The organism is Streptomyces sp. NPDC002886 (assembly GCF_042888445.1).
In the GTDB taxonomy this organism is placed as follows: Bacteria; Actinomycetota; Actinomycetes; order Streptomycetales; family Streptomycetaceae; genus Streptomyces.
The window spans coordinates 170964-280630 of the sequence record NZ_JBIAPV010000011.1; the positions used below are offsets into that span (position 1 = coordinate 170964).

The 109667-nt window shown below is 69.5% G+C and carries 110 protein-coding genes, 1 tRNA gene and 11 pseudogenes (2 of these 122 cut by a window edge); 71 read left to right on the plus strand and 51 right to left on the minus strand.

From position 1 onward, the window contains the following. On the plus strand, window positions 1-348 hold the 3' portion of the coding sequence (locus ACFYYB_RS34895; RefSeq protein WP_389440965.1) for a hypothetical protein. The gene continues 81 nt to the left of window position 1, outside the view; the window shows 348 of its 429 coding nt (coding positions 82-429); the start codon falls outside the window, past its left edge; it ends in the stop codon at window positions 346-348. A gap of 428 nt (window positions 349-776) precedes the next feature. Then, the gene (locus tag ACFYYB_RS34900; protein ID WP_389440967.1) at window positions 777-1178 is read left to right on the plus strand and encodes an SsgA family sporulation/cell division regulator; all 402 of its coding nucleotides are present in this window, start codon (window positions 777-779) and stop codon (window positions 1176-1178) included. 101 nt (window positions 1179-1279) lie between these two features. Here the strand turns inward: ACFYYB_RS34900 and ACFYYB_RS34905 are convergent, their stop codons facing one another. The 3 genes from ACFYYB_RS34905 to ACFYYB_RS34915 form a co-directional block, all read right to left on the minus strand. After that, on the minus strand, window positions 1280-1693 hold the full coding sequence (locus ACFYYB_RS34905; RefSeq protein WP_389440969.1) for a TraR/DksA family transcriptional regulator: 414 nt from the start codon (window positions 1691-1693) through the stop codon (window positions 1280-1282). Window positions 1694-1942: 249 nt separating this feature from the next. Continuing rightward, the gene (locus ACFYYB_RS34910) at window positions 1943-2926 is read right to left on the minus strand and encodes an anti-sigma factor RsbA family regulatory protein (protein ID WP_389440971.1); all 984 of its coding nucleotides are present in this window, start codon (window positions 2924-2926) and stop codon (window positions 1943-1945) included. Continuing rightward, entirely contained in the window at window positions 2923-3816 is an 894-nt protein-coding gene (locus tag ACFYYB_RS34915; protein ID WP_389440974.1) for an MEDS domain-containing protein, read from the minus strand. The genes ACFYYB_RS34910 and ACFYYB_RS34915 overlap by 4 nt, the downstream gene beginning before the upstream one ends. A 1721-nt stretch (window positions 3817-5537) precedes the next feature. On the opposite strand from ACFYYB_RS34915, the pseudogene ACFYYB_RS34920 reads away from it, so the two are divergent. Then, window positions 5538-5704 (plus strand): annotated as a pseudogene (locus ACFYYB_RS34920) (PRC-barrel domain containing protein); the annotation flags it as partial. Window positions 5705-5815: 111 nt separating this feature from the next. Continuing rightward, window positions 5816-6862, plus strand: a complete 1047-nt coding sequence (locus ACFYYB_RS34925) for a YihY/virulence factor BrkB family protein (RefSeq protein WP_389440977.1) — start codon at window positions 5816-5818, stop codon at window positions 6860-6862. Window positions 6863-6962: 100 nt separating this feature from the next. On the opposite strand, the gene ACFYYB_RS34930 is transcribed toward ACFYYB_RS34925, so the two are convergent. Next, the gene (locus tag ACFYYB_RS34930) at window positions 6963-9206 is read right to left on the minus strand and encodes a catalase (RefSeq protein ID WP_389440980.1); all 2244 of its coding nucleotides are present in this window, start codon (window positions 9204-9206) and stop codon (window positions 6963-6965) included. A 456-nt stretch (window positions 9207-9662) separates the two neighbouring features. On the opposite strand from ACFYYB_RS34930, the gene ACFYYB_RS34935 reads away from it, so the two are divergent. From ACFYYB_RS34935 to ACFYYB_RS34980, 10 genes are all read left to right on the plus strand, one after another. Beyond that, window positions 9663-10031: a PRC-barrel domain-containing protein gene (locus ACFYYB_RS34935; protein WP_389440982.1), complete on the plus strand. Its 369-nt coding sequence runs from the start codon at window positions 9663-9665 to the stop codon at window positions 10029-10031. A gap of 127 nt (window positions 10032-10158) precedes the next feature. Further along, window positions 10159-10575 carry a phage holin family protein gene (locus ACFYYB_RS34940; RefSeq protein ID WP_389440984.1) on the plus strand — a complete coding sequence of 139 codons (417 nt, stop codon included), beginning with the start codon at window positions 10159-10161 and terminating at the stop codon, window positions 10573-10575. Then, window positions 10572-11051, plus strand: coding sequence for a DUF3618 domain-containing protein (locus ACFYYB_RS34945; protein ID WP_389440986.1), 480 nt, complete (start codon window positions 10572-10574; stop codon window positions 11049-11051). The genes ACFYYB_RS34940 and ACFYYB_RS34945 overlap by 4 nt, the downstream gene beginning before the upstream one ends. Further along, entirely contained in the window at window positions 11048-11314 is a 267-nt protein-coding gene (locus tag ACFYYB_RS34950) for a DUF4235 domain-containing protein (RefSeq protein ID WP_389440989.1), read from the plus strand. Before ACFYYB_RS34945 ends, ACFYYB_RS34950 begins: the two co-directional genes overlap by 4 nt. A 469-nt stretch (window positions 11315-11783) precedes the next feature. After that, a complete protein-coding gene (locus ACFYYB_RS34955; protein ID WP_389440992.1) occupies window positions 11784-12425 on the plus strand; it encodes a HemK2/MTQ2 family protein methyltransferase in 642 nt (213 codons plus the stop codon). Beyond that, window positions 12409-12678 (plus strand): CDGSH iron-sulfur domain-containing protein, encoded by a 270-nt coding sequence (locus ACFYYB_RS34960; protein ID WP_389440995.1) that lies wholly within the window; start codon window positions 12409-12411, stop codon window positions 12676-12678. The genes ACFYYB_RS34955 and ACFYYB_RS34960 overlap by 17 nt, the downstream gene beginning before the upstream one ends. Then, window positions 12675-13706: an iron-containing redox enzyme family protein gene (locus ACFYYB_RS34965; RefSeq protein ID WP_389440998.1), complete on the plus strand. Its 1032-nt coding sequence runs from the start codon at window positions 12675-12677 to the stop codon at window positions 13704-13706. The genes ACFYYB_RS34960 and ACFYYB_RS34965 overlap by 4 nt, the downstream gene beginning before the upstream one ends. A gap of 129 nt (window positions 13707-13835) precedes the next feature. Next, on the plus strand, window positions 13836-14009 hold the full coding sequence (locus tag ACFYYB_RS34970; RefSeq protein ID WP_389441000.1) for a CsbD family protein: 174 nt from the start codon (window positions 13836-13838) through the stop codon (window positions 14007-14009). A gap of 90 nt (window positions 14010-14099) precedes the next feature. After that, a complete protein-coding gene (locus ACFYYB_RS34975; protein ID WP_389441003.1) occupies window positions 14100-14873 on the plus strand; it encodes a restriction endonuclease in 774 nt (257 codons plus the stop codon). Window positions 14874-15088: 215 nt separating this feature from the next. After that, window positions 15089-15385, plus strand: a complete 297-nt coding sequence (locus ACFYYB_RS34980) for a WhiB family transcriptional regulator (RefSeq protein WP_389441005.1) — start codon at window positions 15089-15091, stop codon at window positions 15383-15385. A gap of 49 nt (window positions 15386-15434) precedes the next feature. Here the strand turns inward: ACFYYB_RS34980 and ACFYYB_RS34985 are convergent, their stop codons facing one another. Continuing rightward, window positions 15435-15884 (minus strand): flavin reductase family protein, encoded by a 450-nt coding sequence (locus ACFYYB_RS34985; protein WP_389441277.1) that lies wholly within the window; start codon window positions 15882-15884, stop codon window positions 15435-15437. A gap of 198 nt (window positions 15885-16082) precedes the next feature. On the opposite strand from ACFYYB_RS34985, the gene ACFYYB_RS34990 reads away from it, so the two are divergent. From ACFYYB_RS34990 to ACFYYB_RS35010, 5 genes and pseudogenes are all read left to right on the plus strand, one after another. Next, window positions 16083-16238 (plus strand): DUF6131 family protein, encoded by a 156-nt coding sequence (locus tag ACFYYB_RS34990; protein WP_204357835.1) that lies wholly within the window; start codon window positions 16083-16085, stop codon window positions 16236-16238. Between the two features lie 112 nt (window positions 16239-16350). Further along, complete coding sequence (locus tag ACFYYB_RS34995) at window positions 16351-17397, plus strand: fatty acid desaturase family protein (protein WP_389441008.1); 1047 nt, start codon at window positions 16351-16353, stop codon at window positions 17395-17397. A gap of 255 nt (window positions 17398-17652) precedes the next feature. After that, complete coding sequence (locus ACFYYB_RS35000) at window positions 17653-18141, plus strand: VOC family protein (RefSeq protein WP_389441010.1); 489 nt, start codon at window positions 17653-17655, stop codon at window positions 18139-18141. 105 nt (window positions 18142-18246) lie between these two features. Beyond that, window positions 18247-18483: pseudogene (locus tag ACFYYB_RS35005) on the plus strand (cobalt ABC transporter ATP-binding protein); the annotation flags it as partial. A gap of 33 nt (window positions 18484-18516) precedes the next feature. Then, window positions 18517-18858 carry a hypothetical protein gene (locus tag ACFYYB_RS35010; RefSeq protein ID WP_389441013.1) on the plus strand — a complete coding sequence of 114 codons (342 nt, stop codon included), beginning with the start codon at window positions 18517-18519 and terminating at the stop codon, window positions 18856-18858. 451 nt (window positions 18859-19309) lie between these two features. Here the strand turns inward: ACFYYB_RS35010 and ACFYYB_RS35015 are convergent, their stop codons facing one another. Continuing rightward, window positions 19310-19501: a hypothetical protein gene (locus ACFYYB_RS35015; RefSeq protein WP_389441016.1), complete on the minus strand. Its 192-nt coding sequence runs from the start codon at window positions 19499-19501 to the stop codon at window positions 19310-19312. Between the two features lie 266 nt (window positions 19502-19767). Between ACFYYB_RS35015 and ACFYYB_RS35020 the strand changes: the two are divergent. Beyond that, window positions 19768-19872, plus strand: a pseudogene (locus tag ACFYYB_RS35020) (IS5/IS1182 family transposase); the annotation flags it as partial. A gap of 45 nt (window positions 19873-19917) precedes the next feature. Here the strand turns inward: ACFYYB_RS35020 and ACFYYB_RS35025 are convergent. The 4 genes and pseudogenes from ACFYYB_RS35025 to ACFYYB_RS35040 all read right to left on the minus strand — a co-directional run. Then, window positions 19918-20127, minus strand: a pseudogene (locus ACFYYB_RS35025) (DUF5959 family protein); the annotation flags it as partial. A 209-nt stretch (window positions 20128-20336) separates the two neighbouring features. After that, entirely contained in the window at window positions 20337-21662 is a 1326-nt protein-coding gene (locus tag ACFYYB_RS35030) for a carotenoid oxygenase family protein (protein ID WP_389441280.1), read from the minus strand. Between the two features lie 2 nt (window positions 21663-21664). Further along, a complete protein-coding gene (locus ACFYYB_RS35035) occupies window positions 21665-22282 on the minus strand; it encodes an MFS transporter (protein ID WP_389441283.1) in 618 nt (205 codons plus the stop codon). Between the two features lie 85 nt (window positions 22283-22367). Further along, window positions 22368-22961 (minus strand): annotated as a pseudogene (locus ACFYYB_RS35040) (MFS transporter); the annotation flags it as partial. Window positions 22962-23165: 204 nt separating this feature from the next. Between ACFYYB_RS35040 and ACFYYB_RS35045 the strand changes: the two are divergent. Further along, the gene (locus ACFYYB_RS35045) at window positions 23166-25829 is read left to right on the plus strand and encodes an ATP-binding protein (RefSeq protein WP_389441019.1); all 2664 of its coding nucleotides are present in this window, start codon (window positions 23166-23168) and stop codon (window positions 25827-25829) included. Here ACFYYB_RS35045 and ACFYYB_RS35050 read toward each other — a convergent pair. Then, complete coding sequence (locus ACFYYB_RS35050; protein WP_389441021.1) at window positions 25791-26165, minus strand: DUF2255 family protein; 375 nt, start codon at window positions 26163-26165, stop codon at window positions 25791-25793. The two genes, ACFYYB_RS35045 and ACFYYB_RS35050, sit on opposite strands and share 39 nt — an antisense overlap. Window positions 26166-26380: 215 nt before the next feature. Continuing rightward, entirely contained in the window at window positions 26381-27610 is a 1230-nt protein-coding gene (locus tag ACFYYB_RS35055; protein ID WP_389441024.1) for a DUF4241 domain-containing protein, read from the minus strand. Window positions 27611-27896: 286 nt separating this feature from the next. On the opposite strand from ACFYYB_RS35055, the gene ACFYYB_RS35060 reads away from it, so the two are divergent. Together ACFYYB_RS35060 and ACFYYB_RS35065 are read left to right on the plus strand one after the other, a co-directional pair. Beyond that, entirely contained in the window at window positions 27897-28553 is a 657-nt protein-coding gene (locus ACFYYB_RS35060; RefSeq protein WP_389441027.1) for a hypothetical protein, read from the plus strand. Between the two features lie 353 nt (window positions 28554-28906). Next, window positions 28907-29305, plus strand: coding sequence for a hypothetical protein (locus ACFYYB_RS35065; RefSeq protein ID WP_389441030.1), 399 nt, complete (start codon window positions 28907-28909; stop codon window positions 29303-29305). Here ACFYYB_RS35065 and ACFYYB_RS35070 read toward each other — a convergent pair. Continuing rightward, the gene (locus ACFYYB_RS35070; RefSeq protein ID WP_389441033.1) at window positions 29287-29742 is read right to left on the minus strand and encodes a hypothetical protein; all 456 of its coding nucleotides are present in this window, start codon (window positions 29740-29742) and stop codon (window positions 29287-29289) included. The two genes, ACFYYB_RS35065 and ACFYYB_RS35070, sit on opposite strands and share 19 nt — an antisense overlap. A gap of 168 nt (window positions 29743-29910) precedes the next feature. Between ACFYYB_RS35070 and ACFYYB_RS35075 the strand changes: the two genes are divergently transcribed. Further along, window positions 29911-30624 carry a hypothetical protein gene (locus tag ACFYYB_RS35075; RefSeq protein WP_389441035.1) on the plus strand — a complete coding sequence of 238 codons (714 nt, stop codon included), beginning with the start codon at window positions 29911-29913 and terminating at the stop codon, window positions 30622-30624. A 111-nt stretch (window positions 30625-30735) separates the two neighbouring features. Next, on the plus strand, window positions 30736-31389 hold the full coding sequence (locus tag ACFYYB_RS35080) for a hypothetical protein (protein ID WP_389441038.1): 654 nt from the start codon (window positions 30736-30738) through the stop codon (window positions 31387-31389). Between the two features lie 1429 nt (window positions 31390-32818). Here ACFYYB_RS35080 and ACFYYB_RS35085 read toward each other — a convergent pair. The 3 genes from ACFYYB_RS35085 to ACFYYB_RS35095 form a co-directional block, all read right to left on the minus strand. Further along, window positions 32819-33718 carry a GNAT family N-acetyltransferase gene (locus ACFYYB_RS35085; protein WP_389441041.1) on the minus strand — a complete coding sequence of 300 codons (900 nt, stop codon included), beginning with the start codon at window positions 33716-33718 and terminating at the stop codon, window positions 32819-32821. 504 nt (window positions 33719-34222) lie between these two features. Then, the gene (locus ACFYYB_RS35090; protein WP_389441043.1) at window positions 34223-35161 is read right to left on the minus strand and encodes a hypothetical protein; all 939 of its coding nucleotides are present in this window, start codon (window positions 35159-35161) and stop codon (window positions 34223-34225) included. Between the two features lie 2 nt (window positions 35162-35163). Beyond that, window positions 35164-35553, minus strand: coding sequence for a hypothetical protein (locus tag ACFYYB_RS35095; RefSeq protein WP_389441045.1), 390 nt, complete (start codon window positions 35551-35553; stop codon window positions 35164-35166). A 131-nt stretch (window positions 35554-35684) separates the two neighbouring features. Between ACFYYB_RS35095 and ACFYYB_RS35100 the strand changes: the two genes are divergently transcribed. From ACFYYB_RS35100 to ACFYYB_RS35110, 3 genes and pseudogenes are all read left to right on the plus strand, one after another. Beyond that, window positions 35685-38942 carry a CHAT domain-containing protein gene (locus ACFYYB_RS35100; protein WP_389441048.1) on the plus strand — a complete coding sequence of 1086 codons (3258 nt, stop codon included), beginning with the start codon at window positions 35685-35687 and terminating at the stop codon, window positions 38940-38942. Window positions 38943-39526: 584 nt separating this feature from the next. Continuing rightward, window positions 39527-39841: a hypothetical protein gene (locus ACFYYB_RS35105; protein ID WP_389441051.1), complete on the plus strand. Its 315-nt coding sequence runs from the start codon at window positions 39527-39529 to the stop codon at window positions 39839-39841. 522 nt (window positions 39842-40363) lie between these two features. Further along, a pseudogene (locus tag ACFYYB_RS35110) lies at window positions 40364-40656 on the plus strand (cyclase); the annotation flags it as partial. A 776-nt stretch (window positions 40657-41432) separates the two neighbouring features. On the opposite strand, the gene ACFYYB_RS35115 reads toward ACFYYB_RS35110, so the two are convergent. From ACFYYB_RS35115 to ACFYYB_RS35145, 7 genes are all read right to left on the minus strand, one after another. Then, the gene (locus ACFYYB_RS35115) at window positions 41433-42464 is read right to left on the minus strand and encodes a hypothetical protein (protein ID WP_389441053.1); all 1032 of its coding nucleotides are present in this window, start codon (window positions 42462-42464) and stop codon (window positions 41433-41435) included. Between the two features lie 24 nt (window positions 42465-42488). After that, window positions 42489-44225, minus strand: coding sequence for a DNA/RNA non-specific endonuclease (locus tag ACFYYB_RS35120; protein WP_389441285.1), 1737 nt, complete (start codon window positions 44223-44225; stop codon window positions 42489-42491). A gap of 68 nt (window positions 44226-44293) precedes the next feature. Next, window positions 44294-45184 carry a sensor domain-containing protein gene (locus tag ACFYYB_RS35125; protein ID WP_389441057.1) on the minus strand — a complete coding sequence of 297 codons (891 nt, stop codon included), beginning with the start codon at window positions 45182-45184 and terminating at the stop codon, window positions 44294-44296. A gap of 34 nt (window positions 45185-45218) precedes the next feature. Then, on the minus strand, window positions 45219-45446 hold the full coding sequence (locus ACFYYB_RS35130) for a hypothetical protein (protein WP_389441059.1): 228 nt from the start codon (window positions 45444-45446) through the stop codon (window positions 45219-45221). Between the two features lie 61 nt (window positions 45447-45507). Then, complete coding sequence (locus tag ACFYYB_RS35135) at window positions 45508-47451, minus strand: hypothetical protein (RefSeq protein WP_389441061.1); 1944 nt, start codon at window positions 47449-47451, stop codon at window positions 45508-45510. Beyond that, window positions 47448-48305, minus strand: coding sequence for a protein phosphatase 2C domain-containing protein (locus tag ACFYYB_RS35140; RefSeq protein ID WP_389441064.1), 858 nt, complete (start codon window positions 48303-48305; stop codon window positions 47448-47450). Before ACFYYB_RS35140 ends, ACFYYB_RS35135 begins: the two co-directional genes overlap by 4 nt. A 110-nt stretch (window positions 48306-48415) precedes the next feature. Beyond that, window positions 48416-49099, minus strand: a complete 684-nt coding sequence (locus ACFYYB_RS35145) for a hypothetical protein (RefSeq protein WP_389441067.1) — start codon at window positions 49097-49099, stop codon at window positions 48416-48418. Between the two features lie 216 nt (window positions 49100-49315). On the opposite strand from ACFYYB_RS35145, the gene ACFYYB_RS35150 reads away from it, so the two are divergent. After that, on the plus strand, window positions 49316-49516 hold the full coding sequence (locus ACFYYB_RS35150; RefSeq protein ID WP_389441070.1) for a helix-turn-helix domain-containing protein: 201 nt from the start codon (window positions 49316-49318) through the stop codon (window positions 49514-49516). Between the two features lie 606 nt (window positions 49517-50122). Here ACFYYB_RS35150 and ACFYYB_RS35155 read toward each other — a convergent pair. Both ACFYYB_RS35155 and ACFYYB_RS35160 read right to left on the minus strand, forming a co-directional pair. Then, window positions 50123-50893, minus strand: a complete 771-nt coding sequence (locus tag ACFYYB_RS35155) for a 2OG-Fe dioxygenase family protein (protein ID WP_389441073.1) — start codon at window positions 50891-50893, stop codon at window positions 50123-50125. 253 nt (window positions 50894-51146) lie between these two features. Next, on the minus strand, window positions 51147-51596 hold the full coding sequence (locus tag ACFYYB_RS35160; RefSeq protein WP_389441076.1) for a TIGR03618 family F420-dependent PPOX class oxidoreductase: 450 nt from the start codon (window positions 51594-51596) through the stop codon (window positions 51147-51149). A 298-nt stretch (window positions 51597-51894) separates the two neighbouring features. Here ACFYYB_RS35160 and ACFYYB_RS35165 point away from each other — a divergent pair, with 298 nt between their 5' ends. The 3 genes from ACFYYB_RS35165 (at window position 51895) to ACFYYB_RS35175 (ending at window position 54513) form a co-directional block, all read left to right on the plus strand. Beyond that, a complete protein-coding gene (locus ACFYYB_RS35165) occupies window positions 51895-52215 on the plus strand; it encodes a hypothetical protein (RefSeq protein WP_389441079.1) in 321 nt (106 codons plus the stop codon). Window positions 52216-52519: 304 nt separating this feature from the next. Continuing rightward, window positions 52520-52891, plus strand: coding sequence for a hypothetical protein (locus ACFYYB_RS35170; RefSeq protein ID WP_389441082.1), 372 nt, complete (start codon window positions 52520-52522; stop codon window positions 52889-52891). Further along, window positions 52876-54513: a penicillin-binding transpeptidase domain-containing protein gene (locus ACFYYB_RS35175; RefSeq protein WP_389441085.1), complete on the plus strand. Its 1638-nt coding sequence runs from the start codon at window positions 52876-52878 to the stop codon at window positions 54511-54513. The genes ACFYYB_RS35170 and ACFYYB_RS35175 overlap by 16 nt, the downstream gene beginning before the upstream one ends. A 43-nt stretch (window positions 54514-54556) precedes the next feature. Here the strand turns inward: ACFYYB_RS35175 and ACFYYB_RS35180 are convergent, their stop codons facing one another. Together ACFYYB_RS35180 and ACFYYB_RS35185 are read right to left on the minus strand one after the other, a co-directional pair. Next, entirely contained in the window at window positions 54557-54808 is a 252-nt protein-coding gene (locus ACFYYB_RS35180; RefSeq protein ID WP_389441088.1) for a hypothetical protein, read from the minus strand. Between the two features lie 262 nt (window positions 54809-55070). Then, window positions 55071-55940 (minus strand): alpha/beta fold hydrolase, encoded by an 870-nt coding sequence (locus tag ACFYYB_RS35185; protein WP_389441091.1) that lies wholly within the window; start codon window positions 55938-55940, stop codon window positions 55071-55073. An 85-nt stretch (window positions 55941-56025) separates the two neighbouring features. Between ACFYYB_RS35185 and ACFYYB_RS35190 the strand changes: the two genes are divergently transcribed. Further along, window positions 56026-56508, plus strand: coding sequence for a MarR family winged helix-turn-helix transcriptional regulator (locus ACFYYB_RS35190; RefSeq protein WP_389441289.1), 483 nt, complete (start codon window positions 56026-56028; stop codon window positions 56506-56508). Between the two features lie 110 nt (window positions 56509-56618). On the opposite strand, the gene ACFYYB_RS35195 is transcribed toward ACFYYB_RS35190, so the two are convergent. After that, window positions 56619-58019, minus strand: coding sequence for an MFS transporter (locus tag ACFYYB_RS35195; RefSeq protein ID WP_389441095.1), 1401 nt, complete (start codon window positions 58017-58019; stop codon window positions 56619-56621). A 550-nt stretch (window positions 58020-58569) separates the two neighbouring features. Then, window positions 58570-59553 (minus strand): 2,3-diaminopropionate biosynthesis protein SbnA, encoded by a 984-nt coding sequence (sbnA, locus tag ACFYYB_RS35200; protein WP_389441098.1) that lies wholly within the window; start codon window positions 59551-59553, stop codon window positions 58570-58572. Window positions 59554-60059: 506 nt separating this feature from the next. Here sbnA and ACFYYB_RS35205 point away from each other — a divergent pair. From ACFYYB_RS35205 to sbnB, 4 genes are read left to right on the plus strand one after another with little or no spacing between them, the layout of a single operon-like run. Continuing rightward, entirely contained in the window at window positions 60060-62807 is a 2748-nt protein-coding gene (locus ACFYYB_RS35205) for a Pls/PosA family non-ribosomal peptide synthetase (protein ID WP_389441101.1), read from the plus strand. A 39-nt stretch (window positions 62808-62846) separates the two neighbouring features. Then, window positions 62847-65402: an amino acid adenylation domain-containing protein gene (locus tag ACFYYB_RS35210; protein ID WP_389441104.1), complete on the plus strand. Its 2556-nt coding sequence runs from the start codon at window positions 62847-62849 to the stop codon at window positions 65400-65402. Between the two features lie 56 nt (window positions 65403-65458). After that, window positions 65459-66514 carry a TauD/TfdA family dioxygenase gene (locus tag ACFYYB_RS35215; protein ID WP_389441106.1) on the plus strand — a complete coding sequence of 352 codons (1056 nt, stop codon included), beginning with the start codon at window positions 65459-65461 and terminating at the stop codon, window positions 66512-66514. Between the two features lie 32 nt (window positions 66515-66546). After that, complete coding sequence (sbnB, locus tag ACFYYB_RS35220; RefSeq protein WP_389441291.1) at window positions 66547-67602, plus strand: 2,3-diaminopropionate biosynthesis protein SbnB; 1056 nt, start codon at window positions 66547-66549, stop codon at window positions 67600-67602. A gap of 434 nt (window positions 67603-68036) precedes the next feature. On the opposite strand, the gene ACFYYB_RS35225 is transcribed toward sbnB, so the two are convergent. Beyond that, window positions 68037-68609 carry a snapalysin family zinc-dependent metalloprotease gene (locus ACFYYB_RS35225; protein WP_389441108.1) on the minus strand — a complete coding sequence of 191 codons (573 nt, stop codon included), beginning with the start codon at window positions 68607-68609 and terminating at the stop codon, window positions 68037-68039. 990 nt (window positions 68610-69599) lie between these two features. Further along, on the minus strand, window positions 69600-70208 hold the full coding sequence (locus ACFYYB_RS35230) for a DUF6529 family protein (protein WP_389441111.1): 609 nt from the start codon (window positions 70206-70208) through the stop codon (window positions 69600-69602). Window positions 70209-70416: 208 nt separating this feature from the next. On the opposite strand from ACFYYB_RS35230, the pseudogene ACFYYB_RS35235 reads away from it, so the two are divergent. The 6 genes and pseudogenes from ACFYYB_RS35235 to ACFYYB_RS35260 all read left to right on the plus strand — a co-directional run. Next, window positions 70417-70789, plus strand: a pseudogene (locus tag ACFYYB_RS35235) (IS5/IS1182 family transposase); the annotation flags it as partial. A gap of 946 nt (window positions 70790-71735) precedes the next feature. Further along, window positions 71736-73883 carry a hypothetical protein gene (locus ACFYYB_RS35240; protein ID WP_389441114.1) on the plus strand — a complete coding sequence of 716 codons (2148 nt, stop codon included), beginning with the start codon at window positions 71736-71738 and terminating at the stop codon, window positions 73881-73883. Between the two features lie 243 nt (window positions 73884-74126). Continuing rightward, window positions 74127-74537 carry a DUF4259 domain-containing protein gene (locus ACFYYB_RS35245; RefSeq protein WP_389441116.1) on the plus strand — a complete coding sequence of 137 codons (411 nt, stop codon included), beginning with the start codon at window positions 74127-74129 and terminating at the stop codon, window positions 74535-74537. A gap of 140 nt (window positions 74538-74677) precedes the next feature. Next, window positions 74678-74929 (plus strand): transposase family protein, encoded by a 252-nt coding sequence (locus ACFYYB_RS35250; RefSeq protein ID WP_389441293.1) that lies wholly within the window; start codon window positions 74678-74680, stop codon window positions 74927-74929. A 407-nt stretch (window positions 74930-75336) separates the two neighbouring features. Further along, window positions 75337-76125 (plus strand): hypothetical protein, encoded by a 789-nt coding sequence (locus ACFYYB_RS35255; RefSeq protein WP_389441118.1) that lies wholly within the window; start codon window positions 75337-75339, stop codon window positions 76123-76125. 131 nt (window positions 76126-76256) lie between these two features. Next, a complete protein-coding gene (locus ACFYYB_RS35260) occupies window positions 76257-76538 on the plus strand; it encodes a hypothetical protein (protein WP_389441121.1) in 282 nt (93 codons plus the stop codon). 58 nt (window positions 76539-76596) lie between these two features. Here the strand turns inward: ACFYYB_RS35260 and ACFYYB_RS35265 are convergent, their stop codons facing one another. After that, window positions 76597-77046, minus strand: a complete 450-nt coding sequence (locus ACFYYB_RS35265) for a hypothetical protein (RefSeq protein ID WP_389441123.1) — start codon at window positions 77044-77046, stop codon at window positions 76597-76599. Window positions 77047-77058: 12 nt separating this feature from the next. Beyond that, a complete protein-coding gene (locus ACFYYB_RS35270) occupies window positions 77059-77271 on the minus strand; it encodes a hypothetical protein (RefSeq protein ID WP_389441125.1) in 213 nt (70 codons plus the stop codon). A gap of 391 nt (window positions 77272-77662) precedes the next feature. On the opposite strand from ACFYYB_RS35270, the pseudogene ACFYYB_RS35275 reads away from it, so the two are divergent. Further along, window positions 77663-77887: pseudogene (locus ACFYYB_RS35275) on the plus strand (transposase); the annotation flags it as partial. Between the two features lie 92 nt (window positions 77888-77979). Here ACFYYB_RS35275 and ACFYYB_RS35280 read toward each other — a convergent pair. Further along, on the minus strand, window positions 77980-78624 hold the full coding sequence (locus tag ACFYYB_RS35280) for a hypothetical protein (protein WP_389441128.1): 645 nt from the start codon (window positions 78622-78624) through the stop codon (window positions 77980-77982). Window positions 78625-79047: 423 nt separating this feature from the next. Between ACFYYB_RS35280 and ACFYYB_RS35285 the strand changes: the two genes are divergently transcribed. Beyond that, window positions 79048-79254: a transposase gene (locus ACFYYB_RS35285; protein WP_389441131.1), complete on the plus strand. Its 207-nt coding sequence runs from the start codon at window positions 79048-79050 to the stop codon at window positions 79252-79254. Between the two features lie 67 nt (window positions 79255-79321). Further along, window positions 79322-79468: a hypothetical protein gene (locus tag ACFYYB_RS35290; RefSeq protein ID WP_389441134.1), complete on the plus strand. Its 147-nt coding sequence runs from the start codon at window positions 79322-79324 to the stop codon at window positions 79466-79468. 98 nt (window positions 79469-79566) lie between these two features. Here ACFYYB_RS35290 and ACFYYB_RS35295 read toward each other — a convergent pair. Beyond that, window positions 79567-79643: transfer RNA gene (locus tag ACFYYB_RS35295), tRNA-Met, on the minus strand. Window positions 79644-80176: 533 nt separating this feature from the next. On the opposite strand from ACFYYB_RS35295, the gene ACFYYB_RS35300 reads away from it, so the two are divergent. Further along, complete coding sequence (locus ACFYYB_RS35300; RefSeq protein WP_389441137.1) at window positions 80177-80803, plus strand: hypothetical protein; 627 nt, start codon at window positions 80177-80179, stop codon at window positions 80801-80803. Between the two features lie 103 nt (window positions 80804-80906). Further along, on the plus strand, window positions 80907-81551 hold the full coding sequence (locus ACFYYB_RS35305; RefSeq protein ID WP_389441140.1) for a hypothetical protein: 645 nt from the start codon (window positions 80907-80909) through the stop codon (window positions 81549-81551). Window positions 81552-81588: 37 nt separating this feature from the next. Here ACFYYB_RS35305 and ACFYYB_RS35310 read toward each other — a convergent pair whose 3' ends face one another. After that, on the minus strand, window positions 81589-81999 hold the full coding sequence (locus tag ACFYYB_RS35310; protein ID WP_389441143.1) for a hypothetical protein: 411 nt from the start codon (window positions 81997-81999) through the stop codon (window positions 81589-81591). A gap of 319 nt (window positions 82000-82318) precedes the next feature. Next, window positions 82319-82492 (minus strand): CsbD family protein, encoded by a 174-nt coding sequence (locus ACFYYB_RS35315; RefSeq protein ID WP_389440118.1) that lies wholly within the window; start codon window positions 82490-82492, stop codon window positions 82319-82321. Window positions 82493-82757: 265 nt separating this feature from the next. Between ACFYYB_RS35315 and ACFYYB_RS35320 the strand changes: the two are divergent. The 4 genes and pseudogenes from ACFYYB_RS35320 to ACFYYB_RS35335 all read left to right on the plus strand — a co-directional run. Continuing rightward, a pseudogene (locus ACFYYB_RS35320) lies at window positions 82758-83033 on the plus strand (IS30 family transposase); the annotation flags it as partial. 229 nt (window positions 83034-83262) lie between these two features. Further along, complete coding sequence (locus tag ACFYYB_RS35325; RefSeq protein ID WP_389441146.1) at window positions 83263-83484, plus strand: hypothetical protein; 222 nt, start codon at window positions 83263-83265, stop codon at window positions 83482-83484. A 160-nt stretch (window positions 83485-83644) separates the two neighbouring features. Further along, window positions 83645-84475: a DUF4253 domain-containing protein gene (locus tag ACFYYB_RS35330; protein ID WP_389441148.1), complete on the plus strand. Its 831-nt coding sequence runs from the start codon at window positions 83645-83647 to the stop codon at window positions 84473-84475. A 362-nt stretch (window positions 84476-84837) separates the two neighbouring features. Further along, entirely contained in the window at window positions 84838-85209 is a 372-nt protein-coding gene (locus ACFYYB_RS35335; RefSeq protein WP_389441150.1) for a hypothetical protein, read from the plus strand. A gap of 15 nt (window positions 85210-85224) precedes the next feature. Here ACFYYB_RS35335 and ACFYYB_RS35340 read toward each other — a convergent pair whose 3' ends face one another. Then, window positions 85225-85521 (minus strand): hypothetical protein, encoded by a 297-nt coding sequence (locus ACFYYB_RS35340; RefSeq protein WP_389441152.1) that lies wholly within the window; start codon window positions 85519-85521, stop codon window positions 85225-85227. 1323 nt (window positions 85522-86844) lie between these two features. Here ACFYYB_RS35340 and ACFYYB_RS35345 point away from each other — a divergent pair. Together ACFYYB_RS35345 and ACFYYB_RS35350 are read left to right on the plus strand one after the other, a co-directional pair. Beyond that, complete coding sequence (locus ACFYYB_RS35345; RefSeq protein WP_389441154.1) at window positions 86845-87003, plus strand: hypothetical protein; 159 nt, start codon at window positions 86845-86847, stop codon at window positions 87001-87003. A gap of 1066 nt (window positions 87004-88069) precedes the next feature. Next, window positions 88070-88606: a DUF4240 domain-containing protein gene (locus ACFYYB_RS35350; protein ID WP_389441156.1), complete on the plus strand. Its 537-nt coding sequence runs from the start codon at window positions 88070-88072 to the stop codon at window positions 88604-88606. A gap of 94 nt (window positions 88607-88700) precedes the next feature. Here ACFYYB_RS35350 and ACFYYB_RS35355 read toward each other — a convergent pair. After that, window positions 88701-89375 (minus strand): annotated as a pseudogene (locus ACFYYB_RS35355) (transposase); the annotation flags it as partial. Between the two features lie 247 nt (window positions 89376-89622). On the opposite strand from ACFYYB_RS35355, the gene ACFYYB_RS35360 reads away from it, so the two are divergent. Then, window positions 89623-89766 carry a hypothetical protein gene (locus tag ACFYYB_RS35360; RefSeq protein ID WP_389441159.1) on the plus strand — a complete coding sequence of 48 codons (144 nt, stop codon included), beginning with the start codon at window positions 89623-89625 and terminating at the stop codon, window positions 89764-89766. 144 nt (window positions 89767-89910) lie between these two features. Here ACFYYB_RS35360 and ACFYYB_RS35365 read toward each other — a convergent pair. Both ACFYYB_RS35365 and ACFYYB_RS35370 read right to left on the minus strand, forming a co-directional pair. Further along, window positions 89911-90036 (minus strand): annotated as a pseudogene (locus ACFYYB_RS35365) (fasciclin domain-containing protein); the annotation flags it as partial. Window positions 90037-90272: 236 nt separating this feature from the next. Then, window positions 90273-90458, minus strand: coding sequence for a hypothetical protein (locus ACFYYB_RS35370; RefSeq protein ID WP_389441162.1), 186 nt, complete (start codon window positions 90456-90458; stop codon window positions 90273-90275). A gap of 24 nt (window positions 90459-90482) precedes the next feature. On the opposite strand from ACFYYB_RS35370, the gene ACFYYB_RS35375 reads away from it, so the two are divergent. From ACFYYB_RS35375 to ACFYYB_RS35385, 3 genes are all read left to right on the plus strand, one after another. After that, entirely contained in the window at window positions 90483-90779 is a 297-nt protein-coding gene (locus tag ACFYYB_RS35375) for a hypothetical protein (protein WP_389441164.1), read from the plus strand. Continuing rightward, a complete protein-coding gene (locus tag ACFYYB_RS35380) occupies window positions 90776-92422 on the plus strand; it encodes a nickel/cobalt transporter (RefSeq protein WP_389441167.1) in 1647 nt (548 codons plus the stop codon). The genes ACFYYB_RS35375 and ACFYYB_RS35380 overlap by 4 nt, the downstream gene beginning before the upstream one ends. A 172-nt stretch (window positions 92423-92594) precedes the next feature. Then, window positions 92595-92912, plus strand: a complete 318-nt coding sequence (locus ACFYYB_RS35385) for an SH3 domain-containing protein (protein ID WP_389441170.1) — start codon at window positions 92595-92597, stop codon at window positions 92910-92912. A gap of 131 nt (window positions 92913-93043) precedes the next feature. On the opposite strand, the gene ACFYYB_RS35390 is transcribed toward ACFYYB_RS35385, so the two are convergent. The 4 genes from ACFYYB_RS35390 to ACFYYB_RS35405 are packed head-to-tail and all read right to left on the minus strand — an operon-like array spanning window position 93044 to window position 95257. Continuing rightward, window positions 93044-93613, minus strand: coding sequence for a hypothetical protein (locus tag ACFYYB_RS35390; protein ID WP_389441173.1), 570 nt, complete (start codon window positions 93611-93613; stop codon window positions 93044-93046). Further along, complete coding sequence (locus ACFYYB_RS35395; protein WP_389441176.1) at window positions 93597-94535, minus strand: DUF6286 domain-containing Asp23/Gls24 family envelope stress response protein; 939 nt, start codon at window positions 94533-94535, stop codon at window positions 93597-93599. Before ACFYYB_RS35395 ends, ACFYYB_RS35390 begins: the two co-directional genes overlap by 17 nt. After that, complete coding sequence (locus ACFYYB_RS35400; protein WP_389441179.1) at window positions 94532-94714, minus strand: hypothetical protein; 183 nt, start codon at window positions 94712-94714, stop codon at window positions 94532-94534. Before ACFYYB_RS35400 ends, ACFYYB_RS35395 begins: the two co-directional genes overlap by 4 nt. A 51-nt stretch (window positions 94715-94765) precedes the next feature. Further along, complete coding sequence (locus ACFYYB_RS35405) at window positions 94766-95257, minus strand: Asp23/Gls24 family envelope stress response protein (protein WP_389441182.1); 492 nt, start codon at window positions 95255-95257, stop codon at window positions 94766-94768. Between the two features lie 178 nt (window positions 95258-95435). On the opposite strand from ACFYYB_RS35405, the gene ACFYYB_RS35410 reads away from it, so the two are divergent. Genes ACFYYB_RS35410 through ACFYYB_RS35420 form a run of 3 tightly spaced genes read left to right on the plus strand, consistent with a single transcriptional unit; the run spans window position 95436 to window position 97002 of the window. Beyond that, entirely contained in the window at window positions 95436-96023 is a 588-nt protein-coding gene (locus ACFYYB_RS35410; RefSeq protein WP_389441184.1) for an RNA polymerase sigma factor, read from the plus strand. Continuing rightward, complete coding sequence (locus tag ACFYYB_RS35415; protein WP_389441187.1) at window positions 96014-96658, plus strand: Asp23/Gls24 family envelope stress response protein; 645 nt, start codon at window positions 96014-96016, stop codon at window positions 96656-96658. Before ACFYYB_RS35410 ends, ACFYYB_RS35415 begins: the two co-directional genes overlap by 10 nt. Continuing rightward, window positions 96655-97002 carry an Asp23/Gls24 family envelope stress response protein gene (locus tag ACFYYB_RS35420; RefSeq protein ID WP_389441189.1) on the plus strand — a complete coding sequence of 116 codons (348 nt, stop codon included), beginning with the start codon at window positions 96655-96657 and terminating at the stop codon, window positions 97000-97002. Before ACFYYB_RS35415 ends, ACFYYB_RS35420 begins: the two co-directional genes overlap by 4 nt. A gap of 586 nt (window positions 97003-97588) precedes the next feature. Here the strand turns inward: ACFYYB_RS35420 and ACFYYB_RS35425 are convergent. Both ACFYYB_RS35425 and ACFYYB_RS35430 read right to left on the minus strand, forming a co-directional pair. After that, the gene (locus tag ACFYYB_RS35425) at window positions 97589-97738 is read right to left on the minus strand and encodes a hypothetical protein (RefSeq protein WP_389441192.1); all 150 of its coding nucleotides are present in this window, start codon (window positions 97736-97738) and stop codon (window positions 97589-97591) included. Between the two features lie 58 nt (window positions 97739-97796). Beyond that, complete coding sequence (locus tag ACFYYB_RS35430; protein ID WP_389441195.1) at window positions 97797-99101, minus strand: class I SAM-dependent methyltransferase; 1305 nt, start codon at window positions 99099-99101, stop codon at window positions 97797-97799. Window positions 99102-99570: 469 nt separating this feature from the next. On the opposite strand from ACFYYB_RS35430, the gene ACFYYB_RS35435 reads away from it, so the two are divergent. The 5 genes from ACFYYB_RS35435 (at window position 99571) to ACFYYB_RS35455 (ending at window position 102979) form a co-directional block, all read left to right on the plus strand. Beyond that, window positions 99571-100200 carry a ferritin-like domain-containing protein gene (locus ACFYYB_RS35435; RefSeq protein ID WP_389441197.1) on the plus strand — a complete coding sequence of 210 codons (630 nt, stop codon included), beginning with the start codon at window positions 99571-99573 and terminating at the stop codon, window positions 100198-100200. Next, a complete protein-coding gene (locus ACFYYB_RS35440) occupies window positions 100197-101003 on the plus strand; it encodes a ferritin-like domain-containing protein (protein ID WP_389441200.1) in 807 nt (268 codons plus the stop codon). The genes ACFYYB_RS35435 and ACFYYB_RS35440 overlap by 4 nt, the downstream gene beginning before the upstream one ends. Before the next feature lie 113 nt (window positions 101004-101116). After that, window positions 101117-101512: a cupredoxin domain-containing protein gene (locus tag ACFYYB_RS35445; protein ID WP_389441203.1), complete on the plus strand. Its 396-nt coding sequence runs from the start codon at window positions 101117-101119 to the stop codon at window positions 101510-101512. A gap of 23 nt (window positions 101513-101535) precedes the next feature. Beyond that, complete coding sequence (locus tag ACFYYB_RS35450; protein ID WP_389441207.1) at window positions 101536-101973, plus strand: DoxX family protein; 438 nt, start codon at window positions 101536-101538, stop codon at window positions 101971-101973. Window positions 101974-102106: 133 nt separating this feature from the next. Continuing rightward, window positions 102107-102979, plus strand: a complete 873-nt coding sequence (locus tag ACFYYB_RS35455) for a DUF4394 domain-containing protein (protein ID WP_389441211.1) — start codon at window positions 102107-102109, stop codon at window positions 102977-102979. 119 nt (window positions 102980-103098) lie between these two features. Here the strand turns inward: ACFYYB_RS35455 and ACFYYB_RS35460 are convergent, their stop codons facing one another. After that, window positions 103099-103677, minus strand: a complete 579-nt coding sequence (locus tag ACFYYB_RS35460) for a fasciclin domain-containing protein (protein WP_389441214.1) — start codon at window positions 103675-103677, stop codon at window positions 103099-103101. A 250-nt stretch (window positions 103678-103927) separates the two neighbouring features. On the opposite strand from ACFYYB_RS35460, the gene ACFYYB_RS35465 reads away from it, so the two are divergent. Both ACFYYB_RS35465 and ACFYYB_RS35470 read left to right on the plus strand, forming a co-directional pair. Beyond that, window positions 103928-104563, plus strand: a complete 636-nt coding sequence (locus ACFYYB_RS35465; RefSeq protein WP_389441217.1) for a carbonic anhydrase — start codon at window positions 103928-103930, stop codon at window positions 104561-104563. A 137-nt stretch (window positions 104564-104700) separates the two neighbouring features. Beyond that, entirely contained in the window at window positions 104701-105348 is a 648-nt protein-coding gene (locus tag ACFYYB_RS35470; RefSeq protein ID WP_389441220.1) for a DUF6461 domain-containing protein, read from the plus strand. Between the two features lie 243 nt (window positions 105349-105591). On the opposite strand, the gene ACFYYB_RS35475 is transcribed toward ACFYYB_RS35470, so the two are convergent. Beyond that, the gene (locus ACFYYB_RS35475; protein ID WP_389441223.1) at window positions 105592-106560 is read right to left on the minus strand and encodes an alpha/beta hydrolase family protein; all 969 of its coding nucleotides are present in this window, start codon (window positions 106558-106560) and stop codon (window positions 105592-105594) included. 194 nt (window positions 106561-106754) lie between these two features. Between ACFYYB_RS35475 and ACFYYB_RS35480 the strand changes: the two genes are divergently transcribed. Further along, the gene (locus ACFYYB_RS35480; RefSeq protein ID WP_389441296.1) at window positions 106755-107345 is read left to right on the plus strand and encodes a TetR/AcrR family transcriptional regulator; all 591 of its coding nucleotides are present in this window, start codon (window positions 106755-106757) and stop codon (window positions 107343-107345) included. A gap of 96 nt (window positions 107346-107441) precedes the next feature. Here the strand turns inward: ACFYYB_RS35480 and ACFYYB_RS35485 are convergent, their stop codons facing one another. Next, window positions 107442-107849 carry a TetR/AcrR family transcriptional regulator gene (locus ACFYYB_RS35485; protein WP_389441226.1) on the minus strand — a complete coding sequence of 136 codons (408 nt, stop codon included), beginning with the start codon at window positions 107847-107849 and terminating at the stop codon, window positions 107442-107444. On the opposite strand from ACFYYB_RS35485, the gene ACFYYB_RS35490 reads away from it, so the two are divergent. Continuing rightward, entirely contained in the window at window positions 107836-108825 is a 990-nt protein-coding gene (locus ACFYYB_RS35490) for an NAD(P)-dependent alcohol dehydrogenase (RefSeq protein ID WP_389441228.1), read from the plus strand. The genes ACFYYB_RS35485 and ACFYYB_RS35490 overlap by 14 nt on opposite strands. Before the next feature lie 312 nt (window positions 108826-109137). Beyond that, a complete protein-coding gene (locus tag ACFYYB_RS35495) occupies window positions 109138-109320 on the plus strand; it encodes a hypothetical protein (protein WP_389441231.1) in 183 nt (60 codons plus the stop codon). Here the strand turns inward: ACFYYB_RS35495 and ACFYYB_RS35500 are convergent. After that, a protein-coding gene (locus ACFYYB_RS35500; protein ID WP_389441233.1) for a hypothetical protein crosses the window boundary here: on the minus strand, window positions 109302-109667 show its 3' portion. 99 nt of this gene lie beyond the right edge of the window; the window shows 366 of its 465 coding nt (coding positions 100-465); its start codon lies beyond the right edge, outside the window; its stop codon occupies window positions 109302-109304. The genes ACFYYB_RS35495 and ACFYYB_RS35500 overlap by 19 nt on opposite strands.

Genomic DNA, 109667 nt, shown 5'->3' on the forward strand with positions numbered 1-109667 from the left:
GCCCGCCCCTGCGGCCTGGCAGAACAGGGATCCTCCGCACTCCTGATCCGCGCCCTCGGCGTCCGCGACGCCGTCATCGGCGCGGCCATGGTCGCGGTCCCCGCGGGCAGTGCGCTACGCACGGCCGTACTGTGCCGGGTCGCCGTCGACGCGGGGGACGCGCTGCTCTTCGGTACCTTCCTGCCCCACCGGACCGAGCGTGCCAAGGCGGCCTCGGCCGCACTGGCCTGGGCGGCCCTCTGCGGATGGACCTTGTCCGGGGGCGGAGCTCCGGCGGCGCCGCTCCTAGAGGACGCGGCCAACGTCGCCGTACGCGCCGCCCAGTCCGCCACGCGCGCCGAACTCTGACAGGTCGAATCAGGCACCGGGTGCGGGGCACGCGAGCCCGTGCGGGGCACGTGTGGAGCAACGAGTACGTACTGCTCCACCGGCATCGGTGACCCTTCGGTGGCCGCATCGCCTGATCAGAGGTCATCGCCTGACCCGTCTGAATGGGCCCCGACTCGACGAGTCGGGGCCCATTTCCTGTTCCGTGGTGAGCATGAGCGCCTGCGGCGGTCCGGCCGGCGTCGTCGTGGTCGGGCACGAGCAGGGCCGCGGAAACCGGGATGGCGGGCAGCGTGGCGCACACGCATGCCCACGGGTCGTGGCCCCTGTTTGCGGGTCTCCAGCGCCTGCTATCTCGCGGTTCCCCCGGTCGGGTCAGTGTGGTGGGGGCGGAGCGGGGCACACGCACGTAGCTGTCAGCCGATCCTGGAGGCCCATCAATGTCCTGCGTGTCTGCTCTGATTGTTGTGCACCTCGAGACGGCGACGGGCCACGTGTATTTCCTTGCCCGCTTCTCGTACGACGGCGGAGACCCGTACGTGGTGCAGGCGGAGTTCTTGGACGGTGCCGACGTCCTGGCACGGTGGCACTTCGACCGGCAGATGCTGGCCGAGGGGCTCCACCGTCCGGTGGGGGAGGGCGACGTCGCATTCCGCCCCGCCCAGGGGTCCGGACGCGATGAACTACTCGTCGAACTGATGGGCCGGAGCCCCGATCAGCAGGACAGCGCCGTTGTCTTTGTGGATGCCCCCGTGCTGAGGGGCTTCCTGGACCAGACCTACGCAGTCGTCGCTGCCGGGGAGGAGTTCCTCGACCTCGACAGGCTTCTCGACGAGCTCCTGGCTCGCTGACGAGCCCGTGCGTCCGGCCAGAACTGCCGAGTGCCGTCTCTCGTGGACGTGGCGACAGCATGATCGGCGGTCAGGCAACGACCGGTGAGAGGCCGCCGGCATCATGTGGGGCGCGGGGGACGGCGCGGATCGGACCGGGCACAGAGCACACACGTGGTCGCGGCGGGCCGGATCTCCAGGCGCTCGGGCGGAATCATCGCGCCGCACCCCTCGCACTGCCCGTAGTCGCCCCGTTCGAGCCGTTCCAGCGCCTGGTCCAGCTCGTGCACATGCTCGTGCGCCCGCGCCATCAGGGAGGCCACATGGGCACGCTCGAAGGCCGTACTGGCCCCTTCGGGGTCGTGTTCGTCATCGACCGCGACCAGGGCGTTCGCCGCGACGATCCCGTCGAAGTCGCGCCCCAGCGCGGCCACCCGATCGAGGGTGTCGTTGCGGTCGGCCGTGAGGCGGGAGCGGGCAGCCGCCAAGGCGGACGGGCCGAGCTCTTCATGGTCGTACCGTGGCGCATCGCCCATGTGTGGGACAACGCCGGTCCGAGGGTCCCGATTCCCCTGGCCAGTCCCGCCCGAGGCCAGGCCGGCCTCTGCCCGGCCAGGGGCGGGACTGGACGACGCACCAGGTCCGATCCGTCGTCCAGAGCACTCGGTCATCCCGGACCTGGCCGGGGACGACGGCTGCGGCCCAGGGGAGGGGCGGTCAGCGAGTTCCCAAGGGCGACGGCACTACCGAGACGTTCGCTGTCGCCGACGGACCGACCGGGTGATTCAGGAAAGGTTCAGGTGGAGGCGAACGACCGTGGCCGGGGCGCCGGTGTGGACCTCGACCAGGTCGCACAACTGGCGCACGGTCCACAGGCCGTGCCCGCGGGGCAGACCGGGTTCCGGTGGCAGGTAGCCGAGCGTCCACCCGGTACCGGCAGGGAAGCGGTGGGGGCCGGGGTCGCTGATCTCGCAGATGACCTTGTGCCCCGTACGCCACACCGAGACTTCGCCCCGCCCTCCGCCGTGCTGAACGGCGTTGGTGGCCACTTCGTTGACGGCGAAAGTCAAACGCTCGGCCCCCTGAGGGGACATCCCCAGCTGCGCGGCATGCCGGGCGACGAACGAGCGCACGGGGTGCAAGTCGGTGGCGAAGCACATCGTGGCGTTGCTTCCCGGCGCGGGGACCGGTGACAGGTTCCGATGCCAGGCGGTGCCCTGGGGAGGGTCGTAGTGACCGCTCGTTTCGGCAGCCGGGCCGGTCACCAGTTGCGGGTGGGTACGGCGGGCGTCGGTGACGATCCGGTCGGGGACCGTCCGTGTGTCATAGGGGCAGACGATCCAGGCCGGGCAGTGGGCGAAGGCGAGGTTGATGACGGCCTCGTAGCGGGTCCACTCCTCGGTTTCCAACGCGTCGCGGCCGTGCCAGACGGGCTCACCGATCACGCGTACTTGGGGATGGCGCCCAGTGGCGGTGCGTTCGTCGACGTAACGGTAGTAGGCGCCGAGGGTGCTGCCAGGCGTCTGGTACCAGTCTTCGGCCGCGATGAACTGCACTGCGCCGGCCGCGCTGCCGAGTTGCTGACGCAGCAGGTCGATGTTGGCGGGTGTGGTGACGGCGAGCACTGCCTCGTCATGCTGGAGACCGTCCAGACAGAACGGGACGGTCGCGGCCAAGAACGCCTCGTCGGACCCGTAGACCAAGCCTTGGTGCACCAACCGAGGGGTCCGGTCGGGCTGCGGGGCGGTCACGTCGATCACGCTGCTCATGCCGAGGCTCCCGGGGAGGTGACGACCAGGGCGTCGTGCTGGTCGAAGCCGGCCACGGCTATCACCTGGCACAGCAGTGGGGCAAGTTCCACCACCCGCATGTGGCGGCCGGGCTCGTATTGCTCGGCGGTGTGCGCCAGAGCGCGCAGACCGGCCAGGTCGATGAATTCGAGCGCGCTCATGTCCACCCGTACGTCCCCGGCCCAGTCGAGGGTGGCGTCCAGAACCGCAGTCAGAGCGTCGGTGGTGCGGTAGTCCACGGTGCCGATCACACGCATCGTGCGGTCCCCTTCCGCGAAGGTGGGAACGATCCGCAACAGTTTGTCTTCGTAGAGCGGGGAGAGTTCCACGGTGCCCGGGTGGCAGTGGCCGTAGGTCTGCAGTTGAGTGGGGTGGAAGAGGCGGGCATCGTACTGGCAGACGGCCGAAGCAGGCTGTCCCTCGAAGACCGAACTGATCATGCTCTCGTATGCGGCGAGCTCGTCCGTGCCGCCGATCTCCCGTAGAGCCCAGCTCATTTCACCGCTGACCCGGAGCCCCTTGAAGCCAGAGGCCGCAGCGCTTGCCATCTCCTGCCGCAAGGTGGCCGCCATCGCCATGGCGTCGAAGCGTCCCGAAACCAGGTAACCGTCGCTGGCAGTGACCACCTGCAGCTGTCCGCTGGACAAAGCGGCGTCCGGATCCATCTGTGCCGACCGAAGCCAGTCGAGCACCGCGGCCGGCTTCTGCCGGTCGGCGAAATACTTCACTCGCTCACCGCGCTTCAAGCCATCGGACACGTAGGCGGTGACCACCCGGCGCTGCTCGGAATCGTCGGCGAACGCCAGACAGACGTGATCCCCATGGCCAAGGCTGTGGACCGGCCACTCCCTGCTGCCCTGCGAGATCATCGCTTCCTCACTGTCCGCCCCTGGCTCGCGAGCCCGCGTGGAAAGGCTTGTGCCACCGCCTGCGGGCGGTGTTCCAAGCCGTCGGTAACGATACCCGGTCCAGGTATGCCGTGTGACGCCGGATTCCCGCGGCGCAAGGGCCGAACGCGCAACGTCAAACGCCATTTTGAGAGCTGGGCGGAGCTGGTGGCCAGGGGCGCCGGTCGACGTCCACTTCGCGGCGGCGGCGTCCGGCCAGACCTTGTAGCTGCCCCACGCACGGGCCTTGTCGATGTCGGCGTAGCCGTAGTTCCGGCCAGGTCCCAGCCAAGGAGGGCGTTGGCGGGTCCCGGGTTGCCGATGTCCGTTGGGGCGCCACCGTCGACTCCACCATCGTTCGGGCCCACCAGCACGCCGCCAGGGTCGCCCGATTGGACGCCGGCCCTCACAGTCACCTACATGGCACCTGAGCAGCTATTCGGCCAAGGCGCGAGTATGGCCAGTGCCATCTACGCCCTGAGAGTGGCACTCCTCGAAGCACTCACGGGCCACCAGGAGTACCAGGGAACGCTGGTGGAGATAGGCATCGAGCGCCTCCTGCATCCGCCCCGGATACTCGCGCCGAACCCGAACGGTCGGCCGGAGCGACGCACGGCAGGGTTGAGCCCCGTCGGTATGGCGCCCGGTGGGCCCTCGTCGTGGCGAGTGTTGTTGGAGCCCGCCCGGGCAGGCCACCACTCCGACGGGTGTGGCAGGGATTCTGGCGTCCGCCCCCCACGGGACGCCGGCTGAAGGCCGGCGTTCTCGCGCGTGGAGGCCGGGGACGTAGACACAGGGGAGGAGCGGCAGCGAGCTCTCGACGTCGACCGCAGCCAAGGTCTCCGCTGCCCGTTACTGCGGCCCCGGTTAGTTTCGGTCGCCTTCGGTACGCGCTCGCTTCACGTGCGGCTCCTTGGACGGGACCAGGCCCAGCATCTCGAGGAGCGAGGCCAGGTCGCCGGGGCCGGTGGTACGGGACTCGATCACCTCTTGGGCGCGCTCGTGAGGGTCCGTGACGCCCGGGAAGGGGCTCCGGTGCCGGGGCCGGGCTGAGGCGCCCCCTCCGGACGTACTCTGCCGGTCGGGGCACTGGTACCCGGAAGCAGGCGCGCAGACGGCTACGGTGCCTGCGGCGCGGCTGAACCGTACGCGGCGTGAAACGACGTCAAGGGCCTCCGTCAGGAGGCGCGGGCCGAGCGAGTGCGGCCGAAGCGGCAAACCGACGGAGAACCGCAGGGCGTTGCGACGGCGGTCCGTCATGTGGTGCTCCCCGTCCTTCCGCTCGAGTCATGTTGGGCGTCAGCCGGATCCGTGCGGTCACTCCGGCTGCGGCGGCCCATCTGAGTCCATTCGGCAAACCACCAGGCACCAGCTATCACGACACCCCACACCAGTGCGCTGAGCAGAGCCATCCGCCAGGATGCGTCTTCACTCACTCGCTCGACACCCGTCAAGGCAGCCCAGCTGATGGCGAGTACAGCGATCGTACGAAAACTTCGGTGCCTGAACATGCGGCCCTCCTACCCCACCCGTGTGGGCTAAACGGAAGCCGCACTCGGCCGGTTGAAAATTGGTGGGGAGTGGCGGTGGATTTGCGCTACCGGGCGGGGTCGGACGTCGGGTGCAATGCGGCTGGACTTCAACGATCGACGGCCGTTTTCTATTTCCTTCCGTCTCCATAGTCGGAGGAGTTGTTTTTCGCACCCGCGGGCACGATCAGTCGGATCGACGCGAACGAAGAGAAGATCTATGTCGACCGGACGAAGGAGCAGATCAAGAACGCTCCGGAGTTCGACAAGGACAGGCACCTCGGTGATGCGGACTACCAGCGCCAGGTCGGCGCTACTACGGCGGACCGCACCGTCTGTAGCACGCGCGGACACCAAGCACTCGGGTCGCGGTGCCACGTCACACACGGCCCATGAAGTTCTCGGCTCGTCCTCACGGACATGAGTGAGGCAGCGCTGGACAGGCGCAGGGTATGACACGCACATCGAAGCCAGGCCCAGGTCAGGACGACAGGCGCGGGGAAACCGGCGCCGAGAGCACGGCGGGACCGGATCGGCAGGTGGAGGAGCGGGCGCCCGACCGGCCCACCGAGCTGCCGAAGCGTTCGTGGAAGGCGGTGCTGCGCGGCACCGTGGAGGAGTTCAAGGACGACGAGCTCGCCGACCGGGCCGCGGCGCTCACCTATTACGGGGTCCTGGCGCTCTTCCCTGCCCTGCTGGTGCTGGTGTCACTGCTGGGCATGGCCGGGGAATCGGCGACCAAGCAGGTTCTGGACAACCTGCAGCAACTCGCTCCCGGCTCGGCGCGGGACGTGGTCAGCGACGCCGTGCGGCAGCTCCAGGGCCATGCCGGGGTCGGCTCGCTCCTGGCGGTCGTCGGCCTGGTCGTCGCCGTGTGGTCGGCGTCAGGCTATATCGCCGCGTTCATCCGTACCTCGAACGCCGTTTACGACATGCCCGAAGGCCGCCCCGTGTGGAAGGTCCTCCCGCTGCGCCTGGCCCTCACTGTCACGCTGATGGTCCTGGCCTGCGCCAGTGCGCTGATCGTCGTCTTCTCCGGGTCGCTGGCCCGGCAGGCGGGCTCCGCGCTGGGAGTGGGGGACACTGCTCTGGCCGTGTGGTCGATCGCGAAGTGGCCCGTGCTGGTCCTCCTCGTCACGATCATGATCGCGATCCTCTACTGGGCCGCGCCGAACGCGAAGGGCCGCGGATTCAAGTGGGTGACGCCGGGCAGCTTCCTGGCGCTGGTCATCTGGATGGCCGCTTCGGCAGGCTTCGCGTTCTACGTCGCGAACTTCGCCTCCTACAACAAGACCTATGGCACCCTCGCCGGCGTCATCGTGTTCCTGGTCTGGCTGTGGATCACCAACCTTGCGATCCTCCTCGGCCTGGAGTTCGATGCCGAAATGGTTCGCCAGCGCGCGATCGCCGGCGGGCTGCCCGAGGACGAGGAACCTTACGTCGAACCCCGTGACACCCGTGCCTGGAGCGACGGCGACCGTCGGCGGATGAAGCACTGACCCTGCGCAAGGACAGGGGCCGCTTCGCGAGGGCGGTGGGAAGCACCGCCCTCGCTCAGAGCCCCTGGCACCGTGCCGGTACGGCCCGGCTGGGCCTGATTCAGACCGAGGTGGGAAACCGGTCCCAGGCGCGGTGTTCCCTCAGCCCCTGGGTGATGCCCTTGAGAGCGGCGGAGGGGCTGCCGGCGAACGCGATACCGGGGTCAGCCTCCCGGATGCCGGCCGCTTGCAGGGTGCGGGACGAGTCGTTCCAGCCGCCGATGGCCTTGCCGTGGCGGTAGGCCTCCGCGAGCAGCAGGAGGACTCGGGGGTCGGGGGCACCCGGTTCAGGGGCTCCGGCCTTGGAGTCGCGGGCGCCGTGGGCGTCGGCCGCGGCCGCGGGCGTGCCGGCGAGGAGGAGGGCGTCGAACTCGATGGAACGCGTGGCGGCGAACGTCCGCTGGACCGTGACCGGGTTCTTCCCGGTTCCGAGGGTGCCCCCGGTGGGGGCGATCACGAGCGGAACCATCCCGGCCTTCAGGACGGCGTCCCGCACGGTACGGACACCCTTCAGATCGGAATCGGCGTCGGCGACGATGCCGATGACCCGTCCGTCGAGCGGCCAGGTGCCACCGACTTGGGACAGCGCCGGGCTCGGGGCCGGGTCGATGAGGGGCCGGGCGGGGGCCGGCGCGGGAAGTCCGAGCCCGGTGGCCACCTCCTCGCACAGCTGCGAGTCGATGTTCGCCAGGACGGACAGGGCGCGTTCCTTGACGGCCTGCTCGTGGCACTTGGTGAGCTCGAAGGTGTACGCGGCGATGATGTGCTCGCGCTCGACCGGCGTCATGCTCAGCCAGAAGAGGCGCGGCTGGGTGAAGTGGTCGTCGAACGAGGCGGGAGCCTCGCGGACCTTGGACGCCGCGGCCAGCTCGACCGGCACCTCGATGAAGGCGCCCGTATCGGCACCGGCGAGGAAGGGGCAGCCTCCGTCGAGGCTGTTGGGCCGGTACGGCGCGGCCCCCGCGTGGACGGCGGTCTGGTGCATGCCGTCGCGGAGCATGTCATTGACGGGGGCGTGCGGGCGGTTGATGGGGAGCTGACCGAAGTTGGGGCCGCCGAGCCTGCTGATCTGCGTATCGAGGTACGAGAAGAGCCTGCCCGCGAGCAGCGGGTCGTCGGTGACGTCGATGCCCGGGACCAGGTGGCCGGGGTGGAAGGCGACCTGCTCGGTTTCCGCGAAGTAGTTCGTCGGGTTGGCGTTCAGCGTCATCAGCCCGATGGGCCGGACCGGGGCCAGTTCCTCCGGAACGAACTTCGTGGGGTCGAGGAGGTCGATGCCCTCGAAGGTCTGGTCCGGGGTGTCGGGGAAGGTCTGGATGCCCAGTTCCCACTGGGGGAACGCGCCCGCCTCGATCGCGTCGGCCAGGTCACGGCGGTGGAAGTCCGGGTCCATGCCGTTGGTGATCTGCGCCTCCTCCCAGACCAGGGAGTGCACGCCGAGCTTCGGCTTCCAGTGGAACTTCACCAGCGTCGTGGCGCCCTTGGCGTTGACGAGGCGGAAGGTGTGGACGCCGAAGCCCTCCATCATCCGCAGCGAACGCGGGAGCGCCCTGTCGGACATGTTCCAGATGGTGTGGTGGGTGGCCTCGGTGTGCAGGGACACGAAGTCCCAGAACGTGTCGTGCGCGCTCTGCGCCTGCGGGATCTCCCGGTCCGGATGCGGCTTCCCGGCGTGGATGACGTCGGGGAACTTGATCGCGTCCTGGATGAAGAACACCGGAATGTTGTTGCCCACCAGGTCGAATGTGCCCTCACCGGTGTAGAACTTCGTGGCGAACCCGCGGGTGTCGCGCACCGTGTCCGCCGAGCCGCGCGATCCGAGGACCGTGGAGAACCGTACAAAGACCGGCGTCTCGACGCCCTTCGCCAAGAATGCCGCCTTGGTGACCTTCCCCGCGGTGCCGTAGCCCTGGAAAATCCCGTGGGCGGCCGCGCCACGGGCGTGCACCACGCGCTCGGGGATCCGCTCGTGATCGAAGTGGGTGATCTTCTCCCGCAGGTGGTGGTCCTGCAGCAGCACCGGTCCCCGCGCGCCCGCCTTCAACGAATGGTCGCTCTCGTACAGCCGGGCCCCCTGCGCGGTCGTCAGGTACGCGCCGCCCTGCGCCACCGCGGCCTGGGGCGCGCCGGTGGGCTGTCCCGTGGGGCTGAGGGTGTCCGGGCCGTCCTGGTCCGGTTTCGGAGGCAACGGCTCGTGCGGTCGTGGGGCGGGTCGGCCGGACACGCCGGCGGAGCCGGCCTGCTTCTTCGGCTTGGCCGGCGCGGCCTTCTTCGCCGTGGCTTTGGTCGCCTTCTTCTGCACCATGCGTTGCGTCTCCTCGTGGACGGACTGCGGGGCCTGCGAGAGCTTCTGCCGTCTACCCGGCAGGCGACAGCCATGCCCCAGGGGTAAGCCTTCGGCTTCTTTTCGCCGCGGGCACGCCGAGTACACCCATCTCGGCTAAGAGCGGGCTGCGTGATCCGCGGCACGAGGGGAGCCGGAGAGCAGGTCGGCCATCACGTGACATCGAGGCTCCTTCGACGGCGGAACGCGACGCCGGTTCCTCAACCGCCTGAACGATGGCCTCGATACCGACTGATGGCGGGCTCCTGCGACCGTCGTGCCGAGTTTTCTTCAGTGACGCGGGCATGGGGTGCCGGGACAGGGGCAGGCGGGAGTCCATGCGGAAGGCGACGCCGTCCGCTGCAAGGCATCGGAAATGGAGGGGCGGCAGGGGGGATCCCCTTGCCGGCCTCCGCTTACCGGAGGAGTTGTTTTCGCGTGACTGAGCATGTGTGGAGTTACAAGTCCACCTCGGGCCACCTGGCCGGGACCGATCTGACCGGTTACAAGGTCGAGGCGGTCGACGGTGACATCGGCAAGGTGGACAAGCACTCCGACGAGGTCGGTGACGCCTACCTGGTCGTGGACACCGGGGTCTGGATCTTCGGTAAGGAGGTCCTGCTGCCGGCCAGCACGGTCCTCCGTGTCGAGCCGGAGGACAGGAAGGTCTACGTGGACCGGACCAAGGAGCAGATCAAGAGCGCTCCCGAGTTCCACCGGGTCAAGCACCTCGGGGACGCGGGATACCACGAGGAGCTGGGCACGTACTACGGCACCGGCGCCCCCTTCGGCGGCCGCCCCGCCTGACTCCCCGCGTGAGGGGGTCCGAACTCCGCGAGTTCGGACCCCCTCACGCATTTCCCCACCAAGGGTCGACGGCTTCCTGCCCAGCGGCATCCGGCTGATCGGTACTCCAGAAAGAAGGAATCGCCTCGTGAGCAGTACGGCTGAACGGCGACCGCCCACCGCGGACGAACCGGTGGGCGTGTTGGTCTCACGCGCATCGGAGCAGATCTCAGAGCTGGTCCGCGAGGAGATGCGGCTCGCCCGGGCGGAGTTGGGTGAGAAGGGCAAACGGTTGGGGAGGGGCGGCGGTCTGTTCGGCGCCGCAGCTTTGCTCGGTGCCCTGGTCGCACAGGCAGTGTCGGTGTCGGCCGTAGCGGCTCTGGCGCTGGTACTTCCCGTATGGGTGTCGGCTCTGATCGTCGCCGCAGTACTGGCAGCGATCGCCGGGGTACTGGCGTTGGCCGGCAAGAAGCAGATCGCACGGGCCGCCCCACCCGTGCCCGAGCAGACCGTGCACAGTGTCCAGGCCGATGTGGCCGAGATCAAGGAGAGGGCCCACCGATGACCAACCAGCCGAACCAGCCGAACCAGCCGAACCAGCCGAACCAGCCGAACCTGCCGGACCAGCCGGACCAGCCGGACCAGCCCCACAAGAGCGACTCCACCCCCTCGTCCGAGGAACTGCGCGATCGGATCGAGCACACTCGCGATGAGCTCGGCCAGACCGTCGAAGCACTTGCGGCCAAGGCCGACGTCAAGGCCCAGGCCAAGGAGAAGGCCGCCGATATGAAGGCGCAGGCCATGGACGTGGCGGCCGAGGTCAAGGCGCAGGCCCAGGACCTCACGGCACAAGCCAGGGAGAAGGCGTCCGTACTGACGGAGCAGACCGCGAATTTCGTGAAGGACAAGACACCGGCCCCGGTACTCGACGAAGCAGACCGGGTTGCCGCCAGGGCATGGGCCAACCGCACTCCGCTGATCGCCGTCGGAACGGCCCTGGTCGTCATCCTGCTGGTGCGTCGCGGCCGGGGGCGCAAGTGAAGGCGTCCAAGGTCGCGTACAAGCCGGTCGGGCTGGCACTGGGGGCGGCGAGCGGCATGCTCGCCGCGATGGCGTTCAAGCAGGCCTGGAAGGTGATCGAAGGGGAGGGCGACGCCCCGGACGCCACGGATGAGGACCGCTCCTGGAAGGAGATCCTCATAGCCGCCGCCCTCCAGGGCGCGATCTTCGCTGTCGTCAAGGCGGCCGTCGACCGGTCCGGGGCCGTCGCGACCCGGCGGGTCACGGGCACCTGGCCGGGGTAGACCTCCGCGGCGACTGGCGGGGGACCCGAAACGGGCGACCGGAGAACCCTCGCGGAAAGCGAGGGAGAACCGCTCCCCGAGCCGGGACCGGACCGAATGCGCCGCCGAAAAGACCGCCCTGTGGGAGATGGGATCATTTCCATCCACGGTCGTCGCCGCATCGGGGAATTTTCATCCGGGAAGTCATGCTCCAGCTCCTTCCGGCCGCATGCGGGCGCACCGATTTCTCAATGAAAATCGCTCTCCCGTATGGGGGACGGCGGGCCGGCTATCGGTCTGGGGAAATCGTGGAAACGGGGGTCCGTTCTCGTCCGATCGTCCGAAGATCGTCGATTTCGCGGATGGGAAGCTCACGTCGGGGCAGGCGCAGTACCTCATGAACCCTTTGGCTCGAACGGGGGCCGGGGTAACACCGGAGGTGCGGGTGCCCAGTACTGCTCTATCCCTGTCCCCATTTCCTGCGCGTCTCATGGCTTTGCCGGGCGTCTATCCGCCGCAGGCGGACACCCGCCTGCTCGCCGAGGCTCTGGCCCACGAGGATCTCGGGCCCGGCACGGACCTCCTGGAAATCGGGACGGGGAGCGGCGCCCTGGCCCTCCACGCGGCGACCAGGGGCGCTCGGGTCACGGCCGTCGACGTGTCCTGGCCGGCGGTGGCCACGGCCCGGCTGAACGCCTGGATGCGGCGGCTTCCCCTGCGGGTCCTGCACGGAGACTTCGCGACACGCGCGGCGGGGCGCAGCTTCGACCTGGTCGTCTCCAATCCGCCGTACGTCCCCGCTCCCGAGAGCCGACTGCCCTCGCGCGGGCCGGCGCGGGCCTGGGATGCCGGACGGGACGGGCGCGCGGTCATCGACCGGATCTGCGCGGACGCCCCGGCCCTGCTGCGATCCGGAGGGATTCTGCTCATGGTCCACTCGGGGATGTGCGGTGTCGGAGAGACCCTCGGCCGACTCACGGGGGCGGGGCTCGCCGCGGAGGTCACCCTGACGGCCACCGTGCCGTGGGGACCGGTACTGAGCTCGCGGCGGTCCTGGCTGGAAGGCCAGGGCCTGGCGGCAGAGGGCGAGCAATGGGAGGAACTGGTGGTCATCCGTGCCCGGCGCCCCTGACGACACCCCCGACATCTGCCCGGGCTCCGAGACTGTGGCGGTCGCCCGCAGGGTGGTGGTCGAGCCCCGGGGCCCGGTGCTGGTCGAGGGCCCGGTGGAGATCGTCCTGGACGACGGGACGGTTGCCCGGTCCGACCGGTTCATGGTCGCGGTGTGCACCTGCCGCCGCAGCCGTACGTACCCCTGGTGCGACACCAGCCACCGCCTCCGCGAGCGAGCCGAGTCACCGGCCGAAGACAGGGAGCAGCGATGACCTTGACGACCCCGCCCGGCCCGAGCACCACCACGACCCCCGCCGGCCCCCGCCTCGTCGAGGGGCGGGGCGAGCTCTCCGACGCCGTGGTCCGGGCCTTGGGGTCGGGTGCCCCGCCCGCGTACACCCCCGGCGCGGTACTGAAGGCCGATCCGTGGGGCGAAGACCTCCAGCTCGCCCTGTACCTGATGTACGAGCCCCACTACCGGGGCTTCGAGGGCGTGGACGACGCCCGCGAATGGGACCCGGACCTGCTGCGCATGCGCCAAGCCCTCGAAGCCCGCTTCCTGCACGCCCTGCGAACCGAGCTGGCCGACGCGCCTCGCACCGTCGAGGACGCCTTCGCCCCGCTCCTCGTAGAACCCGTGGACCTCTCCGACAGCCTCAGCCACCACCTCGAAACCGAGGGAGAGCTGTGGCAGTTGCGCGAGTACGCGGCCCTGCGCTCCCTCTACCACCTCAAAGAGGCCGACCCGCACGTGTGGGTGATCCCCCGGCTGACCGGCCGTGCGAAGGCCGCGATGGTGGCGATCGAGTACGACGAGTTCGGCGCCGGCCACGCCGACCGCATCCACGCGAAGCTCTTCGCGGACCTCATGACCGATCTCGGGCTGGACCCGACGTACGGCCGCTACCTGGACCAAGCCCCGGCGCCGTTGCTCGCGACCGTGAACCTGATGTCCCTCTTCGGCCTGCACCGGGCGCTGCGCGGCGCGCTCGTCGGTCACTTCGCGTGCGTCGAGGTCACCTCGTCCCCGGGATCCCGCCGCCTGGCCAAGGCCATGCGGCGCTGTGGAGCCGGGCCGGCCGCCGAGCACTTCTACGCCGAGCACGTGGAGGCCGACGCCGTGCACGAGCAGGTCGTACGCCACGAGGTCATCGGTGGTCTCCTCGCGGAGGAACCGGACCTGGAGGAGGACATTGCCTTCGGCTGCGCGGCGACCGGCCTCCTGGAGGACCGTCTGGCGACCCACATCCGTACGGCCTGGCAGCACGGGCACAGCGCCCTGCGTGAGCCTCTTCCCTAGCCAGGAGCGGGATCAGCCGGCCATGCGTGCGCCGGTACCGGGGCGGTCCGCCTGTGTGTTTGCGGGCCGCGATCCGGGTCAGATGAGGAAGGGCAAGGAGTTCCCCGCCCCCTCAGGGAGTGATCAGCTGTGTCGAACGACGAGAAGAGCCGGGCCAAGACCGAGCAGGCCAAGGGCAAGCTCAAGGAGACGGCCGGCCGCCTGGTGGGCAACGAGCGACTGACGGCCGAGGGCCGCGCCGAGCAGGCGAAGGGCGACGCCCGCCAGGCCAAGGAAAAGATGAAGGACATCTTCAAGCACTGACCCGCACGCCCGGCGTCCATCGCCGCGGTCCCGGACCCCGACGGGTCCGGGACCGCGGCGCGTTCGAACCGATACAGGGAGGGCTCCCGCATGACGTTGCCGGGGGAAAGCAGGAGGCAGGCCGGGGCCGGTTCGGCGCCGTTCGGGCGCGATGTGGTGCTGGCCGTGGGGCTCGTGGGGATCTGCGTCGGCGGCCTGGCCGTCTTCCTCAAGACCGCCGCGGGGGCCGGGGTGGGGGCTTGGGTCGTACCCGTCGCCACCGCGATGCTCCTCGCCGTCGGGGTGGCACTGGCCAAGTGGAGCGTGTCGCCCGTCCGGCGGCGTTCCACGGTCCCTACGGCGCCCATCCCGGCCCAGCGCAGGGACCCGTACCCGATGGAGGCGACGGCGGTACTGGACGCGCCCGTGGCTGCCGCAGGAGTGCCGGACATCGGTACCGATGCGCTGGACCACGCCGCGGCCGACGCCGACGGCTTCGAGCACGCGATAGCCGCACTGTGTGCGCGTGACGGCTGCACGCCCGTGGAAGTGGTGGGTGGTGCGGGCGACTTGGGAGCCGACGTCATCGCCACGACCCCGGACGGACTGCGTGTCGTCGTTCAGTGCAAGCACTACGCCGACACCCACCGCGTCGGCTCGCAGGACCTCCAGCGCTTCGGCGGTACCTGCTTCGCCGTTCACGACGCCGACGTGGCGATCGTCGTCACCACGAGCTCCTACACCACCCCCGCCCTCGAGTACGCAGCCGCCTGCGGCATCGTCTGCGTGGACGGCGAAGCCCTGGCCGCCTGGACCGAGTCGGCCGTGGCCCCGCCCTGGGAATCAGGCAGCCTCGATGCCGCGGCGCAGGTCTCCACCGCCTGACGAACTGGGCCTCGCGCCGACCGCCGCCGAACCACGGGGAGAGATCTCGCGCACGTGGAGCGTGCGGCCGACGCCCCACCGGCGGGGCGTCCCGAAGGGTTCCGCAGGCACCGCACCACCGGCTCGCTGTTTGAGGTCCGTCGCAGGGGCCAGACGGGAAGAGATCGCGCATCCGAATGCGGTGCGCGTCCGATGGAGGTTCCGAGGTGGGAAACGTGTCGCGTCTGCCCGGTCGTGCAGAGCACCACTGGTTGTGGCAGGAGGAGGCCGCTTGCCGCGAACTGGGCTCGCGCCTGTTCTTCCACCCCAGGGGCGAGCAGGGCCCGGCCCGCGAACGGCGGGACGAGGCGGCGAAAGAGGTGTGCGCGCTGTGCCCGGTGCAACGCGACTGCCTGCGGCACGCGCTGAAGGTCGCCGAGCCGTTCGGTATATGGGGTGGCCTCACCGAGGGCGAGAGGCGCCGGTTGCGCACCGAAGAAGCGGAGCGGCCGGCTCTGCCTTCCACCGCTTGACCGCGCTGCGGACGCGGCTTACGGGGGAGCCGTGAGGCGGATCAGGCAATCAGGCAGGGTGCCCCGGTGAGATGTCGGCGACATCGCTGAACCGGAGCAGGGACGGCTCGTCGCTCCGCCCGGGCGGGCTCTGGTCCACGGGCTCGAGCAGAAAGCCGACGTGGTCCCCGTCGCCTTCCACGTGCCCTCGCACCCGGCCGACGAACCAGGCGAGGCAGTCTGTGAGGACCGGTGCGCCCCCTTCTTCGGGCCGCCAGGCCACTCGCTCGAACTTGTCGACGTCGTCGCCGGTCCGCCCGCCGAACCAGTCTGCCGTGGACTCCTGCTCGCGGCGCAGGACGTGGACTGCCAAGTGGGAGGCGCGGCGTGCGACGCGATACGTCCGGTTGGACGTGGAGATCCACACCATGAAACGGGGCGGGTCGATCGAGCACTGCGAGGCGAATCCCACCAGGCAGCCGGCCTGCTCGCCATCGGCCGCCGCCGTCACGACGTACATCGGGTAGTCGAGGACGTCGGTGAAGCCGTCCAGTCCGGTTCCGGTCACGTAAAGCTCCTCGGGTGAGCGGTGGAATTTCCGCCGCAGAAGTTCAGGGCCGACCGACAGCTAAGGGCGAAATTATCGGGTACACGCGCTCTGAGGCACTCGGGCGGATCAACCGCTTCATCGAATTCCCGACATGAGAACGAGGACACCATGATTTTCGCCGGACTCATCCTCCTGCTCATCGGATTCCTGACCGGAATCTCGATTCTGTGGACCATCGGGATCATTCTCCTCGTGGTGGGCGCGGTACTGTGGATTCTGGGCTCGGTCGGGCACGCGGTCGGCGGACGACGTCACTACTGGTAACCCTGTGCGCCACGGCGGAGGGCCGGTAGCCGCACCCACGGCCCTCCGTACCGGCAGTCGGACACCCGGAACTTCAAGGCACGCCGAAGGCCATGGAAAGGGATGTCCGATCATGAACTCTTTGGAGACGGTGCGCCCCCCGCCCGCAGGGGCGGAAGCGGGCAGTGATTTCGCCCGACTGTCCAAGAAGATCCAGGCGGCCGGACTGATGGGCCGGCGCCCGGGCTACTACACCTTGCGCATCACCACCGTGACGCTCCTCTACGCCCTGGGTTGCACGGCCTTCGTGCTGATCGGGGACAGCTGGTGGACCCTGCTCGCCGCCGGATTCCTGGCCGTGGTCTTCGGACAGGTGGCGCTGTTGGCGCACGACATCGCGCACCGGCAGGTCTTCCGCCTGCGCAGGTCCAGCGAGCTGTCCGGGCGGCTCGCCGGGAACCTCGGCATCGGGATGGGATACGGCTGGTGGCAGGACAAGCACAGCCGCCACCATGCCAACCCGAACCACGAGGACCTCGACCCCGATCTCGATCCCGACATCCTCGTCTGGACGCAGGACCAGGCTAGGGCCGCGAAGGGGCTGCCACGGATCCTGGGGCGCTCCCAGGCGTTCCTGTTCTTCCCGCTGCTCACGCTGGAAGGCTTCAACCTGCACGTCTCCGGGATCCGCTCCCTTGCCGACGGCGCTCTCAAGAGCCGGGTATGGGAGGGCTTGCTCCTCTTCACGCACATCGCGGTCTATCTCGGCGCGCTGTTCCTGGTGCTTCCGCCCGGCAAGGCGATCGCGTTCCTGGTGGTCCACCAGTGCCTCTTCGGCATCTACCTCGGATCCATATTCGCCCCGAACCACAAGGGCATGCCGACCCTGCGAGGAGCGGACCGGCCGGACTTCCTGCGCCGCCAAGTGCTGACCTCCCGCGACGTGCGGGGCGGCCGGTTCACCGACATCGTGCTCGGCGGCCTGAACTACCAGATCGAGCACCACCTCTTCCCGAGCATGCCCAGCCCGCACCTGCGCCGGGCCCAGGTCATCGTCCGCGGTCATTGCAAGGAGCTCGGAGTGAGCTACCTGGAGACCAGCCTGATCAACTCCTACCGGCAGACCCTCGCCAGCCTCCACCACGCCGGCGCCCCTCTCCGGCAGCCCCGCACCACCTGAACCTGCTCGCCCTGCGGTCGATGACGGGAAACGCCGGCGAAACCCGCGAACGGAGGCTCTCACCTCCGCTGCGGGCGGCCCCTCCTCCCTGAACCTGCTCCTGCGGCTGCACCACCTCACGGTTGACGGGACCCTTTGGGGCATCCGGCGCCCGGCCGCCGCGCGGCGCGGGTACGTGTGCGGCAGGTTCGGGATATCTCTGGTCGCAGAGTGGCGGTCGGCATGGCCGCCAGTGTCCGGAAAGGCCGGTGGCCGGTGACTGTCCAGCCCGTTCCCGAGGGTTATCCGCGCGTCACGCCGTACCTCTGCATCGACGGCGCCGCGGCCGCGATCGACTTCTACGTCGCCGTGCTCGGCGCACGGGAGCGGATGAGGATGGCCGCACCCGGCGGCAAGATCGGCCATGCCGAGCTGGAGCTCGGAAGCTCGGTCATCATGCTCGCGGACGAGCACCCCGCCATCGGCTTCCGCTCACCGAAGTCGGTGGGCGGGACGCCCGTGACCCTGCATGTGTACGCCGAAGACGTCGACGCGGTCTTCGCCAAGGCCCTCGCCCGGGGTGCCACCGAGCTGCGGCCGGTCAGGGACGAGTTCTACGGGGACCGCACCGGCCAGTTCGAGGACCCGTTCGGACATCGCTGGAGCATCGCCACGCACATCGAGGAGGTTCCGCCGGAGGAGATGGAGAGGCGTTCCGAGGAAGCCGAGCGCGCCATGGAGTCCAAGCCGCCGGGCGGCGAGTGAAGGAACCGTCCGCACCGCCCCGGTGAGGGAGGGCCGCCGGCGTACCAGCGACGGCCTGTCGACCAGCCAACCGCCGTGGGCCCGCTACCGCTCACCTTCTTCAAGCTGGACCCGGCCTCGCGCCGCGAGCTCGTCAACTTCCTGCGCTCCCTGGACGTCACCGTCCTGATGGTCACCCGCGACCAGCCGTACGCCCTGGAGCTCGACCCGCGCTCGTTCATCCTCAGCGAGGGCGTCATCGCCGCCGACGGGCCGACGGGCGGGATCGTCGCCGACGAGGAGCTCTTGGCCCAACAACGCCTGGAGCTGCCGCTCGGCTTTGCGCCGAGCTCCGCCACCTGACTTTCGTCCGACCGGCTGGATGTGCCGTGTTTCGTGCCGGGGTGCACCGTCACGGCCGAGGTGCAGCAGCTGACCCGCTTCCCCGTCACCCCCGGCAGCGTGTCGCAGGGCGATGAGGTCGTCGTCCGCTCGGACCTCTTCGACGAGGCGCACAACAAGGTCGGCGAGTCCCACGGCACCTGCACCACCACCCGGGGCGGCGCCCATGAAGCGGAGCAGTGCCTCGTGACCTACGTCCTCCCGGACGGCCAGCTCACCACGCGGGGGATCTACTTCAACTACCTCGACCAGGGTCCCTTGACGGACCCTGACGTTCACCTGACCCGGGAAAGCCGGACTTCTCCCTTCGCGTTGCACCATTGGAGACGGTCGTAGGAAAGGAAACATGGGTCAAGGGGACGTCCAAGGGCGGCTCACCCTTCAGATCGTCAAACCCGCCGACAAGGCGATCGGCGACCAGGACCTGGCCGAGAGCGGGAGCGAACAGGCGGACGCCGGCGAACGCGACTGGGACGGACGCACCGCCCAGGTCGGGACGACGACGATCCCCCTGCCAGAGACCGTCACTACGTGGCTGGAGGGGGAGATCGGCAGACCTCCCCGGTCGCGGGAGTGCGGGCGGCCCGCCCGGACCGACGTGCGAAGGAGGACCCGGGCAGGCTCCAACGACCAGCCTGCCCGGATGGCGCGTCCTGCTACGGAGGCCACGCCGGACCGCCCGCAGGACACTGGACCGCGCCTCTTCAATCCGCAGATCTACAGGGCGCTCATCGGGGGTGGTCGGCCACCGTCATGTGGCGCTTGCCTCCGAAGGGGCGGCGTCGTGTCAGCGTGCGTGGTGGTGGACGCTCCGCTGGTGGGGGAGTCCGGTCGGCCGGGCGGTAGTGGTGCGGCGGTGGGTGGCCCGGCTGCGTCGACCAGGGAAGGGGTTGCGCCGGGCGGGGGCGCTGGGAGCCGCGGCCAACAGGGCGAGGAGTGCGGGGACCGCGACGAGGATGAGCACGGTAACGAGGGTCATGTTCCTGCCTTCCGTCGGGTTCTGACTGCCTGTAGCTACCTAGTGTTACCGGAATGCGGTTTCGTAAACACACACGGTGATGACTGGTGGGGGCTGTCGTACCAGTACGCGGTCTGCCACTGGCGTACGAGCCCGCCGGCTCCCTCGCCGTCGGCCAGGAGGACGCGGACGGGCGGTAGTCAGGCAGGCGGCTGGTGTCGGGCGGGCGCGTGCAGGCGGAACGACTGCGGCGGCGTCGTAACCGTCTCCTGGTACGCCGAACACGCTTCCGCCGACTGCGGATCCGTTGGGAGATCCGTGACGACATCCACGAAGCCTTCCTCCCCCTGGGACGCGCCCTCATCTGCCGGCGCCGTCCGGCCGTTGTGCGGCTGGATCCTGATCTGGGGGCTGTGGTCCTCGCTCCAGAAGACGTCCTGCCCGGCAGCGAGCTCGTCCAGTGCGCGCGACCAATCCTCCAGGTCGGAAAGGATCAGGGGCATGGTCAATCGGCCGGTGGCGAAGCTGCTCGTGACGAGGACCTCTGCGTCGAGCTGGTCATGAAGATGCAGAAGGCCCGGTGAGTGACGGCCCAGCACGCGTACCCGGAGGCTGTTATCGCCATCCGAGAGACTGATCAGATCCACTGCGTACCCTCTGCTCCGCCCACCGACATCTGCCAGGGCTCATGGTGGCCAACCAGACCCTCGTGCACCACCAGGTTCCAAGGGTGCTTCCTCGATGGTGAGAGCCCGGGCCGCTGCTGAGGGGGAGTCAACAGTGGCCCGGGCGGCTTGGGGTGTCGGACGGTCAGGCGGTCACGTGGGTCGTGCGCTCAGGTGGGTCAGGCCGGCTGCTAGGCGTCGGGGATCCAGTCGCCGTGGATGCCGGCGGGCACCCTTCGGGGCAGTTCGACGGCGGCCACGGGGGCCAAGTCGCCCGCGTCCAGGACGAGTAGCTCCGAGGCGTCGGTCTTGACGTCGCTGACGATGGTGAGGAGGTAGCCGGAGTCCTCCGCTGTCCCGCCCTCGGCGGGCACGAAGACGGCCTCACCAGGCATCCGGCCCTCGTCGTGTGCCAGCAGCGTCTCCTGGCCGGTCCGTGAGTCCAGCTTGATGGTGTGGTAGCCCGAGAGGCCCGCGCCCGGGAAGCCGATGGCGTAGCTGTAGCGGTAGTCCGAGCCGGTGTGGGCCTCGTTGATCGACGGGAATTCGGTGACCAGCTCGTTGAGGGACTCAGAGGTGACCTTGCCCTTGGCCGGGTCGATGATCCACCGGTGGAAGGTCGAGCCGGCGGCGGGGCTGGTGCCGTAGCCGGGAGCGCCGATCCACCACTTCCACGAGTTCTCCCAGGCGGAACGGTCGAAGCGCGGCGCCTCGAGCACGATCCGGCCCTGCGCGTCGGTGTAGGCGTTGGCGACGTGCAGCAGCGCGGCCTGGTCCGGCGCCTCGAACCAGGTGGTCTTGCCCCCGGCGCGCGGCATCACTCCGATGCGGAGCGGGACGTCGTCGTGCCAGCGGTAGGGGATGCCAGAGTGCTCGGCGTGGTCGAAGACCACGGGAGAGTTGATGAAGACCACGTGTTCCCGGGTGATGGCGAAGTCGTGCATGAGCGAAGGGCCGGAACCGTCGACGACCTCGGACCGGACGATGGCGCCGGATGCGTCGGCCACGTAGTAGGTCAGAAACGGAGGGAAGGGGCTGTAACTGAAGAAGTGCAGCTCGCCGGTCTGCGGGTCCTCCTTCGGGTGGGCGGTCATCGAGCCGGTGAGCTTGCCGCCGAAGTCGTGGACGCCGATCGTGTCGAGTTCGGCGCTGACCTCCCAGGGCAGGTTGGCCTCCTGCAGGGCCAGGTAGCGGCCCCCATGAAAGATGATGTTGGTGGCGGCGGCGCTGACTTCGAGCTCGGTTCCGGTGAACGGAACTCCCTCCAGGAAGGGGGTGCGCACCCAGCGGTTCCGGTACCACTCGGCCCGGCCGTCCTGGAGGCGCACGCCGTGGAGCATGCCCTCGCCACGGAACCAGTGGGTGGGCGTGACGCCCGGCTTGGGGTTGTGGCCGTTGCGGAAGTACCGGCCGTTCAGCTCGGGCGGCAGGGTTCCGCGCACCTTCAGCTCACGGCTGGTGATCTCGTCGGCGACGGGGGTGAAGTGGCCGCTGATGTACGGCTTTTCGAGGGACATGGTCAGGCCTTTCGGGTCGGGAGAGCCGAGACGAGGGAGATCAGGACGGTCAGGGCGGCGCAGGCCAGGAAGGCCGCGCCGGAGGAAGGCAGCAGGGTCAGGAAGGACAGGCCGATGGCTCCGCCGATCTGCCGGGTGGCGTTGACCAGCCCGCCCGCCAGACCGTTGTCGGCGGCCGGGACCCCCGTGGAGGCCAGAGCGGTCAGCCGTACGAAGGCGACCCCGAGACCGGCGCCGATGAGGAGCATGGGGCCGAGCAGATCCGCGAAGAAGGTGCCGTCGGCCGGAGTCCGCGACAGCCAGGCCAGTCCGGCCGCGAGGACCAGCAGGCCCGCGGGGAGCACACGGCGGGCCGAGACCTTGCCGGTGAACCATGAGGAGAGGGTGACCACGAGGGCGAGCGGAAGCTGGGTCAGCCCGGCTTCCAACGGCGAGTAGCCGAGGGCACGTTGCTGGTAGAGGGGCAGGAAGTAGAACAGTCCGAGCCAGACAGCACCCAGCAGTGCCATCAGCACGTTGGGCACCGCGACGACCCTCATCCGCGCCGGCAGCAGGGGCGTGGCGGACCGCCGCTGAAGCACCACGAACAAGCAGAGCAGCGCCAGACCAATCACAGCCACCGGCCAGGGCCCCGACAGGCCGTAGGCGAGAGCGACCAGCCCCGCCGTCACCGTCCACGTGCCTGCCGCATCCAGGCTTCCGCCGCGCGGCCGGTCGGCTGCGACGAGCGAGCCAGGTGGCCACCAGCACGGCCAGGGCAAGGGGCACCATCACGACGAACACCGCACGCCAGCCGTACAGACCGGTGAGCAGCCCGCTCAGCAGCACGCCCGCCGCACCGCCGGCACCGGAGACCGCGCCCCACACTCCGAGGGCGGTGCCACGCCGCTCCCGGCCGGAGTAGAGCGTCAAAACCAGGGCCAGCGCCGTCGGCGCCAGCAGGGCGGCCCCGATTCCCATCAGCGCCCTGAAGGCGATCAGTGCTGTTGCCGTGGGCGCCAGCGCCGCCCCCAGAGCGGAGAGTGCGAACAGGCCGGTGCCGATCAGGAACACGCGGCGCAGGCCGTATACGTCGCCGGCCCGTCCGCCCGGCAGCAGCAGCGCGCCGAAGACCAGTACGTAGGCGTTGACCGTCCACGCCTGGCTCGTGTCCGTCAGATCGAGACCGGATCGGATCTGCGGCAGGGCGATGTTCACGATCGAGGTGCTCAGCACGACCAGGAACTGAGCCGTGGCCAGGACTCCCAGCGGTAGCCAGCCGGTGGTGGCGGTTCGTTGCGGTAGTGCGGTGCGGGTCATGACAAGACCTTCGCAGCGGGCCTCCACCGCTCGCGTCGGTAGTCATCACCTATACGACGCGCAGGGGAAGCCGAAGCCGCGTAGGCGAACACGCTCGCTCCGCGACCGGCAGCGGACATGCCGCAGCCGACCGCGGCCGCACCGAGAGGTGCCGCAATCGCTCCCCGATTCCCCTACGGTGCGCGACCGCATAGGTTCTCGGGCATGCCCGAAACACTTATGCAATTACTGATTGGCCGCCAGGACGAGATACACCGGCTCGAGTTGCTGCTCAAAGAGGCCCGGGAAGGCCGAGGCGGCGCCCTCGTTCTGCGCGGTGAACCGGGCATCGGCAAGACCGCGCTGCTGCGGCATCTGGACGAGACCGCGACGGGATTCCTCGTCATCCGCGCGTCCGGCGCGGAATTCGAGAGGGAGCTCCCGTTCGCCGCGCTGCACCAGCTGCTCGCACCCGTCACCCGCCGCCTGCCCGAGCTGCCCGCGCCGCACCGCAAGGCCCTGGAGATCGCCGTCGGCCTCGACACCGGAGCACCCGATCCGTTCCTGGTCGGTGTCGCAGCGCTGGGCCTCCTGGTGGAGGCCGTGCGCGAACGCCCGCTCCTGTGCGTCGTCGACGACGCACAGTGGCTGGACCAATCGTCCGTCAAAGCGCTGGCCTTCCTGGCCCGCCGCATCTCGGCCGAGCCGATCGCCCTCGTGTTCGCCGCGCGCGAGCCGAGCCGACTGCCCGAGCTGGACCAGCTGCCCGGCCATTCACTCCGGAGCCTCGGCGAACCGGAAGCCCGCGCGCTGCTGGCCGCCGCGGTCCGCGCCCCGCTGGACGAGCGGGTGCGCGACCGCATCCTGGGCGAAGCGCGCGGCAACCCCCTGGCGCTGGTGGAGCTGCCCAGGACCACCGGGCTCACCGGGATGGCGGGCGGATTCGCCCAGCCCGACTCGGTGCCCGGCGCGATCGAGCAGAGCTTCCGGACCCGGCTGGAACTCCTTCCACCGCCGGCGCGGCTGCTGGTAACCCTCGCTGCCGCCGAACCGATCGGCGACCCCGGCCTGCTGTGGAGTGCCGCCGAACTCATCGGCATCGACAAGGCCGCCGTCGCGCACGCCGATGCGCTGGTCGAGTTCGGCACCCGGATCCGGTTCAGCCACCCCCTGGCACGCTCGGCGGCCTACCGCGCAGCGACGCCGGACGAGCGGCGCAGGGCGCACGAGGCGCTGGCCACCGTGACGGACCCGATCGCCGACCCCGACCGCAAGGCCTGGCACCGTGCCCAGGCCAGCGCAGGACCGGACGAACAGGTAGCCGCCGAGCTGGAGATCTCCGCCACCCGTGCCCGGGAACGCGGCGGAATCGCCGCGGCAGCGGCCTTCCTCGAGCGCTCGGCCGAGCTCACCACCAGCCCGGCCCGACGGGCCGATCGGGTCCTCGCCGCGGTCCAGGCCAAGCTCTCGGTGGGCGACTTCGACAAGGCGGCCGACCTCCTCACCACCGTCCGCACCGACGACCCCAGCCAGGAGGCCAGAGCCGACCTGCTCCGCGGCAGACTGTCGTTCGTCCGCCGCCGGGGGAACGACAGTCCCACCGAACACCTCCTGAGCGCCGCCGCTCGCCTTGCCGCCACCGATCCCGCCTGGTCACGGGAGTGCTATCTGGACGCCATCGAGATGGGCCTTCTGCTCGGCGGACTCGACCACGTGGTGGAGGCCGCCAGGAAGGCCCCGCCGGCGGACGAGTCGGATACCACCCCGGCGGCGGTGCTGACCGGCCTGATCGCCTTGGTCGGCGACGGGCACCGGGCCGCGGGGGAGATCCTCAGGCCGGTGGTCGCCGACGCCGACGACGAGGTGTGGGAAGGACGCCCGTCACTAGGCTTCATGCTGGCGACCGAACTGTGGAACTTCGACACCCTGCACGGCGTCGCCGCCCGTGCCGTCGCGGCCGGCCGCGAGTCGGGCTCCTTCCACGCACTGCCCATCGCACTGGCCATGCAAGCCACGGCCAAGGCGCACAGCGGTGACTTCGGCTCCGCGATGGAGCTGATCTCCGAAGAAGAGGCGATCGCCGATGCCACCGGGGCGGCACCGCTGGTCTACCCGCGCCTCCACCTGGCAGCGCTGCGCGGACGCCGTGAGGAGGCCCTCGAACTCTTCGCGTCGGTGGAGCACCGGATGAGCCTCAGCGTGCACTGGGCCACGGCCGTGCTCAACAACGGCCTGGCCGACTACCCGGCAGCACTGGAAGCGGCGAAACAGGCGGTCGAGTACGGCGCCGTCGGCACGGCAGGCCTCGCCCTGCCCGAGCTCGTCGAAGCGGCCATGCGATGCGGCGAGCCCGAAGCCGCCGCCGCAGCCCTCACCTCCCTCCAGGAGCGCACGCAGGCCGGCGGGCACGCGTGGGGTCTCGGAGTCGAGGCCTACGCGCGGGCGCTGGTGACCGAGGACGAGTCCGCCTACCAGGAGGCGATCAGCCTGCTCGATGAAGGCGCCCTGGTCCTCTACCGCGCCCGCGCGCATCTCCTGTACGGGGAGTGGCTGCGCCGCCAGGGCCGACGGCGCGACGCCCGTTCCGCGCTGCGCCAGGCACACAAGTCGCTGTCCGACCTCGGCATGGAGGCATTCGCCGAGCGAGCCGCCGGCGAGCTGCGCGCCACGGGCGAGCAGACCCGCCGTCGTACCTCCAAGGCATCGGACCAGCTGACGATGCAGGAGGTGCACATCGCGCGGCTGGTCGCCGACGGCGCCACCTCCAAGGAGGTGGCGGCGAAGCTGTTCCTCAGCCCGCGGACGGTCGACGCACACCTGCGCAACATCTTCCGCAAACTCCAGCTCACCTCACGCAGGCAACTGCGGGACCTGCCCGATTTCCGTTAGACGCATGGTGGTGGTGGCGGCTTCGGATGTGTTGATCGATTCCACGGGCCCCGGCCAGCTGAGTCCGTACTTGGCCCGGTAGGCGTCGGAGACACGCTGGACGAGCCCGGGGTCGGTCACCGGCCGCAAGGCGAGGGGCAGCCGGGCCCCGGCCACTTCGATCTGCGCGTCGGCTTGGCCCAATACCTGGCGGTACCAGGCACTGCGTCGCCCGAACGCAGACCGGACGTAGGCCTGGTCGTCGACCAGCACCATCCACAGTGGCCGGGCCGACCACCGTCCGTCCGGGTGCCGCGTCCACAAGATGATCTCCGTGTGGTCCATGAGTGTGTTCATGGATCAACCTTCATGGCGCGGTCACCGCGTACGCGTCGGTGGTCATCACCTAGATGGGTGGCTATCCCCGACGCGAAAGCGGTGCTCTCGCCGCGAATCCGAGTGCCATGACGAACACCATCGCGAACCCCGCAACCGCAACCCGCCGCCCTGGTCCTGGCGATCTCCCTCTGGAACTGACCTGACTGATGATCTGCATGGTTATCCCGGCCACGTCAGGCACTGGTAGTGGCCCCGTCGTCCGGGAGCAACTCGGGCATCCCCTCCACGAGCACGACAACCGCGACGACTTCGCCGGCCTGGGAACGGCCGACCCAGACGGGATAGGTGCCGTCGCCTGTGGTCGCGAAGGCCACCAGTTCGCCGCCGGAGGTCTGGTCGCGGGTACGCAGCAGGTACATGGAGTCGCTGATGTCCTCGTAGGCGTCCGGGTCCAGGTCCGGGTCGCCCTGGATCAGTCCTTTGTCGAAGAGCGCGAGGAGGGGTTCCCAGGCTCCGGCATCGGCGAAGCAGCCTGTGGCTCCGTCCGTGACGAAACCGGAGACCTGATCCTCGACGAACAGCCGGAGGTCGTCGTCGGGCCTGAGTGCCATCCGCCAGCTCGTGGCGGGGGCTTCGCTGACCAGCACGCGGACAGCCATGGTGTCCGTGTGGGTGACTTGGCTCCCCTCCCACATGCAGTGGTAGCTGTGTCGGGCCCGCGCCTCCTCCAGCGCGTACTCCCCAGGCGGGACGGGGACCGTGAGGTGCGGGCCGTCTTCGTGGTCGATGTCCGGGCCGGAGACGGCGAGCAGCCCGCTGGGTACGCGCAGAGTGCCGATGCGGCGTGGCTCCACGATCGTCATCTCGGGGTGGTATCCGTCGGTCACACGCACCCCGGGCCGGAACAGCTCACCGATCGGTCCAGGCTGTGCGGGGCGGGGCGGACGCCGGCACGTGGTGGGCGCGAGCACACTCCCGTCGGCGGCCGCCGTGGCCGGCTCGATGACCTCGAAGACCAGCGGCTCCGTGAGTCCGTGAACCTGGGCCGAGAGCAGTGGCCACTCCCCGAAGACCGGCCGGTCCACCCAGCGCTCGTCATCGCGGCTCCTGGGCACGGTGACGTGGATGCGCCCGCGCTCGCCCTGGGGCCGCTCCGTTCGCCGGCCCTTCCCGCCCGGGAAGAGCTCTACGGTGATGCGCGGGCACGCCTCGTCGAATTCCGTCATCTCCGGGCCGGTGTAGTGCCAGCGGACGGTGCGCCGGGGCCACAGCCGCGTCGGGTCGTCCAGCAGCCGCAGGTCGAGCTCGTAGGTACCGCGGCCCTGAGCGTCGTACGCCCACAGCCCGACGTAGTGATCCCGCCAGGAGACGAGGCGAACCTCCAGCGGAGCCTCCCGGCCCGCCGGCCAATACACGACCACGTACGGAAGCCCGGCGGCATCCCGCTCGCGGGCCTCCTCCACAGATATCGGCCTCCAGGGAACGCGATCCTCCGGATCCCACGCCCGCGCGTACCCCACCTCGACCACCATCGCCGCTCCCCACTCGCCTGTGCAACGAGCTGCAACATAGCCCCCACCTGTGACAACCCCCCTCACCGGCATGCTCGGGTCGGAGAGGTGTGTCAGTGGGGCGGGCGGATGTGGATGGTGGTGGCGTGTTCGGTGAGGGCGGCGGCCTCGCGGTGGGGTGCCACGGGGAACGGTTAGGGTGCGTCGGGAACGTGATCGCGCACCCGTGGGGGATGGAATGACAGTGCACCGGCCCGGACTGCCGCAGGACCTGCCCGCGCCGGAGATCCTGTGGGCCCGGTGGAGCGCGGTCGCCGTGCTGGAGGCGACGACCGCGGCGGAGCAGAAGCCGCCGGGCCACCGCACGGGCTGCTGGATCGACGACCGTGGGCTGCACCTCGACGACTGCGGCTGTACCTGGTGGACGCTGAAGCCGCTGGGCGGGGACCGGTTCGTGCTCTTCGGTGAGGACGAGTCCAGCGGGGTCAAGTGGCACGAGCCGCCGGTCGACATGCTGGCCGGGGCTCCGGACTGGCTCCCCCACGACGAGCTCCGTGAGCTGATCGCGGGATACGAGCTGGGGTGCGTGTACTGGTCCGAGAACGGGTCCTGGGCACGGGCTCCGTATCCGGCGGACCTCGATGACGACGGTCTCGACTGCGGGTTGAGCCGTTTCGTCAACGAGGACGAGCTGCTGCGGGAGCTCGACGGCGGGCCGGTCCTCGGGCAAGGCCGCGCGGAGCTGGTGCGCCGCGCCGAGCGGTACGAGCTGACGCCGGAGCTGCTGGAGAGCCTCGCCTGCGGTTCGGGCTTCGAGCCCGCTGACCTGCCGGCCATGCTGCGTGCCCTGCGGCGCTCGGGCCTGTCCCACGGGAGCCCGCAGCCGGCCGCGTGACGGCGCCGACGTGGAGCGGGGCGATCAGCTTCGGGCTCGTGACGTCCCGGTGACGCTGGTGCCCGCGACCGAGGATCACTCGATCTCCTTCCGTCAGCTCCACACCGCCGACGGCGGCCGCATCCGGTCCCTGGTGGCTCTCCAGCCGAATCCATGGAGCCTCTGGGCTGATCGCCGTCGGCAGCGTTCTCCGAGGCGGTCCTGACGGCTCCCGCAGCCCATCGTTGGAAGTGCCCCAGGCGGGGCAGCTGGTTCAGCCAGACCGAGCCGGGGAGGCGCAGAGTGGCTTGGCGCCGCGGCAGGCCCCGCCGAATCCTGTAGCAACGCCCGCGTTCGCCACCTATGGTCGCCGCATGGCCACCGAGGACGAGAACCCAAGTCAGCCTGACATCACCGCGATGCTCCAAGACCAGACCAGTGCCTGCGAGGCAGCACGCGCCGCCGTAGCCGTCGGCGGCGAGGTAATGCTCCACGACGGACAGACGCCACATTGGATGGCCTTCGGTATCGCTGCGACGAGGCTGAGGCGGTCGGCGAAGATCGGTGTGACGACCCTCGGCCTTGACGAGACCGTTGAGGTCCTCCGCGCTCGGCACCGCGACGAGCAACTGCGTACCGGCAGTATCGTCGCAGCAGACCGGTCCTGGTTCTTCACCCTGTACTTCGACGCCACCGGGACCGAGCTTTTGGCGTGCAGCGGAGTCAAGAGCGAGCGGCCTTCGCGGGCGGACGGTCAGAGACTCCAGTTGTAGAGGCCACCACCCGTGTTCACCGCATTCTTTGCGAGCAGGGCAACGCCCTGCAAGATCGCGAGAAGATCATCGTCGGTCATCTCGTCGCCGTCCTCGGACCTGAGTCGCGCGGTCCAGCGGCCGGCGAGCTCCTCGAGTTCGGTGGAACTGGCTTCGGCGAGCGCTCGTGTCAGTCGCTTCGGCAGAGCGAACACCTCAACACCATCGTTCAAGGGTTCGGTGACGTACTCCGGCCACGGCCGCCAGGCATAGACCTGCTCGAGCGGTGGGGCCTTGGCCGACGGCTCCTGGAAGTACATGTCCCACTCGGCGATGGCGCTGTCCGGCTCGAAAAAGCGGCAGGTCACAGATTCAAAGGCCTCACCAGGTCCCCGCAGGCGCGTCGCAGCGGCAGCTTCGTCGTCGGGGGCGAGGAAGAACACTATGTCGTGGGCCATTCGAGCATGATTGCAGCCCGCCGCATTGACGCGGGTGAAGCCACGTGACAGCCATCTCGACCAGTCGCAGGCCCCCGCCGTCCTTGGCGGCGGCACTGCAGGCGCAGCCGGCCCCCGTACGACGGCGGCTCGCGGCCGTCCTGGCAGCCCACCCGCTACCTTCCTCCCATGGAACGGACCGCCATCCTGCGGAGCCTCGCCGCGAGCGGAACTGACACCGCCCCGCAGCGAGTCGCGGCTTTTGCCGCCGAACTCGACATACCGGCTGCCGATCTTCTCGTCGTCGCAGGCCACCCCGTGCCGACGGAACTCCTTCCCCCGGAGCGCGACGCCAGGGTCATGAGGCAGTTCGCATACCGCGTCAGCCACTGCGATCACGCGAAGCTCGGCGCCCTCGAGGCATTCGTACGCTCGCTGCCCCGCGTCGCCTCTCCAGAACCCCTCGCACAGCCGGCGTGGCCGGGCCGCTGCCCCGCCGAGACCAGGCTCGCCGCGGTGCTCGGCGCGCTGATCGGCAATCGCGGCTTCGGTATCCGCGAACTGCCTTTCATGGGACTGTCGCTCAGTACCTTGCACAGGATGCTGTGGCGTTGGGACCCAGGTCCGTACCGTCGGCAGCAGCTGTCGGCCGTAGCAGGTCCACTGGGGTGGCCCCTGTCTGACCTGTTCGCGGTCGCCGATGAGCCATACTCGGAGGAGCTCCGCCCGATGGTGCACTGCCGCCACCTCGGGCGGGTATTCGCGGCGGCCGTCCCCTTGACTACCGCTCAGCTGATCGAGACCGCGAAGGAAGCGGACCGACTGAGCGTGCGTGAGGACCACGGAGCATGGCAGCCTGTTGCGCAGGGCTTCGCCGAGGAGTGCCCGGATTTCCCCTGGTAGCAAGCACCTCCTTGGTGCTTCACCAATCAGCCGAGAACAACATGGCGTGTCGGGGGTCCCTGGGGCTGTGTCAGTGGCTTCCGCTTGTATTGCTCTGTGACCGTCTATGGAGTGATCGTGCAGCTGCCTGTCGCCGAGATCGTTCGTGCTCGCTCGAAGGCGATGGCCATGTTGGATGCCGTCCTGAGTCCGGAGTGGGAATTTCGGTACTACTCGTATGACAGGCAGTGGGCGCCGTCTGAGGAGCTGGCCTCGATGAAGGACGGAAGCGGCAACGACTACGTCATCGTCTTCTCCGAGGCCGGGGTCTATGCCCAGGCGACCTCTCACGAGTCACCCATCAGCGCCAATCGGGTGTCGCCCCCGGTGCCGTGGCCAGGTCTGTTTGACTCGCTGCCGCAGACCTTGCGGCCCTTCGCCCAGGAGGTTGCCTTCCTCGATCCCAATGGCGTTCAGCGGGCCACGGTGTGCTTGTGGCGCGAGGTCACGGACTCCGAGTGGAAGTGCGGCGACGTCCAGGTGCCGAACGAGGATGGGGAAGACGCGGATGGTGCTGAGTGGCTGTTCGGGCTCCTGCTGAAAGGTAGCGCCGAGGCCTATCTGGAGTTCGCCGAGGACTACTACGAGGTGGCACCGGCGCTGGATGCAGTCCAGCACGTCTACGACCTCAAGCCGCTGACGCAGGAAGTCGTCTCGGCTCTGAACCCCGCGGTTCGGCTTGAGGACCTCGCCGAGGGCATCACCCAGATCGGCTACCCGGTGTAGCCGTTGCGCGCCGGCCAGCCGGCCGGCTGCTTGCTGTTCGGCGCGGGTGGCGTTGCTCGGCCGCGAAGTACTAGCCCGGCATCCGCGGGGCCCACGAGAGGGGCGGAGTCGCGGGCCAGATCGGCTGGTTCCGCCGCAACCACCTGATCCCCGTCACCGAAGTCGACACGCTCGCCGAGCTCAACGCGATGATCGACCGGTGGGACCCGGCGGACGGCGCCCGCCGCATCCGGTCCCGGCCCCGCTGTGTGAAAGGGGCCGGTTTCCACGGCGGGGAACGGATAGTGGGCGAGGGACCGTGCTCAGCGCCGGCCCATGATCGCGATCCGGTGGCATCTGCGGGAGACTGCGGGGTGCCTACTTCCAGACCGTTTGCAGCCTCCGATGAGATAGGTGCGCATCTCATCGATCGGTTGAGCCTGAAATGCCCGACCAGACCTGAAGGAGGGGTTCAGCCCTTCGCGGTCGACCGATCGCAGTAGGCGGAGACGCCCCCGGATGCAGGAGAACGCCCTGGATCCCGGACCGGAGTGGTCTCCTGCTCGGCGTCCCCATTGTCGTAGGCGTCTTCGCCGGGGCCCGGTGAACGTTCGCGTAGACGAGAACCTCTACGTCCGGCTCACCGGGGGTTCGCCGGAGCCGGCAGGGGCCGCTGGACAGAAAGGGGCCCGAGATGCTGATGCGGATCTCGAATTTCGGCTCTGACCGGAGTTCCGTGATGGTCACTCTTCAGAGCTGACGGGCTCCGTAGGTTGAAGGTGGTTGGACTCCCGTGGCATCCGAGTTGGGATCTTCCAGCCGTACATCAGAGCCAGCGCGATGCATCTCGCGTCGCGTCGGTTGTGTCCGGCCGCCTCGCGAATCTCCGCGATTGCTTCTTCCCATCTGCGCTGACCAATGAGGTGACGGGCTCGGTCCTGGGCTGTTCGCGGGACGGGCATCCCAAGGCCGCGGATGATGTCGCGATCCCAGTTCTGCCTGCGGGCGCGTCGGATTCGCACCCATGTCGCTACCGACCCTGCCACCGCGCCCCCACACTGATCGCTCCGCCAGTACTACGGCTGAGTGAGGATATGTGTGCGGAGCAGCCCGAAGGATGACCGGCCGTACATGGCTCGCTTGAGCGTCTTGACTCTGTTGACGTAGCCTTCGACGATGCCTGAGCTCCAGTGGAGAGTGAGGCCCGCAGTGACGGCATGGCCGGGCAGGCTAGTACTCGCTAGCTGTAGATCGTGATTTTGCTGGTGGGGCCTGTAAGGGAACGGGCGCGGGTCGCCGTTGATCATCGTCGGTGTGGACGGACGACCAGACGGTGGCCACTCCACAGCGTAAATCCTGCACGTTCGCTGTCGGCCGGCATGCCGCCGGGCACCGGCAAGCGGTCCGGACCTGAGCTGGGACCGGACCGCTCACCGCGTGCTACTCCTCGCTAGGCCGCTCGGCCCGCCGGGTGGAAGTTGATGCGATCACGGACGACGGGGAAGCCGGCCTTGGCGAAGTTCGCGGCCATGGGGAAGTTGCCCTGGTCGGTCGATCCGGTGACGACCTCCGCGCCCTGCTCGACGAGGAGGTGGGTGCACTCCGCGAGGAGGTCGTAGGCGTAGCCGTGACCGCGGTGCTCCGGGACGACTCCGATGAAGCCGATGGTCGGGCCGGAGGGGTTGTGGGCCGGGATGTGGATGCCGGCCAGGTCGCCCTCGGGCGTGTGCGCGATCTGCCACCACTCCCGTGGGGAGGGGCACCAGTGGAAGAAGTCGAGTTCCTCTTGGGCGGCCCGGTCGAGGCCGCCCTCCTCGATGGCCCTGAGCGCGTGGGCGTCCAGGGTGACGGAGTGGATGCGGCGCAACGCGTCGAAGAACACGGCGTCGTCGGGTTCGGCGCTGAAGCGCAGGCGTCCGGGCCGCTCGGGCAGACCTCGCTCGGGGGTCCAGCGGTACAGGAAGCGTTCCACCAGGAGTTCGTACCCTGCGGCACGTGCGGCGGCGAAGCGCGCCTCGGCTCCGGCCCGCAGGTCGGAGTCGTCCCGCCAGCCGCCTGGCAGGTTGATCTCGAGTTCGACGTGCCAGGGAGCGGTGCGCAGGAGTTCGGCCCCTGCCTCCTCTTCGCCCTCGGCCACGTCGAACCAGTTGATGTTGACGGGCTCCGAGTCGTTGGGGCCGCCCCACCACGCACCGCGTGCGACGACCTCGCCGTCGCGCAGGGCGACGCGCTTCCAGTCCGGGCGGAACTGGGTACGACGGTGGGCTTCACGTGCGCCCAGGGGGTCGGGGAGTGCGTCGAAGAGATGTGCGTCGCTCGCGGAGAGCGCGCGGATGACCAGATCGGTCATGGATTCCTCCGGGATACAGGCTGCTTGGAGCGCTCCCGGTCAGAACTGACGAACCACGCCGGGATAGCGGAAGAGGGAGCGCTGGAAAGGTGTGAACTGCACGGCACTCGCCTCCTTCCATCCGTATCAGGGCGTGAAGCCACACCGTACGTGTTCTTCCGCTGGCCCGTCCACGGATTTCCGCGCCCCCTTGAAGGAGGGGTTCGCGGGATGATGCAGAGCGCCCTCAAAGGCCCGCGGGACCGTAAGCGGACCATAGTGCTCCAGCTGTGTGGATTGTGATCTTGCTGGTGAAGCCGTTACGGGAACGGATGCGGCAGCCGTTGATCATCGTGGGTGTGTGGACTGCCGACGAGACGCTGGCCACTGGTCGCCGCAAAAATGCCGCACCTGCAGTCGCCGTCGATCGTCGCCACCCTTGAGCGCGCGGACGATTTCAGCACGGCGACCTGCGAGCTGTGGCTGCCCGTCGAACCGGCGTAACACCCCGTCGATAGCCCGGGCTCATCGGGGTGGGTGGGGGCCGCTAGTGCGGAGTTGGCGGGTGACGGCGTCGCCCAGGGTGCTGTCCAGGGGCCCGGAGCGGGCGATGCCGAGGTGGTCGGCCAGCTCGGGCGTGTGGAGGCGGGCGGCGGCTTCCAGGAGCTGGGCGTAGGTATCGGCGGCGCTGCGCAGGCGGTACCTGACGGTCAGGGCGAGGGCGGCCGACAGCACCGCGGCGGGCCACCACCACACGCCCAGGAGGGCATACAGCAAGGCCCAGCCGGCCAGGGTCGTGGCGCGGGTAAGGGCTTGCTCGGCGGTCGTGATCTCGGTCCGGGTGGTTTCGGGCATGACGAGCCACAGGTGGGGCCACACCACGGGCAGGTCCAGGTGGTGGTCGCGCTCCAGGCGGACGGCGGCGGCGTGGATGCGGTCGCCGCTCCATGTGGGTCGGTCCGGCGTCTCGGCGGCGATGCGCAGCAGCGCCTCGTACGCGGCCTGGCGCGGGGCGGGGTCGGCCCTGCGCCGCTCGCGCGCCAAGGTACGGGCGTCTGCGTCGAGTTGCCGGCGAAGACGGTCGGCGGCATTGGTCCAGCGGGCGTGGCGGCGGGCGACGAGGGTGCGGGTCCCTTGCCGCAGCGGGCGCGGCCACGTGCGCCAGTCGGCTGCCAGGACGACGCGTTGGACCAGTGTCCCCAGCCCTTGGGCAGCCAGGCCTGCCACGGCCGCCGCGGCCAGGAGGGCGCCGAGCAGGACGACTTGCCCGCCGAGACTGGTCGCGGCGGGAGTCTGCGCCCAGTGGGTGATCCGGCCGGTGAGGCGGGGGATGTCGAGGGCGTGCGTCTGGCCGAGGGTTCGGGCGACGACGGCGGTTGCGAGGAACAGTGCCCCGGGCAGGACGAGCAGCGTCAGCCAGCGCTCTGCGAGCTTCTGCCCCAAGGCGCCGAGGAAGGCGCCCACCGCTACAGCCGCTCTCTGCGCAGCGGTCGGCCGCTGATCGCGCAGGCGTGCGTCTCGGGGCCGTCGGGCCAGCCGTAGCGCGAGCAGCTGTCCGTCGGACAGAGCAGCACCCACGTCTCGGGCATCGCGGAGGCTGCTCCGATCGGGTTCAGGCCCCGCTGGCCGCCGTGCACGCCCCGGGCGTCCCCCGCGGCCAGCAGGGCCTCATGAACCGCCTCGAGCGGCGCGGTGGGGTCCTCGCCGGCACCGAGCACGGCCATCAGCAGGTCCAGCGGTGCCGTTCCCCGGGCACTGTGGTGCCGCAAATCCCTGCGTATGCGTTCCAACTGCTCGCATACGTAGGCGACGCCCGCACGCGTCCCCGCGCCGAGGTCGCTGGACTGGTCGGTCACCTCACACCTCCCGCCGAAGTCATCCCCGTGCAGCAACTCGCAATCTATGTTGGTGAAGTGACGATATTTTAGTCAGGCAAGGGGACCTTGTGGGAGAGCGCGAGAGACTGCTGGCGGCGGTAGTGGGGCGAATGGACCGGGCCCACGAGGCGGAAGACCCGTCCGCGGTACTGGAACCCGGCGCACTCGCCGACGCCCGCAGCCTGGCGGACTTCCTCGCCGACGGCGAGGCCGATGCGGAAGTCGAATACGCTCTGAGCCTGCTGCATCTCTTCCGGGCTCAGGCTCTTCCGCCGGCCCGGGCCCGGCCGGACTATGAGGCTGCCCTCCGCTTCCTCAAGCGGGCCTTCATCACGGTGGGGCCGCAGGCCGTTCCGGAGGAGTTGCTCGCCCCGCTCGCCGAGCGGGCACTTCCCGATGCGGTCGACTTGATCCACCGCGCGTTGAACACCCCGGGGGATCCGGCGCTCCTGACCTCGGCGGTGGACCTGGCACGACGCATCGCGCGCCATCTTCCCGAGGATCATCCGAACCACGCCGTCTGCCTGTCCTTCCTCGCCGTCGGTCTGAGGAATCGGTTCCAGCTCCACGGGGATCCCGACGACCTGGACGAGGCGGTGGAGGTGGCCCGGGCCGGCGTCCGGTCCGCCCCCGACGAGGACCCCCAGCGCCCTCGCTACCTGTGCAACCTCGCTACCGCCCTTGAGACTCGGTTCAAGCGGTACGGAGACCTGAGGGATGCGGACGAGTCGGTCGAGGCCTATCGTGCCGCCGTCCGCGACACCCCGGACGGCCACCCCCAGCGAGACGCGGCGCTGACCAATCTCGGCGTCCTCCTGCAGGCGCGCTTCAAGCGCAAGGGCGATCTCGGGGACATAAACGAGGCAGTGGAGGTGCACCGTTCCCTGCTCCGGGACGGTTCCGAGGACCATCCGGCGCGCGGGGTCATCCTGTCCAACCTCTGTGTCGCCCTGCTGTCACGGTTCAACCGCGCCGGGGACCTCAAGGACGTGGACGAGGCGGTGGAAGCGGGGCGCGCCGCCGTACGGGCCACACCCGACCATGACGCGAACAGGGCCACCCATTTGACGAGCCTCAGCTCGGCGCTGCGGTTCCGCTTCCAGGGCGCAGGGGCACTGACGGACGCGGACGAGGCGGTGGAGACGGGCCGTCTCGCCGTACGGGCCACCCCGGACGACCACCCGGATCGCGCGGAGCGCCTCACCAGCTTCGGCGCCGCCCTGCGGATGCGCTACGAGCGCACGGGTCAGCCGACGGATCTCGACGAGGCGGTGGAGGCGGGCCGCGCGGCCGTCCGGATCACCCCTGATGGCAACCCCAGGCGCATCGACTTCCTGTCGGAGCTGGGCGTGGCGTTGGTCATGCGGTTCGAGCGCAGCGGAGACCTCCGGGACGCGGATGACGCGGTGGAGGCGAACCGCAGCGCCGTCCGCGCCTCCCCTGACGACCGGCTCCCGTCCATGCCCCTGGTCAACCTCTGCATCGTCCTGCTGAGGCGGTACGAGCGCAGCGGAGATCTCCAGGACTTGAACGAGGCCGTGGACGCGGGTCGCGCCGCTGTCCACGTGACCCCGGGCGACCACCCGAACCGCATCGGCCACCTGATCGACCTCGCCGTCGCCCTACGGCTGCGCTTCGAGCACACCGGAGCGGCGCGCGACTTGGAAGAGGAGCGGTCCGCATGGGAGCAGGCCCTGGAGGTGAGGTCCGCTCCGCCGTGGATGCGGCTGCGCGCGTTGCGCGAGGCGGCCCGCCTCGTGGCGGCCTCCGATCCCTCCCGGGCGGCCGGACTCCTGGAGCGGGCCGTACTGATGCTGCCGGAAGTGGCACCGCGCCGACTCCGGCGCAGCGACCAGCAACACGCCCTCGGCACCGACGCGTTCGGCCTCGCCGCCGATGCCACCGCCCTGGCCCTGGCCGATACGACCCGCGACGCGTCCGAGCGGGCCGTACGGGCGCTGCGCATGGCGGAGGCGGGGCGCACGGTCCTGCTTTCCCAGGCGCTGGACACCCGGAGCGACCTCACGGACCTGCGCGAGCGCCACCCCGACCTCGCCCAGCGCTTCCGGGAGCTCCGTAGCCTGCTGGACCGGGACCCCGGCGCCGCCCCCGACTCCCCTGCGAGTGAACGCCACCACCTGGCGCAGGAGCTGGAAGCACTGCTGGGGCGCATCCAGGCCTGCGAGGGGTTCGCCTCCTTCGGCCTGCCGCCCACCCTCGACGACCTCTTGGCCGAGGCCGCCCACGGCCCCGTGGTGACGTTCAACATCAGCGCCTACCGCAGTGACGCGCTGCTCCTCACCCGCGACGGCATCACCTCCTGCCCCCTGCCCCTGCTCTCCCTCGAGGCCGTCGCCGACCGACTCGAGGCCTTCCAGCAGGCACTGGGCGAGGCGACTGCCCCCGACGGCGACCGGATCGCCGCCCAGCGCACGCTGCGCCAGGTCCTGGAATGGCTCTGGGAAGCCGCGGCCGAGCCGGTGCTGTCCGCTCTGGGCGAGGCGATCCCGCCGGCCGAGGAGGGACGACCACTGCCGCGGGTGTGGTGGGCGCCCGGCGGACTGCTCGGGATGCTGCCCCTGCACGCCGCCGGGTACCACACCGACCCCGGGCACGGTCCGCACCGCCGGACCGTACTGGACCGGGTGGTCTCCTCCTACACGCCCACCGTCCGCACCCTGCACCACGCCCGGAGGCGCAGGACCCGGCCCGCCGACGGCCTCCGGTCCCTGATCGTCGCCATGCCGACCACTCCCGGCCAGAGCCGGCTGGACCACGTCGCCGAGGAAGCCCGCCGGATCACGGCCCTGCTTCCCCAACCAGTCCGGCTCACCGAACCCGATCCCGTCCCCGACGGGACGCCCTCCCCGGTGAGCTCCGACACCCCGACCGCGGCCGCCGTACTCGCCCTGCTCCCGGAGTGCGGCATCGCCCACTTCGCCTGCCACGGCAGCAGCAATCCCGCCGATCCGTCCCAGAGCCTGCTGTTCCTGCACGACCACGCCGCGGCGCCGTTGACCGTGTCCGCCCTGGCCCGAGTCGATCTCCACGGTGCGCAGTTGGCCTACCTGTCCGCCTGCAACACCGCGGATCCCGCCAGCTTCGACCTCCTCGACGAGGCCGTCCACCTCACCAGTGCCTTCCAACTTGCCGGGTTCCCCCGCGTCGTCGGAACCCTGTGGCAGATCGACGACCGCCTGGCCGCCGATGTCGCCGCGACCTTCTACGAGCACCTGACGACCGGCCGACCCGGGACACTCGATCCCGATCGGACCGCCGCCGCCCTGCACCACACGATCCGGGACGTACGCGACCGCTACCCGGCCACCCCCTCCCTGTGGGCGGCCTACCTCCACGTCGGCGCCTGACCGACCTTCAGCCAGCGGCGTTGCCCGCGTCTTCACGCAACCGAGCGGGGAGCCGATGGGCGAGGAGTCCGGCCGGGGGACGACCGAGTCGAAAACTTTTGTCGCATACCCGCCAGTAAGCGGGCAGACCGTTTGCGGATTTGATAGTTCTGGCCTGAGCTGGCGGACCGGTTGCGCCGTCGGGATTGGGGTGAGGGCCGTGCGCGAGGCTGCCCGTCCGCGGGTTGTTGTCTGCCCGCACTGCAAGGCCACGGACAGGGACGGCGACGCGAGGACGCTGTTCGCTGCCGGCGGCGTGCTGTCGGTGACCTGGCACGTCCGCGGATGTCCGCACTTGGCTGCCGACCAGATCCTCGCCGAGGCGCCCGGCCGGTGACCGGCCTGACCAAGCGACCGCGCCTGCGGCCGGATCACGCCGCCGGCTCCCAGCCGTACCCGGGGCCCGGCGCATCAGCCGTTTGGCCGAGGGTTGGGTCGACTTGAGCAACGTGTCCAAGGCCGAGCCGGCTGCGTTTGCGCATTGATCTCCTTCCAGTGAGCAGAAGCGATGGAACGACCCGTGTACCCCTTTGGAGGGCGAAGAGATGGCAGACGACACGCAGACGGGGACTGGCCCCTCGGACGGCATTCCCGCGGGCGAGCAGATCATCGCCGCGCTGGACAGGCTTCCCGCACCCATGGTGGTGGCCCTGAAGCAGTTGATGCTCTCGTTCGGTTTCCCGCCATCGGGCACGGTCAACGAGATGCCGCCCGGGGTTGCCCCCGCGCTGACCGCGGTCGCGGACGCGTTCCACGGAAGCACCTCGAGCGGGCGGGCGGGCTCGCCGGGTGGGGGAACTCCGGCCTTCCCCAGCACGCCCCCGCTGCCTCCGCCCCCTCCCGGTGTGATCGCCGGCTAGACGCAGCGGAGGGATCAGACGCGTTCGCTGCTGCCCCGTCGCGGACGCTGGACCCCAGATCCCCCTGTGAAGGACGGCCGGAGCGGCGGCCGCCCCGATCGCCTCGCGAAGCAAGGACCCGGGCGGGCTTCGCCGATCAGCGGTGCCAGTCCGGCGCCCGCGGACACGAGGGCCACATGGCGACTGACCAGTGGGCCGGGGTCCGCGGTTTTGTGCTCGTGGAGTAGTGGGAGCTGCGGATGTGCCGGGGTCGTGGTGGCATCGGTGGGGTGAAGGATCCATTCGGTTGTGATGAGCCGGCGCTGTTGGCCCGGACGGGGAGCGTGGACCGGGCTGCCGCCCGTCGCGCGGTCGCCTCCCGGGCTGTCGATGTCGCCGACCTCGACGTTCTGCTGGACCTCCTCGGCTTGCGGCCCGAGGACGACCCTCCGGAAGGAGGCCGGCCCTGACCGGACGGGCCCGGGCGCCGGGGGAGTGGGCGTGCGGTGTGCCTACGGGAAAGGGAGTGGGCCGGTTGCCCGCGGGGTCGAGCGGGAGTTCGACGCGGAGATCACCGAGCGGATCCCGGATACCAAGGTCGCGTGGGTGACCGTGGCCGGGAGGCCGAGCAGTCGGGGCGGCTCACGTTCCGGCCGATCGAGCCGGCCCCTACGGAGGTGACGCTGATGATGGACTTCGACCCGGAGGGGATGGCGGAGAACATCGGTGACAGGCTCGGCTTCGTGGACCGCCAGGTCAAGGGCGACCTGAAGCGGTTCAAGCACTTCATCGAGGACCGCGGATCCGCGACCGGGTCCTGGCGCGGATCCGTCTGAGTCGCCCGAGCCGCCGCTGGCCCCCGCCGGGAAAGCCATCGGCGGGGGAGGCGCCGGAGCTGGAGGCGGGCAGCCTGGTAGACCGCGTAGGACTGGCGAAGATCGTGAACGTAGCCGAGGAAGACCTCCCGGATCCGCAGTACGCGAGCCACAAGCTTCCCGAACCGCAGGACCATGGTGCTCGCGGACCCTCGTGGTCGCAGCCCGTGGCCCAGGACTGGGCCGAAGAGCACCACCGTGCCAACGGTCCCGGCGTTCTCCTCTCCGCCACCACCTCCCTCGGCACCCTCCAGCCGCGGGGGCTCGTCGCTGACCACAGCCATCTCACCAAGATCATCCGAGGCGACGGGAAGCAGACCCAGGAGGCAGCCGCGACCCTCGCCCCGGGCCGGCCTGAGCAAGCCCATCGCTCCTTCGGGTCCGGGAAGGTGCCGCTGCTTCGAGATCGGCGGGGGAGTGGACTTGAGGGAGTTCCGTTTCTTGAAGCTCACGTTCCTCTCCCGGTCCCGGCGTCACCAGGTGGGTGCAGCTTTCCCGTTGAGTGAGTCCGAGACACCCCGTGCGCGGGCTTCGCACCCCGGGTGAGAGCTCAGCCGGCCGACAGGAATTGCCGATGCTCTCCAAAGGCGCTCCCGCCTCTCGTCCGAACCCGCCCGGCAACCCACAACGAGCGACCCGGTCCTGGCCGTTGACGTCCGTTGTTGCCTCCGAGAGCGACCGGGCAGTCCGGCCTCCGGCAGGCAGTGGGTGAAGGTGCGGATGGACGGGAAGGTCGGTCACTGCACCGATGCGGTGTGCGGGTGCTGCGGCGCCAGCGGGCAAGCGTAGATCTGCAGGTTGTACCCGTCCCCGATCGTGACCATGGTCGGTGTCGGCGATGGGGCCGGGCCGCCCGGGAGGGAGCACCGGTCCTCGACGGGGGTCCACCTGCGGACATTGTCGTCCCATTCCGCTGTGGCGATGGTCAGCATCGGCTCCATCTCACTGCCGCAGGCACGGCAGTGCCGGGGGGCGGGATCGGTGAAGCTCCAGGGTGCCCACCCGCCGACCTTCCAGCCGGGGGCGACCGACAGCTCCCAGTCGTAGTACGCGTCCTCCGCACCGTCGTAGGTGGATCCCGGTGCCGCATCGTTCTTCTGCAGGGCGCTCCAGGCCCGGATCCTGGCCCGCAAATCAGGGTCGAGTTCCGCCGACACGGGATACTCGGTGACCTGTTCGGGAGCGAGTCGACATGGCTGCGGCAGGTACCCCTCGTACTGAAGCACGGATGGCCACGGGGGCGCGGCGAGGACGTCGCCGACAGCGGCAGCGGCGCGCCAGAACAGCTCGGTCCTGGGCATGTTGTGCCCGGGGTGGTCGAAGGGGCACCACAGAACCTGGAGCAGATCCGCGTCCCCGGGCGGGCGCAGGACGGCGATGTCGCGGAGATACAGCTGGGCCACGGCCAGCATCGCGACGGGCCCCTCGGGACCCGGGTGGCCGGCGCCGATCCGGGCCATCGCGGCGTGCTCCCGAGGGGTGTAGCCGCGCTCGGTCGGCGGCCGGTTCGCGACGGCTGCCTGGATGCCCCGTTGCAGCCGGACATCCTCCGGGGACGTCGCCGGCAGCACGTCGGGCACCAGGTGCGTGCCCTCACAGTGCGGCCAGGGTTCGGCTGCGGGCCACAGCAGGGGTCCTCCCACCGAACTCTCCCCGGAGAACGGCGATCCGGGCCTCGGGTGCAGCCGGACCGCGGTGCGGGCCAGCGGGCCCAGCGGGGGGAAGATCGCCGCGATGGACTCCGGCCGCTTCGGGGTGATGCGCAGCATGTGGACCTCCGATCGATGACACCGTCAGTTGCCCAGGTTGGGGCCGCCGCCGTAGGGCGTGTTCTCCAGCTCGATCTCGTAGAAGACGGGCCATGAGGCGCCGTTGGGCAGTTCGACCCGGGCGGTCATGGTGACTGAGGTGGGGATGGTGCTGTCATCATGGAGGTAGTGGGGTGTCACCTCGTAGTGGACAGCCAAACCGCTCCCCCGGCTCAGTTTCGTCACCTCCTTCCTGACCCGCTGCTCGTACCGAACCATGCTGACGCCCTTGGTGTTCAGGCCTAGTTGGTAGCACGGAACGAGGTTGTTCCAGTCACCCTGTTTGGATCCCCGTCCTCCTAATTGCTTGGCGACCAGGTGGCAGCGGGCGAGGGAGCCGTAGGCGACCCGGAGCTTCGCGTCCTCCCAGCCGGCGATGTCGCCGTTCGCCACATCCCCGTCGTCGCCCAGTTTGTTCGTCAGGCAGGCTTCCGCCTTCTCGGCCCTGAACGGCGCGATCGTGACCGTGGAGGGAACGGTCGCGGTCTTGTTGCGGCTGGTCACCGGCTTGTCGGTGTTGAGGATCCATCCGTCGCCGCTTGGCCTGCCCTTGGGTGTGGTCAGGCAGTTGGCTCTGCCCGGTGCGGGCGGCGGAGGGTTGGCGGGGCTCGGTGCGGCTTGGACGGTTGGCTCCTGCAGTGTCGTGACCTCGTCGATGGCCCGCGCTTCACCGTCTTGATGGGCGATGAGCCCTCCGGAGCCGAAGGCATCCGGGGCCGGGGTGGGTGTAGTGGTGGCCGGGGCCTGCACCCGTAGCGCCGTGTAGTGGCCGTTGGGTTTGCGGACCAGCCCGTCGTAGCTGAGGGACGGGCTGCCGAGGGTGGCTGCCTGCGCGGGGGTGAGCCGCCGGACGGCGTCGGGCGTCAGGTAGCCCGTGCCGGGGCGGGTGTCGACGGTGGTGCCGTGCTGCTTCGCGTACTGCGTCAGTGCGGCGGCCCGGGGCTGGCGGTAGGGGCTGTCGCCGGTGTCCTCGTCCTGGCCGGTGAGCTGGTTGCCGGCCAGCGGGGCCGGAGCGGGCGCGTCACCGCCCTGGTCCATGGCGGCTGCCGGGTTCGACGGAACGGAGGCGAGGCTCTGGATCGCCTGCGCCATCCGCGCGAGCAGTTGGTGCTCCCGGGACTGGAGTTGCTGTTCCTTCGTCTTGAGGTCGGAGGCTTTCGTGTTGTTGGTCTTGGAGGTGGCGTCGAGCTGGGAGGACCTGGTGTCGACCTGGGACGCCTCCTGCCGGATCTGGTTCTGCTCGCCCTGGATCTTGTCTTCCACGGCGTTTTCCTGATTCCGCTTGGACTCGAGTTGGCGTGCCTCATCGTCGTAGGCGGCGGCAGCGCTCGCCTCTTTGGGTAGTTGGAACGTGCGCCGCCTGGCGTTGTGGGCGGTGATCTCTCCGTCCACGGCCTTCGCGCGCTCGTTGTGGGCGCTGATCTCCTGGTTCAGCACGGTGACCCTGGCGTTGAGCGCCGCCTTGCTGTCGCGGATGGCGGCGGCCTCCTTGGTGATCCGCTCCGCCTCGGCAACCACGTCCTTGCCCCGCTGCGCCAGCTCCGCCGCCTGCCGGTTCGCGTCGTCGATTTCCACCAGGAGGGTCGCCAAGGCGGCCTCGAACCCCCGGGGTGCCACCAGCGGAACGGGGGCGAGCGTGCCCGCCTGGGCCGTGACCGCCACGGCATCGGCCGGCGCGATCGTCTGGACCCCCACGGCGGCGATCGGCGCCAGGAATGCCATCAGCACGAGGTGCAGGATCCGGGGAAGCGTTTGCCGACGGCGTGCGGCTGCCGCCCGCGCGGGCGCGGTCATCCCGTCACCTTGCCGGTGAGCTCGTCGGCGATCATGGAGACGGTGGGCTCGCCGTCACCGGCCTGGCAGACGGATGCCTGTATCAGGCTGGCGCCCTTCACCCGGGCCTGGTGGTAGCAAGCCCAGTTCGCGGCGTCGCCCTGCGTCGCGGTCCACGCCACCGCGACCTCCGTGGCGGGGCGGGCCGTGTAGGCCCACTTCGACGTACGGCCGGCCCGGTCGGTGAGCGCCGAGGACGGGCACTTGGCGAGGCCGTCGGTGAGCGTGCGGAAGGCCGAGGTCGCCTTCTCGCTGTCCGGGAACACGCCGGTCACCTGGTTGACGGTGTAGCTGCCCGAGCCTGCGGTGTCCTGGTAGGTCACCGACAGGAAGGCTTTCCACGCCTGCCCGTAGACCGACTGCGTTGTCGGTCCGGCAGCGACAGCGCATTCCGACGGAGCCACGGCGAGCGGGGCGTGGGGCCGGTTGGACTGGGACCCGGCCACCACCATCGTTCCGGCCAGTTTGCTGACGCCATCGGCGCTGAGCAGGTTCGCCTGGACGGTCCCCTCGGTGATTCGCGGAGGAAGGCTCGGCGGCTGTTGCGGCCAAAACCACCACCCGATGCCGGCCAGCAGGAGGCAGGGCACCACTGCGGCCACCGGCAGCCGCCAGTGGCGCAGCACCCCGGCTCGCCGGCGCGCTGCCCACCTCCCGGGCGGCGTCGACGGTCCCGGCGGCGGTGTGCCGCGCCCCGGCGGCGCGGGGACGGACGGCGGCGGCGCGGGCGGAGCTGCGGCCGCGGCGGTGCCGCCGCTGCCGAGCTGGGGTGGCACCGCGCGCGGCGTCTGCTCCCAGGTGGGCGGTGCTGGTGCGGCCGGGTCCTGCTTCCAGTAGTGGTTCGTCATGGTGTCCTCCGCAAGGTGATCGGGTCGGCGCTGTTCATCGGCTGCATGCGGCGGCGATGAGGAACAGCAGGTACGGCACGCCGAGGACGCCGAGGCAGCCGATGCCTCCCTCCGGGCTCTTGGCGTTGGCTTCGACCGTTCCGCCGAAATGGAGGCCGGGGTGGCGGTCCGCGTAGTGCTCGATCTGCTCCCGCTCGTTCTGGGACTCCGTGCCCCAGGAGGGCTTGAAGCCGCACTCGCCGCACCGGTAGCGGAATGCCATGTCAGGTCCTTCGACTTCGTTGGTGGGGTGACGGGATGGCCGCAGTGGGTTGACCGCGGGGTCAGCGCCAGCGCCAGCAGACGGTGTAGCCGACGTCAGGGAACTCGTTGGACCGCCAGTAAGTGGAGGCGTCCTGGCCGCAGAACGCCGGGTTGTTGGGCGTGCTGGTGCGACCAGTGACGTACACGTTGGAGCGCTCGCAGCTGCCGACGTTCGTGAAGGTGGAGCCCGACTTGAGCAGGCATTCGCGGACCGAGGCGTAGCCCGCGTCATCGGGGAACACCATGGACAGGCACTGCAGGACGTCGCGGCCGGCGCCCTTGGAGCCGGGGACGGTCCGCCACTGGTTGTAGTGGGGCCAGCTGTCGCACTTGGAGTGGTCGCTGGTACCGCTGTAGACGGCGAGGACCTTGAAGGCGGCGGTCCGGCAGGACAGGAGCGACCACGGGCCCGCGCCGTTCGGCCCGAAGACGCAGTCGCCCTGCCGGGCGTGGTACGAGTCCCCGCCGGGGCTCTGATAGCTGAGGCACAGGACCCGCGAGTAGCGCTTGGAGCTGACGCTCTGGTCGTTTCCGGGCACCTTGGCGCAGCCGTCGAGGTCGGTGCTGCCCTCGTTGATCCGGAGGACCTTGAACGCGCCGGGGGCGCAGGTGGTCGCGGTGAGGTCGGCGTGGTCGGTGGTGCCGGTGTCGTGGAAGCAGTCGCCGACGGCTGCGATGGCGATCGGATCGGTCGGACTCGGACTCGGACTCGGACTTGGCGTGGGGGTGGGTGTCGGGGTTGGGGTCAGGGTGTGCGGGAGAGTACTGGTGATGACCGGTACGGGCTCCGGGATTCGGAACGGGCTGCTAGCGGGACGCGGTGGGCGACTGGACGTCAGCGGCCGGCTGTCGGCTGCCGGGTGGGAGCTGCTGTTACCGGTCACCACCAGCAGGGCAACTGCGGCGGCCACGACGGCGAGTACCATGCCCACCCCGGTCGCGGCGCCGCCCGTCCCTGTGCCACCGGTGGTTGCCGGACCACCCGACCCGCCGCTGTTACCGACCGAAGGCCGCGGGGTGGCCGGTCGGCCGGGTGGGTTTCGCTTCGCTCCGCCACTGGTTCTCGGCTTGTTGCCGGGTTTCAGGCTGCCGGACACCGAGGCCAGTTGCTCGGCCCAGGCGGCGGGCGTCGGCCGGGCGGCCGGGTCCGTCCCGAGCGAGGCACGGGCCAGGGCGCCGAGGGCCGGGTCGATCGCCGCCAGGGCGGCCGGGTCGGTCGAGGCCTGGTCGTGGGCGAAGAGGCGGACGGCGAGCAGGGCGAGCTTGTAGGTGTCGCTTTGCCGCGTCGCCCGTTCCTCGCCCGCGGGGACGTGCCAGTCCGGGGTCTCGGCCTGCGGCAGCACCGTCGCACCGTCGGTTCGGGCCGCGTCGCAGTCGATGAGGAAGCATTCGGGCCGCGGCGTGAGGGTGAAGAGGAGATTCTTCGGCGAGAGATCACCGACAGCGACGCCGAAGCGGTGCAGCCGGTCGAGGGTGGTCGCGAGGTCAGCGAGCAACAGGAGCCGGTCCCGGTCGGTGACGGTCAGTCCGATCCCGGCAACGTAGGCGTCCTCGTTGAGGAGGTACTCCAGGGTGGTGAGCCGGGGCGAGCCCTGGCTACCGGCCGCCAGGGTCCGGAGGGTGAAGCGGAAGCGGTCGGGGACGGCGCGCATCAGGAAGCCGCACGTCTGCCCGCCGCGCCGGACCACTGTGGCCGGCCAGGCGGTCTTCTCGCACAGCCAGCGCCCCTGTTCGCCGGTCAGCCGCCCGGGCAGCGCGACCGCGGCGGCCAGCGCGGCCGAATCCACCTGCGGCAGCACCGCGGGGGCGTACTCCTTGTAGACGACCTCCCAACCACCGTCAGCTGCCACCTCGTTGATGCGCTTGTTGCGCACCTGATGGACCGATCCCTGGCCGCCGCGGCCGAGTTCCGTTCCCAGGGTCAGTGTGGCGAACTCGACCGGGGTGGCCGGCCGCGTGCTCACCTGGGTCCTTCGGCCCGGGGCCAGATCGCCAGCAGGGTGCGGTCGTCGTCGAAGGTCTCCCGGCTGAAGTCCAGCACATGGCCGAGCCACAACGGCGCCGGTGGCGTGGCGAGTTGTCCGGCGAACAGTTCTCCGACCCGGCCGTCGCCCTCGCCGAGCGGGTCGCCGAAGCCGTCCGTGCCGATCAGCAGCGTCCACGGCTCGGCCAGCCGTCTGACGGCAGTCTCCAACTGTTCGGGGACCAGGGGCAGTGGAGAGACCTCGTTGCTGAACAGCGGCGCGCCCGGTACGGCCTTGCCGCCGAACAGTGGGTGGAAGCCGCCGCCGGCCCGGTCGAGGAGCCACGCCCCGGAGTCGCCGATCCGGAAGAGTTCGGCCTCCAGGGCGTCGCCCGTGGCGCGGACCGCCCCCGCCACCAGGGTGGTCGCGTACAGGCGGGTCACCTCGGCGAGCTGCGGTGCGGGGACGCCGAGCCGCCACCGCGCCAGTTCCCACAGCCGCTGCGCCGCGTGGGCCGCGACGTCGGCCCCGTCGAGCCGGTCCGGTCCCCGGTCGAGCAAGTGCAGGATGCGTTCGACGGCGGCCCGGCACGCCTCGACGGCTCCTTGGTGGGACTCGGCGGCGCTGGATACGCCGTCGGCGACCGCGAAGACGATGCTGCCGGTGGCCTCGTGCACGGCGGCGCGCGCCGCGTCCTGGCGCGGCTGCCGGTAGTAGCGGTGCTTGGCGCCGCGGACGGAGGCGAACCTCAGGGTGAGCCGGTCGGTGGACCAGCCCTCGCATTCGCTGTCGGGAAAGTCGAAGGCGTACTGGCTGGGCGGCCGGGCTTCGAATTCCAGGCCCGGCACGTCCACGGTGATTCGCTGCCACGGTGCCGGGCCACCCCCGGCTGCCGGGGGTGGCCCGGCGGGCCTCGGAGGCACCGGCGGCAGCGTTGGGTCCGGGGCCTCCCGGTGCGCGGGTGTCACCGGCCGACCTCGTCGATGGCCATGGTGAACTGGTCGGGCCGGTTCACCACCAGCTGCGGGTCGGCCGAGTTCAGGGCCTGTCCGGAGGCCACCAGGCTCATGGTGAGCGCGTGGAAGAACTCCGAGATCGCCTGGCCGACGTCGGTCCCGGATTTGGCGAGGAAGGCGAACTCGGGGCGCGTCGCCACATCGACCATGGTCTGCGCCCGGGCATCGCCGAGACCACAGGCGATGATGTTCGGCGCGGTCGGTGTGCGGTTTCGGTCGGTCAGCTCTGCGTGCGGCGCGTGCCAGGACGTGCCGTCGGTGGGCTGGCCGTCGCTGAGCAGGAAGACCACCGGGCGGTGCACCCGGTAGCCCTCGCCGCGCAGCCACTTCACGTCTCCGGGGATCCGCTGCAGCAGGTCCTCGAAGACGGCCCGGTAGTTGGTCACCCCGCGGATCACCAGCCGGGGCACCGTGGTTTCGGTACGCATGTCCGCCACCGCGAGCCGGACCTGCACGTCGTCGGAGAAACCCAGTACGGCCAGCCGGAGCTTGGCCGCGACCATCGGCTCCGCCCTCAGCCCCTCGCACAGCGACGCCACCCCGTCCCCCAGCTCACGCTGGTACGGCGCCATCGAGCCCGACTCATCGGCCACCACGTATGCCGGCAGCAGGACGCCTCTAGTCTCCGCCATCGCAAACACCGCCTCTCAAGTTCACCTACTGGTCGCGTGGACGGGGCCGGCCCGGGCCGCGCAACGAGTGCGTCACGGGGCCGCGGAGCCGACTGTCCACACCGCCGATGCTGGCGTCGCGTCAGGCAAGTGCACAGGTCACAGCGCCGGTCATATATGACCGGTCGTCAGCGGTGGGCTCGCCTCTGTTTCATTCCTCGGGGGGAAGGACGAATCGTGGCGGAGACGCTCGGAGTGCTGGTGCGCCAGTTACGGAAGCGGGCCGGTCTGACGCAGTTCCAGCTCGCCGAGCGGGCAGGGCTCGGCGAGAGCACCGTCCGCCGGATCGAGACCGACCGATCCTTCGACCATCGGCTCGGCACGATCAACCGCATCGCAGACGCGCTCGACGCCAGCACGCGGCCCGCCGACGGGTGAGCACCCTCGGTGGCGGCACCGGCCCGGCCGCGCCGGAAGCGTCGGCGCCCCCACCGGAACCGCTCCCACCGTCCTGGGCCCATGGCTCCCTCACCGACGCTGCGGGGGAGTCGGCCCGCGAGAGCCGGCAGCGCTGGCGCCGCGAGGAGGCCCGGTCGATCCTGGCCGTCCGGTTCGCCAGTGTCCGGCGGTCACGGTCGCGGCAGGGCTCGCCGACGGGGCGTGCGTATGAGCCGGCCAGGTACAGCACACCAGCGGCTGTCAGCTCCGGCATCAAGAGGTCGGGCTGGTCGCCCCATCGCCATACTTCTTCGCCGATTCCGCGTCTGCTCATGTACAGAGAGGTGGACGGATCACGTGCGTCCTCCGGTCGTCCCTGTCGCCCGGCGTCGCACGGCACCGATCGTCACATCCACAGTGCGAAGAGCCTCCCGACTTGTGGAAAGGCCGGTGATCACGCCCCTAATCAGCGGTTTGTCGATGCCTCCGGAGCCGGTGACACCACCCACCCCCCAGCCATCAACGACGGGGGGAGAGAAGGGCATGCCAACTCCGCAGGCCGGGCGCCCCCTTGCGGGTCAACCAAAACTGTAGTATGGGGCGATGTCACAGCTGGGGGACGTACGGGGCGATGCCGATGATGAGGATGGACCGTTCGCCCGGCCCGGGCTCGGAGCCCGCTCGGACCGGGCCGACGTAGTGGCTGACCTTGTGGTCGTGGACGGCGTACCCGTCCAGTGGGTCGGTGAGGGTGAAGCGCGCGTGGATGTCCGTCCACGGGTCCTCGGGTTTGAGGCCCGCGCTGCCCGGTGTGGCGATGACGTTCTGCCCGCCAGTGACGTTGGTACGGCTGATCAGGTGAGCGAAAGTGAACGTGCTGGCCGAACCTCCGTCCTGGTGCAGGCAGTCCGGGGAAGAAACGGCGTCCTGACCGAGATGGTCGACGCCGAGCTTGATCAGGTGGACACCGGCCCACAGCGGCCGTCTCCCCAGGTTCTTCAGCGACAGCACCTGGTCGATGTCCCAGCGCAGGAGTCGCAGCAGCAGAGCGTTGCCGAGCAGCGCCTCGGGGATGCCGGGGAGCACGCGCCCTGTCCGCGGGTGGGCAGGGTCGTCATCGCCCTGGGAGAAATCGGTGACCGTACCGTGCACGGGGTCGGGGGTTCCGGGAATCCAGGACAGTTCGTCCTTCCACGGCAGGTACACGGCGTGGGAGTACCGGCGGAACCGATTCGTTCCCGGCGCGTACGGGTCGGGTGGCAGAGCCGTGAAGACCTCCCGGATCCCGGCCAAGTCCCTCGCCGTGGAGGCGTCCGGGACGATACCGAGTTGCTCCGCGCCGTAGCGGGCGAACCCGCGCTCGCGCAGAGCGTCCAACCCGTCACCCAAACCACCCGCATCAGAGTGCGACCGTCGCCGGGTATCAGTCTCCACGTCTTCCTCCCACAAGGTCACCACCCGGAGCGTGGCGCCCACGGCTCGTGCCGACCTTACGCACACCCTGGGCCGCGCCGATCCGCCCGGTGGACATCTCCCGCGATCGGACGGGAGAGGCGGAGCTGCGTGTGTGCGGCCAGGACGAGCGAGGCCCAGCGGGAAAAGGCCCTGCCGGCACCGGTCTACTGGTCGCTCAGGGAGTAGGGACGGGGCCGCCGGGCCGGAACCGCTCCACCCCTACGATGTGCCGCACCTTGATCGGGCGCACGATCACCGAGACTCGCTGTTCTCCCGGCATGAGCCACTCGTAGCGCTCTTTGCCCAGGTACTTGAGGGCCAGCCGGTCCATCCGATCGTGTGCCTCCTGGCCCTCGATGAACCGGGCTACCACACCGCTGATTTGCACTCGGTCGAGAGGATTGGTGGCGTCGGCGTGCGACAGATAGACGCGGGGGTCGAGGCGCAGGTTTTCCTCCTTCACCCGGCCTACTGAGGTGGTGAACGTCAGCTCCCCCTCACCCTCCAGATCCACCCACATCGGGCTGACCTGCGGTGCTCCGTCGGCGAATACGGTGCCGACGTACCAGATGTTGGGGGCTTGCAGCCGGGCTCGGACAGCATCGTCGAATGTCACAGCAGTCATTCTGTGAAGCTAGCAACCATGCGCGGCGCGACGGCTAGAACTGAAGAAACTCACGCCGGCCCGGGTCCGCCGGGGGTTCGGGAACCTGCGCGCGAAGACGGGCACGCCAGCCGGTCGTGAACGGCCCCGGCTACCGTCCCAACAAGCGCCCCAAGACCACCAGCGACAAGCCCCGACCATCCAGATCCATCGAGCGCAGGAGCGCCGATACGGCTGCCGACGCCGGCGCTCCTGCCTTGTTGTCCTTGCCGCGTGAGAGGCTGCCCGGCGACACCAGGACACGGATGGAGCTGGCGGGATGGGTTTCGAGGGCGAAGTCTGGCGACTGATGCGGCAGGAAGAACTGCTCGGCGAGATCGTCATCGACGAGGCCGACTTCCCATGGCTGAACGGTCGCTTCGTTCCAACGCCGACGTTCATGGAGGTGAAGCCGTGGTTCGACGAGTCGCTGGCTCTCCTGGAGACGGAGGAGTACGAGCAGTTCGACGACGCCTATGACCGGATCGCGGACACCCTATCGCTCGTGGCCCCGTCAGGTCCGGCCGCGGAGTTCCTTCTACACATCAGTGACGATCGCGCCTGGTTCAGGTGGAGTGACGAACCATTCGAGGATGGCTGAGCTGCACGCAGTGATCCCCATGCTGGCCGGGGAAATCGTAGGTGCGGGTGGTAGCGGCGCTCTGTGCAGGTGGCGCGAGGTTGCCGCGACTGCCCCCCCTGAAACGCGGCGTAGGGGTGTCCGGCGAACCAAGGCGTGATGGGCGGCGGACCCTATCTCGTAGCTGCCTGCGGCACCGCTGCCGTACCCGTAGGGCAGGAAGCACATTGCAGAGGTCCGGCGTACAACCTTCGGCATGCCTCGCAGGTCAGAGTCCCCGAAGGTTCCAGCAGGCAGCAGTAGAGCAGGTAGTGCAGGGGGATGTGTGAAGGGGTTCAGAACGGCGATGACCGTCATCGGTGCGGCGGTCGCACTCGGGGTCCTGGGGACCGCAGTGGCCCCGGTCGCGGCCAGCGCCGCGCCGGCCGCGCGGGCGGCTGTCGTCGTGGGCGCGGTGCCGGATGCCTGGGTGGAGGTGTCCAACGGCACCCATTCCTCCCTCGACGACCTCAAGCCGGTGTGCAAGGGGGAGACCATGTTCGTCGGAGGGCCCCTGAAGGCCTATGGGCTCAGCGGCTATGGCGACGGGACCTGGCGCGTACGCCACGTCGACACCGACGCCCAGCACTTCGCTTCCACCAGCCACACGGTCTACCTGGACGTCAGGGGAGGGACTGCACCATGCGCAGCAGAGTGAAGAGCGCCCTTGTCGGCGGCGTGTTCGTCCTGGTGGTGGGCGGGGTGGGGTTTGCGGGCTACGAGATGCTGGGCGGGGACTCGGATGGTGCGGGTGCCGCGTCGCTGAACGCGTCCGGGGCCGGGTCCGGGAAGGTTACGGCCGAGGAGGTCGAGCGGACGTCGCGGGACTTCCTGGCGGCGTGGGCTCGCGGGGACGCGGACGCGGCGGGGACGTTGACCGACGACCCGGCGGCGGCGGTGGAGGCGCTGCGCGGCTTCCGGGAGACCGGGCATGTGGAGAGTGCCGTGGTCACGCCGGGCGCGGCGAGCGGCGCCAAGGTGTCGTACACGGTGAAGGCGACCATCAGTTTTGAGGGGCACCAGAAGGAGCTGGCGTACGCCTCGGAGCTGACCGTGGTGCGGGGCAAGAACAGTGGTCGGGCGCTGGTGGACTGGCGGCCGGCGGTGCTGCACCCGAAGCTGATCAAGGGCGCGACCCTGCGGACGGGTGTGGCGAAGAGGGGCTCGATCCTGGCGTTGGACCGCGAAGGTCGGGAGCTGACCGCGGAGGAGTACCCGTCGCTGGCGCCCGTGCTGGACACCCTGCGGACCCGGTACGCGGACGGGGCCGTGGGCGAGCCCGGCTTCGAGACGTGGATCGAGCCGGCCGACGCCGACGCGCCGAACATGACGCTGCTCACCTTCGCCACGGGAAAGACGAAGAAGGTCCAGACGACGCTGGACGCCGACGTACAGGCCGCCGCCGAGCTGGCGGTGAAGAAGTACGACCGGGCCTCGGTGGTCGCCGTCCGGCCCAGCACCGGCGAGATCAGCGCCGTCGCCAACAACCCGGTCGGCGGGTTCAACGTGGCGCTGGAGGGGGCGCAGGCCCCCGGTTCCACGATGAAGGTCGTCACCGCGGCGATGATGCTGGAGCACGGGCTGGTCGGCGGACCGACCTCCCCCGTCGAGTGCCCTAAGGAGGTGACCTGGTCGGGCGCGACCTTCCACAACAACAAGAACTTCTTCATCGAGAACGGCACCTTCCGGGACAGCTTCCGCCGCTCCTGCAACACCTTCTTCATGAAGGCGCTGGGCCCGCTGAACGCCAAGGGCGTGGAGGACACCGCCCTGAGCCAGACGGCCCGCAAGTACTTCGGCCTGGGCGGGGTGTGGTCCATCGGGATCGCCTCCAGCGACGCCGGCATCCCGGTCTCGAAGGGCCCCGAGACGGCCGCCTCCTACATCGGCCAGGGCAAGGTCACCATGAACGCCCTCAGCATCGCCTCCCTCTCGGCGACCGTGAAGAACGGCGCGTTCCGCCAGCCGGTGATCCTGCCCAGGGAGATGATCAAGGGCAAGCTGACCACCGCCCAGCCGCTCCCCGGAAAGATGGCCGCCACCCTGCGCAGCCTGATGAACGCCGCCGCGACCGACGGCACCGCCGCCAAGGCGATGTCCGCGGTCAGCGGCGACAAGGGAGCCAAGACCGGGTCGGCCGAGGTCGACGGGCAGAGCGACTCCAACAGCTGGTTCACCGGCTACGCGGACGACCTGGCCGCCGGCTCGGTCGTCCAGTCCGGCGGCTACGGCAGCGGGCCGGCGGGCGACGTCGTCGCGTCCGTGCTCAACGCACGGTAGGGCGGAAACGGTCCGGACGCATCGCTGCGAAGGGTTTTCTAGATCATTTGCGTCCGTGGTAGCCGTCTCGCCGTTCCTTGCGCGAGTTGGTCACGAGCCACAGGACGCCCAAGATCACGGCTCCGGCCAGCCACAGAAACACGATGGCCCCCACGCCGAGGGCGGCTCCCACATCGCTGCCCACTCTGCAGGCGTCCTGGACCTCGGGAGGCTTCGTGGCGCAGGTGTCATTGTTGGCCGCTGCGATTCCGAAGATCAGCCACAGCAGCATCACCAGGTTGAACGCGAGGATCACCCATGTGAAGAGCCGCCAATGAGGGCGCCACCGACCGGGGGAACGGCGCTCGGGGGGAGGGGGTGGCGGCCTGTTCCCCCAGCCTTGAGGGGCGTTTTCAGCCATGTCCTGGCCTCCGCTCTCCCGTGTCCGCTTGCTTCCACAGTGAGGTGAAGACGGTTTTCCCGCACTCCGTCGATCTCGCCGATCCCCTCCCGGACTGACCGGCGTCGGCCCGCGGGGTCTGGCGCCGTTGAGCGCAGTCCGCTCCGCTCCATTTCCTTCAAACCGCGCCTGAGGCGGCTTGCTTCTCCTGGTTGTCTGCCAGGAAGTCGGTGATCAGGCGGCTCGTCTGGGCGGGCATGGCGGTGGGCATGGCGAAATGGGTGAGTTCGGCGAGGATCTCGATCCGGGCCTCCGGTACGGCCTTGCGGGCGCAGGCCGCGACTTTGGCGGCGTCATGGGCGTCGCTGCGGCCGGCGAGGAGGACCAGGAGCGGAACGCTCAGGGCCGTGGGGTCCGGGCGGCGGCCGACGACCAGTTTCCGGTTCGCGAAGTCCGAGACGGCCAAGGCATAGAGCCGCTTCCAGCCCAGGTCGGTGTCGGTCCCGGCGGTCTCGCGGTCCAGGTAGGCGTGTGCGCGGGCTCGCGTCGGACGGAGCAGTATCGGCAGCGAACGCAGCAGGAAACCCGGGCGGAAGTTGGCGAAGCACTGGGTCGGGTCGAGCAGTACCAGTCGATCGACCCGCCGCGCGGCGTGCAGGGCATAGGTCAGGGCGATCCAGCCGCCGTAGGAGTGGCCCAGCAGGTGCGTGCGGGACACGGAGAGGCCGTCGAGCAGCGCGTCCAACCAAAACATCAGGTCGGTGGTCGTGCGCAGCGGGCGTCCGCCGGGGACGCTGTGTCCCGCATCGCCCAGGATGTCGACGGCCAGCACCCGGTGGTGCGTGCCAAGAGCTGAGGCATGGGCGAACCAGACCGCGCCGGTGGAACCGCCGCCGTGCAGAAGGAGGACTGGAGTGGCGTCGGCGGGGCCGTAGGCGTGGACACGGGTGGTCCCGTACGGGGTGGGAACGTCGATCTCGGCGGTACCGGTGGGCCAGCGGGCGAGCAGTGCGTCGTAAGCCGCGAAGAACTCTTGAGATGAGGACACGGTGAACCCCCGGAGAATCGTCTCTTTGACCAAGTATCTCGCTTGGCGAGATAATAGCCCGGTGAGTGATGACATCAACCCCGCGATGCGGCTGGTCCACCTACTGCGCGCAGTGACCGTGGAACTCGATCTGCGCGGCGCCGAGTTCGCCGCGCGAAACGGTCTGCACCCGACCGATCTACGGGCCCTCATCCATCTGCTTGACGCCGATCGGGCGGGTACCGACGTCACCCCGGGACGACTCGGTGCGGCGCTGCGGCTCAACTCGGCGGGCACCACTGCCCTGCTGGACCGGCTGGAGCGCCTGGGGCTCGTCCGCCGCAGGCGCGATGAAAACGACCGACGACGCGTCGTGCTGACGGTGGAGCAGAAAGCCGTGGAGCTGGGTCGGTCCTTCTTCGGCCCGCTCATCGCCAACCTGGTCGATGAGGCTGAGGGCTTCACCCCGGGCGAACTGGACATCGTTCACCGCTACCTGACCGCCGCCCTTCGAGCGGCCGCTCCCGGCTACGACGCGTCGACGCCCGCGGCCACCGCCGGGACGCCACCACCACAGCCGTTCCCCTAGCCGTTCCCGCAGCCGTTGCGCGGAGCTGACCGTCGGCCATGCCGCATTCCTCCCACCAGCCCTGAGGGCCCAGGCCCCGGCCGACTTGGTGGCCGGGACCTGGGAGTGGGTCAGTCGGCCTGGCCGTTCGTCTGCTTGGGCAGGAAGAACATCAGGACCCACATCAGGACGAGGAGGCTGCCGACCCACCACAGCACGGTGAGGAACGCCTCGCGGTTGAGTTCGGCGTCGGGTGAGCCGCCGGTGGTGGCGAAGAACAGCAGGGCGGTCAGCGCGGTGCCGAGGGCGATGCCCAGGTGAATCGCCGTGTTGAACAGGCCCGAGGCGGCCCCGGCGTCCTCGTGCGGGACCCGTGCCAGCGACAAGTCGGCGAGCGGGCCGCCGACCATGCCGAGACCGAAGCCGATCAGTACCACCGGAGCGGTCATCCCCAGCAGCGTCAGGTCCCCCTGGCCCGCGGCCGCCTGGAAGCCGTAGCCGGCCACCGCAGCGATCGTGATGAGGGCTCCGGTCTGGGGCAGGCGGCGGGCGAAGCGCCCGGCGCTCTTCGCCGCAAGCGTCGCGCCGGCCAGCTCTCCCAGGGAGAGCAGTACGAAGGCCAGGGACGCGTGGACGGGGCTCATGCCCAGGCCGTTTTGGAGGTAGATGGTCCAGGTCATGAAGAACAGCCCGCACAGCAGGCCGTGCATCAGCTGCGCGGCCGTGCCGCCGGAGAATGGACGGCCCCTGAAGAGGGACAGGGGCACGAGGGGGGCGTCGTCCTGCTTGCGTTGCTGGTGGCGCAGGAAGACGACCAGAACGAGGAGACCTGCGGCGAGCATGGCGAAGGACCAGAGCGGCCAGTGGTGCAGGTGCCCTTCGGAGAGGGGGAAGACGATCAGGACGATGGCCAGCGCGGACAATGCCATGCCGGTCAGGTCGAGCCGGTCGGCCTTCGTCACGGTCGACTCGGGGATGAACTTGCGTCCCAGGACCAGTACGGCGAGGCCGACGGGCACGTTGACCAGGAAGATCGGCCGCCAGGACAGCCCGAAAAGGTCCGCTTCGGTAAGCAGGCCGCCCATCACCGGGCCCAAGACGTTGGCGATGGAGAGAACGGCCCCGTACAGGCCGAATGCCTTGCTGCGGCTCTCGCCGTCGAAGGTGACATGGAGGGTGGCCAGGACCTGCGGGATCATCACAGCCACTCCCACCCCCTGGAGCATGCGGGCGCCGATCAGCAGGCCCGGTCCGGCGGCCAGTCCGCACAGGAGCGAGGCCGCGGTGAACACGACGGTGCCCGTCAGGAGGATCCTGCGCCGGCCGTAGAGGTCGCCGAGGCGACCGCCGGTGATCAGCCCGACGGCGACGGGGAGTGAATAGCCGGTGGTCAGCCACTGCAATGAGGACGGTCCCGCGCCGGTCGACTCCTGGATCGCGGGCAGGGCGGTCAGAACGACCGACTGGTCGAGGAGGTCCATGAGCTCGGCCGTCAGCAGGACCAAGAGGGCGATCCGGGCGGCCAAGGCCATTTTCGGGGGGTGAAGTGCTGGGTCGTCCGGAGACGGGTTGCTGTGCTGTGGCTCGTTGTCGAGCGTGGAGGAAGACACGACGGGAAACTCCTGATCCAAAGGAATCGGGGAGCCCATGCCGACGGCCGCACCGGGGCCGGAAAACACGAAACCCGGGGCAGACGGCAGAGCTGCACCCGGGAAAGACAAAACAGGGGGAGGGTGACGGAACTCAGGCCAGCACGACGCCCGCCCCCGGACACGTGCGACAAAACAGCACGTGGGGAACACGGACGGCTACACGGCCTGGGCTATAGGAAGTCACCTCAAGAACGACACCAAAGGAACAGAAGATTCGCTCCCTGCCACCGACACCTCGGCACAGGAACCGAACCACCATACGACACCCCCGGGCCCGGCCGCAGACCAGATACCAGGCCCGCCCCGGCCAGACCCAGGCCGTGGACGGGTCACACGTCCGGGCTCTCAAGATCAGTCGCAGCACGCACTCGTTCCACCGCTGTAGGTGACCACGGCGCTCGGGATGTGCGGCCCGGGAGCACTCGGCGTGTCAGCCCGTAGAGCCGGCGGCGGTGACGGTCTGTGGCTGGAGTGCGTCCTCACCGTAGAGGTCTTGTACCCAGCCGGTCTGGTAGACGGTGTCGAGGTAGCTCTCGCCGAGGTCGGGGGCGATGGCGACCGCGGTCACCTGCTGTTCCTGCTGGGTCAGCCATTGCGTGGCGCCCTTGACGACGGTGCCGGTCGAGCCGCCGAAGACGAAGCCGTGGCGGGCCAGCCGGTGGCACGTGCGAATCGTCTCGGCTTCGTCGACGTGGACCACGTCGTCGACGTAGGAGGTGTCGAGGAGCGGGGGGCGGATGCTGGTGCCGAGGCCGGGGATCATGCGGCGAGTGGGCGTGTGTCCAAAGGTGGCGGAGCCCTCCGGATCGATCGCGACGATGCGTACCGGGCGGTGCCAGGTGCGGAAGTAGCGGGCGCACCCCATGAGGGTCCCGGTGGTGCCGGCCCCGATGAAGAGGACATCGAGGTCGGGGAAGGCGCGGGCGATGGCCGGTGCGGTGGTCCGGTAGTGGGCACCTTGGTTGTTGGGGTTGGTGTATTGGTTGAGCCATACGTAGCGGTCGTCGGAGGCGCACAGGGCGCGGACGTGGTCGATGCGGGCGCCGAGCAGTCCGCCGGTGGGCGAGGGCTCGGTGACGATATGGACCTGGCTGCCGAGAGCCTCCAGGAGCAGCCGGGTGGCCAGGTTGCAGCGGGAGTCGGTCACGCATACGAACCGGTAGCCCTTGCTGGCCGCGATCATGCCCAGCGCCACGCCTAGGTTGCCTGAGGAGGATTCGACCAGAATGGAGCCAGGAGTCAGCAGGCCGTCGCGTTCGGCGGCCTCGACCATCGCGGTTGCGGCTTTGAGCTTGATGGACCCCGCGAAATTGAATCCTTCGCATTTGAGGAACAGCCGGTGCCCGGTGATGGCCTCGAGGTCGACGTAGAGGTCGTCCTGGTTGAATTCCTGGGGGGCGGATATGACCGGCATGGTTACCTCCTCGCATGCGCTCACGGCGCTGCCTGGTGCCGCCGGCCTTTGTGGGGGCGGCTCGGGGAAGGTGTCGCCTGGTGCCACGTCTTCGGGACTCCGTCTTCGGGACTCCTCCAGTACGCGGGCTGACCGTGGTTCTGTCATGCCACCGGATGTCGTGTCTTGACATAGGCCGCTATTAGGGATATCGGCCGAGCGGGCGTTGTGGTGTGCGGTGTGGGACGACGCCGAGGGGACGACTCGGCGGGGCGTCAAGTCACGATTTTCAGTGGCATGGCGGATATCCGCTTTTCGGGCCTACTGGAGGGGCGGCATCGCGAATCCGTTCTTGAGGGCCTGAGGCCTTTCGCGCACGGAAGAAGCGCATGCCCTTCTTGGTGACAGATGAGAACTCACGGCCTCGCGTCCTGGGGAGCGCTGACTCCCGTCACAGGTCGAGTGCGTGGCCGGAGGGTGCCGACGGCCACGATCCGCGGCGCCCGGAACATCGTCGAGGAGCGCACATGCCAGAAGAATCCACCGATGCCTGGACGACCGGCTCGCCCGGCACCTCAACACCTGCCGACGGCAGGCCCGAAGGCGGGCCGAAGGGCACATCCGGCAGCCCGGCGGCCGAGACCGCGCGGCTCCTCGCGGAGGTGCTTGCCGATGTCGTGGGTGCGGAGCAGGTGCCGGGCGACAGCAACTTCTTTGATGATCTGGGTGCTGATTCGCTGGTAATGGCGGGGTTCTGTGCCCGGGTCAGGAAGCGGGCCGACCTGCCGCCTGTATCGATGAAGGACGTCTACCGGCATCCCACAGTCAACGGCCTGGCCTCCGCGCTCACCCACACCGCGCCCGCCGCCTCCACCCACGCCGCGCCCGCGGCCTCGACGCCCGTATCCGCTCGGCCCGTGACCACGGGACCGGCACCGGATGCGCCCGTGCCTGCCCAGCCGTCCGTCCATCCAGCCGTCCCGGCATCAACGCAGGCACCAACGCCGGGATTCTCCTCGGCGTCCGCTTCGGCGCACCGGGCGGCGGCGCGGGCGGGCACGGGGCAGTACCTGCTGTGCGGAATGCTGCAGTTCCTGGCGTTCCTCGGCTATTCCTACCTCGCCGCCCTGGCCACGGTCCGAGGCTTTGAATGGGTCGGCGCCGGCTCCGGTGCGCTCGATGTCTACCTGCGATCCGTACTGGTGGGCAGCGCGGGCTTCGCCGGCCTGTGTGTGGTGCCGATCGTGGCGAAGTGGACCCTCGTCGGTCGTTTCACGAGCCGTGAGTTCCCCGTCTGGAGCCTCGGCTACGTACGCTGGTGGCTGGTCAAAACCTTGATCCGTACAAGTCCCGCCCGCCTGTTCACAGGGTCGCCGCTGTACGCGGCATACCTCAGGGCGCTGGGCGCGAAGATCGGGCGCGATGTCGCGATCTTCTCCACGCAGGTCCCTGTCTGCGCCGATCTGCTCACGATCGGTGACGGAACGGTGGTCCGCAAGGATGCGTCCTTCTCCTGCTACCGGGCACACGACGGTCTCATCCAGACCGGTCCCGTCAGCCTTGGCCGGAACGTCCACGTCAGTGAACAGACCGTCCTCGACATCAACACCTCGATGGGCGACCAGGCCCAGCTCGGGCACGCCTCCAGCCTGCACGCCGGTCAGACCGTCCCCGCGGGCGAGCGTTGGCACGGGTCACCGGCCGAGCCCACCGGCACGGACTTCCGCACGGTCGGTGCCGTCGAAGGCTCCACAGCCAGGAAGCTCCGCTACACCGTCGGACAGCTGCTCGCCCTGATCCTGGTGTATCTGCCGCTGGCAGCCGGCTGCGTCACGGTGCTGCTGGCCCCACTCTCGCATCTGAACGCAATGCCTCAGGCCGGGATTTCGACGTTCAGCAACGGGACGTTCTACCTAGGTGTGCTGGCCGCATCCTTCGTGTTGTTCTTCGGAGCCGCATTCGCCGCGCTCGTCATCCAGGGCGTGGTGCCGCGCCTGCTCAATCTGGCGGTCAAGCCGGAGACCGTCTATCCGCTCTACGGCTTCCACTACGGGCTGCAGCGGGCCATCACGCTTCTGACCAACAGGAAGTTCTTCACGGCGCTGTTCGGCGACAGCTCCGCGATCGTCCACTACCTGCGCTATCTCGGCTACGACCTGTTCCATGTCACACAGACCGGTTCGAACTTCGGTAGCGAAGTGAAGCACGACAACCCGTTCTTGACCTCGGTGGGCAGCAAGACGATGGTGGCCGACGGCCTGTCGGTCATCAACACGGAGTTCTCCAACACGTCATTCAGGCTGTCTCGGGTCTCGATCGGATCCCACAGCTTCCTCGGCAACCACATTGCCTATCCCTCGCGGGCCAGGACCGGTGACAACTGCCTGCTGGCGACGAAGGTGATGGTCCCGGTCGACGGAGAAGTACGGGAGAACGTAGGCCTGCTGGGCTCGCCGCCCTTCGCCATTCCGCGCACGGTGATGCGGGACACCCGGTTCCAGGACCTGGAGAGCGGTGGCGAGCTGCGCCGGCGCCTGGCCGCCAAGAACCGGCACAATGCCGTCACGGCGGGGCTGTACTTGACGGCGCGGTGGATCCACGTCTTCGCCGTGACCCTCGTCGCCCTGGCCGCGACGACCCTCTACCCCTCGCTGGGAGCTTCGGCGTTCGCGCTGGCCGGTGTCCTCACACTGCTGTTCAGCGTCGTCTACTTCGCGCTGCTCGAACGGGCCGTCACCGGATTCAAGGCGCAGAAGCCGCTGTACTGCTCGATCTACGAGCCGTCGTTCTGGCGGCACGAGCGTTTCTGGAAGATGGCGTCGGTCAATTATGCGCAGTTGTTCGACGGGACTCCGTTCAAGAACGTCGTGTGGCGATTGCTGGGCGCGCGGATCGGCAAGCGGGTCTTCGACGACGGCTGCTTCTTCCCGGAGCGGACCCTCGTCACCATCGGGGACGACTGCACGTTGAACGCGGGCACGGTGATCCAGTGCCACTCGCAGGAGGACGGCGCTTTCAAGTCCGACCGCACCACGATCGGTGACGGCTGCACCCTCGGTGTCGGCGCGCTCGTCCACTACGGCGTGACGTTGGCAGACCGTGTCCAACTCGCCTGCGACTCCTTCCTCATGAAAGGCGAGCAGGTCCCACAACGGGCTCTGTGGGCGGGAAACCCGGCCCGACAGCTGCCGGATCACACCCCACCACCCGCAGCGCTGCCGGCGCAGTTGTCCGGCGCCGCACCCTTGCACCCCCACCCGCTCGGCGGCGTCTGACGCCCGACCCGCATCAGCCCCAGACAGGAGAGACCCCTCATGGAGCTCAACGCATCCACCAGTAGAGAGTTCTGGCACGGCGTCCTGGCCGCCGGCAGCGGCTTCGCGCCCCTTCCGCGCTGGACCCCGGCACCGGTCGCGGGCGTGGCCGGGTACGAGACGCAGGTCCCAGCCGGCCAGGCAACAGCATTGCGCCGGCTGGCAGACGACCTGGGGGTGTCGCTGAACTGTGTACTGCTGGCCGCCCACGCGAAGGTGCTGGCCGCGCTGGGCGGCGAACAGGAGATCACCACCGGTTACGTCGCTGCTTCCGGTGGCCGACCCCTGCCCTGCAGACTGACGACCGGCCGCGACTCATGGCGGGTCCTGCTTCGGCACACCCACCAGGCCGTCGCGCAACTCCTGGCCCACCAGGACTTCCCCATCGATGAGCTCAGGCGCGAACTGGGCCTGACCGAACCACCCTTCGAGACCGTACTCGACCCCACCGGCATGAGCGGCGACTTCCCTGGCGCGGAAGCTGATGCCACCCCGGCCCCGGACAGCAGCACGCTGGCCGCCGCCACGGCGCTGTGGACGGGCATCGCCCACGACGACGACGGACGGCTGACGCTGCGGCTGCGCTACCGCACCGACGTCCTCGACGCGGACTGCGCTGCGCGGATCGCCGGATACCACCTGACGGCGCTCGCCTTGATCGCCGCTGATCCGGACGCCGATCACGCGGGTCAGAGTCTGGTGTCGACCGAAGAGCTCCGTTTCCAAGTCCATGGCCTTGCCGGGCCGCACCGGGACCTGCCCGAGCACCGGGTGCACGAGCTGTTCGAACAGCGTGTACGGCAGCACCCGAACGCCGTCGCGGCCCAGCACGGCATCCGGGAGTGGACCTACCAAGAGCTCAACGCCCGCGCCAACCGCCTGGCCCGCGCCCTGCGGGCCCAAGGACTCCACCGTGAAGGGGTGGTCGCGGTGGCGATGGAGAGGAACCTGGACTGGCTGGCCGCCGTCCTGGCCGTCTTCAAGGCCGGCGGTGCGTACCTGCCCATCGAGCCGCACCTGCCGGCTGAACGCATCAACGCCATGCTGGCCCGTGCCGGATGCGGGCTCGTGATCACCGAAACGGCCGCCACCACCCTTCAGCCGGCTCTGGCTTCCCGGCCCGCAGTCCGGACGCTGTTCGTCGACACCGCCTACGGCCAGGACCATGCCGGGACTGATCTCGGTATCGACGTCACACCCGACCAGCTCGCCTACATCTACTTCACCTCCGGCTCGACGGGTGAGCCCAAGGGCGCGATGTGCGAACACCAGGGCATGCTCAACCACCTCTACGCCAAAATCGACGACCTCGAGATCGGCGAGGGGCAGGTGGTCGCCCAGACCGCGCCCCAGTGTTTCGACATCTCGCTGTGGCAACTGCTCGCCCCGCTGCTCGCGGGCGGGCGGACCCTGTTGATCGAGCAGGAAACGATCCTCGACGCCGCACGGTTCGTCGACACCGTTGCCCGGGGCCAGGTCACCGTGCTGCAGGTTGTCCCCTCCTACCTCGACGTCGTCGTGTCCCATCTCGAGCAGTACCCTCGGACGCTGCCGCACCTGCGGTACGTGTCGGTCACGGGTGAGGCACTGAAGAAGGAACTCGCCCAGCGCTGGTTCACCGCCCAGCCCCACATCAAACTCGTCAACGCCTACGGACTGACGGAGACCAGCGACGACACCAACCACGAGGTCATGGACCGCGCACCGGACGCCGACCGGGTCCCGCTGGGCCGGCCCGTCAACAATGTGCACCTCTACGTGGTCGACGAGCACCTCAATCCGGTGCCGCTCGGTGCGCCCGGCCTGATCGCCTTCTCCGGGGTCTGTGTCGGCCGCGGCTACGTCAATGACCCTGAGCGCACCCGGCCGACGTACCTTGCCGATCCACACCGTGAGGGCAAGCGCCTGTACCGCAGCGGCGACGTGGGCCGCTGGCGGTGGGACGGCAAGCTGGAGTTCCTCGGCCGCCGCGACAACCAGGTCAAGATCCGCGGTTTCCGCATAGAGACCGGCGAGATCGAGAACACCCTGCTCCGAGCACCCGGGGTCCGCGACAGCGCCGTGGTGGTCACCGAACGGCCCGACCACAGCACGCACCTCGTGGCGTTCTACACCGCCCCGCACCCGCTCGAGGCCGGCATCCTGCTGGACCGGCTGGGCACGTCACTGCCCGGGTACATGGTCCCCTCGGTCATCCACTGGCAGGAAAGCCTCCCGCTGACCCCCAACAGCAAGATCGACCGGAAGGCCTTGACGGCCCTGGCCACGCGGCTTCACGCGGCCGAGGGCGACGTTCAGGCGCCCCGTACGCCCGCCGAAGAGCGGCTGGCGGCCGCGTGGGCGAGCGTGCTCGGCATCGCGCGAGGCCGGATCGACCGGCGCGACAACTTCTTCGACCTGGGCGGCACGTCCCTGTCGGCCGTGAAACTTGCCATCTCTCTGGACCGCGCCGTGTCCCCGGCAGACGTCATACGCCACCCCGTCCTCACCGATCTGGCCGGGTTCCTGGACACCACGTCCCACCAGCGCCCCCTCGCACAGCCGGCTTCCCCCTGATCGCCGGCCTCCTCCTCCTCCTTCTCCTCCTCACCACCACCGAAAGGACACAGACCATGTCATTCACCAGCTCCGCCCCGGTGAGCCCCAGCCCTGTGCTCACTTCCGCGTCCGTGCCCCGAGCGGACCTGCACCCGGGCAAGCCCCCGATCCTGCATGTTCGGACCCCCGCCCAGGCCGATCTGCCGGCCTGGGCAGCCGAACACCGCCACACCCTGCACGGCCTCGTCACCGAGCACGGCGCCGTACTCGTCCGCGGGCTCGGGCTGTGCGAACCCGGGCAGGTGGCCGCCGTCTTCGGCCAATTGACATCTGCCCTTATGACCGACGTCGAAGCCTTCGCCCCCCGCCAGACGTACAGCTCCGGCCTGTACTCCTCCACGGTGTGGCCGGCCAACCAGCCCATGTGCATGCACCACGAGCTCAGCTACATCCACAGCCCTCCAGGTCTGCTCCTGCTCGCCTGCCTGACGGCACCCACCACGGGCGGAGCCACCGCCCTCGCGGACTCCGCCGCCGTCCTGGAGGCCCTGCCGCCGGAACTCGTCCAGCGGTTCGAACAGCACGGCTGGCTGCTCACCCGCACTTACAACGACGACATCGGCGCCTCCTGGTCCGAGGCGTTCGGCACCGACGACCGGGCGGCCGTCGAGAACTACTGCCGTGCCAACGCCCTCGAATTCGCCTGGCAAGCAGACGGCGGCTTGCAGACCCGCCAGCGCCGCCCGGCCGTGGTACGCCACCCGGTCACCGGCCGGCGCTGCTGGTTCAACCAGATCGCATTCCTCAACGCGTGGACGCTGGCACCCGAGGTACGGGAGTACCTCGTCGACGTCTACGGCCCCGAATCCCTGCCGTTCAACACCTGCTTCGGAGACGGTGACCCGATCGGCGAGGACGTGGTCCACCTGATCAACACGGTCTACGACGAGCACACCATCCGCGAGCCGTGGCAGTCCGGCGACCTGATGCTCATCGACAACATCCGTACCGCCCACAGCAGGGAACCCTTCGAGCCGCCGCGCGATGTCCTCGTTGCCATGGCCGAACCACGGCCCCCGGCCTCTTTCCCGCCCACACCGACTGCGGCCCCCGAAGGGAGCACCCGATGACCCCGTCCCGTCCCACTGCCGCGCGGTCCCCGATGTCCGAACCGAACGCAACGCCGGCACCGATCGAGGTGCCCCCGTTCGCCGTGATCCCTGGAGCCCAGGTCCAGCACACCCTCCAGGGCCAGGAACAGCAGATCATGGAGCTGATCGAGTCCACCTACCATCTCCACGCCGTCGGGGAGTCGGTGAACCCGCCGTCGTACTTCCTGCGCTTCCCCGACCGCCCGACCGCCCGCATCATCGCGCTACCCGCATCGATCGGCGGACGGGCGCGAGTGGACGGAATCAAGTGGATCTCCAGCTTCCCCGGCAATGTGCAGGCCGGCATCCCCAGGGCATCAGCGGTGCTGATCCTCAACGACCACGACACCGGCTACCCGTTCGCCTGCCTGGAGAGCTCCATCATCAGCGCCACCCGAACGGCCGCGATGGCCGCATCAGCGGCCAACCGGCTCAGTCAGGGCCGGCGGGCACGCCCGACGCGCGTCGGATTCTTCGGAACGGGTCTTATCGCCCGCTACATCCATACGTTCCTGACCGCAACCGGCTGGTCCTTCGATGAAATCGGCGTGCATGACGTCTCCGCCGACAGCGCAACCGGCTTCCGCAGCTACCTGCAAGACACCCCTGCGGCCACCCGGATCACCGTGCACGACAGCCCCGAGCAGCTGATCCGCTCCAGCGATCTACTCGTCTTCGCCACCGTCGCCGGCCGGCCACACATCACCGACCCGGCATGGTTCGACCACAACCCCCTGGTCCTGCACGTGTCACTGCGCGACCTCGCTCCCGAAATCCTGCTCGCCTCGGCCAACATCGTCGACGACATCGAGCACTGCCTGAAAGCCGACACCTCGCCCCACCTGGCCGAACAGCTCACCGGAAACCGAGATTTCCTCACCGGCACACTGCACGACGTCACGACCGGCCGCGCGGTACTGCCGCACGACCGGCCGGTGGTGTTCTCACCTTTCGGCCTGGGCGTACTCGACCTCGCCGTCGGCAAACACGTCTACGACGAGGCAGCCCGCACCGGACAACTGAACGTCATCGACGGCTTCTTCCACGAACTGAGCCGATACGGATAGGCGCGCGCGTCCTGATCCCCAGCCGAAGACCAGCCATCGAGGCCGCCGTGGACCGCGGGCTGCCCCACCCCGCGGTCCACGGCGCCCGACGGACGCCTGCACTGCGGTTGCCGGTCGGCGTGCTGATCGCTCAGTAGGGGGCCGCTGCACACAGCCGGGGGCACGCCGCCGGTGCGTGGGGAACGTGCCGTCGACCAGGGCCGACTGTCCGGGATCCGCGGCGGCGTGCGTGGTGGTCGAGCGGGACAGGGGGACCGCCGGGGAGACCCTCACCAGGGTGCCATGCCGCGTTCTGTTGTCCAGGCCGACTCATCCAGGTGAAGCGCCCCACGTTCCTTCTTGATGAAGGTGCGCCAGTGGACCGGCGGGGCCCCGCCCTCCAGGAGTTCCGTCCCAGTCGGGGCCCCGCAGCGGCCCACTCGCCGATCCGCCGGTCAGGGGGCGTCGATGAGTACCCGGCCATCGGTCGGCACGGTTGCCGCGAGCCCGTTCGCGTACGCGTTCTGCACGCGGGACCGCTCGGTCGCGTTGGGCACGGCGTTGGTGCAGGCCGTCCCGGCGCTGGACCCGGACATCAGCTGGGAGCACGGCCCCGGCTTGGTGTCCGGGAGGCCCAGGCTGTGGCCCAGCTCGTGTGCGGCGATGCGCGTCTTGTCGTACCCCTGGCTCACGGCCTGCGCGCCGAGTTCGACTCGCACCTGTCGCCCAGGACGGACCGGACCGAGGGTGGCCTGCGGCCAGCCGGTGGTGGCCACGATAACGATCTCGGCCCGGACCCCGGGCGCGGCCTCCACCAGCCGAACGTTGCTGACGTTCGCGTTCCAGGAAGCGACCCCGGCCGTGATGGCCGCTTCCCAGCCGCCGGCCCGACTGTCATCGTAACGAAGCGTCACTACCGCTGCGGAGGCGTCCGGTACGGACGCGGGTGCCGCGGTCGCGGCGGTTGCCGCCGCGAGAACCATTGCGGCGGCGGAGGTGCCGACTTTCAGCCAGGTGCCCAGAGACATGGTCGTCTTCCTTCATGCGTGGGGGGACCCGGCCCCTCGGCGGAGCCGGGGCACTGGAGACGCCGCCACCGCCCGCCTGTGGCCGCAGTTCGGACAGCCGCCCCTCCGGAGCCCTAAGAAGGTAGCCCCGCACCCCATTATCCCGTCATGCACCTGCCAGCCAATTCCGGCAGGCACTCCAGCCGATGCCCGGTCAGCGGGCGCCACCATCCAGGTGGCTCTCGCGGCCCCGCTCGGCGAGCGGGCTACGGACGGACGTCCGGGCGCAGCCGTACAGCTCGCGAACGGCCGGGTCGCGTAGGCAACGTGTGAACAGACACGCCCATGACAGCCGACCACCGTCGCGATGGGCACCTGCCGTCAGCAGCTCGGTCAACCCGTGGGGCCTCACTCCGATCTCTCTCCCCCCCGCGACCGGACCGCCCGCCGCCGGGCGCGTCAGCCCGGTGATGTCGAACGCCGCGAGCCCTGCCTCGCGGGGATGGTCCGTGACGCGATGCTCGCCTCCGAGGCGTGCCTGATACGGCCGGCGCGATGGACCGTTGCCGCCCTTCCCAGCCGTCGCCGCGTGGACGGCGGCGGCCGGGTCGCCGACCAGCGGGTCGATCACGGTGTACGGCGCGCCCTGGACTCGGTGGGTACCGTTCCCGCCGGACCGGCGGTCTCTGCGCAAGCCCATACGGAGGTCGGGCAGGCCGTTGCTGTATCCGAAGCCGCGGGGGTTCGGAGTGATCCGTCGCAGGGGATGCCTCGCGGGCGGACTCCATGCCCTCCAGCCAACACCGCTCGCTGTGTCACCGGGGCCGTGAAGCAGACTCTGACGAGGTCGCCCACATCCGTGCCCCCCCGCCGTGAGGAAGTCGCCCGGTTCGCGGCGGCAGCGTCCTCTACTGCGTCCGGCTGGAGCCCGGCGGCGCCCACGGCGCCATCGCACGCCGCTACCGAGGACCGTCATCCGATAGGCCCTTGTCCTCGGTGGTCGTCCGATCGTCACAACCATCCCAGTGGCAGGTGGTGCTGTCCGAGGGACAGTGCCGGCACGGTGTCTCCGTTGAAGTGCCACAGCGCACTCGTGTACCAGAGGACCACCACCACGACCACGAGCGCACCCCCGGCCACCGGCAGGGCCCAGCCCGGCAGGTGACGGCTCCGCACCAGCAGGACCTTGGCGGCGAACGCCCCGTAGAAGAAGCAGCCCGCGATGGAGTGCACTGCCACACGCGAGCCGGTCAGCTGCACGCCATACGCCCGGACGCAGTGCACCGTGATCGGGACGGAGAGGGCGAAGAGGACCACACCGACGATCCGGTGGGTGATGGGCACCGGGCCCGGCACCCGACGCACTCCGGGCAGCCGGCCGTACATCCACAGCGCCAGCAGCAACTGGAGGGTGGCCAGCCCCAGGACGCCGGTGGCCAGGAGCGCCTTGAGACGCACGGCGTCGGCGTCCGCCTGGCCGAACAGTGTCGCGGTGTAGTCCGACGTGTTCGCCCGGCCGAACAGGAAGATGGCGAGGAAGGCCGCGGCGGCAGCCGCGAAGGCCAGCGCGAGAGCGAGCCTGCCTTCCGGGCGGCGCGGAACGGGCCGGGGGTGCGACATGGTGCTCCTCGTCTCGAACCTTGAGGGTCGGCGCTTTGCCGTCCTTCTACTCGCCTGGTGCCGCAGATGGCGGCCGACGCGGCCGTAGCGGCCTCGACTCCTCGTGGGCGCGGCCGAAGCACGCGGCATGAAGACGAATGCCATCTAGAACGTCGGCGTGATGCGCCGACAGCTCAGCGATGATCAGTGGAAGTTCATCGCCTGCTCGGCCGGCCCAGAGGCGGACCGCCCGCAGTTCTTCCCCGTCCTGAGCAAGGTCCGCATCCGGCTGCCCGTCAGCGGGCCCCGTACCCGGCCCGACGCGGTGGCCGGCGACACGGCGCACTCCTCTCGCGCCAACCGCGCCAACCGCGCAGGCGCGGCATCAAGGCCGTCATCCCGGAGAAGAAGGACCCGCCCGCGAACAGCAAGAGATACGGCGGTCGAGGCGGCCGCCCCGTGACCTACGAGACCGAGCTCTACAAGGACCGCGACACCACCGAGCGCATGATCAACAAACTCAAAGTTTGGCGCGGCATCGCCACCCGCTACGACAAGACCCCCGAAAGCTACGAGCCGGCCTCCACCTCCGGGCAAGGCTTAGCGGCCGACGGTGCTCCAGTCGGTGCGGTCGGGCGAAACCGATCGGTCCGCAGCGTGCTCTGATCTCGATGCTGCCATCCGTCCAGGACTGCCTGCACTTGGCGCCGACCGGCTTCCTCGCGTGACCAGACGAGGGTCCTGCGGCGCGGATTCTTGTGGTCCCAGCTGTCGTAGTCCATGACGGCGATGGTGTCCGACAGCCGCCACCGCGAGGAACCCCATGAGGCCTCGGCCACCTCCACCAGGCCGTCCAGGAGTTCGATGGCCGAGGCGGCAAGGCTGTCCATGGGCCATGGCTTCCACGTCGCGACCGAGTCGGTGAGGGCATGAGATTCGATCAGATGCGGGAGCGACGGGGCGACAGGGAGGTAGGGACTGCCACCGTCGATGTCGGTGCCCACACTGCCGTCGGTGTGGATCAAGTCCCGGCACGGCTTCGACACACGCTCGCCGGTCCATTCGAAGTATCAGCCCGCACTTCCCCGGTCCTGCCATGCCGCCGTCTGCAGACCGAGGTGGTCATACTCCCACCCGCGGGTGGTCTCGTACCGATCCCCGTTCACAACCCAGCTACGGCGTACCTCGTAGCGCAGGCCTCCGAACTTCTGCTCGAATCCCTCGCACCGGATGATGAGATCCATGGGAGCGGGGACGAGTACCCCTGTGTGGTCACGCACTTGCCAGAGCTCTATCGGCAGCCCGAACCGAGAGGGACACTCACGCCGGGCTGAACGACGCAGGAGGTCTTGTGCGCGTGCCGAGAGCTCGGATGGATCTTCCAGGATGTGCATCCTGAACTTCATTTCCAAGGGAAGGTGTCACTGTCAGGCACTCACATTACCGGCCGTCAGTACGGGTTCTGCGGCTCGACTTCTCCATGGGGAAGCCCGAGTGAGCATCGCTGGTGGCCAGGGAATGTCGGAGATGGCTGGCACGATGCTGCGCATGGATCTCGTACACCCGCTCCACGGCCTGGATACTCGCCCTTGGTCTTCCCTCTCCCACGCGTACGGCAGCGCGGAGGATGTTCCCGATCTACTGCGGGCTCTCACCGGCGCCGACGCGGATGTGGCGGATGAGGCGCTGTCGGAGCTCTACGGGAGCGTTCTGCACCAGGGGACGGTCTACGCCGCCAGTCGCGAGGCGGTGCCGTTCCTGGTCGGGATCGCGGCTGCTGGCCATCGCACGGCAGACATCCTGACGCTGCTCGGTGGCATGGCCGAGAGCGAGGATGAGTACGGCGTGGCACTGGGCACGGTCCGGGCGGCTGTGGCGGACTGGCTCCCGTTGCTACTGCCCCTGCTGTCCTCACCGGATCCGGGGGTTCGCCGGACCACGGCCTGGGCTGTGTCCCACACCCGCGCGACCGAGATCGTCCTCCCCGCGCTCTGCGCGCGCTGGGACGAGGAATCCGAACCGTCCGCTCGCGCGGAGGTCCTGGCAGGGATCGCACGGCTCGATCCGCAGGGCGGAGCGGTGGCGGCCGCCGCCGTCTTGGACCCGTCCCAGCCGGCTGAGGTGCGCATGGCCGCCGTCTTCGCCTCCCTCGACGCGGGCGTTCCGTGGACTGAGGCCATGCACACGACGATGCTGGCTCTGCTACCCGCCGATTCCCTGAGCTCCGATCTCGACCTCGAACGAGGCGAGCCGCTGGCTGCCGTCGTCGAGGCGCTCCTGACTCGGGGTCTCCGCGCGGAGCGCAAGATGGCGTTCGCACTGGTCGAGGCGGCCCTGCACGACAGCCGGGCCGAGGTGCGAGGTGAAGGCCTCTGGGCGGCCGACCGGGCCTGCGTACTCTCCCGCAGTGCCCCACGGCACCTGGTGTGGAACTTGCGCGCGGCGGCCGTCGACGATGAGGCAGTGGTCGACATGGCGTCTCTTCTCGGCCGGCTGGGCAGCGCCGCCGCACCGGCTGCCGACATCCTCGCCCCGCTCGCCGGACGGAACCTGGACCAAGACGACGACCATGCGGACCGCGCTTTGGCCGCGCTTGTAGGTGTGGTGCCCTCACAGGCGGCCCCGCTCCTCGCCGCTGGCCTGGGGCAGCGGCCGCGCGCCCTCGACGCGGCCGCCGGGTTCCGGAGCGCCGCGGACTCCGCCTTCTCGTACAGCGGCGAGCTCCTTGATGCGGTCCGGAACCGCCTATCCCGGCCTGAGTCCCTGAGCGGTAACGAACCGTGGCAGCTGACGAACCTGCTGGCGGGGTGGGGCGCCAAAGCCGCGCCGGCGTTGCCCGAGCTGTGCGCGGGACTCCTGCACCTTCCCGGCCAGTCCGCCCAGGTCATTGCTTCCGTCGCTGCCGACTGCGCGCCGGCTGACCGCGCACGGGCTGTCACCTCGTTGCGGGCGGCAGCCGAGCAGGGAGTACTGCCCGCGGCGAAGGCCCTGCACGATCTCGACGGCGAGCTCGCGCCCCTGCTGCGCTGTCTCGACCAAAACCTCGGGCGAGGCTCCGGCCAGCTCCGGGAGGCCGCCCTGATAGCTGGTTCACTCGGTACCCGGGGAGCAGCGCTCGCGCCGGCCCTGCGCGCGGCACTCAGGGGCCAGGACGGCGACACCACGCATGCGCTGGATACGGACACGGCCCTCGCTGAGGCTCTGTGGAGCGTCGCGGGGGACGCGGACGGTGTGGTCGCTGTTCTGGAATCGGTCTTCGCCCGTGCCGAAGGAAACCCCTGGTCCAGATGGTCGGTAGTACGTGCCGCCCGAGCGGCCGCCCTCCTCGGCCCTGCCGGACGGCCGCTCACTGCCCGTCTGGAAGCGGCCCTCGCCGATGGGACACAGGCGCCGGCCGCGGTGCGGGCCCTGGCGGCCGTGGCCGAACCCGCCTTGCTGGACCGCACCGCACTCGCCGAGGCCGCCCTGCGGTCCGCCGAACAGGACGCCGATCCGATGGGTGCCTGCGACGCCCTGGAAGCACTCGGTCCCGACGCATTGACCGACGACCACCTGAGTCGACTTGCCGCCCTCGCCGACGGCGACGCCCGGATCATCTGCTCCGGAGTCGAAGACCGGATCATCGACCGGGATGAAGCCCTCCGAAAGCGCGCCCGGGCGCTCCTCAGTGCGTTCATGGACGCCGCAGCTCCCTGATCTGCCGGACATCGTCGGCTGCTCGATTTCAAACCAGGTTCTGCCCCGCACCATTCGTCCCAGGACTGTGAGTGTCGTAGTTGGCCGGAAGGGCCAACTAGACGGTTCTGAACGCTGTTCCGTGATGCCTATGCCAGCCGCGGGATGTTGCCAGCCGGCGTTCGTTGTCAGGTACTGCTGCTCCGCGGTGTCAGAGCGTGCTGAGATGCTTGCGCCACCGAGTCCGGATGGTGGGAGAAGCACATGGGAACGTGGGGGACCGGTCCGTTCGACAGTGATATGGCCGCAGACTTCGTCGAGGGGCTTGCGGGGATGTCGACTGATCAGGTCATCGAGGCGATGGCCAGGGCTTTCCAAAGGGTGGTGGACTCCGGCTCGCGCGTGGATGGTGGGGATGGGGCCGAAGCCATTGCCGCTGCTGCCCTCATCGCGTCCCAGATTCCAGGCAGTCAGGTAGAGATCGATTCCGATGACGGTCCTGCTGAGCCGTTGCCTGCTTTGCCGATCTCGCTCCGGCCCCAGGCTGGGCGGGCGATTCGTCGTGTTCTGGAGGTCGGTTCAGAGTTGGCCGAGGGCTGGGTCGAGAGCGCTGAGGCGGAGGAGTGGCGAGCGATGGTCCAGACGATTACTCGCACCTTGGGGATCGCTCCCTGACTGCAGGCGCTCGAAGGGCTGGATTGCAGGACCGTTTCTCCAGGGAATACCGTCGTCATGGAGACGGAATCGCTTCAAGACGTCCTTTCCCGGGTCTGAACGTCGTAGTGCGCCAGGCCGCGGTCGTGGATGACAACGTGATGGTCGACGCGGCATGCTGCGGACCGTCAGGGCCATGTCCCCTGTGTCAGCATCCCGCGGCACGTGTTCACAGCCGGTACTGGCGTCACATTGCCGGGCTGCCTGCCAGCGGCCGGCAGATGGTCGTCTGTCTCCGCGTGCGTTGGTTCTTCTGTGACCAGAGCCGGAGCCGGAGCCGGACGTACGTGGAACAGGTGGCTGGCCTGACGGAGCGGAGACTCCGTACTTCGACGGCGGCCGGTCGGCGATGAGATCGGTCGCTGTGGAGCGCGGCGGCCGCCCGGGCCAACGTTTGTGCCAGAAGCTGCGGATACAAGGTCGGCGGACGACGCGCTTGGGACAGTTGGCCGCCTGGATCCAAGAGCACCCGGCGCCGATGTACGGCAGAGCCTCATCAGCCCTACTCAGAGCCCGCATCCTCCCGCAGTCGTAGACATCACGAAACAGCGGTCAGAACCTCGTACTTGGCCTCGATGCGCGTTGTAATTGGCCGACGGGGTGACAACCCCCGCCTCGGCCTGCGATGACTTCAGAGAATCCTGGTGCGGGCCCTCCGCGGGTCGCTGTGCCGGCTGCATGGACTGCACGGTCGAGCCACGAGATCCTGGCGGTCCGGACCGGCCGCCGCGCGGGTTTCGGTCACGCGTACGATGCGCCGGTGATGATCTACCTGTCCATCGACACCACCTCCGAGGCGTACGAAGTCGGGAAGGCTCTGGGCTTCCTCCTCGGCCCCGCTCTGCTGATGCTCGTACTGTGGTTCGCCACGGCGTCATGGCGGCGAGTCAGTGCACTGCCTCCCGGCGAAGCCGCCGACGGGCCCACCGCGGCGCTGAGAGTGCGCCGGCGTCGTACGGTTCTGATCATCCTGGTCCTGCTCGGGGCGGGTGCGGTCGTGAGTGCCGTACTCCGGTACGCGCCGGAGCCGCGAGCTGCGGAGACCGCCGCAGCCGCAAGTGGCCCGGCGGAAGCCGACGCGGCCCCGAGCGGCCCGCGTACGATCACGCCGCCCGCGGCCCTGGACGGCTACCGGCTGATGGCAGAGGAGGAGACAGCCTCCTACCGGGAGGCGGAGGCCGCACGCCTTCCCCGTGGCCGCACCTGGTACTACGACCGGGACGATGATGGCCGCGCCGACGGCATCCTCCACATCGACACCACCCAGTGGTCGCAGAAGCTGGCCGCGGAGAAGCGCAGGGACTCGATCACGCAGGAGTTCCGGAACTTCTTCGCCGGAGCCAAGAGCAGCGACTCCGTGGAGTACCCTGCCGGCCCGCTCGGCGGCCGTCTGGCCTGCGGGCACTACGAGAACAACTCCGCCATGTCCATGTGTGTCTGGAGCGATGCGAGCACCCTCGGCACGTTCGCGCAGAATGGAGTCGGAGAGCTGGCCGAGGCAGCCAGGTACACGCTCGAATTTAGGAACGCATCCGACCAGCGCACCTGACGAGCGCGGGGAGAGAGGGTAGAGGAGGAGTGCGGGGTGCGGCTTGGCCATCCAGGCCGCGACGGGGCCATACCCCGGTCAACCCCAATCCGCGGGGTGCGTAGGCAGACCTCGGGGCGAGATCGAGGGTGGTGGAGATCATGGCGCGTCCGGTGTGGGCGGGTGTTCTGAGCTTCGGGCTGGTCGGTTCTCTGAACTTACTGCCGGGCCTGGCTCGTAGCCACGATGTCGATGGCGACTCGGAGTGGTGTTTCCGCAAGGCCCAGCAGTGCCCGGGTGATTGCGATCGCTTGGATGATGCTCATGCCACGCTCGGCAAGAAGAGCCTGAACGGCTTCCATTCCATCACTCTTCAGGACTGGTCGAGCCTCCTCGACCAAAGCGATCCAGAGTGCGGTCTGCTCGGGGCTTAGCCCGACGACGTAGTCAAACACGACTACTTCCTTCCCCTGGTGGGCTGACGGGTTGCGCTCACGTGTGCTCGGAGCTGAGTGCAGCGCTGAGGAAATTCAGGGCGTCATCGTATTGAGAGCGGCCGAAATGGAATGGGCCGAATCCCGAATAGTCGCGTATCTGGCGATAGGGTTGCTCGAAGGCGTCCCAGGTCACGAGGTTGGCTGTTGCGGTGATGCGGGCCATGAGGGGCCAGCATCCCCACTCGCCGCATTCGCAACCGAGGACGGGTGTCTTCGGCCCCATGGCGCTGGTGGATCGTCCGAGGAAGTGGTCCTGCATCGGGCCGAACCGGAAGAACGCCGGGATCAGACCGCCGTAGGCATCACCTGCAGGTTCCATTTTGGCCGAGATCTCGAATCCGTCGACCAGCTCGGTGAGTGATGCTCCGTCGATGTGAGGGACCACCGCGAGCGGGCCGCCGTCGCCTCGGGGATGGCAGTCGAACCGGATCTCATTGCTGATCATCCCGTCATTGTCTCAACGGTGCGCTTGTCCCTTCTGTCGGGTGGGTTGAGCTGGGGTCTGGCGAGGCATGCCGAGGTTGATCGGCATGCCTCTGGAGGCGGCGTTGATCTGGTCGATTTTGGATTCGGCGCCGGCAAGGCTGACGGGCAGGCCCTCGATCTCACCGAGCCAGCCCTCGCGCTTGGCTTCGGCGATCCGGTCGAGGAGGTTGCCGCGGATCTCCACCAGCCGGCCGCGCTGGGCAGGGTCGGGGCGCAGAAGAGCGCAGCGGACGCAGGCGTGCTCGTGGATGCAGGCCGTGCCGTTGGCGCGGGAGCCGGTGCCGGTGCCGAGGAGAGTGCGGCGTTCGAAATGGCCGAGGAAGTCCTCCCACTCGGCCTCGGTCGGGGTGCGGTACTCCTCGGCAGGGCGCAGGATCGGGCGGCGGGGCGAGGAAGGCGCGGTGGGCCTCAGCTTGTCGTTTATCCACCGGCGTCGAAGTGGGCTTGAACTTGTTCGGAGTTTCGCCAGTTCACCGGACGTGCGCGAGGCCGGTTTCCGATCCTGTGCTCAGGGTTGATTCAGCACGGAGGCCGGGATCGTGGGACTGGTCGAGTAGAGCGTCCAACGAGTCGCGCTGACGAAGGTGTCGGAGTTCCGGACCGAGCTGTACGCGTGCCTGACGTCGCGAGCGGACGCCTTGTTCGACCTGTGTGACGCCCTGCTGTGCACCGACGGACCGGTCCGCACCCTCGTGGACCTGGCACTCGCGCCGGAACACCGCCGAGGGTACGGGGTCTTGTACTCGGGGATCGGCCAGGGCCGTATCGACGTCGCTCGGCTACGTCGTGCACTGGCCAGCGCTGGATCGTGGAACGCACCCTGGCGTGGATCACCCGGCGGCGCCGCTACCTGCGCGACGCCCCGGCCATGGGGGTGCGGTAGACGGGGCGGTCAGTGTTCGAGGTCGGCGCGCATGGCGGCGAAGAGGCGGGCGGCGTCGGCCGGGGTGGTGCGGGGGAAGAGTGCGACGGCGGCGGTGGTGGTGTCAGCCCAGCCGCAGATGACGTCGGTGGCGTTGGCGGACTCGGGCAGGCTGAGGCACTCGAGGGATCCGCCGAACGGGCCGGGCTGGTACGGCTTGGCGGTGGTGGGGGTGCCGGTGGAGCCGTTCTGCAGCGCGTAGTCGATCAGGCCGCGCCACAGGTGCTCGCGACGCTTGTTCGGGTCCTCGGGAACGCTGTCGACGCCAACGAAAAGGATGCGGCGGCCGGAGGTCTGCCCGGCACGGTTGTAGTCGGCGACCACCAGGTGCATGCCGTCACGCATCTCGCCCGGGTCGACCGGGACGTCGGAGACCGCGCTGGCACCGGTGGCCTTGGTGAGCCCGCCGGCGGTGGCGGCCTCGGCCAGGGTGTGCTTGCCCGAACCGGCGGGCGAGGTGGGGGCGGCGGACCTTGCGGGCGTGGAGACAGGGGCGGAGGTGGGGGGAGCGGCGGGAGGGGCTTCGGCTTCGGCTGCGGGGTCGCAGGCGGTCAGCGTCAGCGTGGTTGCGAGGGCGATCGTGGCGAGGAGGGTGCGGGGACCAAGAAGGGGCATGGCGGAGTCTCCCGGGGTGTGGTGGTCGGCTGAGCTGGTGGGCTCAATGGCCGCACGCTAGTGGCCGACTGGGCGGGCGGGTGCCCCGAGCCCAGTTCCCTTACAGCACCGGGACATGGTGGTGACGTAAGAGCCTGGTGATGACGGGCACGGTGGTTCGGGTGTGGGTTTCTGGGGCTCATCAGGCATCCAGAGGGGCCCTCTGGAGAGATTTTCGTTGCCACGAAACTCTCCGTAGGGCCCCGTGCCGCAGTTGCACCAACCTGCCGTTTCTGCCGACAACTTCACCGCTCACGCCTGCGCGTGTCTGCCCTGCCGGTACGGCAGCATCCCGTCCGGCCCCGTCCACGAGCGGGCCTTCGAGACGGACATGACCGATGCCGAGTGCGAGGACGGATGCGCGGTCATCCCTCCCCGCCGTGGATGGAGGGAAGTGGGAGACTGCCGGAGGAGTACTGCCACCGGCAGATACTGGACGTGCTGCGCTATCTCGCGGACAACGGGGTCAAGTGGCGCTCGCTCCCCGGGCCGTTCCCGCCGCCGCGCAAGGTCTTCGATTTCTTCCACCGCTGGGTGCGCCAGGACATGTGCCGTGGACGCCCGGCACACCTACTGCACGCCCCGATGTAAAGCAGAGGCAGGCCGACGCAGGCGCCGCGAGCGCGAAGAAGCCGCTGACGCTGCTGAAGGCGAAACGATGAATCCGGCGTCGCCGGATCCGACACCGCTGGCCCCCACGGCCGTCCGGAACTGCCCGCACTGCGACAAGCACGTCACCATCGTCGCGCTGCTGGCCACTCCCGACGCCGCACTACCCGCCATCCCGATGGCGACCGGCGAATAGAACCGCCCGATTCGCATGCACCCGGCCGTCTCCACGGCACGCGCGGGCCTTGAATGCGAACAGCCCCCTCGACCTGGCGGTCGAGGGGGCTGTTGCGTTGGTAGCGGGGACAGGATTTGAACCTGCGACCTCTGGGTTATGAGCCCAGCGAGCTACCGAGCTGCTCCACCCCGCGTCGGTGAACACCACCCTACGGCACTGGCCCCACGCTTCCGACCGAGTATCGGCCGGTGAGGCGCTCCCGTACAACCCGCAGCGTCCGGCGAAGGCGACAGCGGCGACCGCCAGCGGGCTCGGCCCACCCTCCTTCGCCTGCGCCTCCTCCTCGTCACCGTCGCCCTCGCGACGGCTCTTCCACGCCTGCCAGGCCGCCTCGAGGCCCAGCGCGAGCGGCAACAGCCAGACGTTGTGGCTACCGCGGCGCTCAGCCTGCCCAACAATGGGGCTCGGACCGCTTTTCCGTGACGACTACGTTCAAGGGTCGGCCTTGTCCAGGCTCGGTCGCCGCCTACCGACTGATAGCCGTGACAGCCGGGAAGCCGTCCGCGGACAGTTCGCTGCCTGCGCTCCGGCCCGTACCCATTCTGTCTTCGTTCCCCAACAGCTGATCTGGACTACCTACCAGACGAGTTGAGATGCCGGTTCGGGTTGATGGGGATGTCGTAACGGCGTGGGCGGTTGTCAGAGCCGGGTGGTAGCTATGAATCCGTGGATACTACGGAGCCCCTCCTGCCCTCTGCCGACGACCCCTCCGAGACCGCCTTCAGGCACGGTTGCCGTGCCCTGGAGTTGGCGGAGTGGGATCGCGCCCGCAGTCTGTTCGAGGAGGCAGTCGACGGTTCGGGCCCGCAGATGCTCTGGCGCGTCGCGGAGGCCTGTCTGGAGACCGAGCAGAGTGCCTCGTGGATGCGGCGGGCCGTGCTCTCGGAGAGCGAGCCGGGCGGTATCACGGTGGACCCCGGTGCCCTGCGCATCGAGGGCGGCAACGGGGGCATGTTCCACCAGTACTGGGAGATCGCCGTCGAATCGGACGACCGGGCCGGCGCGGTCGCGGCACTCCTCGCGGCAGAGTCCCGTCTGTCTTGCACGTTCGAGGACGGCCGCGAGTTTTCGCGGGAGGAGGCTGAGGACGTCCTCTGCGACACAGACCTCTACAGCCCGAACTTCGTCGCGGTCGACGAGACGGTCCCCCGTGTATGGATGGACTGCAAGTGCGGAATGTACCCGCACATGGCCCGTACCGCCCTGCGGATCGTGGCGGACGAACTGCGCAGGGCCGGGGTACGTCAGGCCCGCCTCTACAGCGGCGAGTTGTCCTCCCCCGAAGGGAGCTAGGCCCTTCCTCTTCCGGACCTTGCCGGTGCGCGATGCTGGCGCAGCGCTTCGTCGGGACGCCAGGATCGGACCCGTACCGAGTGTCCTTGCGCGTCCAGAGCCTTTGAGTAGCCGTGCGCGGCGATTCCTCGACGCGCGGGCCCGCGTAGTGGAGGCCGATCTGGGTCCCGGTGACGACGAGTGCCGCGCACTGATGCGCCGGGCCTTCGGGTACGCCGACGAGCGCTGGCTCAGGGCGGTGCGATCGCTGCAGGAGCGGTTCTCGGGGCTGACTTACGAGAGCCCGCTGATGGACGAGCGCATCGAGTTGGAGCCGACCTTCGATCCCGAACCGGGCGACGGGCGCGTGGAGTTCCTCTACGCGATCCACTCGACGACAGCGTCCGGGGCGAGCGGGGCGATCGTGCTGGGGGAGACCGGCATGACATTGATGATCGGAATGCACTGGGACGAGGAAGAACCCGCCTTCCCCTCCCTGGAGCACTTCATCGAGTGCGACGCGCTCATGGACGCGGCCCGTCGCGCGCCGGTCCTGGAGGCTCATGGAGGCGAGGCCGCCAAGACCCGGCTGGACGAGCTTGGCGGACGGCGGCCCGGCCTGCGCGCGATCCGCGCAGCCCGCGGACCCGCCATGCAGTGGTGGGCCGACGACGAGGTGCTGGTCCAGTACTCCCCGCTGTGGGACACGATCCCACGACATCCCACACCCACCCTGCGCGTCCACCCCACGACCGCAGCCGGCCTCTAGGACGCCGCCAACGCCTCCGAGTGTGGCCTGTGGGGCTTTACCGCTGCGAGCGGGGCAGGGTCTGGTGGCGTGCGCAGAAGGCGATGAGGGGTGCGAGGAGGCCGGTCACGGTGAGGTTTCCGATCATGATCATGATGACGCCGATCACGAAGAGTCCGCTTCCGTCGTCGGACCAGTCGTAGGAGGCGGCGACCGTCAGCCCCGTGGTGGTACCCAGGACGGCGGCTGCTTCGTAGTGGCGGGAGGCGGCCCAGCAGACGAGGGCCAGGAGGGTCAGTACGAGTCCGATGACCTGCCACGGCTGGTAAGGGCCGGTCTGCGACCCGTCCGGTTGCACGTCGCGGAGCTGGTCCCAGCCCAGCCAGGCCGCCCATCCCGCGATCGACGCCGTGGCCAGGACCAGGATCGCCAACGGCTGGGGGAGGGGCTTCGGCAGTTCGATTCGCATGGCCTCAGTGTTCGGATTCATCCGAGTGTCCGTCAGGGCGCATGTACTCAGGTCCGTGTGAGTAGCGAGCCCCTTCCCGCCGTGGCCCGCTGGCTGGTCACGGGCCAAAGGCCGGCGGGATCCGCGCGGAGGGCCCGGGGTGTATCGATGGGCTAGTCGGCGATCGCCCAGCCGTAGAAGGCTCCCAGCTCGAGGACGAGGGCCATGAAAGCCATCTTGACGAGTTTCACGGTCTTCCCCTCCTGCACGTGGCTGGGCCCCGACTCCGGGGGGAGGGGGTCGGGGCCCAGCGGGTGACGGTGGTCCGTCGTGGGTGTGGTTAGTGTCGGAAGGTGTCCTTGACGTCTTCCTTGGCCTGGCGGGCGTTGCCCTTGGCCTGGTCGGCGTGGCCTTCGGCGGTCATCCGCTTGTTGCCGGCGATGCGGCCCATGGCTTCCTTGGCCTTGCCCTTGGCCTGCTCGGCCTGTGCCTTGGCCTTCTCCGTGCCCGACATCGGGACCTCCTCGTGTAGTACCGGATTGGTCGTGACGCTCTTTTGCTCCCGATCGCCCCCTGCAAACCCGCGTCCGTGTGCCGGCCTTCTCAAGACTCCCGAGTGGCCGGTGCAGGGGAGAGCAGGGCGCGGGCGCGAGAGCCCTTGTCCGCGTTCGGGACGTCCCTCGGCGGCCGTGGTTCGCCTGGACCAGGACGGCGGTCTTGCTCTGGACATCGACGGGCAGACCCTTGCTGCTGACCCGGATCCGGGCTGCCCTCGCAGGCCGATCCGCGGTCGAGCCGGCCGCCCCCACTCCCTGGCAATTCGGCGACGGCCTCGGCCGAAGGTCGGCAAGATCGGCCAGAACCCGGAGCTCCGTGACTTCCTCCAGAATCACCTGACCCTGCGCTGGAGTCCCGAGCAGATCTGCCACGCTCTGCGCGGACGCTTCCCCGCCGGGCCGGAGATGCACGTGGTTCGCGAGACGATCTACCAAGCTCTCTCCGTCCAAGGCCGTGGCGAGCTGAAGCGGGAACTGGCGCTGACCAGCACAAACGGACTCTGGTGATGAATCGCGAGGCGTCGCGCTCGACTGTTCTTGACCGCTGGGATCCGCTCTTTCTGGCACGGATGTGGCACGGGCTTCCATCTGCTCTGACGGGTCGCGTCACCGACCCCGCGCCCGACGACACTGTCACCCGAATGGCCCAATATGACGTGCCACCCACATGGGTGAAGATCAAGCTGGCTAGTGCCCCAACCGAGGCAATCTGTGAAAGGCGAACCACATGCGCATTCGACGAATCATCGCCGCGGTCTTCGCCACGGCAGCCCTCGCCGGACTCGGCCTCACAGGCGCCGCCAGCGCCAGCGCCGCCACCGTCGGCAGTGTCACCCCGGCCAGCGTCACCCCCGGTGAGTGCACGGACAACGGTGGAACGATCGACCGGTCGACGCCCGTGCTCCCGACCTGCAGGGGTGGCAGTTACGACGGTCAGACGGTCGACTAACCCCACTAAGAGCCCGTCGCGAAAGTGGATCGTCGCCCCGCAGCCCCGCGTTGCGGGGCGACTCCCTCGCGAGCGTTCTCCATCGGCTGAGTGGTTGTTTTCATCCTGGAGCCTGGCCACAGGTGAGGTCTGTCAGTGGGGGCCGTTACTTTTCACCGTCATGACGACACATTCCAAGCCGCCGCTGACGGTGCTGTTGACCGACCCCGTGGGCGGAAGCCTGGGGCTGAGCCTGCCGCCGGGCTCACTGGTGACCGAGACCAACGATGGTCCTTGGCCTGAGCCGCTGCTTTGGGTGGCCGATGAGGTCGCAGCACCTGGTACTTGGGCCGAGTACCTGCCGGCCCGGGAGACGGGACTGCAGCCCGTCCTTCTCCAGGACGAATCCGGTATCGAGGAGTGGTGGGACGGCGAGCTGGATCCCGGCATGATGTCGGACCCCGGCGACCATCATGCCGAGGAGGTCCTCAAGGACTTTTGGGGGTTCGCGGCATCGGAAACCGAGGAGAACGAAGACGACGAGGACGCGGGCGAGACCATAGCCCCGTTCACAGGTAGCTGGCCTGGGCTCGCGTCGCCAGGGAAGACAGCGGCAGATCCGGACACGACTGCCGCGGACGTGGCCAAGGCTTTGGTCGGACACTCGCTCAAGAGCCCTCGGCTGGCGTTGGTCCCAGTGGGCCGGGCCGCGGACCTCCCCGCAGCAATCGGCTGGTCAGGGCCGGTCAACCACGAAAACGATGTGGCACGACTGTGTGCCGTTCTCCGTTCCTGGGAGGACCGCTTCGGAGTCCGGGTGGTTGCTCTGTCGTACGCGCGGCTGGACCTGTCGGTCGCAGCCCCTCCGCAGACGCTGGATGAAGCTCTCGCAGTCGCCGCGGAGCACTTCGCGTTCTGCCCTGACAACATCTGGCAGGGGTACGAGAGCATCCGCCTCTACGCGGAGGAAGCTCTGGTGGGTAACGCCCACTGGACGTTCTGGTGGGACTGAAAGGCCTACGGCTGTTCCTTGCCGACGGTGTCTGGCCGGTCAGGTCACACCGTCGGCTGCTGGGGTCTTCTTGGTCCACCGGGCGGTTTTGCGGGTGAGTCGCCTGGTCATGAGGGTGATGAGTGACCAGTTCAGGTGTGCTTCGCTGTTCTGAGGCAGGCGTTCATAGCCTGCCCGCACGAATCCGCCGCCGGCTCCCGACTCAAAGGGGGGACGTGCTGACAGAACACCAGGACGAGACGCCGTGGCAGAGTTCCTCGCCCGCTGGGTGGAGGTGGTGCTGGAGGTGAGGGTCTGGGCCGTTCGCGCGGCGGGTTCACGACCAAGCTCCACCTGAGTGCGGATGGCCGCTGCCGTCCGCTGTGCCTGGTCGTCACGCCAGGGCAGCGAGCGGACCTCGGCTCGGGAGGGGCGGGCCCCGCAAGAAGCCGGACAGTCTCGCCGCGGACAAGGCTTACAGCAACGGTCCCTGCCGCGCTTCCCTGCGACGACGCGGCATCCGGCACGCCCTTCCGGAGAAGACCGACAGCCGGGCCGCCCGCCTGCGGAAAGGTTCGCGCGGCGGCCGGCTACCAGGCTTCGACGAGGAGCGGTACAAGAAGCGCAACACCGTCGAGCGGGCCATCAACAAGCTCAAGCACGTCCGAGCCGTCGCCACTCGATACGACAAGGGCGGCTACGTCTACCTCGTCACGGTCACCGCGGCAGCCCTCGTGATCTGGCTCCGGACGTGACCGCGCTTTCCGGCGTCAGTCCACCGATGCGCCTGCAGCCAATGCCAAGCCAGCGGCCGCGAGCAAGTCTTCAAGGCCGATCACTCCGCTGCCCGTGCCGTCATCCCATTCGGCCAGGAGCTCCGAGAGGCCCTCATTCCAGGATTCCGGTGTGTCGAGGTCAGGGCCAGGGTGACGCTCGACGCAGCCGTCACCATGCCGGTAACGGAGGGACAGGTACTGGCCTTCCGCCGTCCAGGCATCCCACTGGGACGGGTACGCGGGACACGTCTGAACAACCCGCACCAGCATCAGACCTTGAACTTCATCCATCCGGTGATGGTCGCGCGCCAACGAAACTCAGGCAATCGACTTCAGAAGGGTTCGACTCCGACCATGATCGGCCGGACAGCTCCTAGCCGCTTTGACCGGTCTGAGTACCGAAGGGCATGCCCAGGCTCGTGCTGCCGTCTCAGGTGCCAGCTTCAGGTCGGAGGAGCAGGAGGCGTTCCGTCAGAACCTGTTCGCAGGGCTTCAGTAGGCCCGGCCCTATACGTCCAGGAACTCGAGCACCTGCGCACGCTGCGGGTGACCGCGAACGCGACCGCGAGCCATGACCGCACTGAAGAGGAGTCCGCCCTTGTCGAGGCGGCGGGTGAACTACTCGCCGCCGATGCGAAGGAACGGCATGAGGAGATCCTCGCGGCCGAGCAGCAGGCCGAACGGGCCTGGTGGGCCGCGGACCGGGTAAGTGCCCTGCTGGCGGCCCTTCGCCGTCCTCCCACCGGGCTGCGGTCGCAACGCCGCGACTGGATACGGCTTCAGTGCGGAAGCTCCTGCTCGCAGCGGAGCAGGCGGACAGCGTCCTCAGCGCGCGCGAGCGTGAGCACATCGAGTCGTGGAAGACGCGCGTCGATGCCGGCGGGGCGCTGGCACGGAGTACCCGCCCTGCAGGGGGAGAGCGGGAGGTTCATGAGGTGGCGTGTCCCGCCTGTGGGGCCGAGGCCGGGGCGCGGTGCGAGACACATCGCGGCTATCACCCGTCATGCATGGCCCGGCTGAGGCGCTCACGCTGATCCGATCTGAACCCACGGTGAGCTCCGCCAGAGAGCTGTCCAGAGCACCTTCTCCAACCCGCGGAACCGCACGCTGAGCGGTCGGCGTACGTCCGTCACCGATCCGCCATGGGGTCGGTGAAGGAGCCGGGACGCACACCGTTCCGGGCAGGCCCCGCCGTTCTGGTGGCCGCCTGGGACGGCTCGCGGTCCTGAGGTCGGCCGCTTGCCCCTGGTGTTCATTCGCTGCTGGGAGGAAGGCGCGCCCGCTGAACACTGCGGCACCGGCGTCAGGATCAATTCCCATCGCGCCAACGGCGGGACTTAGGGTCGGAGGTAGCCCGAGCCGATATGGCGTGCGCCGGTCAGGCCCTGTGCCCGCTTTGATCGGGGCAGTATCGCCGGGCCGCCTTAAGTCTTCCCCGTGCAGATGGGTCGGCGGCGCTGTGTCCAATCCCTCCCGGCCGACCGGCAGTCAGGGGACGCAAGCAGTCGCCGCGAGGTGCCACGGCGGAATGAATATGGTCCGTACCTGTGGGTGCTGAAGCCTGCCCTCCTTCCCTAACATTGCGCCTTCGTTCGAAAGTGAGGGAGAGGGACCATGCTCGTACCCGTCAAGGCCCGCTGGGCGACATTCCTCGCCGGCTTCCTGCTACTCGCCGGTTCTGCCGCCGCCTACGCCGCCCCACCCGGACCCAAAGACGAGAAGCCGCGGCCCAGCGTCGAGCAGTACGGTGCCGTCGATCTGGAGGGCGGGTAAGCGGAACAACGCCGGGGTCTCCACGACGAGCGCGGCTGCGGTGTGGCCGCGGGCTGCGGCCCGGCGCTGGAGGGCCTCGAAGGCCAAGTGCCCTGGTGTCCCGGACGGCGAGCTCGTGTTGAGGGGCGTTCCGCAAAGACGGCAAGCAGGAAGCGACCCTCATTGCTTCTCGCGGGTAAGCGCACGAACTAGAGTTTGGAGAGCAAAATCATCAAATTTTATGCTGCCCCACGCGTGGATAACCCGCTGGAGCCAACGTGGCGCCTTATGCGAGGCCCGTACCTTGTAGGCGAGCTGTATCGGTATACGACTGATATGCCCTGGTTCATCTGCCGATTCACTCCTGGCCCTGACTGGCCATCAGCCCGAGACCTGTATGAGGCCTTTGCCCAGTGGGAGGACCGGCGCGAGCCGGACCCCGACGGAGCCAAGTTCTTCGAGCTCGCGGGCCCGATTGCAAGCCTAGGATTGGAACTAGAGACTCCGGACGGAAATCGCGCACCGCTCTTCCGCCAGGCCCTCGTATGGGTCCGTGATGGTATCGCCCGCGTCCGCTGCTGACTACGGGATAGGCCCCATGCCCTCCGCGCACGTATGGGTCTCGGCGATGCCCTCCGTGTTGAACACCAGCAGGTCGAACCTGTCGTGTCGTCTGTGGGCCAGCATCGTCCGGGCCGGGAAGTGACGCACCACCGTGACCTGGGCGCCGAATTCCTGGGCTGCGCCCTGGCACAGGATCTCCGCCCGACCCGTACAAGGCTCTGTGTGATCCAGACCGTGCGGTTAACGGGAAGCCCCGCCACACGCCCAGCCGGTACCGGTGCGATCCTGCTTGCGGACGTATCTCCCGAATTGACACCCACATGGATCGTGCCAGGGAGAGGATCGACTGGCTTGATGCTCACATCGGCAGCGGGCTATGCCCACGTCCCCTGGCAGACCCCTACCAGTCGGAGCGAAGCCGGACAGAGAAGATCATTCTCGACCACGAGACTCAGGGATCACCCGCTTTGAGCACGAAGGAATCGGCATCCTTCTGTCAGTACGAGATGGCATGCTCCCCGCCATGAACAAGGAGCACTTCTGGGAGCTCATCGCGGAGGCCCGCGACCGGGCGATCACCCCACACGACAGCGACGCGGTCGCCCGCGAAGCGACCTCGCTGCTGGCCGCCCGGCCGGTCGAGGAGATCATCACCGCGGAGCAGGCGCTGTGGGACCTGATGATTGAGTCCTACACCAACCCTCTGTGGGCCGCTGCCTACACCGTCAACGGCGGATGCTCCGACGACGGCTTCGACTACTTCCGCGGCTGGCTGATCGCTCAGGGCCGTGAAGTCTTCGAGCGCGTCGTCGCTGATCCTGACGCACTGGCGAAACTGCCCATAGTCCAAGCCGCCGCAGCCGCCGGCAGCAACTTGGAGGGCGAAGACATGCTGGTCATCGCATGGAACGCTCACATCACGGCAACCGGTGATCAGCCCCCACCGGGCACACTCACCATCTGCTACCCGCAGCTGGACCCTGCCTGGAACTTCGACTTCTCGGACTCAGACGAGATGGCTCGCCGACTGCCGGGTCTGGCTGCTCTCTACCTGGAGTAAGTCGCGCAGGATCAACACCCACCGAGAAGCTCTATGAGTGATCGCTGTTCGAATACCGAAACTGGTGGCTTGACGAGTTAGCACCATGAGGTGTCTTCGAAAGAGGGTGGGCCTCCAGCAGTTCTTCGATCCATGCGGCCAGCAGTTTCCGCTGGTCAAGGACTGTGGCCAGGGACCCGGCCAGGCTCGGCACGATCAGCGCGGCCGCCTCGGTCCCCGGAACGGTGACGGTCTGCTCGTACAGAGCGGCGAAGATCTCCTCGACCAGCCGTTCGGCCGTCTTCGGCGCCTTCGGCCGCAGCAGCGTCACCAGCCGTCGCCGGCCGGCCTTGCGGATCTGGGCCGGTGAACCGAACCGCTCCAGCAACGTGAGGACAGCCGGGTTCTGCAATCGCGGTCCCAGGACCCGTTCCAGCGATGGATGGATCTGCGTGCAGGCCGTGGAGACGGTTCGCGACCCTCGTGGCCTCGCCGGGGAAGAGGTCGGCGATCCGCCGCATTGTCAGCCCGGGCAGGTAGGCGACGGGGCAGCCCATGTCCTGCGCGACCGCCGGCGGCAGAGCGGCGATCGAGGCCGGCTGGTCGCCACGACCAACACCAGTCCGTGCTTGGCCTACAGCTTGGCGAAGAGCTCGCGGAGCCTGGGTTCGGTGTCGGGCAGGCGTTTGCCGAAGGCTTTCTGGCCGGCCGGTGTGACGGCGGTGGCGTGGTGTTCGCCCTTGCCGACGTCCAGGCCGAGGAGGACGTCGTCGATGTCGCCGGTGTCGATCACGCGCCGGCCCCTCCGCTCATGCTTTCGTCCGGCCTTGCCTCGGCCCCGAGCTGCCACATCCACGCAAGATCGTCGGCATCAACGAACGGTCCCGCCGGGATTGGCCGCTGGGTCCGGCAGGGCAAGGGCGGGGCGGAGCTTGGGGCTTCTCCACCCCTGTGGAGGACTGGTCAGTGCCCACCAGTCCGGCAGCGGGTGTGCCACGAATCATCTGTAGGGGGACGCGTTTTGTGAGGCGAGCACGATGACCGACGAAGAGTTCGAAGAGCTCATGGAGCAGGCGCGGGCCGAGGCGCGCAGGATCTTGTTCTCCGCACCGCCCTCAGGTGATGACGCGGAGTACGCCTTCCACACCCAGCATGCGGAATTCGGAGCCCCTGCCCACTGACGGCCACCGACCGCCTGCGCGGCATCTCCGGAGGCGCCGTCCGGGCGTGCCACAGCGTGGGACGAGCATTCGGCGGGACCGTACGGGGACGGCCGCCCTGCCGAGTACTCACGGGAGTGCCGGTGCTGCAGGTGGCTGGTGGGGCTACTTCGGCATCAGGACGGTGTCGACGATGTAGACGTTGGCGTTGGCGGTCTTGACGTTGCCGCAGACGACGTTGGAGGAGGCGTTGACCTTGTAGGACTCGCCCGAGCCGCTGGTGGTGAGCTGAAACCGCCCAGGCCAAGGCCCTCATGGATCGAGCACTCCACGCGGCCGGCACCCCGGGCGAACGCGCCTTCGCCCACACGCACCTGTCCTCCCTCGCCCTGGAGAGCGGTGATGCGGCGGCCGCGCAACGTCAGGCAGAGGCCGGGCTGGCCATCACCCCCCCGCGATGCGGGCCTGCTGGAGGCCCGGGCCAAAGCCCACGCAGCCAAGGGTGAGACCGGACAGGCGGTCGCCGACTACACCGCCGCCATCGCTGCGGCCCCCTGCCGCAGTAACTGCTCGGACTCGGCGAACTCCAGCAGTCCCACGGCCACCGGGAGCAGGCCGAAACTCAGTACGCGATCCTGCGCGCCCAGGAGAGGCTCCGCCGCGCCACTGGCACGCCCGCCGACGTCGACGCGATCCTCTTCGAGGCCGACCACGGCGACCCCCGGCAAGCGGTGGCCATGGCCGAAGCGGCCGTACGGGAGCGGCCGTTCATCGCGGTCCACGACGCCTACGCCTGGGCCCTGCACCGCGCCGGCCGCGACGATCAGGCCCTCGCCGAAGCGAAGAGGGCTCTCAGTCTGGGGACCCGCAGCGCCCTCTTCCTGTATCACCGAGGCGCCATCCAGCAGGCCCTCGGCGACAACTCGAGCGCTCTGCGCGACCTCGAGCGGGTGCTGGCCATCGCCCCTTCCTTCCACCCGTTGCACGCCCCCGCGGCGCGCGAAGCGATCCGGCGGATCGACGACACCCCATGAACCCCTGCAACCGTCGGCGCCTGACCGCCGCACCGCTCGCAACCGCGTTGCTCACCCCGCTCGTGCTGATCGCCGCCGCCCACCCGGCCGCCGCGCATCCCTTGGGCAACTTCACCGTCAACTACGCCACCCACCTCACCCTGCGCCCCCATGCCGTCGAGGCCGAGATCGCGGTCGACCGCGCCGAGATTGCCGCCGCACAGGAGCGTCCGCTCATCGACCGGGACCGCGACGGGATCATCACGGCCGACGAGCGGGGCGTGTACGCGGACAAGGCGTGTGCCACGCTGGCCGTGCAACTGGCCACCGATGCGGGCGGCGTGAGAGTCCAATGGAACCGGCGCGTCGGCACGCTGGCCTTCCATCCGGGCGAGGCCGGGCTCGAGACGAGCCGGCTGACCTGTCGGCTCCAGGCCGACGCGAACCTCGACTCACCGTCCACCGTCCCGGCCGTCACCCACTACGACACGCAGCGCATCGGTTGGCGCGAGATCACCGCCAACGGTGAAGGCCTGACGGTCACAGACTCCACCGTCTCGGCCGCCTCGTCCACGGGCGGGCTGCGCCACTACCCGCAGGACCCGTTCGCCGCCCCGCTCGACCTGCGCAGTGCCGAAGTGCGGACAGCCCCCGGGCAGGGGGCAGCAGCACGGATCGTGCCGCCTGGCCTGCCCGGCGCCGGACCCGTCACCGCCGTACTCGACAAGCTCTCGGCGCTCTTCGACAGCCTTGTCGGCAGCCGCGAACTGACCGTGCCGGTCGGCCTCCTCGCCCTGTTGCTCGCCGTGGTCCTCGGGGCCTCGCACGCCGTGTTGCCCGGCCACGGCAAGACGATCATGGCCGCCTACCTGGCCGGCCGACGCGGCACCCCGCGCGACGCCGTCACCGTCGGCGCCACCGTCACCCTCACCCACACCGCCGGCGTCCTCACGCTCGGCCTCGTCCTCCCGCTCGCCACCCACCTTGCCGGGGAAACCGTACTGGCCTGGCTCGGCCTGGCCAGCGGCCTCCTCGTCACCGCCATCGGCCTGCGACTACTGCACTCCGCCCTGCGCGGCCGCGGCCACCAGCACAGCCACGGACACCACCACGGCGGCCACGCCCACGACCACGTGAACTCCGGCCACAGTCACGATCCCGGCCACGGCCACGCACACGAGCAGGCGCCCGTGCTGCCGTCCTCACGCCGCGCATCCGACGCCACAGCGGCCGACGCCACCGTCCTGACGAAAACGGTTCCGCCGTCCGGTCATCACCACCACCATCCCCACGACGGCACGGGCCACGACCATCACGCTCACGAGCCGACGGCCGGGCCGCGGCGCCGGGTCCTGATCGGAGTCGGCATCGCCGGCGGCCTCGTCCCCAGCCCCTCGGCGCTTGTCGTGCTCTTGGGTGCCGTCGCCCTCGGCCGAACGGCCTTCGGAATTCTCCTCGTCATCGGCTACGGCCTCGGCATAGCCGCCACTCTCACCCTCGCCGGCCTCCTCCTCGTACGGCTGGGCGACCGCATCGCCACCAGCACCGCCGGCACGTTCTCCACCCGTCTGAAGGCGCTCCGGCACATCGGGCCCGCCACCACATCCGCGCTCGTCCTGATTGTCGGGATCGGTCTCACCGCCCGAGCCGTCACCGGCCTGTGAGGGGTTGTTCATACCCGCCACCCCGCCGCCCGCATTGCATCGATTCACACCAATCCGGAGGGTTCGTGTCGACGAATCAACGGGTGGAGGCGTGAGCATTCGCCGCTCACGGCGTCGGGTCCCATCTGACCCTGGGGCGCAGAGGTGCGGGGGCATGAAGGGAAGTGCTGTGATGACCGGACGAATGATCGGACGCGGCCTCGCCGCCGTGGTCCTGGCCGCTGGTTTCGGTGTGGCGGGCGTGGGTGCGGCGGGAGCCGTCCCTCAGTCCCACCACCATGATCACGAGGTGTCGGGGACCGTGACCTCCCGGATCGAGCTCAACGTCCGCCAGCACCCGTGGACGCACTCCCACGTCGTGTGGAGCCTGTCCCCGGGAAGCCACGTCAAGCTGGCCTGCCAGCAGGACGGCTGGTACCACCTCGCCGGCACGTCCGGCTGGGTCGATGCCCGCTACGTCCACGCCCACGAGTGGGTGCGCTACTGCTGACCGGGGCCGAGGGCCGGGACCGGCTGTGGCCCGTGGATCCGCACGGTCTCCCGGAGCCGTGGAGCGGGGCCCGCACTCAGGTGCGGGCCCCGCTCCCGTGTGGATGCTCGCTTTGAGGAGGCGTGCCTGTCCTACCTGGGCCGGTGATGCCCGCGGACGGTGATGCGCGCTCGCACCGCGACCGTGTGCGGGGCGAGGAAGCTTCGGACCTCGGGGAGCACGGTCGTGGACAGGCTGGTCAGGAGTTGTCCGGGCGAGGCGGTGTCGTCGACGACGAGCCGGGTGCGAAGGGACGCCCGACCCGGTGGGCCGTGCAGGCTGATGCGGGCCGAGGTGACTCCGGGCAGGGCGAGGAGGCGACCGGCAACCGCGGTGGTGACGGCCCGGCCTTCCACCGTGCAGTTCGGGGAGTTCAGCGGAAGTCGTTTGAGGATGCGGCGGCGCAGTTGCAAGGAGAGCAGGCCCAAGGCGGTGAGAGCGGTCAGGAGCACGAGGGGTGCCCAGGCCGCCTCCCGGATCGAGTGGCTGCTCCCGCGGGTCCCGGAATCGGGGTTGATCCAGTGGACGTCGGCACCGACCCCGGCCCACCCGTTCGGCAGGGCGCCGGTGTCTGAGGCGATCATGGCAGCCGCGGCGCCGAGCAGGAGGCACCCGCCGCCCAGCAGGACGATCCGGTTGACGATGTTACGGGTGCGATGCACCGGGCTCTCCTTCCATGACCGGTGCGGGGGCCGCGTACCGCGAGGATGCCGGGTGCAGTCGGATGCGGGTTCGCAGGGGTGTGGCCAGACCCGTCTCGCGCACGACGGCGGCGACGGCTTCGCTCACCGTATGGCGTGCCCTGGCCTTGTCCTCGTGGTCGAAGTGGGCCCGTACGGTCAGCCGACGTCTGCGGACGCGCACACGGGGCTCGGTGATGCCGGGGGTCTGGGCGAGCGCGGCTCGCAGGAGACGTGAGGCCGAGTGGCGGCTGATCACAGCCCGGACATCCGCATCGGGGGTGGACATCGTCAGGTCACCGCGGCGTCCCGGGGTGAGGGCCAGGGCGACCAGCCACAACCCGCCCACGGCCAGGACCACTGCGGCCCAGACCGGGGTGGTCGCGGGGCCGTGGTGGGCGAGCCAGCCGGCCACGTGGACGCGCCACTGCGCCGGCCTTCGCGCCTGCAGATGTACGGCGGCCACATCCTGCAGCAGGGCGGCGCAGCCGCCCAAGGCCAGGGCGGCCAGAACGGCGACCGGCAGGCGCCGCTCGGACCAGCCGCGTCGGCACGACCGACCAGGGGTGAAGGCGGTCGGCACGTCCTCGGCGACGGCCGGAACCCCCCGGGCCGTCGCGGCGAGGTCCCGGACGCTGATGCGGGGGGAGGCCAGGCGAAAGCCGGTCAGGTGGGAGGTGCGGGCGGCGACGTGGTCCTGAACGGCCTGGGTGGCATCGCCTGCTGATCCGCGGTAGGCGAGCACGATGTTCAAGCCGACGTTCGCCGACTGCCCGCGTACCGAGGCGGACCCCTTGGTCACCCGCCCGGACAAGGCAGTGGTCGACTCCCGTGCGGCCTGCTCAGCGATCTTGCGCACGACCCGGTCGGCCACCGTGGTCGTGCCCCGCTCCCGCGCGGTCACAGCCGGCCCCGGTCCCGGAAGACCAGCTCGTGCAGGTCACCGCCGCGTTCCACGAACCGCCCGGCAGCGAAACCGAGGCCCCCGAAGACGGCGACCAGGAGGAAGGCGCCGAAGCCGCCGAACCAGCCGGCGAACGCCAGCGCCATGCCCACCACGAGCCCGAGTACGTCTCTGCTCATCGCTTCACCCTTCATGCTTCATGACGTGCCCAATGGCACTGGCCGGGGTGCTCACTCCACACGGGTGTCGGCCAGGCTGCCGGGTTCGTCGTCCTGGGGGAGGTGGACGTCGTTGACGGCCACGTTGACCTCGACCACCTCCAGGCCGGTGATGCGTTCCACCGCCGCGATCACGTTCTCGCGCACATCACGAGCGATGTCGGTGATCGGGACGCCGTACTCGACGACCAACTCGACGTCGATGGCGGTCTGGCGCTCGCCGACCTCGACCTTGATCCCCCGCCCGATGTTGGGGCGTCCCACGGGCACCCGGTCGCGTACCGCGCCCAGCGTCCGGGACAGGCCGCCGCCCATGTCGTGGACCCCGGGAATCTCGCGGGCCGCGATGCCCGCGATCTTGACCACGACAACATCGGCGATGGACGTCTTGCCCCGTGTGGAAGCCGGCTCCGACACCCCGCTCTGACCCGCGCTCAGTGTCGTGGTGGGCGTGCTCCTGCGGGCGGTGGGGGCGATGGCCGGGGTCAGTTCCTGGGTATTCATCGGGCTCCTTCGAGGACATCGACGTTGCACGTGCGGTGCCTACGTTCGACACCGGCCACGGCAGTCCTGTGACGCACCGGTTCCGAATCATTCGGCCGGACGGATTACTCCGCGTCCCGCCCGTAACGGAAGGGGCGCTCGCGGTGTCCAACGAGATGAACGCGAGAGGAGCCGGTACGTGACGGCTGAGCCGGACCAAGGATCACGACGCCTAGCAGCACGGGAAGGGACCGACGACGCCATCCTCGCCGTCCGGGCCGCGGAAGGCGATGAGGAGGCCTTCGAGACCCTGGTCCGCAGACACGGCCCCGCCATGCTCCGGCTGGCAACCCAGATCCTGGGGAACAGGTCCGAAGCCGAGGACGCCCTCCAGGACGCCTTCGTCGCCGCTTGGCGCAAACTCCCCGAGTTCCGCGGGGACTCGGGGTTCGGGACCTGGCTCCACAGGATCGTCACCAACCGGTGCCTGAACGCGCTGCGCGCCAGGCGGCCCGCCACCGACATCGACGAACTGCCCGAGCAGGCCGCGCCCGAACACCAGAGCTCGCCCGAGCGGGCAGCGGAGTCCCAGGCCGCCGTACGTGCCCTGGGCGACGCGATGGCGGTCCTCTCCCCGGAGCAGCGCGCCTGCTGGGTCCTGCGGGAGATCGAGACAATGCCGTACGAGACGATTGCGGAGGTGGTCGGCATCAGCCAGGAAGCCGTACGGGCCAGAGTGTTCCGAGCACGGCGCTGTCTGACGGAGGCGATGGGCGCATGGCGATGAACGAACCCCACCTGCCCCACCAGCCCACGGTCGCGGCCGACGACGGGTTCTTGCCCTGCGGCAGAGATCTCGCGGCGCTGTGGGACCAACAGGACCAGGTGAGGCGGGGGCCGGCCCCGCAGGCCCCCGACCCCCACACGGCCGGCTGCCTCCACTGCGGCGCGGCACTGGAGGACTTCGCGCGCCTTCGCGAGGCCGTCGTCCACGACCTGCGGGACACCGGCGCGGACTGGGAAGCCGGCGCGGCCCGGCTCACCGCGAGCATCATGGACGTCGTACGCCTGGAACTGCGCCCCGGCCACACTCTCGCCCTTGGCGAGGCCGACGAGGACGCCTGGATCCACGAAGCCGTCGCCGCCCGCACCTTCCGTGCCGCGGCCGAACAGGTACCCGGAGTCCGCGCGGGCAGCTGCCGCATCAGCCCCGAACCCTCCCCCCAACCCGGGACACGGACACCGGCACGGATCCGCACGGAGGTGACCGTCGGCATGACCCGCGACCTGCAAGCGGCCGCCGACCAGGTCCGCCGGGAGATCGCGGCGGCCGCGGAACGGGACCTGGGCATGCCGATCGCCTCCATCGACGTGACCGTCACCGACCTCCACCACGAAACCGGCGACGAGGAGCCACGATGACCACGGTGCACGAGACCGAGCGGACCCGCACACTGATCGGCGACGCGGTCCTGGGCGTCGGTGGCGTCGCTTTCCTCAAGCCCGCCCTCGGCGACCTCCTGCGCACCACTGCGGCCTCTAGATCCGGGCTCCGCCCCTCGGCCGCCTCCCCGCACCGTCACGCCGCCGGTATCCGCATCACCTCCGGCCTCCACGAAGGAGGGCCGGCCGTCGAGGTCCATGTCGTCCTGCTCCGCGGGCACCGGGCCCTGGACGTGACCCGGGCGATCCGTGCCACGGTCCAGGCCGTGTACCCCTCCACGCGGACGATCCCGGTCCGTGTCACCGTGACCGGGATCGTCTGAGCAGGGCCGGACCGTCAGCCGGCCCAGCCCGGCAGACAGGTGTGCAGCAGCACCATCACCAGCGCCCACCCCCCTAGTACCGCGGCCACCGCACCCACCCGTGGCCCCCAGCCGCCTTCCGGCGGCGTATCCGCACCCCGCGAGCAGGACTCCGCCGCATCCACCGGTGCCGGGAGCGCCACCGAGCCCGGCAACGCGGGCCTGGCTTCAGGAACGGCAGATCTCACCGACTCCCGCAGAGCCTGTACCGGAGCACCGGGATACTGCGGGCGGCGACTGGCCGGCAGAACCGGGGTACGGGGCTGGAGATCGGCACGCTGGGCAAGGCCCTGGAGGAACCGGCGGTACGCCTCGCGCCGCTTGCCCCTGGGCTCGGTGCGCCCCGACTCCCACGACCGGACGGTGGCTGCCCGCACTCCGAAGGCCACGGCCACCTGCTGGGGGGTCAGGTCCCACAGTTCTCGGAGCCTGCGGCGTTCACCCGGCAGGGGAAGGGGCAGGGGACGGTGGGCAGCGGCTCGGGGCGACTGCCGGGACAGCGTGTGCGAAGACGTCATACCGGTAGGACAATCCGCCCGTATCCCCGTTACGGGCCCGCATCCAAGATCACCCGTTCGGGCCCGCCCGCACTCTCCGCGATGGGCAGGCCGGTTCCGAGGATCGAGCCGACGGCCTCCGCCGAGATGCGGTGCCACCGGCGGGCGTCGTGGATCATCGAATGGCCGCCATGGGGCATGCGGATCCCCTCGTTCCGGCCGCGGTACCAGGGTTCGCGGCACCCCGGTGCCTGCCCGTCACCGCCGGGCCTCCCGCGCGTACCTGGCCGCCGGGATGGACCGTGCGGACGGAGTGCCGGGCATCCCTGAGGTTCCCTCGCGGGTGGGCCGGATCGCGAGGAACTGGTCGACGCCCATGCGACGTTCGGCGAAGGCCAGTGACGCCCCGGCCAGGTAGAGCCGCCAGATGCGGCCGGTGGTCTCGCCGACGAGGCCCTCGATGTCGCCCCAGCGTTCTTCGAGGTTGGCCCGCCAGGCGTCGATGGTCCTGGTGTAGTGCTCGCGGAGGGATTCGACGGAGCGGACCTCCAGGCCGGCGGCCTCCAGTAGGTCTGCGGTCCGGCCGAGGGGGCGCATGTGCATGTCGGGAGCGATGTACGTCTCGATGAAGCGGCCGCCGCCGGGCGCGTGTGCCCCGCGGGACATCTGCTGGATGAGGAGCCGGCCTTCCGGGCGCAGCGCTGCCCGCAGCATCCCGGCGAACTCCGGGTACTCGGCGTCCCCGACGTGCTCGCCCATTTCGACGGCCGCGGCCGCGTCATAGCCTCCGCCGTCGACGTGCCGCCAGTGACGCAGCTGGACGTCCACCAAGTCGGCCACACCTTCGCGGTCGGCCCTGGCGGTGACGAAGTCCCGCTGCGCCGTGGACAGGGTGACCGCGGTGACCTTCGCCTTGTGCTCCCGTGCTGCGTGGACCGTGAGGGAGCCCCAGCCGCAGCCGACGTCCAGGAGCCGGTCTCCGGCGCGCAGCCCGAGCTTGCCGCAGATCAGCTCCAGTTTGTCGGCCTGAGCCTCGGCCAAGCCGTACGAGGGGCCCGTGGGGCGGGTCCAGTAGGCGCAGGAGTACGCCATCGTCGCATCGAGCAGCATGGCGTAGAACGCGTTGGAAAGGTCGTAGTGGTGGCTGATGGCGGCCCGGTCCCGGGAGGCGCTGTGCGGTCGGCCGTTCAGCCGGGCACGACCGTCCGGTCGGTGCGGGGGCGGGCCGGCAGCGCCCAGTCCGGCGGCGAGCACGGTGGCCGTGGCCAGTGAGGCCGGGCCCGGCCGCCTGATCCCCTGGTCTCGAACCGACCGGCCGGCCCTGCCCAGGGCCTGTGCCAGGTCGCCGTCGACGTCGATGTCCCCGGCGACGTACGCCTCGGCGATCCCGAGCTCGTTCGGCTGCCACAGCAGGCGGCGCAGGGCTTCGGGGCCGCGCAGGGAGACCAAGGGGGCGTCCGCGGGTCCGGCCTCACTGCCGTCCCAGGCGCGCAGCCGCACCGGGAGCGGTCCGTGGAGGAAGTGGCTGAGGAGGTTGGCCAGGCGGTCTGCTGCGGGCCTCATCGGATGGTCCCTTCCACGAGGAAAACCTGTCGGACGTCGGAGTGCCGGACACGGGGCCCGGCCTCGCGGGAGAAACCGAAGGCGGCCGCCGGAGTCGGCCGACTGCCTGCCACAGCGCCTCCGCCTCCCGGTCCCACGGGTACCGCTCCCGCCGGCACGCCGCCCGACTCGGCGGCGTCAACCGGACTTCGTAGCGGACGGCCGCGCGGATTGGCCGCGATCCGGCACCTGCCCGGCGTCCCCGCCGGAGGCCGTGTCGAGTGGCCCGTTGCGCTATCCGTCACATAATCCCAATCTCCACCTCTTTAGGGTGAGTTGACCGGTCCAAGCCTCTTCCCGTCGCGAACTTGCGGTGGACGTGCGAGCGCGGTGGGTGCGTACGCCGTAGTGAATTGAGAGAGGGGAAGCAATGGGAACGAGCCGTATCGATTGCAATCTTTTGGGGCAACTGGCCGAAAAGGCGCATGACTTGAACAGCACTGCCATGCGCATGACGGGCCCCGCGCTGGACGAGGTCGACGTCCGGGTGTCACGGGACGACGTCATGGCCCTACAGACCGCGGCCTCGTTGGAGAACCTCGCCATCGACGTGTACCGCAAGGCAGCCGGCCTGCCGTTCATCAAGAACGGCAACAAGACCGTGGCCGCCTTCATCGCCACCACCATCAGCCAGCACAGCGCGCACGCGCGGGCGTTCAACGCGGCGGCGACCCAGGCGGGAGGGAAGGCGCAGACGGCGCCGAACGCGAAGTACGCGGCGATCGTGAAGAAGGCCCTGCCCGGGATCAAGGGGCCGGCCGATGTGGTGGCGCTGGCGATCACCCTGGAGGACGTCGCCGCGCAGACCTACACCAAGAACGCCGGCGGGGTCCGCGACGTGCGGCTGCGGTCGCTGTTCGCGTCGATCGCGCCGGTCGAGGCCCAGCACCGGGCGGTGCTGCTCGCGGTCCAGGCGCTCCTGGGTGCCGGAAAGCCGGAGCTGATCGCCCTGCCGACGAACGTCGCGGCGCTACCAGCCACGGCTGGTTCGGTCGGCTTGCCCGAGGGCTTCTACCCCGTCAAGAACGCTTCCCCGATCGCCGAAGGAGCCGTCAAGTGAGCGCCGCGAAGAAGGAGTGGGAGCTGGGGATCGGTGAGGGTGAGCTGGTCCGGCTGACGAAGGGGATGCAGGAGGCGCACCTGGAGACGTTGCCCGCCCTGCACGAGGGGGCGGCCGAGCTCGTCGAGGAGATCGGCCGGGGCCATGCGGGCCGGCGCCGTTTCCTCGCGGGCGCGGGAATCGCGGCGGCGGCCGCCGCCTTCGCCCTGACCTCCGGTACGGGATCCGGGAAGGCGTTCGGCGCACCAGGGGCTCCGGGCCGGGCCGCGGGTCCGGGCCGGGCCGCGGCTCCGAGCCCCTACCAGGGGGATGTGAAGGTGGTGGCCCTCGCGGCAGCGCTGGAGAACCAGGCCGTGGGCGCCTACGGTGCCGCGCTGAAGGCAGCGGGCGCGGGCAAACTCGGCAAGGTGCCGCCCGCCGTGGGCACCTTCGCGAAGACCGCCATGGAGCAGCACGCCGCACACTCCAAGGCCTGGAATGCGGTCCTGACCGGCGCGGGCCGACCCGCGATCACCGGGGTGCCGCTGTCGAACCAGCCCGCCACCCTCAAGGCCCTCGGCCGGGCCAAGGACGTCGGCGCCGTGGCCCGCCTCGCGCTGGCCCTGGAGGACCAGGCGGCCCAGACCTACCTCTTCGCCGTCGGCCACGTCAGCAGCCCGGCCGGTGTCAGGACCGCGGCCAGCATCGCGCCCGTCGAGGCCATGCACGCCGCGATCCTGCACTTCGTCCTCGGTGAGTACCCGGTCCCCGACGCCTTCCTGCAGACGGACAGGGCCGCCAAGCCCGCGCTCCTCACCGTCTGACCCGCGCATCCCCGGGCGCCGCGGCGCCCGTTCACGGACGGGCCGCGTGCGCCTCTGCCTACGCGGTCCGGCCGACTCCCTTGCTCCGCCATCCCATGAAGGGACGATTCCCCGTGCCCAAGCACCGCTCCGCCCAGGTCCCGGTCCCCGTCGCGCTGCGTTCCGTGGCGATCCGGGCCGCGTGTGCCACGCTCGCACTCGCCGGCTCCTTCCTGGCACCTGCCAGCGCCCGGTCGGCGCCCGTCGAGGCCGCTCCGACCGCCCGTATCGTGATCAAGGACTTCGGATTCAGTCCTGCGTCCCTCGCTGTCGCGCCCGGCACCGTCGTCACCGTGGTCAACAGGGACAACGCCCCGCACACCGTCACCGGAACCGGCCGCGCCACCTTCGACACCGGAAGGATCAAGGCGGGCGGCAGCGCGACCTTCACCGCTCCCCGTACCCGCGGCAGGTACGCGTACATCTGCGACATCCACCAGTTCATGTCCGGCACCCTGACCGTCCGCTGATTCCGGGAAGCAGGGAAGCAGCCATGCCTCATCTTCCGCGCCCCAGCGACGACCAGCTGCTGGGTCTGTTCCGCATCGTCACCGGCTTCCTCCTCGCCTGCCACGGCGCCGCCAAACTCTTCGGCATCTTCGACGGCGGCCCGGTACCGGTGGGCCTGTGGCCCTACTGGTGGGCCGGCCTCATCGAACTCGGCGGCGGAGCCCTCGTCGCCACCGGCCTGCTCACCCGGAGCGCCGCACTGCTGTGTTCCGGCAGCATGGCGTACGCCTACTTCACCGAGCACCAGCCCCACGGCCTCTTCCCCCTCCAGAACGACGGCGAGAGCGCCGTCCTGTACTGCTGGGCCTTCCTCACCCTCGCCGTCCTCGTACCCACCGCGTTCTCCCTCCCGGCAGCCAAGCGGCATCTCGCCACCGTCCGGGGGAACACGACACCGCTGCCCGGGCCGACCGGGGCGTAACCCGACAAGCGGACTATGGCGCCGTCGGGGTGCTCTTCGCGAGCCCGGCCCGTCCGTGTGGCCGCCCGCTGCGAACCCCGTCCGGATCCCGCGCCCATTCCGGACGGGACGACACCTCAGTTGGGGAGCACCCATGCGTACGCGCAAGAGCACCATCGCCCTCTCGGTCACCATCGCGGTGGCCCTGTCCGCACCCGTCCTGGCCTCGGCCGACGGTGCGGACCCCCACGGCATGGACCGCATGGACAACACGTCGCTGACCGCGATCGGGCTGACCTCCGACCAGCGACTGGTGGAGTTCATGGTCGACCGGCCGTCGAAGACCATGTCGATCGGCAAGGTGGCCGGCCTCATGGGCGACACCAAGATCGTCGGAATCGACTTCCGCGTCCAGAACGAGAAGCTCTACGGCGTCGGAGACAAGGGCGGCATCTACACCCTCAACACGAACAACGCCAAGGCCGCGAAGGTCTCCCAGCTCACCGTCGCCCTCTCCGGAGCCCGGTTCGGCGTGGACTTCAACCCCGTCGCCAACCGGCTGCGCGTCATCAGCGACACCGGGCAGAACCTGCGCCACAACATCGACGACAAGGCGGCCCCGCTGACCACCACGGTCGACGGCCCCCTCACCAACCCGACGACGCCTCCCTCGACCGCGATGGGCGTGACCGGCGCCGCGTACACGAACAACGACCTCAACACGGCGACCGCGACCACTTTGTTCGACATCGACACCATGGCCGACCGGGTCTCCCTCCAGTCGCCCGCCAACGCGGGGACGCTCGCCCCGACCGGGAACCTCGGAGTCAACGCGGGCCCCGACGCGGGCTTCGACATCTACTTCGCTCCCAAGCAGGGCTCCAACCAGGGCTTCGCCGCCCTCAACACCGGCAGCACCTTCCGCCTGTACGGGATCAACCTCCTCACCGGGGCCGCCCGTGACCTGGGCGCCTTCCCCAAGGACCGCCAGGTCACCGACCTTGCCCTGCCGCTGAACCAGGGCTGACCGTGTCCGGGCAGGGGTGGGCCGCTCTGTCGAGCGGCCCACCCCTGCCCGTTTCCCTCTCGAAGCGCCCGGCACTGTCTCCGTGCAGTGCAGGCCGACACAGGGGAAATCCTGCGCGGTCACTTCGGGGTGAGGACGGTGTCGATGATGTTGACGGTGGCGTTGGCGGTCTGGACGTCACCGCAGACGATCTTCGCCTTGCCGTTGACGGTGAAGCTCTCGCCGGATCCGGCCGTGGTCAGGGAGCCGCCTTCGAGGGTCTTGAAGTCGCCCATGGCGAGTTGCTTGGGAGCGATCTTCTCGCCCACTACGTGGTAGGTGAGGATCTTGGTGAGTTCGGCCTTGTCGGCCAGGATCTTGTCCAGGTCGGCCTTCGGGATCTTGGCGAAGGCGTCGTTGGTCGGCGCGAACACGGTGATGCCCTTGGCATTGTTCAGCGTGTCGACGAGGCCGGCCTTCTTGACGGCCGTGACCAGCGTCGACAGCGCGGGGTTGTTCGACGCGGCAGTGGCGACCGGGTCCTTGGCCATGCCGGCGAGGCTGCCGGAGCCTTCCTTGGGCACCGAGGCGCAGGCGGGCCCGAAGGGATCGGCCTGCGGCGAGTCGGCGAACGCCGGGGCTGCCACGCCCAGGGCGATGGGGAGTGCGAACGCTGCTGCCGCGAGTGCGGCGGATCGGCGGACCTTGTGGGTGTTCATGTGTTCCTCCTGGTGGAGGCGGGCCCACCCGTCTGCCCCGTCCCCGGGCCCGCTCGTTCCCCTCACCTTTGATTCGCGGCCGGCCATGGGGATGATTGGTGCATAAAGCCATGAATTCTCCCGCGCGGCATCGAGGGTCGCCCCGTCCGGCGTCCGGGATTGCCGGTGGTGCCTGCTTCGTGGTCCGCCCCGTCGCCTTCCGGCGGTACCTGTCGCAGCGAGGTCCGGTGCCGCCTCGTAGGCTGAGGTCATGACTGAGACCCGCACCCCCCGCGACGCCTTTGACCTGCTGATAGCCGGTAACCAGCGCTTCATCGCCGGAACCCCCGAGCACCCCAACCAGGACGCCGTCCGCCGCACCCAGATCGCACCGTCCCAGCAGCCGTTCGCCGTGGTCTTCGGGTGTTCGGACTCCCGGCTGGCTGCGGAGATCATCTTCGACCGCGGCCTGGGTGACCTGTTCGTCGTCCGTACCGCCGGGCACGTCGCCGGGACGGAAGTACTCGGATCCATCGAGTTCGGTGTGAGCGTCCTCAACGCGCCGCTGGTCGTCGTACTGGGCCACGACTCGTGCGGCGCCGTCGCCGCGGCCTGCTCCGCACTGGAGAACGGGCAGACGCCGGGCGGGTTCGTCCGCGACGTCGTCGAACGGGTGACCCCGAGCGTGCTGGCAGCTCGCGCCGCCGGGCGCGATACCGCAGAGGAGATCCTGGCCGAGCACATCGAGCACACGGTGGACCTGCTGCTGGAGCGCTCCCGGGTCCTGGCGGAGCGGGTTGCCGACGGCCGCCTCGGCGTGGTGGGGCTGTCCTACCGGCTGGCCGACGGCAGTGCGCAGCTCGTCGCCGCCCGTGGTGTCGATGCGGCGGCCCCCGCCGCGTCCTGAGCGTCCGGGCCGCAGCCGCTCACCGAGAGGGCTGGGGCCCCGCGGCATGGCGAAGCCGGCTGGCGATCGCCGGCCCCAGCCCCTCCTCCGGTGGCAGGGCGCGACGATGAGGTCGCACTCCTGCTGGGGATGAGCGCGTGAGCGACGGGATTCAGTGGCTGGTCGGCCTGGAGAACTGGATGTCCAGCGTGGTGTTCGCACGGGGGATATCCGCGCAGGAGCTCGCGGTGCGCATGGGCGCCGACCCCGACGGGGCAACGGAGCCGATCACCGATGCCCAGGCGTGGGGCCTGGACATGGAGGGGTACCGACCGGGCGGCGACGGTGACGGTGTCGTGCGCGTCGGCGAGTGCGGAGGGTGGTCGTTCGCCCTGGAGTACGGTGACTCGACCGGCGGGGACCGGCTGGCTGAGATCTCCCGCGGGGGAGTGGAGGCCGTCCGCTACGTGCCGATGCAAGAGCACCCGCCGGCCACCGTGGACTACGCGCGCGACGGCGTGGCCTTGTGCGGCTTTGGACTGCACGAGGAGAACCAGCGCTTCGGCGAGGAGCCCGATCTTCTGGTCCCCGACCTCATCGCCGGACAGGTGCTCAGCCCCGATGGGCAGACGCTTCTGTCTCCTGAGGGCCCCGATGACGCGGGCTACGAAGACTTCAGGGACACCTACAGGCGCACTCTGGGCGTCGTCGAGCGACGCTTCGGGCTTTCTCTTCCGCCCGCCTCCCTGGAGGAAGCGCGCCTGCCGGCGTACGCGGTCCGCGGGACCCCGGACATGAGGATATGAGGATATGACCGCCCCGGCGTGTTCGCGTTGGCCGTCGCGACGGGTCCAACGGTTCCTTCGTCGCACGGGCCAACTTAAGCACCACGGATTGTCCGTGATCGGGCACCCGACCACACCGTCCGTCATGGTCGCGGCGCACATGTCGGTCATCTCGCTCAGATGTCATCTGCCGTGACCAGTCTCGGCTCAAGGCTGTCCCGTAAATGATCTTCGAGTTGCCGGTGGCAGGGGCGGCCGGGGGGGCTACTTGGACTCGACGCGTCCGAAGGCGTCGGGGCCGGTGGTCAGCGCGTCCTGCGCCGTCTGCCAGGCCTTGTCGTCGAGATCAAAGGCGGTACGGAGGTAGGCCGCGGTGAGCTCGGCGATCGCGGCGACGCGGTCGGGGCTCTCGTCACTGGTTTCCACGCTGTCGTGGCCCTGGACGCCGCCCAGAAGGTGTTCGCCGTCGAAGACGGTGAGGAGGGTCTTGGGGCCGGGAGCGAGGTGGTAAGGGTCGGCGTGCCAGTCCGGCCCCATGGTGGTCCAGTGCTGGGAGTCGTCCTTGTCGCCTGCGACGACCAGGGTGGGGGTGGTCATCGTGGTGAGGTCGGTGGTGCGGAAGACCGGGGCACGGGCCGTCATGAACCCGTCGAAGGCATCGCCGCCTCGGCCGATGGCTCCGAGCAGGACGCCCTGCGTGATGCGGGGCTCGTGGGCGTTGAGCGCTTCGCCGGTGTCGGGGTCCGTGGCGCCGGCGCCGAGGAGGAGTTCGCTGGTGAAGGATCCCGCGGAGTGTCCCGCGACGGCGATCTTGGTGTGGTCCACGCGTCCGGCGAGCCCCGGAACGGCCCTTTCGATCTCGTCGAGCCGGTCGAGGATGCTGAGCATGTCCTGGGTGCGCGAGGCCCAGAAAAAGGGCGCTCCGGGCTCGTCGGCGACCTGGTGGCTGAGCCTGGGGGCGCTGAGGTGGTTGGGCTGGATCACGACGAACCCGCGGGCCGCCCAGACCTTCGCCAGGGGCAGGTAACCGTCGAGCGAGGAGAGTCCGTACGCTCCGCCCTGACCGTGGGAGAAGAGGATGACCGGCAGATCGGTGCCGGTCATGGGTGCGGAGATCCGCACTTCGAGGTCCAGGGGCCGTCCGGGAACGGTCAGGGCCACGGGGCTCACCGACATCACGGGCAGCTCGGAGGGGTGGAGGTAGGTGTCGGCGATGGCTGTCCACTCGGGCATGGTGCGTCTTTCCCTTCGATGACCTCTGCCGTCGACCACGGAACGGGCGGCGGGCGAAGAGGTGGGGACGTTCGGGCCCCGCTAGACTGGAGCCAAAGCGGAACGTCGCTCCATTTACGATACGGAGCACCGTTCCGCTTTGCAAGCTGAGTGAATGGTCCCGGCGAACTGCCCGCCGGGGGAAAGGGGGCGTGGTGCCCAGTACGGAGAAGCCCGACAAGGCGCCGGGGGCGGCCGTCCGGGCCGATGTGGTCCGCAATCAGAAGAAGCTGCTTGCCGCGGCCGCGGAGGTGTTCGTGACTTCCGGCGTCGATGCGCCGGTGCGCGAGGTCGCGGCCCGGGCGGGTGTCGGGATGGGAACCCTCTACCGGCACTTCCCGACGCGGGCGGATCTTGTCGTGGCCGTCTTCCGTCATCAGATCGAGGAGCTGGCCGAAGCCGGCCCGCGGCTCCTGGCCGACACCGCCTCGCCCCTGGCGGCGCTACGACAGTGGGTCGACCTGTTCGTCGACTTCCTCGTCACCAAGCACGGCCTCGCCGCGATCCCTCAACCTGACAACAGTGCGGCGACCCTCCACACGTACTTCCTGGACCGGCTGCTGCCGGTCACCGAGCAGCTCCTTACGGTGGCGGCCGACGCGGGCGAGGTCAGGCCCGACATCCAGTCGTACGAACTCATGCGCGGCATCGGCAACCTCTGCATCGTCCCCGCCAACGAGCCCCGCTACGACCCGCGCCGGCTGATCGCCCTGCTGCTGGCCGGACTCGAATCAAAGGCGCCCTGACAACGAGGGCAAGGTCCGTCGAGGCCGGTCAGCTCCGGCGGCGATGCCCGACGGGTGTTCTCCGGCGTGACGGAGCCCGCGGCGTGCATGCCGCGGTCAGAGAAGGATCAAGTTGCGCAGCGAGGGGCGCAGTTCCTCGATGTCGCTGCTGTCCTCGCTGGCGTTGACGGCTGCGGCGAGGGCCGCGAAGAACACCTCGGTGCGGATGCGTGCCTGCGTGGTTGCGGTGTCCGGTGGGGTCAGGGCGTGCACGAGCTCTTTCCCGAGGGCGTGGCTGTCGCACAGGGCCTGCTCGCCGATCCGGGAGGTGGCGCCGGGCGAGCACAGGGCGATGACCTCCTTGTGGGCGAGGGCGAGGTCGATGAGCCGGTCGATCCGTTCCCCGACTGGAGCGGGTGTTCCGATGATGTCCCGCAGCCCGTCGGTCACCGGGGCGAGGGCGCGCTGGACGAGCTCGTCCTTGGTGCGGAAGTGGTGGTAGACGGCCGACTTGCTGACCCCCACCCGCTCCTACGGAGACCCCGAGGTACTGACCGTCAACACGATCGCCACCCCGGCCCCCGGCCCGGGCGAGGTCCTGGTCAAGGTGGCGGCCTCCGGGGTGAACAACGGCGAGCTCCGGCTTCGCCAGGGCAGGGTGCGGCTCCTCACCGGCCGCCGCTTCCCCAAGGGAGTGGGCGGAGACTTCGCCGGCACCGTTGCCGCTCTCGGCGGCAGCGTCACAGGAGTCGAGACCGGCGATGCGGTCTGGGGCCTGTTGCCCCGCAAGGTCCTTCTGCGTACCCAGACCGCCACCGCAGCCGACTACGTGATCGCGCCGGCGGCCGGCATCTCCCGCATGCCCCGAGGGCTCACGTTCGCCGAGGCCGCCGCGCTCCCCATCGCCGGACAGACGACCATGATCGCCGTGAGCGAGACCACGCACGTCCGTCCAGGCGAGAACGTCCTGGTGCGGGGCGCCACCGGAGCCGTGGGCCTGGCGGCCCTGCAGCTCGCCGTCGCCGCCGGCGGCCAGGTCACCGCGCTCGTCGGCAGAACGGGCCAAGACCTGGCGCACGACCTGGGCGCCCGGCACGTGCTGAGGCACCGCGATACCCCCCTGGCCCGGCTCGGGAAGTTCGAGGTCATCATCGACACCGTCGGTACCGACATGCTGGCGCTGCGCCGCCACCTCGACAAGAACGGACGCATGGCCGCGGTGACCGTCGAACCTCCCCTGCGCGGCTCGCTCGCCGTCGCCCTCTCGCACGTTCACGGAAGCCGGCGGATCCGCTTCTCGGCACCTGACCCGGACACAGCCGTACTGACACGGCTCGCCGGCGAAGTGGAAGCCGGACACCTCAAGCCCGTGATCGGCGAAACCTATCCGCTGGAACGCGTTGCCGACGCGCACCGTGACGCCGAGAACGGAACCGGAGCCGCAGGCAAGCGCATCATCGTCCTCACCGATGACGCCGACACCGTACCGGTGCGCAGGTAGGCGAAAATGACGAGGCTTGTTGAACTCAAGGATTCTCACCAAAGAACCCCAACTCGGCACACACCGTGCGGCGGGACTGCAGCATCGTCGTGTCCACCGGCTTTGGCCCGGTGGCTTCGTAGGTAAGACACCGGCCGGTGCATCACCTGCTCTCGCGTATGCACCGCTTGCGGTAATCCGGTGCGGAGTAAATCCTCGGCCCTCTGCCGCACTTGCCGGCGGGTGGTCACCCGCCAGACGAAGTCCAGACGAATCCCGGCATCCACCGCTTACGTCAGTCACGTCCTCGACGCCTGCGGCCTCCCACCCCTCGTGATCCGCTGCGCTCGACTGCTCGACCTGGTCAACACCATGGACCCCAAGCTCGTCGCCGCCGCGTTCGGCATGGACCCGGAGGCCACCGTGAATCTGTCCGACCGCATTGATGAGACCCGCCTGGCGGAGTGGGACACGGTCGGTCATGGAGTGACGTCTGGTCAGAGTTCGTACGGGTAGAGAGCGATCTTCTCGCGCTCGATGAAGAGCTCGACCCACGTGCCGGCAACACCTTCGGGCAGCGGATCGGCAACGTCCAGCAGGATGTGCGCGCCATCGAAGTCCAGCACGGCGGCGCCGTCGACGGTGAGGTCCAGCCGTCCGCGCAGGACAACGCAGTGCCCGCCGGGTCTGACGCCCGGTCCGACGCCGACGGCCGGCTTTGCGTTCCGTCCCCAGGCAATGTCCTCGTCCACCGTCCACTCGACGTGGTACTCGCCTGGCGTCGCGGTCTGGTCACCGCACCAGCGGACCGCGGTCCGTCCGAACGGGGTCCGGATTTGAGCCAGCCAGGGACTCCAGGGAAA

Excerpts from the sequence above, each read along its gene's own strand:
- ACFYYB_RS35315 (WP_389440118.1), bottom strand. The coding sequence starts at position 82,492 with ATGTCGGGCACGGAGAAGGCCAAGGCACAGGCCGAGCAGGCCAAGGGC.
- ACFYYB_RS35030 (WP_389441280.1), bottom strand. The coding sequence starts at position 21,662 with ATGTCCCTCGAAAAGCCGTACATCAGCGGCCACTTCACCCCCGTCGCC.
- ACFYYB_RS35310 (WP_389441143.1), bottom strand. The coding sequence starts at position 81,999 with ATGCGAATCGAACTGCCGAAGCCCCTCCCCCAGCCGTTGGCGATCCTG.
- ACFYYB_RS34955 (WP_389440992.1), top strand. The coding sequence starts at position 11,784 with ATGGCTTTGCCGGGCGTCTATCCGCCGCAGGCGGACACCCGCCTGCTC.
- ACFYYB_RS35340 (WP_389441152.1), bottom strand. The coding sequence starts at position 85,521 with ATGGATGAAGTTCAAGGTCTGATGCTGGTGCGGGTTGTTCAGACGTGT.
- ACFYYB_RS35065 (WP_389441030.1), top strand. The coding sequence starts at position 28,907 with ATGGCCACCGAGGACGAGAACCCAAGTCAGCCTGACATCACCGCGATG.
- ACFYYB_RS35455 (WP_389441211.1), top strand. The coding sequence starts at position 102,107 with ATGCGTACGCGCAAGAGCACCATCGCCCTCTCGGTCACCATCGCGGTG.
- ACFYYB_RS34930 (WP_389440980.1), bottom strand. The coding sequence starts at position 9,206 with ATGGTGCAGAAGAAGGCGACCAAAGCCACGGCGAAGAAGGCCGCGCCG.
- ACFYYB_RS35325 (WP_389441146.1), top strand. The coding sequence starts at position 83,263 with ATGCGCATTCGACGAATCATCGCCGCGGTCTTCGCCACGGCAGCCCTC.
- ACFYYB_RS35380 (WP_389441167.1), top strand. The coding sequence starts at position 90,776 with ATGAACCCCTGCAACCGTCGGCGCCTGACCGCCGCACCGCTCGCAACC.
- ACFYYB_RS35050 (WP_389441021.1), bottom strand. The coding sequence starts at position 26,165 with ATGAACACACTCATGGACCACACGGAGATCATCTTGTGGACGCGGCAC.
- ACFYYB_RS35465 (WP_389441217.1), top strand. The coding sequence starts at position 103,928 with ATGACTGAGACCCGCACCCCCCGCGACGCCTTTGACCTGCTGATAGCC.
- ACFYYB_RS35100 (WP_389441048.1), top strand. The coding sequence starts at position 35,685 with ATGGACCGGGCCCACGAGGCGGAAGACCCGTCCGCGGTACTGGAACCC.
- ACFYYB_RS35070 (WP_389441033.1), bottom strand. The coding sequence starts at position 29,742 with ATGGCCCACGACATAGTGTTCTTCCTCGCCCCCGACGACGAAGCTGCC.
- ACFYYB_RS35330 (WP_389441148.1), top strand. The coding sequence starts at position 83,645 with ATGACGACACATTCCAAGCCGCCGCTGACGGTGCTGTTGACCGACCCC.
- ACFYYB_RS35240 (WP_389441114.1), top strand. The coding sequence starts at position 71,736 with ATGGATCTCGTACACCCGCTCCACGGCCTGGATACTCGCCCTTGGTCT.
- ACFYYB_RS35175 (WP_389441085.1), top strand. The coding sequence starts at position 52,876 with ATGCGCAGCAGAGTGAAGAGCGCCCTTGTCGGCGGCGTGTTCGTCCTG.
- ACFYYB_RS35130 (WP_389441059.1), bottom strand. The coding sequence starts at position 45,446 with ATGGCATTCCGCTACCGGTGCGGCGAGTGCGGCTTCAAGCCCTCCTGG.
- ACFYYB_RS34965 (WP_389440998.1), top strand. The coding sequence starts at position 12,675 with ATGACCTTGACGACCCCGCCCGGCCCGAGCACCACCACGACCCCCGCC.
- ACFYYB_RS35165 (WP_389441079.1), top strand. The coding sequence starts at position 51,895 with ATGGGTTTCGAGGGCGAAGTCTGGCGACTGATGCGGCAGGAAGAACTG.
- ACFYYB_RS35250 (WP_389441293.1), top strand. The coding sequence starts at position 74,678 with ATGGTCGACGCGGCATGCTGCGGACCGTCAGGGCCATGTCCCCTGTGT.
- ACFYYB_RS34990 (WP_204357835.1), top strand. The coding sequence starts at position 16,083 with ATGATTTTCGCCGGACTCATCCTCCTGCTCATCGGATTCCTGACCGGA.
- ACFYYB_RS35280 (WP_389441128.1), bottom strand. The coding sequence starts at position 78,624 with ATGCCCCTTCTTGGTCCCCGCACCCTCCTCGCCACGATCGCCCTCGCA.
- sbnA (WP_389441098.1), bottom strand. The coding sequence starts at position 59,553 with ATGCCGGTCATATCCGCCCCCCAGGAATTCAACCAGGACGACCTCTAC.
- ACFYYB_RS35075 (WP_389441035.1), top strand. The coding sequence starts at position 29,911 with ATGGAACGGACCGCCATCCTGCGGAGCCTCGCCGCGAGCGGAACTGAC.
- ACFYYB_RS35145 (WP_389441067.1), bottom strand. The coding sequence starts at position 49,099 with ATGGCGGAGACTAGAGGCGTCCTGCTGCCGGCATACGTGGTGGCCGAT.
- ACFYYB_RS35045 (WP_389441019.1), top strand. The coding sequence starts at position 23,166 with ATGCCCGAAACACTTATGCAATTACTGATTGGCCGCCAGGACGAGATA.
- ACFYYB_RS35400 (WP_389441179.1), bottom strand. The coding sequence starts at position 94,714 with ATGAGCAGAGACGTACTCGGGCTCGTGGTGGGCATGGCGCTGGCGTTC.
- ACFYYB_RS35460 (WP_389441214.1), bottom strand. The coding sequence starts at position 103,677 with ATGAACACCCACAAGGTCCGCCGATCCGCCGCACTCGCGGCAGCAGCG.
- ACFYYB_RS35430 (WP_389441195.1), bottom strand. The coding sequence starts at position 99,101 with ATGAGGCCCGCAGCAGACCGCCTGGCCAACCTCCTCAGCCACTTCCTC.
- ACFYYB_RS35120 (WP_389441285.1), bottom strand. The coding sequence starts at position 44,225 with ATGGCATTCCTGGCGCCGATCGCCGCCGTGGGGGTCCAGACGATCGCG.
- ACFYYB_RS35405 (WP_389441182.1), bottom strand. The coding sequence starts at position 95,257 with ATGAATACCCAGGAACTGACCCCGGCCATCGCCCCCACCGCCCGCAGG.
- ACFYYB_RS35125 (WP_389441057.1), bottom strand. The coding sequence starts at position 45,184 with ATGACGAACCACTACTGGAAGCAGGACCCGGCCGCACCAGCACCGCCC.
- ACFYYB_RS34925 (WP_389440977.1), top strand. The coding sequence starts at position 5,816 with ATGACACGCACATCGAAGCCAGGCCCAGGTCAGGACGACAGGCGCGGG.
- ACFYYB_RS35285 (WP_389441131.1), top strand. The coding sequence starts at position 79,048 with ATGGAGGGAAGTGGGAGACTGCCGGAGGAGTACTGCCACCGGCAGATA.
- ACFYYB_RS35015 (WP_389441016.1), bottom strand. The coding sequence starts at position 19,501 with ATGACCCTCGTTACCGTGCTCATCCTCGTCGCGGTCCCCGCACTCCTC.
- ACFYYB_RS35290 (WP_389441134.1), top strand. The coding sequence starts at position 79,322 with ATGAATCCGGCGTCGCCGGATCCGACACCGCTGGCCCCCACGGCCGTC.
- ACFYYB_RS34985 (WP_389441277.1), bottom strand. The coding sequence starts at position 15,884 with ATGTACGTCGTGACGGCGGCGGCCGATGGCGAGCAGGCCGGCTGCCTG.
- ACFYYB_RS35245 (WP_389441116.1), top strand. The coding sequence starts at position 74,127 with ATGGGAACGTGGGGGACCGGTCCGTTCGACAGTGATATGGCCGCAGAC.
- ACFYYB_RS35450 (WP_389441207.1), top strand. The coding sequence starts at position 101,536 with ATGCCTCATCTTCCGCGCCCCAGCGACGACCAGCTGCTGGGTCTGTTC.
- ACFYYB_RS35475 (WP_389441223.1), bottom strand. The coding sequence starts at position 106,560 with ATGCCCGAGTGGACAGCCATCGCCGACACCTACCTCCACCCCTCCGAG.
- ACFYYB_RS35195 (WP_389441095.1), bottom strand. The coding sequence starts at position 58,019 with ATGGCCTTGGCCGCCCGGATCGCCCTCTTGGTCCTGCTGACGGCCGAG.
- ACFYYB_RS35265 (WP_389441123.1), bottom strand. The coding sequence starts at position 77,046 with ATGATCAGCAATGAGATCCGGTTCGACTGCCATCCCCGAGGCGACGGC.
- ACFYYB_RS35415 (WP_389441187.1), top strand. The coding sequence starts at position 96,014 with ATGGCGATGAACGAACCCCACCTGCCCCACCAGCCCACGGTCGCGGCC.
- ACFYYB_RS35350 (WP_389441156.1), top strand. The coding sequence starts at position 88,070 with ATGAACAAGGAGCACTTCTGGGAGCTCATCGCGGAGGCCCGCGACCGG.
- ACFYYB_RS35215 (WP_389441106.1), top strand. The coding sequence starts at position 65,459 with ATGTCATTCACCAGCTCCGCCCCGGTGAGCCCCAGCCCTGTGCTCACT.
- sbnB (WP_389441291.1), top strand. The coding sequence starts at position 66,547 with ATGTCCGAACCGAACGCAACGCCGGCACCGATCGAGGTGCCCCCGTTC.
- ACFYYB_RS35115 (WP_389441053.1), bottom strand. The coding sequence starts at position 42,464 with ATGCTGCGCATCACCCCGAAGCGGCCGGAGTCCATCGCGGCGATCTTC.
- ACFYYB_RS34910 (WP_389440971.1), bottom strand. The coding sequence starts at position 2,926 with ATGAGCAGCGTGATCGACGTGACCGCCCCGCAGCCCGACCGGACCCCT.
- ACFYYB_RS35360 (WP_389441159.1), top strand. The coding sequence starts at position 89,623 with ATGACCGACGAAGAGTTCGAAGAGCTCATGGAGCAGGCGCGGGCCGAG.
- ACFYYB_RS35060 (WP_389441027.1), top strand. The coding sequence starts at position 27,897 with ATGACAGTGCACCGGCCCGGACTGCCGCAGGACCTGCCCGCGCCGGAG.
- ACFYYB_RS35420 (WP_389441189.1), top strand. The coding sequence starts at position 96,655 with ATGACCACGGTGCACGAGACCGAGCGGACCCGCACACTGATCGGCGAC.
- ACFYYB_RS34995 (WP_389441008.1), top strand. The coding sequence starts at position 16,351 with ATGAACTCTTTGGAGACGGTGCGCCCCCCGCCCGCAGGGGCGGAAGCG.
- ACFYYB_RS34945 (WP_389440986.1), top strand. The coding sequence starts at position 10,572 with ATGACCAACCAGCCGAACCAGCCGAACCAGCCGAACCAGCCGAACCAG.
- ACFYYB_RS35345 (WP_389441154.1), top strand. The coding sequence starts at position 86,845 with ATGCTCGTACCCGTCAAGGCCCGCTGGGCGACATTCCTCGCCGGCTTC.
- ACFYYB_RS35210 (WP_389441104.1), top strand. The coding sequence starts at position 62,847 with ATGGAGCTCAACGCATCCACCAGTAGAGAGTTCTGGCACGGCGTCCTG.
- ACFYYB_RS35190 (WP_389441289.1), top strand. The coding sequence starts at position 56,026 with ATGCGGCTGGTCCACCTACTGCGCGCAGTGACCGTGGAACTCGATCTG.
- ACFYYB_RS35385 (WP_389441170.1), top strand. The coding sequence starts at position 92,595 with ATGACCGGACGAATGATCGGACGCGGCCTCGCCGCCGTGGTCCTGGCC.
- ACFYYB_RS35160 (WP_389441076.1), bottom strand. The coding sequence starts at position 51,596 with ATGACTGCTGTGACATTCGACGATGCTGTCCGAGCCCGGCTGCAAGCC.
- ACFYYB_RS35425 (WP_389441192.1), bottom strand. The coding sequence starts at position 97,738 with ATGCCCCATGGCGGCCATTCGATGATCCACGACGCCCGCCGGTGGCAC.
- ACFYYB_RS35225 (WP_389441108.1), bottom strand. The coding sequence starts at position 68,609 with ATGTCTCTGGGCACCTGGCTGAAAGTCGGCACCTCCGCCGCCGCAATG.
- ACFYYB_RS34905 (WP_389440969.1), bottom strand. The coding sequence starts at position 1,693 with ATGGGCGATGCGCCACGGTACGACCATGAAGAGCTCGGCCCGTCCGCC.
- ACFYYB_RS35085 (WP_389441041.1), bottom strand. The coding sequence starts at position 33,718 with ATGACCGATCTGGTCATCCGCGCGCTCTCCGCGAGCGACGCACATCTC.
- ACFYYB_RS35230 (WP_389441111.1), bottom strand. The coding sequence starts at position 70,208 with ATGTCGCACCCCCGGCCCGTTCCGCGCCGCCCGGAAGGCAGGCTCGCT.
- ACFYYB_RS35205 (WP_389441101.1), top strand. The coding sequence starts at position 60,060 with ATGCCAGAAGAATCCACCGATGCCTGGACGACCGGCTCGCCCGGCACC.
- ACFYYB_RS34975 (WP_389441003.1), top strand. The coding sequence starts at position 14,100 with ATGACGTTGCCGGGGGAAAGCAGGAGGCAGGCCGGGGCCGGTTCGGCG.
- ACFYYB_RS35105 (WP_389441051.1), top strand. The coding sequence starts at position 39,527 with ATGGCAGACGACACGCAGACGGGGACTGGCCCCTCGGACGGCATTCCC.
- ACFYYB_RS34915 (WP_389440974.1), bottom strand. The coding sequence starts at position 3,816 with ATGATCTCGCAGGGCAGCAGGGAGTGGCCGGTCCACAGCCTTGGCCAT.
- ACFYYB_RS35375 (WP_389441164.1), top strand. The coding sequence starts at position 90,483 with ATGGCCGAAGCGGCCGTACGGGAGCGGCCGTTCATCGCGGTCCACGAC.